Origin of the sequence: Lysinibacillus sp. NPDC097868, from assembly GCF_044761135.1 — a bacterium.
Lineage (GTDB): Bacteria > Bacillota > Bacilli > Bacillales_A > Planococcaceae > Lysinibacillus.
Genome location: NZ_JBIWBS010000001.1, coordinates 1,162,412 through 1,277,754, shown reverse-complemented (window position 1 = coordinate 1,277,754; position 115,343 = coordinate 1,162,412). Strand labels below are relative to the sequence as shown.

Here is a 115,343-nt window from a genome sequence, read left to right as displayed (position 1 = left end):
TTGTAGTTGTAAACCTCCATATTTACCTGTACAACCAAGTTGTAACTATCTTGTATATGTTACAGACGCTGGACAATTAGAAACTCCCGATAATAGCGTGTCAGTCATCGATACAGCAACTAATACTATTGTCGCTTCCATTCCAGTAGGAAGTGCTCCTCTCGAAGTCGCGATTTCACCAAATGGCGAATTTGGTTATGTTTCTGCACTCTTCTCAAATAATGTAACAGTTTTTAATACTGCCACTAATATGGTAGTTGCTACTATACCAGTTGGCGTTAATCCACTTGGTGTGGCGATTTCACCAAATGGAACACTTGCATATGTATCCAATCACGGATCAAACACTGTATCTGTCATAAATACAGCGACTAATACTGTAACCGCGACGATTCCAGTAGGGCTTCAACCTCAAGGTATTGCGTTTACGCCAAATGGTGCATTTGCCTACGTGGCAGATGAAAATTCAAATGCAGTATCAGTTATTAATACCACTACTAATACTGTGGTTGATACAATCCCGGTTGGAATTCGCCCTAGATCAATCGTTTTCACACCTAATGGCCAATTTGCTTATGTTACAAATGAAAATAGTAGCACGGTTTCTGTAATTAATGCAGCAACTAATACGGTAGTTGATACAATACCCGTTGGAACAGGGCCTGTTGGATCAGCAATAACTCCTGATGGTACACTTATTTACATTGTAAACAAAGGTAGTAATACTGTATCAGTCATAAGTACCGCTACAAATCTGGTAATTGCAACCATCCCTGTAGGATTATCTCCAGACCAAGTCACAATCTTGCCAGATGGAAAATTTGCATATATTACAAATCAGGCTGACAATACTGTGTCAGTAATCGAAATAGCAACAAATACGGTAGTTGATACAATACCAGGATTTAATGGTCCTACTGGCATAAAAACGGGAACCATCTGTAATTCAAACTAAACATTCGCTATTCGCAGTAATTGGAAAAGCATTTCGTTCAACAAAATAAAACCAGAATAATTCTACAAACGTAGAATTCATTCTGGTTAATATTTGTAATGATGTTCTTTACCAATATTTTAATTTTTCTCGTTTAAATCATCTGGATAAACAATCGTATTAATCACTTCACCATTCGATTCATTTTTGAAAATGACTGTCACCTTATATTTTTCTGGGTCTACTCCGTTAAATAACTGATAATACATACCTGTAATTGCGAGTCCAAAAGAAGCAATCGTATCAAGGCTGTTTTCAAATTCTTCTTTGTTAACAGACAATGTAAATTCTGAAAATGTTTTATTATAACTTACATCTTTAATAGAAGTAAAATCTTCACTCGTTTTAATCTCCTCTACTGATTTAATAATCCCCTCTTCTAATTCTTTCATCATTTTTTTGTGCTCTGCTTTAGACATTTTATAAGTGATAGAACCATCTTCATTTTTTATAACTTCCTTGATACCATCATTTTTCGCTTCAGCAATAACTTTTTCAATATCCTGTCCTTCAAAAAAAGAACCTGGTATTGTTACTTCTACATTTAAAACTCCTTTATCAACTTTTAGTGGCTCTCCATCAGCTGTATTTTCAGTTGAGTTTTCAGCAGCCGCTTCTTTTTCAGTCCCACCCTCTTTTTCCTTATCTTGACTACATGCTGTTAAAAGCATACCTAGCAATAATAAAAATGGTATTATTAATCTTTTCTTCAATTTTAATTCCTCCTTTACATAAATATACATAATTTGGAGATGTGCGACCAGATAAAAAAGCCACATCTTAATCGATATGACTTAAATCTAAATTAAAAATAATAAATGAATTATAGCAAGAATCCCCATTGAAAAAATAATTGATCTTGAAAACGAATTTTTAAACTCATTTCGAGGGTGCCGCTCAAAAAATAAGTGCAGGATTGCATGAATGATTAAGAATGCATCAAGGACCCAAAAATTAATTTTTGATACTCACTGAAAAGTAAGAAAGGATAATTACATAAAGAAAAAGGTGAATAAAATGTAAAAACTTTGTAAGCCCTAGAATCTTCCATATCTTTTAGTACAATAAACAATCGCCATTCAGAGCGCCTAATTGCGTCCATAAAGCTGCGTTCTCGAAGTAATACTACCAAAATATGAACGTTTCATTTTTGAAATATTTAACAAATAAAAACATTAAAACTAAAATGGAAAATTCACAGTTTTATGCTAGGGAAACATTTTTTAAACGGAATTTTACTCAAATTCCCTTCTTAATATAGAAAAAATAGCAAGGTCAACATACTTTCCATTCTCAAACTCATGTTGTCTTAAAACACCTTCTTTATAAAAATTTAATTTTTCTAACAATCTAATTGATGATTGATTCTCTGGTTCGACTTTCGCTTCGATTTTATTAATTTTCATCGTCAAAAAGGCAAAAGAAATAATATAACTTATCGCCTCTTTCATAATGCCCTTCCCCCAATAGCTTGGATTTAAATCATATCCAATTTCAATACGATTATGTTCTTTTTCATAATTCAAAAACCCACAAGTACCAATTACTTTTTTAGACCCTACTTCTTCAATTACCCATCTAAAACCAGTCTGTTCTCTTAAAATCGTATCATACCAATTCAACTCATTCATCGCATCATCAATAGACTGAAATGGTGTTAAAGGAGTATATCTAGTCACTTGCTCATTTGAATACAAATCAAAAATATCATGACAATCCTTTTCTACCGCTTTACGTAAGATAAAACGTTCAGTTTCAAACGTCGGAAAATTAGTAAATGTAAAATCTAATTCCACATTACCGCCCTCTTTTACTTTAAATTAACAACTCTTGCTATAAGAGTAACATATTCCTTAAAAATTAATTCAAAATTTTGAACACGACAAACGAACATCCAGCTATTACGAATCGTTTTTAAATTTTGAATTTCACTGATTATCTAAAATATAGGACACTTCTCATTATCTACATGTTTTATCCACTCCAATTAAAGTCTCAGCAACTGTTAAAAATCTTTCATCATCAATGACTAAATACTATAAATTAACATCAATAATGAGTTTTAATTTTTATCCATTGCAGCCATTTGCCCTTTACTCCATTTTTAAAACGAATAAAATACTACAAATGGAGGTGGAAATATGGATAATTGTAGTAACTGTAATAAACGGTCCTGTTTATGTGGACAACAAAAAAGGCCATTCACTGCCGTGGAACTCTGTGGAATTACTGGCGTCACTCCAGTAACACCACCTACACCATGTAACGGTTTATGTGAATACGGATATATATACAATCTAAGTGCTGAAGTTGTCGCTATAGAGGCAGATATTATTTTCGATTCAACTGGCTTAGTTACACCTGGAATTACGCACGTTCCTGGAACCTCTCAAATTTTTGTTACCACACCAGGGATCTACGAAGTTACTTTCATCGTATCAGGTGTCGAACCTAACCAATTCACACTATTTTTAAATGGTGCACCAGTTCCTCAAGCAGTCTATGGTTCAGGAGCTGGCACTCAACAAAACACTGGTCAGGCATTAATTTCTATAGCTTCCGGAGGTATTCTTACACTTAGAAATCATTCGTCTGCCGCAGCAGTTACCCTGCAAACGTTAGCTGGAGGCACACAAATAAACGTAAACGCTTCTATTATCCTTAAATTGTTAAGTCCAATTGTCTAGAGATATTAAGAGTATGTTTGTTTCATAATTTCAAAAGAATAGATTTCGTAGTTAGAAGTGAGTAACCTTTTGTACAGGAGTTACTCCTTTTTTCGTTAGAGGCCCCGAACATTAAAGCATTGGAAGGTCCTATAATAGTTGGGGAAATAGCTAGAAAAAAGACCGTTTTACGGTCTTTTTTTTAAGATTCGATATTCTACTTTTATTAAGTAAAAAAATTACTTAGAAAGATTATTTAATCGCCATTTATAAAAAATATTCACTAAATACCAGGCAGTCCCCATTCTTCAGTATCTGACCGATGTTGAAGTAATATCTCGTTATTGTTATTTAAAACAATGATAGTAGAACCTACTAATATCACTGGTCTAGTCCCAACAAAACCTCTAATTTCTTTTATATATTCAGCTATAATCAATCACCGCCTCAGTATTCGTATTAAATTTTACGAGCAGTCAATATAGGTTGGTAATAACCTGTATTCACGGGGAAATGCCACTCAACATCTACGAAACCAGTTGCTTTCAATTCTTTATTATTTTCTTCGCGCAACAATGCTCTGTATTCTGTTCTATTATGTGTAGTTTTCCATTCTCCGTTAATTTCTTGCATAATAAATTGATTTACTGTATATGTTCTACCATCCCTCGCCCAATCATACACCTGAAAAGCCATTCTCTTACCATCATCGAAAATACTTGGCTCTGTAGTTGTTATTTTCTCTTTTACCATTGTATCGTAATCTCTTATAGTAATTTTAAGTAAGCCATTATGTTTAAGCTTTGCATGCATATTTTGAAAAGCTTTGGACAAATCTTCATCCGTTATTAAATGTGGAATAGCATTATCCGCAGACAGAACTATATTAAATATCCCAGTTACATCCGTTTCTAACGATCGAAAATCTACCACTCCAAAGTTTATTTTTACTCCATAACTTTCTGCTTCTTTTTCGGCTCTCTTGACAGATACAGCACTTATGTCAGTAGCACTTACATCATACCCTTGTTTAGCTAACCCGATTGCTTGTGTACCAATGCCACATGAGCAATCCAAAAGTGAAACGTTATGCGTGGAAGACAAGCCTAACTTTGATTGGATAACATTGTTGAGAATTTCGCTTTGACGTGCAATTGCTAAATGCCAATCAACAAATATAAGATGATAATCTTCTGCAAATTCATCGTAGAATTTTAAAACTGAATCATTCAATATAAAGCCCCCTTAATTGTATCTCTTGAACCAATTCTGGTATGATAGATTTTCTTGTCCACACTATCACTAAAAAATAAAGTCTTATATAATAATGTATTTTTTATTATTCTATATAAATAATTACATTTGAAAGGTGTGCTATTGTGGCAAAAACATTTAAAATGGAATCACCAAAATTACCTTTAACTTTAGAAAAAGCAAATTTTCAAGATATTTTTTATGAAGAAGATTCGTACTTATCAAATTGTGTAATCTCTAACACCGTCATTGATAATGAATGTATTGAAAGACTTGTACTATCAAAAGTACTCTTTAAAAATGTAAGATTCATAGATGTAACTTTTAGAAAAATTGATTTGACCGATGTAATTTTTGAAAGCTGTGATTTATCGAATGCGAGCTTTAGTGAAGGACTCATTCACAGAGTCAAATTTGAAAGCTGTAAATTATTAGGTTTGAATTTAGCAGAAGCTAATTTAGGAAATGTATCTTTTGAAAATTGTATAGCGAATTTATGTGACTTCTCAGACACCCGTTTAAAACAGGTCACTTTTAATAATTCAACACTACAAGGTGCCAATTATTTTGAATGCAAATTTAATAAGGTCTTATTTAATGAATGTGATCTTAATAATGTTGATTTTTCTCAAACATCATTAAAAGGAATAGATATTAGCACATGTAGATTTGAAAGGTTGAATGTTACGTTGGAAAGTTTGAATGGTTGTGAAGTATCCTCTGAACAAGCTGTTGGGTTTGCTTCATTGTTAGGCATAAAAGTAATATAGAAATTGCTAAAATCTTGATTATTTACTCCAAGTAGGATTCGAATAGGTAATATGAAAATAACATACTTCGCGCCTTTCTTCCTAGTTCAATTGCTACTTGGTTTTTTCATCGATGAGAAAACTAACACTATTAAAAGTTTATTTATTAGGCTTTTATTTTATTTTCCATGTATCGACAGTTAGCACAAAGATAATCTTTATAAATAAAAATAGCACTATACATATTAGACCATGGCATTTGTTCAGAACATCTATCACATTTATCAATATATTTATCACATAATATACCATTCCCTAGAAAGATAGCCCATTGTTCATTTGACAATTTATCAGGTCCGTATTTAATGATTAGTACTGCAATTTCCAACACTTCGCCATCATCAAATTTGTTTGTTTTAATTAGTTTTTCCAAATATGAAATAAATGTAGGTGGTTCAATTTTTATTCTCACTTTAATCTCTTCTATTTGCATTATACTTCCCCTTTCACATTTTAAGGAGATTATATAGTAAAACAAATATTCCCACTATATTTAAATGTATAATTTACCCTTTAAAAAACCAATTAATTTATAAGCTAAACTTTTCCTTCTGCAATGTTGCTAAAAGATGGCTATATGATTTTACCAAGAAAAAACTCGCAATTTGCAATCAAATAAACAAAATGCGAGATTATATCACTATTTTGAAGCGCTTAGTGTTTGTAAGTTTATGTAACCTGGTTCTGCTACTAGCAAAGCCATACCCTAGTCTTGTATAAATTATATTTCCCCCCACATTTCTTGCGCTTTCGTAAATAATGTTTCAACCTGTTCTTTGTTATTGTCAATTAATTCTTCATGAACATCATCGATAACGCTTAAATCCCTATTAATCATAATAGAGTAAGTTTGCTTATTTTCATCTGTAATTTGAATACCATATTTATTGTCTCCTATGAATGATGGCCATATGATTAATGCATATTTATTATCACCTGTTGAAACAGCTAAATTGCCCACTAACGATAAATAATCTGGAAATTTCACATTATAAAGATAAGCATTGTGAGATAATATATAACTACGATTTGGTATAAATACATCTAAGTCTCCTATATATTTAGAATACTTAACATTCATCCAGGCATACCACAATAGATTGTAAACAATAAACATAGAAAATATAGTTGCTAAAACAATGATTATTTTTTTCTTTTTTCTCATATTTCAACAATCCGCTCTCCTCTTTTTTTAATGTCTTCATCGTGCGTAACTAAAATAATCGTCTTCCCATATTCATTCATATTTTTTAATATATTTATTACTACATCCGCATTTGCTTTGTCTAATGAGCCTGTCGGTTCATCTGCCAAAATAATATCGCATTTTTTTATCATTAACCGTGCTAGTGCAATTCTTTGCTGCTCCCCACCAGATAGCGTATAAATCTTATCATTTAGTTTATTTAATAACCCTACAGAGTTTAAGGCTTCTTCAATGCTAATACTTGAACGATTTTTTTGTTTAATCATTTTCAAATTAAAGTTTACGGTTTTATCTTCGATTAAAGCGAAGTTCTGAAAAAGAAATCCCACCATATTGCCAAAATAATTCAATTGATTTTTTTTTTGACTAATATCTATCTTATCAACTAAAATTTCACCACTATCTATCTGTTCAATGGCACCAATCATATTTAAAAGTGTTGTTTTACCACATCCACTCGGTCCTGAAAATACAATAAACTCTCCATCTTGAATAGTTAAACTAAAATCTTTAAATAATTCTCGATTTCCAAAAGATTTACTTAAGCTCTTGATTTCTATCATTTAACGGATCCACCTTTAAGAATTGATTGTATGCTTCTATTTTCTGTTATTCTTATGTAATAGAAAACAAAGCAAAGTTCTAATAATACAACTGAAAACCCACCAGTAATTAAGTATAGTTCCGAACTCCACTCAAGGAAATACCCAATTATTAAAGCCGCTAATCCTGCAATACCGCCAAAAATAATGGTTGATAAAAATAATTTTTTATATCTTTCAAATAAGCCATAGCCCATTATTTTTTTCAACGCAATTTCAACCGCATTAATACTATATTCGTAGTTTAAAATGGTTTTAATAATGATGGCTTCTAAAATCAAAAGAATAATGAGTAAAACGCTACCTATAACTATCCCTTTTTTATAAATATTCCATTGATGAAGATAATGCTCATAAACATTTGTCTTAAAATTATTTGCCTTAGATAGATTTAATTGTTTTTTTTCAATAAATTGTTCCCACTCATGGTCTTGAATTTTATACATGGATGTTCCAAATATAAAAACATTCCAGTAAGGGTTAAGCGCATTTGTGTCCATATTGTTTAATAAAATGATTGGATTCTTCACTATCTTACTACTAATATTAAAACCTTTATCTATTGCCATAATATCTAGTTGTTTTTTATAGGCAATAATATTAAATTCATAAGGATGTGGATAGTACGTTTCCCATATTTTTATCATTTCCGTTTGAACACTTTTAGAATTATATTTTTCAGGAACTAAAAAATACACTTTTTGTTCGAGTGAAGCAGTATTGAATTCGGTTATTTTATCATGTAAATATTCAAGAGTACCGCTATCCGCAAAAACATATGGAATACCGAAGTCACTAGTTTGTAAATCTACTAAAGAAAGGGTGTTATTCATTGCAAGATTCTCTTTATAAAAATCAAACCTTAATTGTTGTGTCACTTCACTGTCTTCAACATTTATATTTACATAAGAATAATCTTTAGCATTTTCAAAAAAAGGTTTTTGTTTATAAAATTTTAGCCCTTCATCAATTACCGTTAGACATCCCGCAGCCAGTATTACCGTTATACAAATAGTAATAATTTTGTATACATAACTTAACTGTAAAACTTTTTTGACACTGTCTTTTGATTTCATATCTTTTTTATAATCACCTAAATATAGCGTGAAAAAGATACATGCGTTGAATACAACAAAAATTACAAATAATAAAAGGGAAATATTAAAATGATAGTTTGCAGTTGTAAACTGTAAAAATAGTAGTATTAGCACTAAAAACGTGGAAATAAAAAACAGTGTATCAGAGATGATATTTCGAAAAATAATATATGGCAGACTTTCTCCAGAAATAACCCTTATCGCTACTTCTTTCCTCATTTGAGCCACTTCGTAGAAAGTTATTAAAAGTAAAAGACCTAATATAATAACCCAAGTAATGCTGATATTGAAGGCACTATTAAAGGCACTATATCCCTCCTGTGGAAACTTTCCTGCATACTTATCAATCAGTTTTTGCTTAAAACGAATCTGGTTTTCTTTATCCCCAATCAAATAGTATTTTTCAAACTTATTGACATCTGGAATAGTGGCGATTGGCAATACCTCAAATTGGATATCCCCTAAAAAGATGCTTTGATAATGACCAGGTTGTACTGAGGAACTTTCCTTTAAATCGTTTGCGGTTCCTTCTGTCGCATATATATTTATATTTTCAGAATAAACAGTGGAAATTTTTCTATCTACCACAAAAACCTCTAAATTTTCTTCCTTAGCAGCTTCAGTAATATCCTTTAACATCTCTTCTTGAGGAATATGGTTAGACATTACTCCATTTTTATACATCGTAACGTAATCATATTTCGTATCAAAGCTAACTAAATGCCATACATATGTCTCTCCGATAAAAGTGAACCCTATACTAAATAGTATTACACTTAGAATATACTTTGCTTTTTTCACCGCAATCACCCTGTTATGGATTAGAATACTTTTAGACAGCAAAAGCGAGTTAACCTAGTGTTAACCCGCTTTAGTAGTCAAACTAGATTACCAATTACAACGATATATATAAGTATCACTATCTCTATGACGTACTTCTACTTTTGATAGTCTTGAAGCATCACGACTTGGACCAGTATGCCAATCACCATTAAATAATGACGCATAATGCTCATTCGACGAATGGTTTGCCCAAACATAATCTTCATTAATAAATCGTGTGTTATAGCCATACGTTATGTTAGATAATCCATCTGATCTAGTAGCATACCGTTCTCAAGCTCTTACAAAGTTTCCGCTATACGTAGCTTCTAATGTAGCAGCGGAAACAGGAACTACAGTTGAAAACGATAAAACACTGGCCATAACTAAAACTGCGGACAAATTTTTTACCTTTTTCTTACACATAAACTACGTCTCCTTTCTTTATTTTTTTGCGAACATTATATACTATTAAAATAAAAAAATCAATATAGTTAACTAAATTTTCAGATTTCTTACAGAACCTAAAAAGAAAAGACCAGCTCGCTATATTCGCTTGGCTGGTCGTTACATTGAGTTTTATAATAGTATTTACTTAATTAAAGAATAAATATTCGTATCATATGGCATATCATTTTGATGCATAAAGTTTCTTAAAACCCCTTCTTTTTCAAACCCTAATTTTTCTAATAGCTTGTTGGATGCATCATTTTCAGTAAATACAATTGCTGCGATACGCACTAAATCCATCTCTTGAAAGCCATATGAAATAATTTTATCTACAGCTTCCTTTGCATAGCCCTTCCCCCAACTTTCGGGAAATAGTGCGTAACTAATATCAGCTTTTTTATGCTCAGTGGACCACTCCTGAAAACCAATAGTCCCGATAATCCCCTCTTGCCCTTGCACTTCAATACCCCATTTAATGCCTCGTTTTTCATTGAAATTATTAGAGAAATTTTGGATAATATGTTTCACTTGTTCTATGCTCGTTAATGGCTTTTGTCCATAATGGCGTAAAACGTCTGGATTAGAAAAGCAATTTAAAATCGCTTGCGCATCTTTATCTGTCAGTTCTCTTAACACTAAACGATCGGTATATAATATTGGAAACATTTCTTCACGCTACTTTCGAAAATAGTATTTTTACCATTCTATAACAATAGCTTTATATTTACATTACTTATTTTCTTTTGTAGTGCAAAATCGAACTTCACTAAGTATTATCTTCTTTAACTAACAACAGCCATTTAATATCAGTAGAATATTGATTCTAAGTCAATGCGCATTCCTACAAGAATTCCTACTAAATCATTAATTTGCAAAAAAAAATGTCGCTCAAATATGGTAAAATGATATTAATATGTACATTTAATGCTATCTTGCCTAAAATAGTAAATAGATGTTAACAGGAAGCTGTGTATTAAGATTGCGCAATTGTCCAAATGGCAAATGACTCTTTTAAAAAAATAATTGAAAATGGTTTCATTCTATATAAATGTGAGTATCGCAATACAATTAACGAACAGGTACATAAAGAGATTGTTTATCAAAATTCAATTTCTGTTTCAGAAATAGCATCTGAAGTTGAAGAATCACCAGTTTATAATGAACATAATACAAAATTTATTAAAATAATTTTAGCTTATCTATTTATTTTAGGACTATTCGTTATTATACCCTTACTAATAGATAGTAACTCTAGTTTTCTGGATGATTTACTGGATGATTTATATGAAATTTTTAATATTGAAAACAAATAAATGAATTAGTTATGCTATTGATGAAGTGAATTATGTTGAATAGAAACAGCGCTCCCCCATGTTGGTTTGTATAAAAAAGCACCTCACTCAAAGTGAGATGCTTTCTATTTATTGCGTTACTACTTCAGATATTTTTTCAAAGTCTAGAAGATATCCACCAATTTTTGCTTTTTCTAACTCTTCTATATATTCTTCTTTTCGCTCATTAAGTCTGTCATCAAGTGTGTTTTGATAGGCCGGAAATAGATTGTAATCTACTGGTTTCCCCATAAGTTCACCTCTTATTTTATATTTTTTATTTATTATATGCTATATTGATATTTTCTGACAATCATGAATGGTAAATTTGATTATTAAGTTCGACAATATTACAAGATCATAGGCTTATTATACAACCCCTCTATTATACTATTTTCCTATTAAACGTACTTTTTCATTTAAGTGACTGATGAACTATACCGTTTAGAGTTTTAACGAATGGAATTTGTTAAAGGCAATTCGTTATATATAACAGGCGGATTTTCTTCACTACTATGTCATCCACAAGCAATCCTAAAAATTATTAGATAAACATCCGTTACTTGTTATACTTAGAATGAATGAAATTATGAGGAAGAAGCTAAGAGGATATTTTCAAGTAAAAAAACATTTATTTTTTATCTAGTTTACAGGCTAATAGCTAGCTATCATAACTATTTCGACATAGTAATAGTAGTGTAAAGCTAATTTAGCTTTGCACCTCCTGATTTGTTGGTTAGGGTCACTCTGGTCCAGTGACCCTATTTAATTTACTAAAACAAATTTAAAAGAAAGTGGCGTTGCAATATGGAATTTTGGCTAAACATTCAAACACTAATATGGTTATTTCCTATTTTTTTCATTGTTCACGATTTTGAAGAGATTATTATGGTTGAAAAATGGTTACATAACAATCAAAACAAGTTATATAAACGATTGCCACCAAAATTAGCAGATCGAATAGTAAAACAATTTTCAATGACTACTGCTCAATTTGCAGTAGCAGTCATCGTTGTTTTTTTATTTGTAAGTGGAGCTACTGTTGCTGCTAATCTATATTTATATAATGGCTTAACGATAAACCTTTATTTTTTCATCGTTGTTTCATCAGTATTTTTTATCCATGCATTTACACACATTGGGCAAACAATCTTTTTTCGCTCTATTACCCCTGGTACTGTTACATCGTTAATTATTGTTATTCCATACAGCGTTCTTTTATATAGATCGTTATTTTTTCAGGGAATCATTACTTGGAAAATGATTTTGATTAGTTTACCTTTTGGGCTTTTATTTTTCCCTATTGTTTTAACAGCCCACTGGATAGGTAGAAAGGTTATTTAAACTTTTAATATGCAAAGTCTTTTGTTTCTCACTTTCTATTTACTTTACTCGGCTCGCTTGTACTTAGCTATAGTAATTCCATTCTTTTAGAAAAATCGTTTTCGTATTGCTGTAAGCGTCCACTAACAGGGCAAAGCTGTTATTCTGTAGCATATTTAATGAATTTGTCTATTTTACATATTTTAAATGTTTTTTCACAAATGTAATAATGTATTGCACTTCCTCTTCCGTCATTTCTACTAAGCTACAAACTCTTCGAAGTTTAGCTGGTGACTTTAATTGTTCTCGCACTTTATCAATTAGCATGTATTTACACTTACGTGGATTCACATAATCTCTTATTTGCTTATAGCGTAAGTATGCATAACGAGCAAATGCATTCAGCATCTCTCTCTCATAACCTTCTCGTTCTAAGTTCATGACAGCTGCATCTATCTCTTCAGTTTCAAATATCCAGGATCCGTCAGTCAATTGCATAGTACCACCTCTTCCTTATAAGCTTGAGTAGGCTTGTTGATGCAAAAAATCAGGACATCATCAGTAAGCAGTTTTTTTGGTAACTCCTCTTTCGTCATCAATGTTCCCCGATTTTTTTAAATTGCCATTTCAGATTTTCACTACAACATCAACTTTCCTTCATCTATAATCATTAAATGCATTATAAAAAGCCACACCTAGTTAGATGTGACTCTTTTTTTATTTTTATCAATATTTACTTGTCCATCTTACATTTTTCACTAATCTATTCCTTTAAAAATTAAATCACCATAATGGTGTAAAGATACACACTATGTCACCGACTTGAGGAATTATTTTCACCTCTTGTTAAGGTTGCATCAAATTAATTCTTTCCAAAGGGTGAGAGGTGTTGACTATTATTTCTTTTGCTCTGGTCTTGTTTAATAATGTGTTGCCATTTCCTGTGTGGGTTATCTTTTTTATTATTTTTATTGTGGATTCGCAACTTTACTTTACAATTACTATTCATCATCCTTTTTATCATCGTTATCCTTTTTTAACTGTGCAAAAGCATTAGCTAAAAACTTCGGGACACGAATTCCTAACTTACCTAAGTTTTCGATGATGCTAATGCCTTCCATTCCTATTAAAAATAAAATCATAGCATTTCGCATAAAATCTCCGCTTTCTGTAGCATTATCCAATTGCACAGCTGCTATGACCATTAAAATCATGGCAGTTTTTTTCAAAAGCCCTTTAAACGTTTTACGAGAATCAATATCTTTTATTATCCAACCAACCATTACTCCTAATGTCAAATCGATAGCCATTAAGATTGTTAAAGATGTTACCAATTCATCTACACCGCCAATTAGATATGCAATTAATGCAGTCATACCACCTACCAACGATGACCAAAGCGTATTTGTTTCCAGAATATCACCTACTTCCTCATTATTTAAAACCCACACAGGTGATAGCTGAAGGCACAAACATACTTTATTTTTCATAAAGTACATCGTTTGATTTAGTCAATAACAGCCTCCATTTCTAGCATATTCAATTGCGTAATCGATGAACGTTAACAAAAATACAGAAAAACGAACATAAAAAAATATTTTATGATTAGTAATCTATCTTGTAAAAATCTCTCCGCTTCTATCCACTAGCGATTTCTCCTCCCTCATTTTATTATTTAAAGCACTTACTACACGAGAAAACACAAACTATATATTAAAACTTTCTAATGTTGTAAAATATTAGAATAACTTAAAATAAACGTAATGGGGGCTTTAAAGTGCAAATAAAAATCGCTACATTAAATGAAATTGATGAAATTGAGTGCTTATATCAAGAGCTATTTACTGAAATGTCCAACTTACAACCAAAGTATATAAAACCTGCAAAACAAGATGTGACGTTTATACAGAATACGATTAATAATACAGATTCAGATATTTTAATAGCGGACATCGATAACCGAACAGTAGGCTTTTTGCTTATACAAGAAGCTACGACTCCACCATATTCGTGTATAGTTGAACATAATTACGCTTTTATCGTAGATATTATTGTTGGAAGCCAATATCAAAATCAAGGTATCGGTTCCGCTTTGCTATGTGAAGCGAAAAAATGGGCAAAAAATCGTCAGTTAAATTATTTGGAATTGAACGTTTTATCGGAAAATATGGGTGCAATTACTTTATACGAAAAACAAGGATTTCAAGATATGAACCATACAATGCGTTTGGAATTGGCGTAGCTTATAATCTTACAGTTTTTCTATCAACGATTTATATTGTAACGCTGTAATTTCAATGTAGACGCAAGCATTACATGAACACCATTTATTGCGAATTAAACAATATGCTATACAACTTAATGCGAGTACTCTATACAGTTGTCCACTATGCATAGCAATCCTATGCCATAATAAAAAAAGTGTGTTATACTACTTGTACTGACAAACCAAAAAGGTAACCAATATTGAGCTGTAGCGTCTTTTTGCGCTACAGCTTTTTTTATTAGGCAAATTTTTTCTACCTATTCAATACCAATCTTTTTTGTCTTACTAAAAACATTTCTAAAACAGAACATGAAAATTGGGATAAATACCCCTCCGCATTTCTACAATGAACATATTATAAACTGAAGGAAGGAGGAATGTTTCATGGGATACTACGGAAATGCAGGTAATTGGAACAATAATTTTTATGGTGGATATAGCATGGGCGGTAGTTACGGTGGTGGCTGTAACTATGGCGGTGGTTGTAACTCCGGTGACAATTACTACGGCGGCGGCTACGGCAACGGATCAGCATTCGCGTTAATTGTTGTACTCTTTATTCTTTTAATTATTGTCGGTACTGCGTTCATCAATTACTGACAATCAAAGTAATGGAATGTGTGTTACCAGTTTTAAACTCCTATTAACTCCGAGGGTCACTCCCCCAAGTGACCCTTTTTATATGTATGTTTTTAGATGATAAAGGAAATAAAAATGTGCAGCTTTATAATTGCATTTGTTGCTTATCAAAATTTCTATACTCATTTGCAAATGCTCCTTTTCACTAAACTAACATTAGACAAGTATAGCATCATGCATATTCGTAAATAGTAATAATGGCGTCATTACGCCAATTAACTACGATGGAGGGATTGTTGATGAATAACATTCGAGAAGGTTTAATCCCAACTATTTTAGGTTCTGCTGTTACGGCTGCCGGCTATGCCTTAAAGCAAAAAAGTGGTTCTAACAAAATGATTGCAAACACAGTCTTTGGATTTGGTTTAGCACATATCGTGTTAGGAGCAATAGACCTTGTAGAACATCGTCGTTAGTCATTGGAGAGCACATTGTTGTGCTCTCCTTTATTTTTAGACATTCGAATACCTACATCTCTGTTCGATATTGATTATGGTTAGGTTTGAATACATAATCTTGGGCGTTTCTAACAACAGCAAAATTATCAATATTATAATGACCGTGAAGCGTTTCATTGTGATGCGCAATAATCTGCTCTGCGGAAAGTGCCTTTGAATCAGTTGTTGAATGTCCATCTGCAACAAGTGTGACATCGAACGACTGCACTGTAGCTGACCTCACTGCTGTATCGATACAATGTTCTGTTTTACAGCCCATCATGACTAAATGATTCACTTTCTGATCTTTTAAATATTGCAGCAAGTCTGTTTGATAAAAAGCATTAGTCGCTTTTTTATCTATAAATATTGCTCTATTTGTTGGAATGTTAATTTCATTATGAACTTGAAACCCAGCCCCTTGTCCATTTGCAACATCTTTATCTCTAACAAAAATAATAATAGCATTCTCTGTTAATGCTTGTTGAATTACGAAATTAATATTTTCAATTAATCTATCTTTCATAAATACTTCTTGTTCTTCGTTATTACCATCAATTAATTCTTGTTGAGCATCGATAACTACTAATGCTTGCTTCATTTAATTCCCTCGTCTCTATATTTTTTATTTATTCCATTAATTACTATATTATATAATAATCACGCTTGAACAGTAAAACCTCGAAAAGTGCTCACTTGTATAGTGCCACTAATCGAGGTGTTCGTTTTATTATTTATTTTCTTCCAATTTTTTATTTGCTTTTTGCACTTCAAGTAATTCAGATACCGTGACAAATTTGTATCCTTGCTTTTCAAGTTCTGGTAGTATTTTTTCTAATGCTTTAACGGTTTGTCCTCGATCTCCTCCGCCATCATGAAAAAGAACGATATTTCCTTCTTTAGCCCCTTTTAATACAGTATTTACAATTTTATTAACACCAGGACTTTTCCAATCCATTGTATCTTGATGCCAAGACCACATCACAACTTTATATCCTTTTTTTGCAACTGCTTCAATCATTCCGTCTGTATATTGTCCTTCTACAGGACGAAATAAAGTCGGAGTATATCCAGTAATACCGTATATCGTATCATGTGTTTGTTTAATTTCCTTAAGTAGATTCGGTACAGTCGTTCTTAACGGATGAGTATATGTGTGAATGGCTAATTCATGGCCATCTTCATACATTCGTTGAATAACTTCTGAATTCTTTTCTGCATTTTCCCCAACGATAAAAAATGTTGATTTTGCCTGATATTTAGCTAATATATCTAATATCTCTGGCGTGTATTTTTTATGAGGACCATCATCAAAGGTCAACGCTATAATTTTTTCATTCGTTTTGATTTCCCACAATATCTGCCCTGCTTCTTCATAATACTTCCTTCCTTTATCTGCAGAGAAACTTTTGCTCACAAAAAAAACAGATACCACCAAAATGCAAATAGGCATGATTAACAGCATAAACTTCTTCAAAAATCTTCACTTCCCAGAGAAAAGTATTTAGTACTTTATTATTTGTTGATTCCTTAAAAAAATGCTTTTTAATTTGAATTATTAGCTGCCATCTGAAGTATAAAATGACTACAACTGTGCCATAATAAATTTAAAGCCATGAATCTCCCTAAACATTTTTCTTTTTTGCTGTAGCATATGCTTTTTTGCTACAGCCTTTTTCTGTTTGAAAAATGGAATATACTAGATTAAGATCCTGAATTTCTTATAAAATGAAAAAATACCTCAAGAGCTTAACTCTCGAGGCATTATATTCCCGTTTAAATTTTCACTTTTGAAATTGTGATGCCATCACCAATTGGAATAAGGATAGATTCTAATTGTGGGTGATTAGCCACTGTTTCATTAAATTTCTTCATAATTTCTGTATAGCGTTTATTTTTTGCACTCTGATCTGCTACACTGCCACCAGCAAGTACGTTATCAGAAATGATCAAAGCCCCCTCTTCAGCAAGAGAAAGACAATAGTTTAAGTAGTTTTCATAATTATCTTTATCCGCATCAATAAAGAAAAAGTCAAATCGTTTTTTATCTTCTGCTAATGTTGCTAGACTTTGTAAAGCTGGTCCAGTCATATAGGTTACTTGTTGACTAAATCCTGCTTTAGATAAGTTACTCGCTGCTAACGTTGCATATTTTTCCTCTAATTCAAGAGAAGTTAATTTCCCAGCACTACCAAAGCCCCTAGCTAGACATATTCCACTATACCCACCAAGTGCGCCTATTTCTAATATTTTTTTTGCGCCGGAGATGGATACAAGCATTGTTAAAAATTTACCGGAAGAGGGTGAAACTGAGATTGAGGGCATGCCATTTTCTTCAATAGATGAAATAACATCCTCCAATAGCGGATCTTGATGATAAAAAGTTGAATCGATGTAGTGATTAATTTGATTCATTTATATCTTTACCTTCCGCCTCATGCGGCATAGATTCTTTATTATCAATAATCGTATTTTCATCTTCACTAATCATATCCGTTGTTTCATTTTCTTGAATTTCAAATAATTGGATAAATTCATTGATGACCATATCCATCGCTTTTAATTCTCCAACTAAAATTTGTTGAATTGATTGATACTCAGGTTGCTCTAATTGCTGTTTAATCGTTGCACGCTTTACATTCATTGTCTCTAAAAAGGCTATAGCTCTGCCACGACGGAATGTTTTCGGCCCTCGATGATGCGAAGAACTATCCTTTCCTCTGTATCGCTCACCACGATGATGTCCTTCTCTTTTATATTCTTTAAATTCTTCTCTTCTCATTTTATATCCTCCTTTTGTATACAAACGTATACATCTAATAACAATTTTATTGTATACGTTTGTATACAAATAGTCAATGTTATACTTCCTCCATAAATTTAAGCTTTTTTCAATAGGGAAAAATTTCTTTAATTTATCTGTTGCTAGAGTAAAAATTATATTAATGGATAAAATAATGTATTTTTATAGTTTTCAGGCGGACGGCTAGTCAAATATAGCTTTCATAGCATATGAATAGTAATGTAAAGCACAATCAGCTTTTACAAAAACTCTCCTGTTTTGGGGCTACTTTCTATCGAAGGTAGCCTTTTTTATTTAACTTTTAAAATGCTAGTCATCTATATTTGTAAAAAAATACACTAGCCTTAACAAATTATTGTTAAAGCTAGTGTGTTTAAAATTTATACAACTGCATAAAAAAACATCTTATTTTTCTCTTAGTAAGCAATGCCCACCCGAGATTTCACATATTTTGTACACTGAATTTGCTGGTAGGTAAATTCCGCAGTATCAGCTACTGAGATTTCAGTTCCACCCTCGGGTAAGAAATCTCTTTCTACGCGATAATTACCAGTATAATGTCCATCGGGTAAATATGTTGGGCAAACAATCGTCCATTCCCTATCCGATCGTTCTAATATCTTCAATACATTGTGATGTTCTTTTGCTGCTCTTGTTGTCTTTCTTTTCGATTCACTGGACTGGTATCGCAGTAAACTAGGCGTTAGACGGCTTTGTAATATTCCTGCTGTTCCGACAGTAATGATTCGGTACAAATTTCTCTTTTTCATCTCTTGTATAACTAGAGGTAAACTTTCTGTCAGTGTATTTGTACCATCAGTATTTAGTGCACTAATGACAGCATCTGCATTAGCCATAACAGAAGCAATATCTTCAATGTTTAAGACATTCCCTTGCTTAACATATAAATTTTCATTGGCTATGTTCATTTTACTTGGCGTGCGAACTAATGCTGTTACATGATGACCTTCTTTTAATGCTAATGAAACAATGTGACTACCTACACGACCAGTAGCCCCTAAAACTAATATATTCAGTATAATCACCTCTTTCCTAGCGATTATAGCATAGGTCGTTTTGATTTACTTTTACATAACAATGGGCACATCTCTAAGAGTGTGCCCAGTTGTTTACTATTCGATATAGGATGTAGCAATGGCTTGAGCTAACGTAGTGCCACCATCAACATTTTCATAATTATATGGACCTAATGGTAAACCCCAAATTTCAACAAAATCTCCCTCAAGGAATTCTGTTGTATGATAACCAATTGCAAATATAGCATTAAAATCCATATCTTCAATTAGAATGATTGACACAGGTGTTCCATCATCTAATGTTTCCTCTTGAATCTGAATGATATCGCCTGCAAAATTTACCATTTGCTCTAAATATGGCTTTACATTTTTATTTAAATGCTTGGAAGTGATTTTATCATCCGCAAGCTTTTTCGTCTTTTGAATTGCATCTTTGGATAATGCAGGGAACAAATCTGCATTTGTTGAAATGAAATTATATGATTGCTTATCCAATGTTAATTGTTCTTCTGTAATACTCGGAATATCTTCTAAATAGTTTCTAGCGTAATTAACCGTCACAACCGGAGCAGCTGCTTCTTGTTCTACTTCGTCTTTAATTACAGATTCTTTTTCAGGTGATGATTCTTCCTTCTTTGTCTCACTCGATGGTAAAGAGGTGCTACCGCCCTTACTTACTTCATTTCCACATGCTGCTGCCATAATTGCTACTAAAGAAAGTACAGCTATTAATACAAACTTCTTCATCAATAAATCCTCCCAATATTTCTTTTAACATACTAAATATACCAGTAAAGGGAAGTATAAACTATAATAATTTTCCAATATTATTCAATTTAAGATAGTTATTACTATCTATTTTGTCTTATAGTATTAGACCGTCTTGCATATACAAAAACTTCAATCTATATTTGTAAGTTGAACATCCACAATAAACAAATTAAAGTTATTTTTTTCAGCAATACTAGTTACTATTTTTTGAATTTTGCTTTCTGTTCTACTATCTAATTTCTCTAAATCATGTAAATGTATTGTAATGATTTGATTGTCCGAGGAGTCAATTAAATATTCAATCGTACTATCAGGTTGATAGCCTTCAGCGCGTAACGCCATAATTATTTTTTTAGTTAATTGTGTACTTTGTAATTTTTGTGCTATGTCCTCAGCATTTGTTTGTGAAGAATTAAATTGAGTAATTTGTAAAGTTGAGGGTATTTGATTTTTTAAATAAATTGCTAATAAGATAATCAAAACAATCACTATAAAAATAAGGCCATTTTTTTGTCTTTTATGCACCCTCTCTAGCTCTCCTTTATCAATAAAATACGAAACTTTAAGAAATCGCCTTTAAAGAAGAAATTTGATAAATGAGGTAATAGCGGTCGTAGTAGTTATATGAAGTTAATTGCTGAGGATAACTTCATACTTCGTTGTCGTTTGGATTTGAGTTAATGGAGGATACTTATCACCCATTTATTTTTAGGCTATGTTATCTAACCTTATATTTTTCTACCATCTGCTTCTTTTAGGTATACATACCAATTAAATTTTTTGAAATAATATTTTGTTTTAAATCTATTTAATGGACATTTTACCAAGTCAATTGCATTTCATTTCATAGTATATAAATGTAACGCTGGCGCTGGCATTGCAAAACAAACTAACAAAAGGGAGATAATAGAATGGAAGATAATAGATATTTCAAACATATGAATTGGGATTATAGTAAATTTGAAAAGAAATGTTGCTGCGGTAAACATGATCAAGAACATAAAGAGAAATCATGCTGTCATAAATATGATGAATGGAAACATAAACAGCATCATTGTGATTGTAAAGAAGAGAAACATGGTTGGAAAGATGAGAAACATTGCTGGAAAGAAGAGAAAGATGAATGCAAAAAAGATAAACATTGCTGGAAAGAAGAGAAAGATGAATGCAAAAAAGATAAACATTGTTGGAAAGAAGAGAAAGATGAATGCAAAGATGATCACCATCACTGTAAAGGCTGTATTTGTCATTTATTAAAACGATTTGAGTTAGGAACTACAGTTGATGTTTATTTATCAGGTGGGGGTAGCTTCCTTGGAGTTGTATTTTTAAAATTAGATAACAGAAATTGCTGTGCATATTTTGTTGAAAATGATGCAGCATCTGAACCAATTATCATCGATTGCGAAAAAATTGACGCAATCAGACGTATTGCTACTGTATAATCATAAACTAGAGATCAACTAACACTTAATAAGCATCTGCTTGCAATCTAGAATACTTTTCAGTCTGCTCAGACAATGTCTGCTGCGTCAACCAGTAATTAATTTATCCGTTTTTGTCAAGCAGATGCTTTCTATATGGTTCTATCATTTGGCTATTTAATTTTATTACAATTGCAAAGCTCTTTTATCCATTTACTATTACTTTTACAATTGGCTCTAGCTTTCCTATAAACACATCTCCTAAATAGTCCACATCTATTACAACTGCACGCGGTTCAAAACGTTGGATACTGTCAATAATACGTGCGGTATTCCGTCTCTTTGCAATTTGAAAGGGTACTTCCATCTCCTTTTTCTTATCCCTCACCCTTTTTTCTGGGTAAGACATGACAAATGTAGATAAAATATAAGCTACATTTTGCAATACTTCATCAACACCTGTTGCACAAAAATCAATATTGCTTGTAGCAGTAACTTGATGTGTCATCCTATCAACCTTTCTACAATAATCCAATTATTTATTTTCATGTTGCGTATATGAATGGTATCATCCCTTTTTCTAATACTGATGCTTGAAGTTTCACTAGGTTCAAAGCAACACTTAGTTATGTATGCCAAAACGGCAAAGTATATGATTAGCTACAATATGCATAGTCTGTCATTTATCTTTGTTTAAAAGTACCTTATCTTGTTAAAGCATAATAAATTACATATAACCAACTAAAACAACCATGTATAATAGCCCAAATTATTGAATGATTGACACTCCATGATATTGTAATAGCGAGAACTGATCCAAATCCTATTCCACTTTTTACAACTGATTTATTCTCCATTTTATACACCTTCCTATTCGTGTGTAAAAAACGATTCACTTTTATTTTCATTTCCCCCTTAATTTTCATTTACGTTCTCATTTCATCGGGTTGATTGCTCTTGTTTATCATGTTGGTCCATAAAACATTATATGTTTTGTAAGGCATAACCATCCTATATTCGCATATAAATTTCTAATTTTACTTATACGGGTAATACCTCTTATACGCCTCTCACTTAATCTTCATTACCCCATTATCAATTATTTAACACTTCTTATTACTTAAATGCTGTTTTCCATGTAATAGAATGGGTATGTCTAATACAGCGATTGTTTATGTCTAAATGTCTGAGGTCATAATTAGGTAAAGGAAGTGATTGATTGAAAATATTATTGGTAGTATCAAGCATAATTGTTCCTGTCGTAATGCTATTTCTTCAAGTGAAAAGCAACATCGTACGCCTTTTGTTTAACATTCTAGCAGTTCTTACTATGCTCTTATTTGGGGGCATTGCATCTACCTCCATCTATCAAATCATTGTGGATAATGCAGTATTTATGACAACAATCCATGCCATTTTTTTAAATCCATTATTTTTAGTATCTGGTGCTTACATTGGCGTCTTTATTATTTACAGGCTGATGCTTTTAACATGGCATGAAAAATAACGTTAACCATCCTACATGAACATTTCTCTGTATGTAGATGTTTCTACAGCACAAAAAAAGAGGCTATCCCGAAGGATGCCTCTTTTGCAAATGCTATTATTAATTAAAGTTTAACGATGTTTTTAGCTTGTGGTCCGCGGTTACCGTCTTCCACTTCAAATTCAACTTTTTGACCTTCGTCAAGTGATTTGAAACCTTCACCTTGAATCGCTGAGAAGTGAGCGAATACGTCTGCTTCACCTTCAACTTCGATAAATCCAAAACCTTTTTCTGCGTTAAACCATTTAACTGTACCTTGTTTCATATACGAAACCTCCAAAAAAATAAATTAATAAACAATTTCTTCAAAAAAAAAATTCACCTATTATAAAAAGTACCGAAAAACACGATTACTTTTTGTAATAGGTGAATTCAATATTTTAAATCAAGAAATCTTTTTATTAATTTTATTATATACGAAAACATACCAATTGTCTAGCTGAATTTCGTTATTTTTTAAAGCAGACGAGCAATAAACCTTTATTTAAGTCACTTTTCCATTGCCATACTTCAATTTTAGAGTTGTTTTTGAAGGCGCTTTCTTCTAGCCCTATGATACTCACCTTTTTCTTTTACTAACACTCTGCAATTATTATTGACGACAACTGCAATCAACAATATGATCATTAACCATTCCTACTGCTTGCATAAATGAATAACAAATTGTACTTCCAACAAATTTAAATCCATCTTTTTTTAACTGTTTGCTCATACGTTCACTTAGCTCTGTTGTCACAGGTACTTCAGCTATAGTTGCCCAATTGTTGACAATAGGCTGATGATCTACAAAGGACCATATGTAATCAGAAAATGATTTATGTTTTTGTTGTATTTTTAAAAAAGCTTGTGCGTTCGTTACGACACTGGCTATTTTAAGTTTATTGCGAACGATACGCTGATCCTCTTTAAGCTCAGCTAACTTATCTTCTGTATACGTGACGATTTTGGAGGCATCAAATTTGTCAAAAGCCTCACGGTAGCCCTCTCTTTTTTGTAAAATCGTCCACCAGCTAAGTCCAGCCTGTGCTCCTTCTAGACAAATCATCTCAAACAAGTGGTGATCGTCATAAACTGGTACCCCCCATTCCTTGTCATGATAATCTACGTATAAAGGCTCGTCCAACTTCACCCATTCACATCTTTGCATCTATTCAACCTCCATTTTAATTTTTTATCGGTTATTTAGTACCTACTATATAGAGCCAGCCATTTTTTGTATGTTCTTGTATGTTCACCGATTAAAAACCTACACTGTCGAATAGCTGCCTTATCTCTATATTGGTTTTATAGTCCTTTCTATGATAATTGATTTTGTATATTTCTGAAATGATAATAAACTGACCACTCGGTTTTAACACCCTATATACTTCTTTAACATCGTTCGCTAAATCTTGCCAAAAATAATGTGTTTGGCATGCTGTTATTTTATCAAAAAAAGCTTTTGGATATGGAATATTAGAAACACTTGCCTGTTTTACAATTACTTTACCACTAGCTACATCTAACTGATTTACTTTCGTAGTATTTCTTATCGCTTGTTCGGAAAAATCGATTCCATAGATCTTTCCATGGCGATTGATTTTGGATAATGCTTGGATCGTTTTTCCCCCACCACATCCAATGTCTAAAACAGCATCTCCACTTTCAATTGCACCACTTTGGATTAACCAATTATTCATTCCGCTATGAGCTACATTCATAATACGTAGCATTACTGAGCCTATCAACCCTCTTGGACGCTTCGCCTGTTCAATCAGTCTTTGTAAAATAGTCAATTTAATTTTGCTCCTTTACTACAAAAGTTTTCTAATGACTTCACTAGTTTTATATATTTGTGAATTTGCGTAATACATTTAAAAGAAATTATCTAAGAAAAATGATAGATGGCCCTATGTTAAATAAGGAGTTTCATTCTTTCTAACAATAACCCAATTTGATGCTTTGATACAGGCATTTTCGATGGTTTTTGGATAATCGTTTTGCATATCGAGCACGTTCAATGCCGTTTTCATTATCACCTCTATCCCATGTATGTTTTCCTTATTATCTTTTACGATTATACATCATTAAAGTTTCAATATTTACCATTTTTGCAACAAGAAAAAATCACAGTTTCATACCACTGTGATTTTTTTTACTTAATATATATATGAGTTCACTTAATATTGACAAATTGTTCTATGAATCTGTTCAGGACATTTTTTGCATTCCTTCGACAAAATCACTCTGCATTAATTTAAATATGTATTGTTTGAAGTATTTCGTTCGCGCTCATCTATTACTAGATGGATAATAAATGCTAGCTGCTGCTCAATTAACAGATTATTTTGATGAAATATATCAGCTATTGCACTTTTTTGGTTATCTGCCAATTCAACCTTCTTAAGCATCAACATAATTTCTTCTTTCGAAAGCCCAAACATCTTTACTCACCCCATTTCATATTCCAAAAATAATTCACTATTCCAAAAACATTATCCAAAGTTCTAGTACTGAAGACAAGCATTATTATTAATGAACCATTTTTACTAATTATAGGATATAACACACGAATTAATCAATCTAAAAACTAAATTTTCTAATAACAGATTCTTCTATTAATACACTCATTATTATATTGTATATAATATTACAAATACTTTATTCCTTAATTCCAATAAATTAACAAGGTTTTTCTAACATAATACTCCCTTGAGCAATAACAATGGCACATTATTTTCTCTTTAAAAAGAAATTTTTTTATGTCGAAATCCAGTAATCTTTGTCAATATTTTGCATGAATTAAAAGTAATCTTCAAGTATTTACACTCGTACCGTCCAAATAATTAATGTATTCTCTCCTTTTTATTTTTAAAACATATTATTATCTTAGTTGCTCTATAAGAAGGACTGTTTTTATAGCTAAACATAGTGACAATTCACGCAAAAAAAAGTAATTTCAAAATTTTGAAACTACTCGTATTACACTTTTTTCATTCTTCCCCATTGCTAACGTTACATGTACTGAACTTCTCAACGAATCGCTGTATTTTTTCAGTCGTTACAGGCTGTATATTTGGACGGGTGATTTTTGAGGAGCTATCTTTTTGGCATTTGCCATCGTTAAATTGCCCACGTATATATAGCTGACTCTGTTCCTGGACAATTGCTGCTGTTTTGACATGAGCTAAACTCATGTTGACGATTTCAAGAAGGGATTGATTGGTCATTGCTAAAAATGTTCGCTCGGTTTCATCGATTGCGCAATTTTGGATGCGTCCCATTGACTTATCAGACCAAAAAATCGAATAAGGGCTTTGCTGACAATGCAAAAATTTACTGTCTACCACCTCAACAATTGCATCAATACATGTAATACCATTACCTACAATGTGTTTAAAAGTACAATTATTCGCAAATAGACGTGCATTATTTATATAAATATGATGGCTTTCAAAATCTTGTATGTGTGAATTTTTAAGTGTAACCTTTGCATGGTCATTGCCATAAATTCCGCCCGTCTGTCCAGAATGTATAAAGCATTGATCGACTACAAGCCCACTTGCATCTACAATAACATGAAATTGTGTATGGTGATGTATATCACATTCCGTCATTATGACATCAGCTTCGTTAAAAATAGTGACTCCTGTTGTGCTACCTTTTCTCACATGACATTTCCGAACCTCAGCTTTACTATTTTCAATAAACAACTGTGGCTTTACATGTTCAAATAACAGACAATCATAGATGATAGCTTTTGATTTTTCACCTATATAAAATCCGTTACTTTGACCATTCGCAATGATACTATCTGTCGCAACAATTTCGCTTTCATGGACAACTACATTTGTTCCTATATGATGTTTTATCTCACAATGATCTATTGTTAATTTAGAACCACCAAATACTTGAATCCCTAAATCTTTTCCTCCATGAATTACTGTATTTATCATATTAATTGTGCTTGAAGCTGCAACAATTTGTGTTTTTTCGTGCCCATGAATTTCACAATCCTCTAAGGTCATTTTGACATTCCGTATGGCAAAGATTCCATTCATCGCACCCTCTAACAACAAACATTTTGATATTGAAATTTCACTATTTTGCACGATGATCTGTGCCTTGGTATGTTGTTGTATCGAAGACTCCGAAAGCATTACGCTAGACCCATTATCAATTCGGAGTCCAAATTGATTGGATGGGCTTGCTATAATATCGACATTTTTCATCATTAGACTTCCAAAGTTCACTGTTACTTGCGTACTCACCATTTGTTGCTCAATTACGCAGTTTTCAAGTTGTAAATCGCCTTTAATATAAATTCCCTGTCCCTGACTAAAACGAAGATTCCGCATTTCTACATGTGTTTGATAGCGAATAAATACGCCGCCTTTAATCGTGACATCGCCCTTACCATAAAGCGTTAACCTTTTTGAAACCTCTATACTTTCTTCGTAAATGCCATCCCTTATTTCTATAATGTCGCCTACTTTAGCGTCCTTTAGCGCCTGGTTGATACTTTGATAACGGTGCATTAAACTTTTTTTTACAACAAGCGTTGCCATCTACTTACCTCCTATCCTTTTACGATTTTCCTTAGCTCACTACCATTAATCAATCCTTTACATCCTATTTATATACCCATTGAACTTCCTGTTATACAATTTTGTACAAATAATTTACAATTCACTTGGTGGTGCCTAATGGATGCCTATTAATTTCATAAGGAGAAGTTACTGAATTAACATATTTCTTATGTTTCAAAAGTAAATTTTTAAAAAATAAAAACCAGCAATAAAGCGATTCATTCGCTTATTACTGGTTTTTCTCTCAATTATTTTTTTCGTTTAAAGAAGAAAATTGCTATGATCACTGCTACTAGTGCAATGATTGCAACAATCCATATCGTGCTTGAGCTAGTTGAAGTTGTGTCTGTTCCTTCATTCTTTTTCAGTTCTTCTCGTGGTGTTGCAGTTCCTTCATACTTATCAGTAGTTGTATCTTCTGTTGTTTGTTGTGTAGTCGAAGCAATTTGGATATATTGTATTGTCAGTGTATTTGATGACTGTTCTTCTTCATGTCCATGATGGTGACCACCGCTCGTCGTCAAAATAGATTTTTCTAAGTTTTGACCAATCCAGCTTTCAGGGTCAGTTGAATCAGCAAAAATACGAGGATGACCCGATAGCAAATACATTTTGCCTTCAACGATAACGCCCATGTTATCTCCTGTTACAACATCTTCAATTTTTCCAGTAGGTCCATAAGAAAACCCACCCATTTGAAGTAAAGTATGTCCTCCCATATCCATATCTAAGTTTTCAGATAAAAAGGTAATATACTCCTCTTTTGTCAACGTTGCCTCTGGTTTTTCAAATTCATATTTATTATGCAATAATGCTGTATTAATTTCTTTATATGTAATGTCTCCTTCTAACGAAGATACATATTCTTCATTTTTCGCTGCTTGGGCAAGCTCTTCCACCGTTGAACCTTCAAGACCGAAAAATGCCCCTATCCAAGCAGCAAAATCTTTACGGGATAAGTTCTCAGATGGGTTCAGCGCCATGTCGACACCATTATAACCAATAAGCCCCATACTTTGAAGGACCATGATTTCTTCTATATTGGCTGAAGTTGCAGAAACATCTGTATAAAGCATACTTTTATCCATCGTATGCGCAGAGGCTGCTGCAGGCGCCATAAGAAGTGCACTCATTAATATTAATAGTATATATTTTCTCAATTTTACTCCACCTTCCATTACAATAGTATATCGTTTAATTGTGATGAAAGTATGAAATCAGATAGGTTTAATAATTTTTATAATTTAAATTTACCTACTAGGTCATTTAAATTTTCTGCCATTACCGCTAAATTACTTGAACTATTTTTAATTTCGTCCATAGAGCTTGCGGCTTGTTCTATCGTCGCAGAAGTTTCTTGAATACCTGCTGCTGATTGCTCTGAAACAGCTGCAATTTCATCAACTGATTTATTAATATCCATCGTACTTTGTACAACCTCTTCTAGCTTAGAAGACATTTGGACGATGCTAGATGACATGGAATAAACAGCATTTGCAATCTCACTAAATGTCTCATTTGTGGAAACGATTTGTGTAGTACCTTTTGCAACCTCTCCATAGCCTTTTTCTAATGATGTTGTTACAGTCATTGAATCATCTTGAATTATTTTAATAATATTAGTGATTTCATTAATTGATGCAGATACTTGTTCAGCAAGTTTTCGAACTTCATCTGCTACGACGGCAAAGCCCTTACCATGCTCTCCAGCACGTGCCGCTTCAATTGCAGCGTTTAGTGCCAATAAATTTGTTTGCGCAGCAATTTCATGAATAACCGCTATAATTTTAGAGATTTCCTGTGTTTGTTTATTTAACTCATCTACCTTTTCGACCGAATCCTTCACAATAAAGTCAATGGTCATCATTTGCTGTGTAGAAGCTTCCATAAGCTCTTTGCCCTCTTCTGTTAACCTCATCACGGATTCAGAGAACTGATAGACATCTTTACTACTTTGATTGACATCTGTTACTTTCGTTGAAAAGTCAGTCATACTTGTCGCAACATCAGAAGCATTACTCGCTTGCACCTCTGTTCCACTTGCTATTTCTGCAACCGTATCAACGATTTGCTCTGTACCATCTTTGACCTCTGTAGCTGATTGCATTAGTTCCTCACTATGTGTAGCAACTTCATTTGATACAGATTGAATATGCTTTAACAAATCATTTAAGATTTGAGACATAGTGTTTGTTGCTTCTGTTAATTGCCCTATTTCATCCTTTGTTTTTACAATTAGTGCAGGCTCACTTAAAACACCTTCTGTAATGCGCTGCATGCGTTTAGTAATCAAAATAATGGGTTTAGAAATAAGACGAGCACTAATTAGCGCTGTAATAATTGCAATGATGACTATAAGTATTCCAACGATAATACTTGCAGTTTGCTTACGTTCCCCAGAAGTAATTAGTGAATCTCCAACTGCATTAATCGATTGTTTACGTTGTTCTGCTAAGCCTTCATATCCTTCACGAATTTCCGTAGCTTTCGTATCCATTGCCGCTAAATTATGTATAGCTAATTCCACATTTCCTTGATCATATACATCAAATACTTCTTTTTGGACATAGCTACTCCATTCTTTCGCCATTTCCGAATACTTGTTAAATTCCGTCGATTCCGAAATAGATAATCGTATTTTTTCATTTTTAAGTGCTCTCTCTACGTTTTCACTATAAATATTTTTATATTTTTCATTACCAGACAACACATATCCACGAGCTGCCGCAATCCGTAATCCAATAGTTGATGCTAACTCATAATCGGTTATTAATAATTGCAATTCCTCTTCAACTATTTGTTCAGTTGCATTATTACTTTGCGATATTTCGTAAAAATTAAAACTAATATAAAAAACAATTACTGCTACTACAATACTAAATGCAAAAACGATTCTTTTGCCGATGGATTTAAAGTGCATTATTCAATCTCCCCTTTTTTAATGTCATTTTTTAATCCCCTTCACTTTGCTAATGAAATATAATAGAAAACTTTTTTAAACCGAAAAAAATCTTTGCTTACAATCAAGAAATTTTAACTCTATTGCACAATATTAGTAATCTACCATTTTTCATTTGTTTTAGGATGATTTTAGAATTTTTCTTATATATAATTGAATAAACTAGTAGTTTCTTTGTGTTTTTCAGCATCCTTTTTACAAATTGTTTTCCCTATTGGATTATAAATGAGGGATAATACTAAGACTTTTCACCCGTTTTTAATGTTTTTATAGCTACAAAATAAAATCTCCCATTTCGTTTTTAAAACGAAACAGGAGATTTTTTAATAATGTCTAACATGGTCGTCTTATTTTCGTTCAATCTGATAATCTATACGCAAAAATGGCAGTCCAAAAATGCGCATCGTATGAACAGCAGATAATGTTGTCTCATTTTTAGCACTAATAGTAAATTGCTCGTTTAAAGGCAGTCTAAATACATAGTGTTTCATTGCTAAATATATACCTGCATCCCCACCTTGGGAACTTGTTATATGTAATTCCCCATCTTTTTCATATACATATAAAATACCTATCATTGTTGAAAAAGGAAGAGGTAATGCAATATTCATATACGTTGTTTGAGCTGTCGTATGTTGTGAATATATCGCCACAAAAGTTGTTTGCTCGCCGATTTTACGAATCCATGCGCGTGGGGCATGTCGACCATCCTGTCGTTCATCTACTTTGACAATAACGCCATTCATCTCGACTTGCTTGCTTGTCAAAGGTAAATTAAGCTGCTGCATCCAACGGCTTATACCATGATAAATAAACGCTAGTGGTTTAAACCATTTTCGCCATTGTACGGAAGCAATTAGTCGATAACAGTTCGTTTGTTCATAAAAGTGAGGAATAGCTTTAGGAAGCTTTCGCGTATCTACAAAATTTTGAAGTGCATCGATCAATCCTGCATGTGCATCTCCTGTTGTATGTAATTTTCCCCGTATACGACTTATTGGAAAAGTAAATGGTTGATGGGTAGATTTCGGGACTTCCAAGCCCCATGCGATTACGCCAATTAATCCAAACAGCAAGCAATTCACTAAGCCATGAAATGTTAGCATATCAGGTATACTGACAAGAATTATGCCAGTAAAATTACCAAATGCGTAAAGTAAGGACCATAATATTGTCAAACATAATGAACCATAAGAAATCCGCAACAAGAGACCCTGTCTTCTAGGCAAACTTGTCTTCAACGAAAGTGTAAACAGCCAATAGATAGCACCTATGTAAAGCGCAACTGACACAATTTCAATGATTGTTGAAATTGCAATTCCGAGTGCAACAAGCAGTGGGCCTGTCAGTAAAATCAAAACGACGATATTGTATCCTTTACTTTTATGTATCCTTCCAAACAAGCCAATAGAAATAGCTAATAAACATGCAGAATAATGAAAGTGGATTGCAGTTAACCACGTAATTAACGGCGAAAATCCTGTATCAATCTCTGCAATATAAGCAAAAAACCACAGTCCTCCAATAAATATATATATGAGCCCAATATCTATAGCGATTTCAGCTATACTCGTAAAACCACGCTGTAAAAATCTTGTCAATCCTTGTAATGCAATAAAGGCTGTATAAAGAACATACACAACAGCTAAGTAAATTGCTAACTCACTATTAGCCAACCAATGTAATAGTGTTACAGCAAGCATCATTATAATCATAATTACATGACCTTTTTTAGTGAAAGTTACAACTATTTTTAGCATAGCAGGGACTAGTACAAGTTGTGCAAATGTAAGCAAAATCAAATAATCAGGTTGCTTACTAAATAGGTAGCAGATGATTATGAGTACCCACCCAATTAACAACACAGGACTAAAGAGATTTTTGCGTAAATTCGCCAGCATACATCATTAACCTCCCTAAAAGTGGATTATGTATATATACATGAATTGTAAAAACATTTCTGCTATCATCGAAGCCTTCCTCGACAATAACATGCCCTTCTAACATTTTAGGAATTTTACATTCAAGTTTAGACATCACAAAACGTTGAGCGCCAGACCGTATAACTAATTTCCCCTCACTCGTTACAGAAAACAATAAGTCAGAATAGAAAAGAGCTGGTGAGCCCAAATAATCCTTTACAACTTTTTTGACTGGATCTACCGTCATCCTTGCATCAAAATGCCTTGTTTTTTTAGTCATAAAAAAAGTTCGTTCCCATTTTACTTCTAGTTCTCCATTGGGCAATTGGCGACAAGTATTGCTTATTGTAAATGGGATATGCTTTCCGGATTCGGGAAATAAAAACTTAAACTTTGCAGCAATCATATAAAAAGGACGCATCCATTTTGCACCTGATTCTATGCTATGCATAACACCTTTTGCGAAAAAAGTTTGATTTAATGCTAATGCATAGCGTTGTTGCAGTTTCGGATGAAGTCTTTTAAAATCTTCTCCTAATAATGTCTGATAAATGGTCATCCTTTTTCCCCTCGCTTTCGTTTACAACTTTTCGCACTAGGTAAATCTTTACTCAGAATAAACCCAACAATGGATAGTACCCATAATGCTCCATTAAAGGTCACTGGGTTAAATGGAGCCATAGCAATATTTGTATTTACAAGTACTGCGCCGAGCGTTAATAATGGAAACAAAATAATTTGTATCCGAAAGAGCATCCGCTTCCCTCTAGGTAATAACCAGCAAAGTGCAAAAATCATTTCTGCAATACCCATACAAAAAACTAGAAAAGTCTCATTATTTAGATTGGCGTCACTTCTCGTTGTTGCGGCACCATTCAGAATGGTAAGTAATTCCTTTACCATCATTACTTCTTCAGGATGCTGAACCATCACTTTTGGCACTAGACCATGGTACAGCCAAACAATGCAAAAGAATATACTAATAAGCATTATTAAAAAGAAGCGAACATATTGGGTACTTGGTTTTTCTCCCTTCTCTAACCATCTTTTCAATACGTCAAAGCTGAGTGCTGTTGCCCACCCCATTAGTGGACGAAACGCAAAATCAAATAGTTTACCAAGTTTTCCAAAGCGCACCTCATAATCATATTGCGTTAAAAATGTTACGCCTTGATCTTTAGGGATGTACTTCCAGTATCCCTTTCCCTCTGCGATTGGCGATATTTTCTGGGGAGTCCCAAAGTGCAAAGAGGAAATTTTTGTGCCATCTTTTTTCATTTGCTCCCCTTTGCTTTCTCCCCAACCACTTACTGTTAAACCAGGCATAACCTTCGTTTCATAGGTAAAGCGTTGTGGTTCATTTAGAATCTTTTTATCTTCATATGTAATTTTAGTAAAACGCAAATCCCACTGCTCATGGAGCCTCGGATTTTGAGTATATTTCCATGCATCTTCAATTGATGCTTGCATATCCACCTCAACGTAAATCGGCTTTTTCTTCATTCCATTCTCTCCTCAAGATGATTTAACTATAACTCTTTTTCTTTCACAACTTCGTACGTATTCAACGTTTCAATTTAGAATCTCGAAACTAGCGAATACATTTTATACTATATTTAACATTATAACAGTGAATTTCCGATGATTAACCCCGTCATTCAATAAAAAAACAGCTCCCATAATGAGAGCTGTTCACAGTGAAGATAAAAGCATCCTAATGCAGTAGGTGTCGCGAGTAAGTGCCAGGCACTCATGATTGCGACGACTCCTACTCTGAACACACATTACAGTTAGTGTGCTAAGTGGAAAGCATGCGCCCAAAGCGAAAATCAACGGCAGTTTGTTTTACCATTATTTATTTAATATTATTGGCATTTAACCTACTATGCACCGACAAATAATACAGCCTGCCCTATTGCAATAAAAAAAGCTTCGTGCTGAATCGGGCTAGTTTCTTCAATTTGAAGCGTAATGTCAAAATGTGTTTCTTGATAAACTGCTTGCCAGCGTGCAATCGGCTGTTCATTCAATGTAAATACTGACCAGTCCTCCATTTCCTTATTCAGCATTATTTTTTGTTGACCATCTGTTATGATTAAATCAGGAATCATGATTTGCCAGCCATCATAGGCAATCATATAATCTTTGCCTGTTAAAATATCCTTCCCTTTAAAATGAACACGCCCCCGACGGGATATTTTTTTACATGTAAAAAGACGTTGCCCATCCACTGTGCTTACATCAAATTGTACAAAATACCGATAATCCATCATACGGTCAAAAACCTTTTTTAGACCATTGGAGTAAATCCGTTGTACGTTTGAAGATACATTCCCTTCCTCATTCACTATTTCTACTAACTCTGTCGATTCAATCGATGCGGGTTGCTTATATGTAAAAGTTCTCAATACGTTCGCTCCTTCAATCTCTGTTGCTTCTTTTAAGCTAACACAAAATAAGCGTCAAATACAATTTACCTGATGTATTTGACGCACAAATTTAAAGCAATATAGAAAGTACTTATTTATCCAGTTTAAATGTAATATCGCCTACGCCAATTTCAGAGTTTATGTCTAGTATAACGTCTGCTTGTTCATATGCTTCATTGACATAAATCCCTTTCCCTTTAGCAATAAAGCCCTCAAGATTGATGGAGCCAATTCCTTTTTCAGTTGTTATTTTTACGCCGACTTTTGAAGGTAAAATAACTGTAGTTTGACCTACACCCGTTTCAATATTTGTTTCAAAGCTTTCTTTCCAATCACCACCTAAATCAACGTATAGATCTCCTACACCCGTTTCAATATCTAAGTTTTCAAGCTTTAGACCTCTTAAATCCAACCTTGCTTTTGATGCACCTGTCTCCACCGAAAGATCCATCGGTATATTTTCATTCAGTTCGATATCCCAAACGTTTTTTATATTGCCAATTCTAACTTTAGTAGATCCTTTATGCTCAATGACCAAATCACCGGTTTTCCCGCGTTGTTTGTAATGTACTTTTGGCGCTAGTTTTTTTATGTTATATTGAGCGCTTCCTTCCATCCATTCCGTTGCACCTTTTGCAACTGTCATTTCACCGACACCAAGATTAATTTCTACATCTAACTTCTTTGCATCATCCTTTTTAACCGAAAAAGTATCTTCTTTTTCTTTCTCGGGAACAAAAGAAGAACAACCAATTAAAACTATCAACGAAGCGCTAATCATTAAAGCAAAGCTTAAAATTTTTTTCACTTTTATTTCCTCCCACTATATATTCTTCCATTAAATCCATTTTATCTGAATTAGGATTATATGGAAACGACCTTTAGCTTTAACTTCGACTAAGACCTAAGACGTAGCCATATGCTTTTTCATTCCCATCCATCTATATGCTGGTACTTGCAAAAATTGAACCCTTCATCATGTCACTTTTGCAGTGTTCAAGAAGAAGGGTTCAGTAAATGTTTAGCTAATCACTGTCTGGCTCAATATAAATGTCTATTTGTTCATATAAATCGCCAACAGTACCGTTTTGGTGAACAGCTCGTATTGTGATGGCTGATAAATCGACATTCGAGTGGTAAGGTACTGCAACTAGTTGCGCACGATTAGTATTTACAGCCAATTCAATCTGTTCGTCATTCATGTTGATGATTAACTTCTTAATGGTATTTTGCTTAACAAGCGGAATTACAATATATTGAATCTCCGGTACCGCCATAACTTGCATTGTGTCGTCCGAGGTCAAAAAAAAGTGATACAATTTATAACCTTTACTATCATGTTTGAAAAAAGCAATGCCTTGCATATTAGGTGTAGAAAAATAACTCATACGATATTGTTTGATAGTAATCGTGTCAAACAGACGTAATTCATCGGTATTTCCTATAGGCCATACCCCTGATTGCAAAGTATTCACGATATCGGCTTCATTTGCTACATAATAGCGATAGCTAATGCGTTCAGACATATTGCCAACAATTGTTATCATAATGATTGCACAAAGCAATACCCACCATAGCCACTTTTTACGTAGCGCAAAGAGTGCAAAGCAACCTGAAATAGCAATCGCTACTACGCCAGCCATCATCCAAGGTTGCTGGAAAACTGTATAGTCTTTTTCCTGACCAGATTTTTCGGAGTACAATACAGAGCCAGATATTACAGGCGGCGTATCGGGTGACATTTGTTCGATTTTAAATAAAAGCACATCAAGTCCTATAAACAGAATTACTGTTAAGAATACCGTTAATAAAACAGGGGTTAGGGAGCGTTTTCTTTGCTGATGGATTTTTCGAAAGGTTTTTGTTTGATTGTCCATTGAAAACGTACCTTCTTTATAGACAGTATTCATTGCATGACGAATCTGATCCATATTCAAATCCCTCCTCCTGTAGTGTCAGGCCAATTATTTGACGTGCCCTTCTTAACCTTGTCTTGACTGTATTCTCTTTCATTTTTAACGTTTCAGCAACTTCATTTAACGATAAACCTGCAAAGTGGAATAATAATAAGACATCCTTGTATTTTGTAGGTAGCTTTTCAATGGCAGCAACTATCATACGATCGGACTCATTTGCAAGCACTTGAATAACTGGATTCACTTCATTTCCAGTTAATTTATTCCAATAATCAATTGCTTGTATTTTTTTATAACGCCAACTAGATAAATAATTATGACAATGATTAATCGCTATACGATATAAATACGTTTTTACAGATGCTTCTTCACGAAACTGGTCCATTTTTTCATAATATTTTACAAATGTATCTTGCACTAAATCTTCGGCTACTGCCCAGTTTTGTACATAGGTAAAGCACACACGCACTAAGTAATCGCCATACTGTGTCATCGCTTTTGATAAGCAAGCATCCTTCTGCGCTTTCATCATTTTGCTCGCCCCCCATCCATTAGCCTCGTGATTGCCAATTGTGCAAACCATGTAACTTACGCAATGATTTCGCACCCCACAGAAAAACATTTCCATTTTTCAACAAATGTAGAGTGCACACAATTTGTAGTTAGACAATCAGACAATGGAAAAAGTTTCATGAAAAAATAAATATTTTCTCATGAAACTTTACATGTTTTATAAGCTTAGCTCATCTTTTTCTAAAAGCAGCTTTTGCTGTAGGTTTCTGTATATGCCTTGTTTTTGCATAAGTTGCTGATGGTTTCCTTGCTCAACAATTTCGCCTTGTTGAATAACCAATATTTGATCGGCGTTTTCAATGGTTTTCAGACGGTGTGCAATAACAAAGCTAGTGCGGCCACGCATTAAATGTTGTAATCCTTTTTGAATATCGACCTCTGTTTGCGTATCTACGCTAGATGTCGCTTCATCCAATATTAAAATATCAGCATTTTCTAAAATGGCACGAGCAATAGCTATCAGCTGTCGTTGCCCTTGACTTAAATTAGCTCCACCCGCCTGTACAGCTGTATCATATTGCGCTGGTAAGTATTTTATAAAATTATGCGCATTTGCAATTTTAGCCGCTTCCTCTACCTCTGCATCCGAAGCATCTAGCTTACCAAAGCGAATATTTTCGCGAATAGTACCTGTGAATAAATAAGTGTCTTGTAACACAACACCAACGCGTTTACGAATCGTTGCCATTTTATAATCCTCGATATTATGACCATCAATAAGAATCTCACCTGCATCCACATCATAAAAACGTGTTAGTAGGTTAATAATCGTCGTTTTCCCTGAGCCAGTTGGACCAACAAGTGCAATTGTATCTCCTGCCTTAGCATGGAAATTTATATTTTTTAGTATTGGCTGATTTGCCAAATAGCTAAAGGAAACATGTTGAAATACGACTTCCCCTTTTAAGCTTTGACTATCAATTGCATGCTTTTTATCCGCTACTTCCGATGGTTCGTCTAAAATTTCAAATACTCGTTCTGCCCCAGCAATCGCTGATTGGAACGTATTCAATAAATTCGATAGCTGATTCAGCGGACGGAAAAATTGACGAGTGTATGTGACAAATGCCGCGATTATCCCGACGGTCACTACACCTTTTACCGCTAAAAAAGCCCCAGTACCGATTACAACTGCTAGCCCTAAGTTATTCATAAAGTTGTTGATTGGTCCTAATAAGCCTGAAGTAATTTCTGCGCGCTGTGCTGAGTCGCGTAGGTTGTTATTTTGTTTACGGAAAGATTCAATCGTTTGCTGTTCCTTACCGAAAAGTGTAAGTACCTCCGCTCCCGTAATCATTTCTTCAATCGTTCCATTCAATTTCCCTAAATCACGTTGACGAGCCGCATAGTTTTTACTACTACGTTTGACAATTTGCTTTGTTGTGAAAACAATTAACGGAATAATAATTAGTGTCACAATGGCTAACTGCCAGCTAAGTGAGAACATCGCAATGCTAACACCGATTACTGTTAAAATCGACGATACGATTTGAGTCACACTCTGCGCTAATGCTGTATTTAAGTTATCAATGTCATTCGTTACACGGCTCATTAAATCACCAAGTGCGCGTTGATCGAAAAATTTCAGTGTTAATGTTTGAAGTTTTTTAAATAGGTCAAGGCGTAATGTACGTATTGTCTTCATCGCTACTTGAATCATGACATATGTTTGTAGCCAAGTAAAAATCGATGCTACCGTAAAAATACAGGCTAGCACAATGCCCAGTCGAATCGTACCGGCGACCTGCTTTTTCATAATATAATCATCAACAATATGTCCGATTAAATAAGGTCCTGCCAAGCTTAAAAATGTAGAGGCGATAACAAAAAATATCGAAAAGAACAGCCCTACTTTTTGTTGTCTGACATACTGCCATACACGTAATATTGTGGTTTTTTGGTTTTTTGCCTTTTCAGCAGGTCCACCCATACGTGGCCCACGTCCAAAATTCATTTGCTTCGGTTGATTTTGACTCATTGTTGTTCACCAGCCTTTTGCTGTGAAGCGTAGATTGCTTGGTAAGGTTGGTTACTTTGTAATAACTGTTGATGCGTACCTTGACCAACAATTTCGCCATCCTCTATCACTAAAATAAGATCTGCCTGTTGTATGGAAGTAATTTTCGACGCGACGATAAATGTTGTCGTTTCTTGAAAATGTTCGCTAATTGCCTGCTGCACATGCTTTTCAGATGCGCTATCGAGGGCCGAGGTTGTATCGTCTAAAACTAGTATTGCTGGCTGTCTTACAAATGCCCGTGTAAGTGCCAATCGTTGCTTTTGGCCACCAGATAGATTCGTTGCACCCTGTGATAGCTCATGCGCTAGTCCTTGTTCAAGCATATCAACAAACTCAGACGCACAGGCTGCATCCAGTGCCTGCTGTAATTCCTCATTTGTCGCTTCTTCCTTACCAAGGCGTATATTTTTTTCAATTGGTCCAGAAAAAAGTAAGGCTTTCTGAGAGGTAAAGCCGATATGTTCACGTAGCGTATTCAATGCATATTGATTGAGCGGCTTGCCATCCAGCAAAATAGTACCACTAGTCGGATCAAAAAGACGTGGTAATAGCTTAACAAGTGTCGATTTACCACTACCCGTTTTACCAATTAGCCCTACGGTTTGACCCGCCTTTACAGAAAATGTAATATTTTTCAGCACATCTTCTGACGTTTCATAATAACGGTAGCTCACATTTTGAAAGTCAATTGTTCCTTGAATTGACGAAGTAATCGGCTGTGCTACTTCTTGCACCGCTACTTCCTTGTTGAGAACGTCGACAATACGCTCTCCTGATGGAAGAGCACGAGCAATTTGCATTAAGACCATACTAGAAGACATAAGCCCATTTAAAATAATCGTTAAATAGTTAATAAAAGCAAGTATTACACCGACTTGCAACGTGCCTGCTTCAACTTTAATTGCCCCAAGCCAAAGTGCAGCAACAATTCCGAGGTTCACTACAAACATCGTAAACGGTACGAGTACACCTACAATTTGTTCTGCTGTAATAAAACGTTTCGTAAGTGTGTCATTAATGCCCGCGAACTGCTCTACTTGATGCTTTTCCCGACGAAAAGCCTTTACTACACGAATACCTGCTAAATTCTCCTGTAGTTTTGTGTTAACACCGTCAATTGCCTCTTGTACTTTACGATATAAAACACCTGAATACTTAGTGAAAAAATACATTGCGATGATTAAAATCGGCACAATAACGAGCAAAATTGAAAATAACTCGCGAGCCGTCACAAACACGATGACAACCGCACCAATAAATAATAACGGTCCTCGTACAAAAATACGTAGCGTCATCATAAACGCTCGTTGGATGCTTTCCACATCACTTGTTAAAATCGTAATTAGCTTTCCAGTAGTAAACGCATCCCTTTCCTTTGCCGAATACGTCATCATCTTCTCATATAATGACTGACGTACATCAGAGGCAAAGTGAATGGCTGCCTTGGAGCTATAAATTGAGCATCCAAGCCCCCCTACTAATCCAAGAACGGCACTCATAAGCATGAATATAAACATTTTAAATACATACGGATTGTCATTATTCGCAATTCCCGTATCAATCATATGTTGCATAATGGTTGGCTGGATTAAATCCATCGTTACCTCAAGCACCATTAAAATTGGTGCAATCAGCGTAAAAAATTTATAGGGCCCTAAAAAGCGCCCTAACTGTCTAACTGCCTGCATTCTTTCGTCTCCGTTCCTTGTAAATCACATTCGATATTCATTATAACTGAAAATCATTCCTAAGTACCAGGCACTCAAACAATTCTGAATTTAATAGCTCTCTGCTAGTAAATTTCTCGAGAAAATTGAAAACAAATAACAAATTAATTTCATCCTCAATATTATTTCTCAGTTAATATTCAGTTCATAAATTTAATGTATTATCCGTTTATGAACATTTTTCTAAAATGATAGCTAGAACAGAAAAGTCATTTGCTATGAAAATGCATTACAAAGCAACATTTAAGAAGACGTAAGTAAGGAGGAATAATTTTGAAAGAAATGAACAACAGAGAAGGAATATTGCGCAATCCAGAATGGGCCATCGAAGCAAAGGGTTTAGTTAAAAATTTTGGTGATCATCGTGCTGTTGACAGTGTAGATTTAAACGTACGCGCTGGCAGTATATACGGTGTGCTTGGGCCAAATGGCGCAGGCAAAACAACAACAATTCGAATGCTTGCAACCCTTTTACGAGCGGATGCTGGTTCAACACGTATCTTCGGCTATGATGTGGTGAAGGAACCACATATTGTTCGTCAATTGATTGGGGTGACAGGTCAATATGCTTCAGTAGATGAGTCACTTAGTGCTACAGAAAATTTAATTATCTTCTCTCGACTACTTGGGCTAGGGCGAGCTGATGCACGGAAAAAAGCTGCGGAACTGTTAGAAGAATTTGGTTTAACAGATGCTGCAAAACGTCCGCTGAAAAATTTCTCTGGGGGTATGCGCCGCAGATTAGATTTAGCAGCAAGTCTCATTGCTCAGCCTCCATTAATTTTCTTGGATGAACCGACTACTGGATTAGATCCACGAACACGTAATCAAATGTGGGATACCATTCGTCGATTGGTAGATATGGGCTCAACCGTACTTTTAACAACCCAGTACCTTCAAGAAGCCGATGAACTTGCGGACAGAATAGCTGTTATTGATCATGGTCGAGTAGTTGCTGAAGGAACGGTCGATGAACTAAAAGCGTCAGTCGGTACTTCATCACTGCATTTAAGCATTCAAAATCCAAACGATATTAGTGATGCTTGTCAAATAATTGAACATGTACTAAAAGTTCCTTCAACGATGACTTCTAATATCGGAAAGATAACCGCTCCAATGACGAATGCGGACCTCGTTACAGATTTACTTATTGCGCTCAGACAAAAAGGAATCTTATTAGACGAAATGAGTGTGCAAAAGCCAACATTAGATGAGGTATTTCTAACGATTACTGGCCATGGTGTAGAGGACAATGCTTTTTCAGAGGCTAATGAGGTAGGAGATGCAAAACGATGAAAAATTCAATGATAAAACAACAGAGCGGACGCCAGCTACCCAACAGAACGAGCTTACGCCAATCAATAAATAATTCATTAACAATGGCTTATCGCGGCATTTTGAAAATCAGACGCACACCTGAGCAATTGTTTGATGTAACACTACAGCCTATTATATTCACCTTAATGTTCACGTATATTTTTGGTGGTGCCATCTCTGGTGACGTTCAAAGTTATTTACCGGTTATTATTCCCGGCATTCTAGTTCAAACGGTTATTACGACCTCAATTGTTACTGGTGTTCAGTTACGAGAAGATATGGATAAAGGGGTTTTTGACAGGTTTAAATCTTTACCGATTGCACGTATAGCACCGTTGGCTGGTGCGTTATTAGCTGATACAATTCGATATACAATCGCAACTGTCTTAACCTTTTCAATGGGTTATATTATGGGATACCGTCCAGAAGGTGGTTTAGGTTTTGTTGTGCTAGCCGGTCTTCTTGTCATTGTTTGTGCTTGGGCTATGAGTTGGATTTTTGCCTTCTTTGGTGTAATTGCACGAACGGCTTCAAGTGTACAGGGGATTTCAATGCTCGTATTGTTTCCGCTGACGTTTCTGTCGAACGCTTTTGTACCAGCTGAAACATTACCAAACTTCTTGCAATGGTTTGTGAAGATCAATCCTATATCGCATCTAGTCACTGCAGTTAGGGAACTAACTAATGATGGAACAGTCGGTTGGGATTTAAGTGCGTCCCTTATCGGTGCTGCGGTTATTGTAGCAATTTTCGCACCAATAACAGTCCGTGCTTATATGCGCAGAACTTAAGAATTTTTCAATAATAGTATACTCTAACAGGCTACTGTAGCGTAAAAATCCACTGCGCTTTACGCGAAGCACATTGTATACCGCAACCATCGCTACTGTGCGGGTTGCGGCTTTACATTTTGTGCTTACCTGCTGGAGAATTCGTCGATTTAAACTTACAAATTAAAACTAACCTACTTCAAGTTTTCAAAATTGTTTGGGTGACTGGCACTTCTCAAAATTTCGGGTAAACAATTTTTGCGCCAGTTGCTCTTTTCCTGGATTGATACCTAATAATATAACTGCACAAGGCCCTGCTGATTTTTCGATATCCAACGAACTTTTTACTTGGTAATGCCCAAAAAGACGTGAAAATTCTGCATGTAGTCCTTGCGACCCTACCGGCCAAACTTGTTGCACAATTTCTTCACGCCATGCACGAAATATTGGCTGGAGCTGAGCAACATCCTCGGGTTGTTCAAGCACTTCTATGCCTACGAGTGGTAGACCATATGTGTACCAACTCAGATTATCACGATCAAACGGTAATCTTTTTTGTACTTCACCTAGCATTGTAATCGATAATCCAGATTGCAATGTTGGCATGTTGGATTCAGAACTACCCTCTATTGGAGGACAGATCAGCCCTACTTCTTCAAAAACTTGTCCTATTCCTGCGACATATCGTGTCCATGATGCATCACCCGAAAAGTTAGCGAGAATTATATGCATTGGTATCGCTCCAGCTGCAAGCTGCTCTAAAAAAGTAACACGCGCTGTTAAATATGCTGTTAACTTATCTGGGGCAAATACGACATCTTGTGATTTTTCACCAATCGCTGCTGCATTGTCGGTTGTGGCAATAAGTTCCCCTACTTTTACTGCATTTCTCAATTCACGCGCCCCTCCTTACGGACAAACACTTTCGAGAGAATCGGCATTACAACAGCGACAATAATAAGATTGATAACTGCTGCCATAAAAATACTAGCTAATGAACCCCAAAAAAACGCTGGGCTTATAATGAAATAAAAAGGGATTGGTGCTATGACACCATTTAGTATAAGTGCTACTGGCCATTTCCAAAAATGCATGCCTCTTTTATGCATTACACCAAATATCCACACGACAATAAACATTTCAATAGCAATAATAATATGCAAGGGTCCAAATGGAAAACCAGAAGTCATTGCTGTAATGACATGTCCGATTAACCCCGCTACTCCTGCTAAAACAGGTGATAAGAACACAACACTTAAAAATGCTGGTGCTGAGTCTAATGCCGCCGTTGATACAAATGACGGGATTTTAATGACTGCACCAACAGCACAAATCGCCGCCACCATGGCAGTTAGTGTTATACTCATTAATTTTTGTCGATCCATTCTATTTCCCCTTTTCTTAAAATAGTGAATACCCCTCTCGGGAATTGTATCTAATCTCTATTGATTATTTGATACGTTCTGCAATGCCATACCAAATACGGTCAACTTGTTTTGCTTCTGCAAATAACGCCTGATACAAACGACCACAAGTGTCACGCAATAGCCGTGTCTGTTTTTCCATTGGCACCACACCACGTCCCATATCGGTTACAATAATATACAATTGACAGCCTTCTTCAAGAATTTTAAGGTTCGTCAAAATATTTTTGACAATTACTTCATCTTCCTCAAGATTTTGCTTTATCAGCCAGTGTTCAAGATTTTTAATAATTAGCGCATCACATGCAGGTGCTACCTCTGGAATAACCCCATTCATCACTGCTACTTCCTGCTCCTCAAGCAATTGTGTCACATAGGCGGTTTTTCCGTTATAGGCCCCTCCGATAAAGACATGCATCTTGCTCCCTCCTTCCAAGCAGTTTCGGAAAATGTTAACGTAAATACCCGATCATGTGGTACTTGATACGACCAAAAAGACATTTGTTGTGGCGCAAATGCTACAAGTAACGCTCGTACAACTCCACCGTGCACAACGAGATAATACTCTTGTTCATCTTTTGGCAATGCTAAAAATCCAGCAATCACCCGATCACAAAACAACTCAAAATGTTCTCCGTTTGGTGGTGATATACTAGTCGGGTCATCTAGCCAAGTACAGTAACGTATGTCTGACTTTAATTCATCATATGTTTTACATTCAAAATCACCAAAATTAGACTCCCGAAATCTTGCATCTGCAATATAGTTAGCATGTGGAAAATAACGAGAAGCCGTTTCTTGACACCGACGTAAATCACTGCCATATACCTTTTTTACAGCTTCATTAAGTATAGGAAGCGTTGTAGCATTTGCTAATGGAGAATCTGTCCAGCCAATATAACGCTTTTCCAAATTTTCTATAGTTGGTGCATGTCTCATTAAGCGAACAGTAACAATGTCACCCATAGCACAACCTCCATTCCTTCAATTGATGCTCCAAGCAAGTCACCTGATACACCGCCAAAATTGCGCACTGTAAATTGACGAAACAATAAAAAGGCAGTGACAAGAACAGCAATGAGCACGAATGGCAAACTTGAAAAGCCTATTGTAAAAAATACACAACAACTTGCAAATACAAGCGTCATTATCATTAAACTGGCTAATACACGATGGTTCAGTTGTGATTTAAAAAAATAGGCTAAACCTTTTTCCTTTGAACACTTTAAAGATAGAAAATAGAAGCTCATCCCTACACGTGTCAATAAAGGTATAAAAACGAGCATCCACAATGATAGTTTGTTCTGTACAAAAAGCTCATGAAGCACAACGAATTTTCCTAACACTAGAAATAAGACAGACAAAACACCAAATGCTCCTACCCGAGGGTCATCCAAGATTTCAAGACGCTTTTCACGATCTCGATACGAAAAATAGGCATCTCCCATATCGATAAAGCCGTCTAAATGTAAGCCCCCTGTAAAAAATGCGAACAGTCCGACAATCAAAAATGTTAATAAAACATCACTACTAGATGTCCATTCTGTTAAACTAAAGATTGTCGCTGCAACGACAGCTCCCATAAGCGCTCCAATCCATGGTAAAAACGCGAACATTCCGGTAACTGTTTTTTTAGATAGAGGAATTTCTTTATGTACAGGCAAAACCGTAAAAAATTGAAATGCGAGCAATATGCTATGCCAAATAGTTTTCATTGCCTTGCCTTCTTTCTTTTAAGTTATCTTCAATTTTCTTACAACAAATTAATATGGACATTTCTTAACTAAGTTATTTGCTGCTCGTATAATAACAAATCACTTATTTCCATTTCTTTACGATACCATAATTTATCTCATATGCCTCATGTGCGACAGAAACGAACCATTGATGTAAGCTACCGAGCTTTTGACGGTACAATTCGACCTCTTCGTTATCATATGGAGGCTCATCAAAAAGTTCATTGGAAACGACAAAAAGCGTCACCTTTTTGTCAAGTAACGTTTGCACTGAACTTTTCATAATTCTCAGCTTTTCTTCTACACAACCAGGCTTTTCCACACAAGGTGTGCCACGATCAAACCCCTCATAAAAGGCATTTGTCAGCCAAGTCGTTACACAGTCCCAAAGTACGACATCGCCATCGACGAACTTATTGAAAACATTCTGTATTTCATATGGTGCTTCGATCGTATGCCACGCAATCGCATGTTTTAGTCGATCAGACTGGTGTCGAGCTATCCGTTTTTCCATTTCAACGTCCATTGCAACACCAGAAGCTATATAAATAAGTCGCTTATCCAATAAATTATTATTTTGGTAGTGCAAAACAGCTGCTTTTTCGGCAAAGTGAGACTTTCCACTGCGGACACCACCTGAAATAAAAATTAGCGGCACTGCTCTCACCTCTCTATTGTAAATGTTGTGTGCTACCAATTACCTTGATATGCCAACTTTCTTCTAATCGGTCTACGATTGTTACACTAGTTCCTTCAATGTACGGTGCTGACCATAGCTGATCAATACCACGACCTAATATTGCATTTATAATGCATTTAATCGTAACAGCATGTGACACAACTAAAATATGTTCATGTGGATAGATTTTCGCAATATTTTTTAACGTATACATGGCACGTTCTGTCACTGCACCAAAGCTTTCGGTATGCGTCGCGACGAATTGTGCTGGATAATTCGTATACAGCTCATAGTCAAATCGATTTGTTTCCAGAATATCCTCAACAGTTTGCCCTTGCCAATTTCCTAAAAAAATCTCACGTAAATCGTCCTCGTAGTAAATCGCAAGCTTTCGCCCCGCTGCTAAATAGCGCGCTGTTTCTTTCGCACGGTCACTGGTGCTACTATAAGCAACTGCAAACGGAATATCTTTTAATTGTTCTGCAAGTTTTTGGGCATGCAAAATGCCCATTTCCGACAAAGGTGAGTCTAACCACCCTTGTAATCGATGCTCTTTATTCCATACTGTTTCCCCATGTCGAACTAGATAAAAAGTCGTCACTTTTCTCACCCCTTATTTGCTTTAAACCACGCTTGTAAACAGTTTTGTAAATAGGTCATCGCCGTTACATCCTTTATTCCGATGCGGAACCATGCTCCATTTAACCCCATAAAGTTTTTTGTATGACGCAGGACAACTCCCTCTGCTAAACAATAGCTAAAAAATGTATCTGCTTGCATATTTTTCGGCAATGAAAAACAAACATAATTCGTAACACTATTCGTCACCAAGCATCCATTTTCTATTAAAAACTGCTGTAACCATTCCCTTTGTTTCGCTGCATAACTAATTGCTTGTTGACAGTATTCATGCTCGTCCAAACAACCTGATCCAATAACGAGCGCAAACGCATTGAGATTCCAATGAGATAGCATTGCTTTCAACTCACAAATAATAGTTTTATTCGCTATTAAATAACCTAGTCTTAATCCAGGTATTGCATACATTTTCGTCATAGATCGAACAACAATTACATGTGCATTATTAGCAACATAGTCAATTAACGAATGTGTTTCACTGACCCAGTCGATAAATGCTTCATCAAAAACGACTTCACAATTTACTTCCGCTCCAACAGCTATCAAGCCTAGCAGTTCCTCTTTCTTTGGCAATACACCTGTTGGATTATTAGGTGTACAAATATATAATGCATCTGCAGTGACCATTTCTTGATAAAGAAGCTCCATCGGTAATGTATATTGAACAAAGTCCTCGACAACAATCGACACGACGTCCGCCCCTGCTGCTTTTAATGTTCTTTCGTATTCAGAAAATGTCGGATGCACGACAAGTACACGCTTATTTGCATAGCGTCTTGCTAAAACACTAAATAACTCTGATGCTCCATTACCTAAAACGATAGAATCTTTTTCAATGTGATGAAATTGAGCCACCTTTGTTAAAAAAGGCTCTCCATCAGGATCTGGATAACGCTGAATTAATGGATAAAATGTGCGCCAACGTGCCTCAACAAATGTAGGCGGCCCTGCAGCATTTACGTTTTCACTAAAATCATAAACTTCTGTAGGCATAGTTAGCCCGAGCTGATGATAGACATTTTGCGGATTTGCTCCATGATTAGGTAATTGCAAAAATTAACACCTCCATTGCTAACATAACGAGCGTAAAGAGTAATGTAGCTACACGCATATGAATAATAGAAGTTGCAATATGCTCCTTCGTTAACGGTACTAATTTTTCACCCATTGTCGCTCTGTATGATGCAACTCCTTGATATGTATTTTTTCCACCTAGTTGAACCCCTAGCTGGACCGCTGTTGCTGCTTCTAAATAACCACTGTTTGGACTCGGATGTTTTTTTGCATCCTGTGCCCAATGTCTTAATCGTTTGCCAAGCGTCACAGATGTTTCATTTTTTGTTCCAAGAACCATTAATAATCCTGTTAAACGACTTGGAATAAAATTCAATACATCATCAAGTTTTGCTGCAAACATACCAAAATCTTTGTATTTTTCATTTTTATAGCCAATCATGGAGTCCAATGTATTTACAGCCTTATAACCCCATAAGCCAATGGCACCAAATAAAAATGCATAAAAGAGCGGCGCAGTTACGCCATCACTTGTATTTTCAGACACAGTTTCTACGACGCCACGAACAATTTCATCCTCATCAAGTTGCTCGGTATCTCGTCCTACAATCCACGATAACTTCACACGTGCTTGTGCAAAATCGCCCTTTACGAGTGGTTCATAAACAGCTAATGCTGCTTCCTTTAAGCTGCGTTGAGCCAAGCCAATACCTATTAATAATCCCTCTACTAGAATACCAAACACTATGCTCACTTGATAGCTGAGTATTAAAATAACCGTTACGACAAACATCGTCGTACCCACTACAGCAAGCGCCATGACCATGCCACGTACCTTTCGCAAATTGCCCTTATTCCACAATGCGGTTTGCGCTTGAATAAGCTTACCTATCCAACGTACAGGATGGGGCATTTTTGGAGGATCCCCGACAACTAAATCAAATAGTATGCCAATAATACAGGCGATCACTAGTGGTATCATAAAGGATTCGCCTCCTTCTCTTTTTTATACTTTTGAATGGCCTCTCGCATCGTTTCATAAACACCATGGCCAATAATTTTCCCTAACATTGTAATAGGGCCAGCATATTGATGGAAATCGCCCTCTTCTGTAGATGCAATTAACAAACTATCGGTTGACGTACCAGTTGCTTGCGTACCCGTTGTAGGGTCCGTAATATTTTCATCTATAAGTGCCTTAACTTTTGCCTCTGTTGTTGAAATCATTGCTTGAAACAATGCCTCATCAGATAGTTTTCCATTAATCAGTACCCAAGTGTTAATGGTTCCTGCGTGATACTGCTCTTGTCGATGAAATGCACGCGTAATATCGACTGCATTACCTAGGCCCGCTGTAATCATTACGACAAGATGAATACTCTCATATGTAAATTCTCGTATCGTTGCAAAACGTGCATTAACTGCTGTCATCATCGCAACGGTATTAGTAATAGGATAGCCCTCTAATTGCAAAAAACTTTGTAACTCTTGATGTGGTTTTCGTTCATCGTAAGTTATCGGCACTGAGCGATTTAGCAGATGCGTATAAAAGCCAAAGCCTGGATTATGCATTGCAGAGGATACGACTTTCATCGGAGTTGCTGTTTGAATCGCAACATACTGATCCATTATTTTAATATCGACTTTACGTACTATCGTCATTTACTCATCTCCTAAAATATATTATGCAATAGGTCGATTATCCACATCTACGCCTATATGTAGTGGCCCGAAGTTTCTATAATACGGGAAAACCCTTTCTACGAATAGAGACAAATAAAAAAACAAATTCTTACTAAGAAGAATTTGTACTGTTCATTCTTTAATTATGAATACACTGCAAATTTGAACCTTCTGAATTTTTCGTATAGTACAGAATAACAACTTCATCGTACTGAAATTATTTATTTTCTTTGAAATTGTATCATAACTTTGTATTTTGCAACATTCATTTTCTTGATATTTTTCTTATTGCTTTTGTTTTAAATTTTTAAATCGAATAATTGATCCGGCAATAATAAAGACCCAACCAATGCCGACAAATACAACTTTCATTGATTTCGTTGATGCTGGTAATATGTCCATAATTGTTAAACAGACAAATAAAATCCCTATAACAGACAAAATCATCCCCATTGAAAAACTTTTCAAAATTATGCCCTCCTATCTATGTACGCACTCGATTTTACAGCATTACTGCATAAAAGAAAACTCTATTCCTTATAGTATTGTTAGAAAACATTAAAATCATCCATTGTGAAAGTCACACTATAAAATGAAAGAGCTGCCTCCTAAGCTATGAATTCATAGCTCAGGGGGACAGCTCCTTTTTATGTTTAGATAATTTTATAAATGGTTTTTGATAAAACTATCGTATATTGTCCACTCATGCTTGCACTTGTGCAAAAAATTCTCCATATAACGCTTGTAAAATTCGGTTTTCAAATTCTTGTAGTACACCGAATACAAGACTTACTTCAGACGAACCTTGGTTAATCATTTCAATATTTGCTCCAGTTTTTGAAATCGCTGTTGCTGCACGTGCCGCAAGACCTGTGTTATTACGCATGCCTTCCCCAACAATGACAATCATTGAGAAACCATGACGCATTTGGACATCATCTGCTTGCAATTCATTTTTTACACGCGTCAATATACGCGCTTCATTTTCTGGTGTTAGTTGATTAGATCGCATAATAACTGAAATATCATCTAAACCAGATGGAGTATGTTCATAAGAAATATTCTCATCTTCTAAAATTTGTAGAAGTTTACGACCGAACCCTACTTCACGGTTCATTAAATATTTTGACACATATAACGTTGAAAAGCCACTGTCTGCCGAGATACCTGTTACCGGGCGACCTGTAGCTGGACGACTCGGTACAATTCGAGTACCTGGGGCTGATGGATTATTTGTATTTTTTATGTTAACTGGCACCCCAATCTTATAAACAGGCATTAATGCTTCATCATGGAAAACAGAAAAGCCCGCATAGGATAATTCGCGCATTTCGCGATACGTAATTTCTTTAATTTCAACTGGATCATTCACGACTTTCGGATTCGCAGAAAATACACAATCAACATCCGTAAAGTTTTCATAGAGCTCCGCTTCAATAGCTGCTGCTAATATAGAGCCTGTAATATCCGAGCCACCGCGATCAAACGTACGCAATATGCCCGCTTTAGTGTAACCGAAGAAACCCGGGAAAACAATAACTTCTTTTGTATCTTTTAAAGGCGCTAAATTTGAATATGCTTCAGGTAATGCGAACGTACGCTCAGGTAGATCATTGACAACCAAACCTTCTTTTGGACTTACATAACGTGCAGGCATACCGATAGAGTTAAAATATGCAGCGATAAGCTTGGCGTTGTTATCTTCTCCGGCTGCTTTTAAGCTATCAATAAATAATTCTTCGTTCGAAGCATCACTAAGCACACGTTCACGTAGGTCTTCAGCAATTACGTCGCAAATAGTATTATCCAACTGTAATCCATCAGCTATAGACTTGAAACGGTTCACTACTGTCTGTAATTTTTCTTCTGTATTTTCATTTTTTAATGCCGCATTCGCTAAATCAATTAATAAATCAGTTACTTTTATATCATCACCAGAACGTTTTCCCGGTGCTGAAACGGCTACGATTTTGCGCGCCGGATTAGATTTTACAATGTTTGCTACTTTTTGAATTTGTTCTGCACTTGCTACAGATGTTCCACCAAATTTACATACGATCATATCTATCAAATCCTAACCTTTTAAAATAATGTATTCCTCCAAAAAACAATTGAATGTACACAGTGTACAAATTATCGTTCTCTACGTCAATACAATTTAAAAAATTCACGCAATTTATCAATAGAAAAATGGACAATTTTCGCACTGTTTGATTTATTATACGGATTTCGAAGGAAATAGTTAAGGTTTTTATTAAATTTTTTCGTATATATTACATAATCATAAAAAATTTCGCTTAAACTAGCTTAATTCGGCTATATTATCAAAGGAATGAATACTACATGAGCTTTGGGTAGTTCTAGCTCGTCTCCTTCTTCAAATATAATCCTACTAGCTTGCTTCCTTTGTTCAGCTAATTGGCTTGATTACTTCCTTACAATGGAGAGAATACTTATTCCCATTATGATATGCGGCAAAAATCATTATGTTTGTGTTATTTGATAAAGAATTGGGTAGTAAATTGCAAAATGCCATCCCACAAAGGATGGCATTTTCAATGGTTCGCTTTGACTTATACCCCACTGTCTCGAAAATCATCGCTGTGCTTTTCTTCTATATAATGAAGGAAACGCTTTCTTTTAAAAATCCTTACCTGAAAATATACACAGGTAAGGATTTCAAAGACTAGTTGGGCATTAGTTTTTTACTGCATGTATATAGTGAATCGTTTCAAACGCTTGTAAATTATCATCTCGATTAGCAAAATACCGATTTTGAATTTCTTGGGGTGATAAGTGTTCATAAACTAACAATTGTTCTTTCGAAAGTAATATTTCTAAATCTAATAGGGAAGTTGCATATTTCATTTGTTCTCCAGATGCTTTAGCCATCTGTACCATGTTTTGTACACGATTGAAAATACCAGCCTCTGTAAATAATCGCTCATCGGCAAAATCAAATATAATCGAACTACCTTTGGGTAGGTTTTTAAAAACCAAGCTTAATAATTGCCGGAACACATCTTTTGTTAAATAGTACGATACGCCAAGCAAACTAAAAACTGTTTTCTTCGATGAATCAAATCCTGCTGCAACTAACTCTTCTAATGAAAGTTCCTTCACGAAATCCATTGCTACAAAATTTAAATATGGCGGGATTGTATGACCTGATTGCTGTAATCGTTCTATTTTAAAACGTTGAGTAGTTGGGTGATCTACTTCAAATATAGTAACGTTTGTTAGTGAGTCGTGACGCCAAGCAAACGTATCTAAACCTGCACCTAAAATGACGTATTGCTCCGCTCCAAGTTGGCATTCATGCAATACAACATTTTCGGCGTATGCGGCTCTCGCAAGTGGCGTTGGTGAGAGTTGAATTTGTGTAACCCACTTTAATATTGCTTCTTGTTGATTTTTTAGCTTTTCAGCCATATTTGAACTAAAATAAGCAATACCATTAGCCATATTTGTTGATATTGCTTGAAATTCTGCTGGTAATAGGAAATCTTGCGCGATATAATCATTGAAAATAATTGGACGATCTTCTTTCACGTGATACGCTCGGCTAAATGCAGAAACAAGAGAAGTTAGACTTGATTCATTATTTTTCACAGTAAACACTCCAATAAAAAAAGATTCCCCTGGCCAGGAGAATCTCATTCTATCACTTTAAATTATAGATGTAAATTATAGCACAAAAAAGTTTTTTTGTCAAATATTCAGTCTTATCATCTGCTCAAATCGATCATTTTGGGCATCTAGATTATCATTATTTATTTGTCTTAAACTCAAACTCAATTTTCCCTTCGACGAAACGAAGTGCGGCACTGAACTGTTTTCCACTCTTAGCTTTAAATCCTTTAATCTCAGTCGTTTGACCACTAGTACATAAATCTCTAATATTTTTCTCCGAAAGCTTTTTCCCTAATAATCTTTCTGGAAAAGTTTGTTTACAGCCATTTTTATACTCTGAGCAGCCATAAAATTTCTTACGTAAGCTGATTTTACCGACTTTGCATGTAGGACACGTTACGATATCTTTCGCAACAGGCTTTGTAAACTGCTCCGCTTCAATCGTTAACGTGTTAATTTTATTTGGCACTTCAGCAATTAGCTGATGAATAAATTTGCCAATATTATCGATAAAATGTTTTGCTGATCCTTCTCCCCGCCCTATTTTTTTTAAATAAATCTCCCATTTAGCTGTCATAGAAGGACTAGAAAGCAATGTTCCTTCAATCGCTCTGCACAGTAGTTCCCCTTTAGGTGTGATGCTTACAATATTTTTCTTTACTTCAATAAAACCATGCTTCTTAATCGTCTCGATAATGCCACTTCGAGTTGCCTCTGTTCCAATACCTTCAACAGAATTTAAAATTTCAATTTCTGTCTCATCTTCAACCGATTTACCACATGTTTTCATCATGGTGATTAACTGCCCTTCCGTATAGGGTTTTGGAGGAGTTGTCGTGCCTTCTATAATTTCGACCTTGCTTTGTACAATTTCGCCTTGTGTCACAACAGGTAGTACCTCATCGCGATTTTGTGGCTCCTTATCAGCAGTGAAAAGCGCTTTCCAGCCCCTTACAAGCTCTGTTTTCCCAACTGATTTAAATTCTAAATTTTTCACGTTTGTTAAAATGGTTTTTTCATCATATTCATAATCTTGATGAAACATCGCAAGCGTTGTATTTAATATTTCAAAATAAATATTTCTTTCATCTACAGCCATCGATTGCAACGCTTTTTCTGTTGGTACCTTTTTCGTTGGAATAATGGCATAGTGTTCACCTACATTTGAACTGTCAACATAGCGTTTATTTTGGGCTCTTACAACAGGTGCGAATGACTGTCGAATGAGTTGTTGGTATTTTTGTAATGAATCTTTTAAATAATCGAATTCATTATGCGTAATAAGCTGGGAATCTGTACGAGGATAAGATACTAGCTTCTTCTCATATAACGACTGCGTAAGCTTCAACACGTGTGCTGGACTATATTTCCAGCGTTTATTTGCTGTTGCTTGCAACGTTGATAACGCATGCAATTTTGGTGGCTGGATTCGCTTCGTCTTATTCGAGACATTTGCAATTTGACCACTATCAATTGGCTGAATACCGTGCTGCATCAACAGTTGCTCTACTTCTTCTCTAACTTTTGATTTAATTTTCGCTTTGCCTTTATACATACCATTTTGGGCTTTAAATAGACCCTCAATTTCATAAAAGTTCTCAGGTTTAAAATTCTCGATTTCTTGTAATCTTTTATAAATTAAATATACGGTAGGCGATTGCACTCGCCCAATTGATATGCTGCCCTTAAAGCCCTTCTTTTGAAGAAGCAGTGTATATAGACGACTACAGTTCATACCAACAAGCCAGTCACTAATTTGACGTGTTTTCGCTTCTTGATACATTAGCATATCTCGTTCGTTAGTTTGCATATTTTGGAAGCCCTTTCGAATCTCGTCGACCTCTAAAGAGTTAATCCATAAACGTTTTACAGGCTTTTTTACTTTCGTCATTTTATAAATGGAATAGAAAATATTTGAACCTTCACGCTCCGCATCGCACCCATTGTAAATCATCGTCACTTGTGGATCGTGGAAAATTTTTTTAATTGCATTAAACTGTGTGTACATATTACTAACAACTTTATCTTCATATTTATCTAGGATAATCGGCAGCGAATCTAATGACCACTTCTCCCATTCCTTTTTATATTCCTTAGGTTCCTTTAATTCAACGAGATGACCAATCCCCCAACTAATAACTGCTCCATCTGGAAATGTAGCACATGGCTCTAACTCTATAAACGTTTTCTCTTTATGTTTAATTTTAAATGCTTCAGCATAAGCTCTTGCCTGCGATGGTTTTTCAGCCAAAATAGCAATTTTACCCATTAAATAATCACATCTTCTTTTAAATATTTGAATAGCGTTTTATAAAACGTAAAACTCAACTAATCGGATTAGTTGAGTTAATGAAATACCATACCACTATTTTACTTTAAACAATATAAAATATCTAATGTCTTCGTACTTGGAACTCCATTCAATCAAATATATATTGTTCGCTAGCAAGTCAATCATTTTCAAATAACAGTTTTGACTGTATCGTCTTTTGTAGTATTACCAACTATCACTTGGATTTGTTAATTATCGAAAGTTGCGTAATGAATTCTACTCACTAACGAAGCAGGATTTTGGAAAATGTAGTGGAAACATATGGTAGGATTATAAAAAGGGGGATCGTATGTTTTTCTTTAATAAAGAAGATGTATATATTGGATATTCAATGGAAGGATTATCAAAGGTAAGAGCCTTCTTGACCCTTCAGCACAATCGATTGGACATGGTACTAAGAGAGGTAACTATGGAAGTTTCGGAATGAACAGTAATTATGACAAACAATATGTTGTTTCTGTTAAGAAAAAAGACGCAGAGTATGCGAAATACTTTGTTCATCGTGTTTTGCATTCTTAAGTCTTATTTTTAACAGATGCTTAAGAAAAAGCGTTCCATTTCATTTGAGGTGGCCTTTTTTATTTACAAGATGCCACAACGTAAAGCAACCTTAAGAGGAGGTAGTAAAAAATAAAAAATCCTAAATGTCTGTTAGATTTTACTTGTGAAGAAAAAAGCTCCTCCCTTCCTCAAGTTACAGTCAACAAGAAGAAAGGTTAACGTAGAAAATATTATATTGAGCTAGCGAATAAGCGTATCGAGATGATAAAATATGGTTATAAGGGGGATGGAAAATGGGGAAATTGAGTAAGCGTAATATTTTGTGGATAATTCCAATCGGCATTTTAGGGGTGTTTTGGTATTTTTACGGTCCTCAAAAGGATATAACAGATAATGAATATATTACATATGTCAAAAACTATTCAATCGAAAATAGTAACCAATCATTGGACACAGCTCTTGCTTCAGCTTGCCAAAATCCATATTGGCTATATTTTGAAACACAAAAGGGACAAGATGTTGTGGAATTCAAAGGGGATTGTCCTATCAACAACAAGGATGCTAAAGTGAATGTTCAATTTTTAGTAGATCCCAGCATGACAAATGTGAAATATGGTGCCATGTTAGTCGATAACAAAATGCAAGAAGAATCACATCGAGACAACTTTCTATTAGCTTTGACTAAAGACTAAATGAACAATAGAATCACTTGAGCCCAAGCTCACCTTGAAAAGGTGAATTCGGGCTCGTTTCTTTCTGCAGGATAATCATTAATTATCTTTAAAAATCGCATATACGTATGTATCATGTGGTTTTCCTTGCTGATACATATAATCTTTTAAAATTCCTTCATTGTGAAAACCCATTGTCGTTAGTAATTGATTCGATGCCACATTTTCGATAAAAACAATTGCCCCAATCCGATTTAGCTCCATCTTGTCAAACATAAGACAAAATTTCGGTAATAGCTTCTTTCGTATAGCCCTTTCTCCAGTAATCAGGATGAATTTCATAGCCGACTTCTGCCCGCTTATGATTAGGTGACCAGGCATTGAAGCCAATTGTGCCAATCACACCTTTCGCTCCTTTTCTTTCTATCCCCCATCGAATGCCTCTCTTTTCCTTGAAGCTTTTAGAAAAAGATTCGATTAGTTTTTCAGCTTGTTCTATTGTCGTAAATGTATCTATTCCATAATATTGTGTGACATGATTATTTGAAAAACAGCGTAAAAGGTCCGAAGCATCTTCATACGTTATTTCTCTTAATATTAATCTTTCTGTCTCTATAATCGGAAACATGTAACTCCTCCTTTATTCTACCTTTAATTCTTCAAATTTCGTAAAAAATCCTTCTTCCAGAACTTTTCATTTTAAAAATTAGTAATAAAAATGAGGATGCGCAAACAAATCATAGTATAGATAGTAATAGGTATGTACTGTAAAAAATTAAAAATAGCATACTAGAACTACGCCTAGTATGCTAAATTCACTTATTAATTTTATATCCCGTATTATTTAAAATAATAGTTTATTGCCTCATCAGCAGAATGGAAAATATTATTTTGATTGTTTTTATAAATAAGCTTCGTGGCTTGACAAGCATTTTGGAGATTTTTCGCTCGATTTAACTTGTCATTTACTTGTTCTAAGGCCTTGGAAAAGCCATCTTTGTTATATGTAATGATTTGTTGGGATTGTTGTGAATCAATGTCCAGCATAATAGATAACTGATCTTCTACATAATTATTTAAATTAATAAAAATACATTCCTCTAAGTCTTTAGAATGCTTGTCGATAGTAATAAACGCTTCCTTATATTGAGCTTTTAGCTTTGATGTTGTCACTGTCACATTAAAGCCTTGGCTTTCTAAATGGTTTTTACTACATTCAAAAAAATGGTCAACTTCAGAGGAGATTTTTGGTGCAACAGTTGTTTTTTTTAATTCATCACAATTTTGATAAATTGCATTGATTTCTTCCTGTTTCTCTACTAATAATTTGAAATTTGAAAGTGAATACATCTTTAATCCCCCTTTTTACTATAGTCGGCAAGGGAATAGTTTTTTAATCATGTTTTCATACTTACATGTAAAGATAATTTTGTTGCATGGATTGGATTGTTTCAATCATTTCCTCTCTTAGCTCAAGTGGCTCTAACACTTCAATATTTTCCCCTTGACTAAGCAGCCACATTTTAATGCCACGCCCAAAAACTTCCGCTTCAAATAAGCATTCCCCAGCTTTATTTGACAAAATTTTGGCTGTGGGCAAACGATCTAAAACTGCTTGCGGTGAGCGCCCTTTAAACATAAATTTAATATGCATTAGCTCACCTGCATCCATAAATTGAATACGTTTGCGAAATTCACCTTCCTGAAAGCGCTCTGAGTAGGGGATTTGAAATTTCTTATCTAACTCCAGAAAATGCTGGATTCGGTCGATGCGATAGACAATCGGTAAATCCTTCTCATGCTTACTATCATAAGCAATTAGATAAAAATAGTATTCTGAGAAAATAACACCGAGAGGTTTTAATATTTTTTGTGAAGGAATTGATTCACTTTCACGTAAATAATCAATTTTAATTATTTTTTTCTTCTGAATAGCCTCTGAAATTACCCAAATTAAATGTAAAAGAGATTTTTTATGATTTAAATCAACGTATAAATGCTTTTCATTTAAAATGATATTATGAATAAACTCTTGTTTATCCGCTGCAACAATTGAAATTAGCTTATCGATGATGTCGCTCATTTCTGATTTTAAAAGGGCTCTTGATTCGATTAGTATTTTAACAATCGCAAGCACTTGTTCTTTCGATAAAACATTTTCCCCTGTTTTCGTCAGCTTATACAGTTTTTCTGTTCGCACATACTCTAAATGACAATCTAATTTAGCTTTTTCAATATACGCTCTAATTTGATCTAAATCCCGTTGTATGGTTTTTTCACCAACCTGATGTGTAAATGCTTCTTGCTTTTTGCTTATCCCTTGGCCATCCATCAATCTGTCAAACATCGAAATGACACGATAGCCTTTATTTTGTTGTGAATCCACCATATATCCCACTCTTTCTACATAGTTACCCTCTTATTATACAAAATGAGATGGACATTATTAGTCCTTTTAACTACGAATTTTCTATATATTTGGGATAATTAGTTCATTAATAATTTTACTATTAGATACTCTTCAAAGACGGACATACCACTTATTTGTTATTATTATCAATATTTAAAACTAAAAGGACTTCAATCTTAGACTGAAGTCCTCTGTTAAAGTCATTTTTTAAATTTTACTGCAGTACCATAGGCTAAAACCTCAGAAGTGCCATCCATTACGGATGATGTCGAATATCTAATTGCCACTATCGCATCCGCACCTAAGCGTTTAGCTTCTTCTTCCATAGCATGTGTAGCAATTTCTCTTGAGCGAACGAGCATTTCTGCATACTCTTTCATTTCGCCACCAACAATATTACGAAGCCCCGCCATCATATCGCGTCCAATATTTCTTGATTGTACTGAATTGCCCTTGACTAAACCTAATGTTTCTTCAATCACTTTCCCTACAACAACATCCGTTGTTGTTAAAAGCATTTGCAATCCCCCTTATTGTTGAAATTCCTGAACCGCTAATACAGCATCGTTAATTGAGGAAGTAATGACACCGTTGCGTTTTATTAAACCGATGACAAATAAATTACGGTAGACGAATTGATTTTCAATTCCATCACGAATAAGCGCTTCTATTTTCATCATATTTTCACGCCCTTGTTGACGGACATCTGTAAATACCCCAACGATTGGACGATTGAGCATAGCAAATGCCCCTATTTCAGCTGCAACACCAGAGTCAATTTCGACACCATCTAATACAGCGACTAATACATCGCTCATTTGTAACATAGCTAAATCAGCCTCTGCAATTGCCAAACTATCCGCATATGCTGCCTTATCGTTTATCGCATCATTCTCCTGTGGTACATATAATTCAATATCCGGTATCGCTTGTCGAATTGCCGATGCTAATCGTTCATTGACTAAACGATCCCCTAAAGAAAATAACCCGTTTGCTAAATATGCCTTCATTTTAAGCTCCTCAATTCAATAATTTTTCAAACACTATTTTATGTCGTCCTTTATCATCTACAAAGGTTGAAATAATGTCAAAACCATGTTTTATATTTGTGATGAGCATTGCTTTCCGCTCGTTTCTACCGTATGTACGAACTTTATTAAAGCCAAGCATTTGCACTTTTTCATGTTGGTATCTCATCAACTGACTTGCAATTCCTTGACCTCGCATCTTTTCATCGACGCCCCCTAGCCAGCTATAAAAAGCGCCATCAGGATGTGTATAACCTAGTTTAAATCCGACCAATTCTTCTTTTTCAACTGCAAATAAACAAAGAAGTTTTTTCTTGTCTTCAAGTTTTTCAAGCTTAAGGCGTGCACCATCAAATACCTGTGCATGAATTGCTTGTAACTGGTGTAACCAAGCATATGGTACACCCTCAACCATAACAATTTGCACTTTTATCACCTCATCTCGTATTCTAATAAATTATTATATCAGAAAAACGTCAATCCCGTCTGATGAGGGGCATTTAACCATACAACATTGCTGGTTGACGAACATCTTGTAAATAATCTGCTAGTTTCCCAGCAAAGATTTCCTCTAAATATGGCAACTGTGCAATACAGTCTGGTGTCATCAACGCTGGATTTTGATAAATCTTTAGTCCACCTATTTTTAAAAGTGTGGCTACAAACTGTGAACAGAAATACGCACGTTCTCTGCGCACTTCTTTTTGCATCATCACACCAAATAGCCCGATAAAATTGTATTTATAACGATCTCGATTGCAATACATATAACGCACGATTCTAATCATTTCTAAGTACTGATAGGACGATACTCGACAGCGATAAATAACACAATCAGCACACTCAAAAAGTCCAGATTCAGCATTTTCTCGTAAAAACCCACCACTTAAAGGATTATTTAGCTGTCTTCGCCCAAAACTATACATATCAAAGAGTCCATCATCAAAGGCGATCGATGCATGATTCATCTCTTTTCCAGTGTACATACCTATCGCCTTCGATAGTAAAGTACCTGTTTTAGTTAATACTATGTAAATGGTATGTGCCATATCCTCACCTACTTCAATTATGTTCTATTAATACCAATACGTTTTAATTCTTCAAATGGTTTCGTAATTTCCTTTTTTTTATATTATAGAAAATAATTCTTAATTTTTACCTTAGCTGAAACTTAAGAATTTCTTAAGTTTTATGATTATTTATGAGTCATTAGAAACTACTAGATATGATTCTATCAATGTTTATAGGCTCGTAGTTTTCCACTACCTTTATTTATATGTCTATACTTGTATTCTTATGTGGGATACAACCGAAGTTAAAAAATTTTTTATTTGAGGAATGAGCGAGAAAATAATTACAGTCCAGTTCTAGGTATGAATCTAATCTTATCAATTATATTATAATTTTTACAGAAAAGTACTAATTAAAATTTAAATCGCATAACGTGGTCAAAATATTCCTAACAATCATTATCATCGTAGTAATCGTTACTACAATAAACTTGGTTTTATGGTTAAGTCTAAACTCTCAAGTAAATCCTACAGATGGAAGCGAAGTGATAATTGAAATAGAAAATTAACTATTAGTATACATATCTATGTCTTGCTGGTTTCGCGGAATTGTGTTCTCATTTCGCGGAATTCTACTCTCCTTCCGCGGAATTGCGTTCTCACTTCGCGGAATTCTACTCTCACTTCGCGGAATTCCGCTCAATTTTATTTTGCTAAAGTATTGACGATATCATCAACGATTTTGGTATTAGCAATTGCGCCTGTATATAACCAACTAGAATCCTTTGGCAGGCTATGTACATTACCTGCTTGGACTGCTGGGATAGTACTCCATAATTTTTCACTTAATGCTTTGACACTTGCATCATCACCGCTATCAATAATAAACAGATGTTCTGCATTTAATGTAACAAGCTTTTCAAGTGATATTTCGTTCCAGTTGGCTGTCGCGTTTGCTGAGATTTCTTGAACAACTGATGGCACAGCTAAGCCAAGATCATTGTACATCACATCTCCGCTCGAAAGATTTTGGGAAACGATAAAAAACTTCCCGCCAACAACCCAGATTGCTGCGGCTGAAATGTTACCAACCTTTTGCTGAATTTGTTGTTTTGCTTCTTTCACCTTGGCATTATAGTCGTCTAACACTTGTTGTGCTTTATCTTTTTGTTCAAATACTTCTCCAACACGTAGAAGTTCATCACGCCAGTCATTGTTTACTTCTGCTCCAATTACATAAGTTGGTGCTATTTTGCTATATTGCGCATATTTATCACCTTCCACCATGGCGGCAGAGTCCATAATAATCAAATCAGGTGTAAAGCTTTGCACTGCTTCAAACGGTAAATCAAATGGTATTGTTGGAACATCTTTCAAAGTATCTTGTAAGTAATCTTGAACACTTGTACCATCGCGAACACTCCATTGCGCAACCGGCGTTATTCCAAGTGCGACAAGGTGATCCTCTAAGTAAGAAGCAATAATCCGTTTAGGGTGAACGGGAACTTCTACTTTATTGCCTATTGCATCTGTTAGTGTTCGAGTTTCGGTAACATTCTCTATCTTCTGCTCCGATTTTGTATCATCTTGTGTAGTTGTATTTGTCTCGTTATTCACACATCCCACTAGCATAAATGCTAAGACACTAGCACATGTCAAACCCCATTTCTTCGTTTTTATAATCATGTTAATTCCTCCTAAATTTACGATTATGTTATAATTTAATTGATATTGAAAATCATTATCAATTAAAAAATAAAATAAAAAAATTATTATGTCAATGCTAGGAGTTTTTACATGGATGAAGAAAAAATCATTAGCTTTTGTTAGACATCATTACCGAACAACTTATAATATTCTCACTCTATTGCTATTCATTTGTTTAATTTGTTTGGTAGTTGTCATTTCGATTCGATTTGGCGCAAACGAACTCACTTATAAAACAATATGGAATAGCCTTTTACATTACGATGAAACAAATAATGAACATGTTATTTTACATGAGTTGCGCATCCCACGTGTAGTTGCAGGACTTCTCGTTGGTAGTTCTCTCGCTGTTTCAGGAGCAATTATGCAAGGTGTTACACGTAATGCACTTGCCTCCCCTTCCATTTTAGGGGTTACTTCAGGTGCAGGTTTTATGGTATCCATTGCATACACGTTGTTTCATACACCTAGTTCCCCTATGCTTATACTTTTTTCATTTATTGGTGCAGGTACTGGAGCCGCACTAGTATTTACGTTAACTGCGGTTGCAAAGGGTGGCATTACACCGGTAAAACTAGCATTAGCTGGCGCTGCAATTTCTGCTTTTCTAAGCGCACTATCTACAGCAATTGGTCTAAAGTACGATATTGCTAAAGATTTAAGCTATTGGTATGCAGGTAGTCTTTCTTCTATTCAGCCAATACATATCAAGGTCGCAGTTCCATTTGTCGTCGTCGGCTTACTGCTTGCAATGATGTTAGCAAAATCAATTTCTATTATGAGTTTAGGAGAAGAAGTAGCTACAGGGCTTGGTCAACGGACAACCGTTATTCGTATGCTTTGTACAGTTGCTGTGCTTTTATTAACCGGTGCAGCCGTTTCCATTGCTGGTATTATCGGTTTTGTTGGTTTAGTTGTGCCACATATCGTACGCGCAATCGTTGGAGTTGATTATCGTTGGATACTTCCTATTTCAGCCATTACAGGTGGCGGTTTATTGTTATTTGCGGATATTGTAGCTCGCACCATCATGAGTCCTTTTGAATCCCCAGTAGGAGCTGTTACTGCAATTATCGGTGTGCCCTTTTTCTTATACTTAGCTCGTAAAGATGGAAGAGGTTTATAATGAATAATTTAATACGTAAACATACATTTCGTTTTTCTATTTATATCATGATCTGTTTGCTACTGCTTTTTGTAGTGGCATTCATTAGTGTAAATACCGGGTATATGAATATTTCGATTTTAAGTTTTCTACAAATTTTGCTAGGGAACGGCTCCCCTGATAATGCTTTAACAATCTTCAGCTTCCGCTTACCCCGTATTTGTATGGCCATCCTTGCTGGGTTTGGTATAGCTGTTTCAGGTGCCATCCTACAAAGTATTTCAAAAAACCCGCTAGCAGACCCAGGCATTCTAGGTATAAATGCCGGTGCAGGGTTTGCTATTGTGTTGTATACATTCTTTATTCAATGGTCGTTTTTTTCTAACGCATGGATGTCTGTCTTTTTTATGCCAATCATCGCCTTAATCGGTGCACTCGTTGCTGCATGCATCATTTATTTATTAGCTTATAAAAGAGGAAACGTGTCACCGTCGCGCATGCTATTAGTTGGCGTTGGTATTAATGCTACGTTTAGCGCAGGAATCACCATTTTCCAACTTCGCATGGAACCTATCGATTTTACTAGAACACTCGTCTGGCTATCGGGATCTATTTGGGGCAGTACTTGGACATTTGTACTCGCGTTACTTCCGTGGGTAGTGGTGTTAATACCCTTCGCTTATTATAAAGCTCGCGTACTAGATATTTTAGCATTGAATGAGATGACCGCTATTGGCGTTGGTATTGACGTAACAAAGGAACGTAAAAGACTTCTAGTATTGGCCGTGGTTCTAGCAGGCGCCTGTGTAGCAGTCGGGGGTGGCCTTACCTTTTTAGGGTTAATTGCACCACATATTGCAAAAAAATTAGTAGGCAGTTTGCATTATCGGGTGATTCCATTAAGTGCATTAATTGGTGCTTTGCTATTGTTAATGTCTGATACTATTAGCCGAATCATTATTGCTCCTGCGGAATTACCCGTTGGTATCGTTTTAGCCATATTAGGTGCACCTTACTTTATCTATTTGCTATTAAGAACTAGAGGCTAGTTTCATCGTACTTCCAACCACTATCGTAGGACTATTCGTTTCGTTACACCATAAACGGAGGCTGGATTGACCTATGTTAACAGATATACTAACACCAATAGGCATTCGTTTAAAGCACAAACATCATTTGTCATAAACTGTGATATTGATAAACATGTTAAATATATGAAGGAAGGATGTATTGATTTGCCCAATGATTACACATCGCCATCCACACAATTTACGTTTGATGTAAATACAAGTCCACTTTTTAGAAAGGATAATCAGAACTACATAAACATTCTTGGAATTGCTCAATTAAATAGTCTCGAAAATGTATCTCTACTTGATATTTTTTTAAGTACGAATAACGTTGTAGAACCTCATTATCATCAAAATGCAGCAGAGCTTGTTTATTGTATTTCTGGTGCTGCTACCGTTTCCATTTTAAATCCTTTCACCAAACAAATTCAAAACTACCCAATAAAACCAGGACAGGTAGCAAACATTCCACAGGGATGGTGGCATTATATCGTCGCAAGTGCAGATAACACGCATATATTAGCGATTTTTGATGCACCTACACCGGAAGTCATATTAGGTTCGGATATTTTGAAATTTACCCCTTCGAATATAATGGCACACACTTATTGCTTAGATGAAAACTTATGGAAGCAAACAATCGCTCCTGTTGTTCCTTCAACCTATATCGGACCTGCAAATAATTGCAATCGACCTTCCATTAGCTCACCAAATTCGATGCAAACACATCCACATTACAACTTCAATCCTTATCATTATCCATACATGTATCAAAATGGTCCCTATTATTAATAAAGGAAAGCTGTATAAGGAAACACCTTTGAGTGTTTCCTTTATTGATTGTTTAAAATTGAATAAAGCTCACATTGGAAACACTTCAATTACAAGTGCATAAAATTTTAAGTCTGGGAATTCTCGTAAAAGAAAAAATGGGCTTTCCACTTATTCATACAAATTTTTGAGATGCTGTCATTGTCGTTCCAGTTGTCATGTTTATTACACAATTATTGAAAATATTTTTTCCTATTCAACCTAAATATGTCCCAGCAATCGCGCTAGCATTAGGTTTTTTTAGCTGGTGTATTTATGGGCTTTTTTTATAGATATGCAGCCATCGGAAATTATGCTTCCTTAAAGACAACTATTAAGTGCTTTAAAAATAAGAAGGCTCAATAGGTAAGCTCTTAGACTTCTAGCAAACAGAGGAACTGCAGCAGCTTACCGCATGTCAAGACATACATAACTTACGTAGTTGGAATATTTACAAAAATATGTATAAAAAAATCTTTTGTTTCCCATCCTAATCTCACATTCAACAACTATAAAATGAGTTAGGACGTGCAACAATGAAAATGTCAAAACGAAATATAGATTCTTTACGCTTTAAGGAAGTTTTTACAATTTGGAAACAACTAGGCGTAAACAATGGCTATATTGCAACGAACCATTTCTTTTTCAAATATGCAGTGAACAGAGACTTAAAAGTCATTATTTTGGAATTTATTCAATGTTTAAAAGAGGAAAATAAACAGCTTGAGAAGTTATTAAAAGAAAATGGTGTTCTGGCGCCGCCATTATCAATTGACCAAGGAAATTTACAAATTGCTAAAATGCGTGGAAAAGCAGCTATAAATGATTCTGAAATTAGTGCCATCCTATCCATGAATATTGCATCTTCCTTAATTTCAGTCAGTCAAGCAATGGACATGTCTTTCGAAAGCAGTCTTACGACAAAATATAGTGTTTTTCATATGAAATATGCCATTCTAGGTGCCAAGTTAATTGAGCTTAGTAATAAAAAAGGTTGGCTACTTTCTCCTTCCTCAACATAAAGCCCATAGCTTCTAGTCGTCTCGCTTCAATACGAGACGACCTAAAAGGCTATCTTTTTATTCACTTAGTTCCTTTTCTCTGTTTGTGACTAATAAATAATCGAGTGCACTCATTCTAGTTAGCTTATGTGTAAATTTAATTGCATCTGCCTGAGAGTCAAACATAAAGTTTTCGAGTTCGTCTGTTGGTATATATTGATCAGCGATTTTTCGTTTCAGTTTTCTTACAGATAAAATGTGTGAATCTTCTTCGTATAAAATGATTGCACCAACGTTTCGATAAAGCGTATGATCAACCGTTGCGACAACTTTCACATTCAATCCTTCAAATTCCGTTAAATCTACCTGCATTTATTTACCAGCCTCCCTCTCTACTCTTACATTCTAGCTTCAACAATCATAGTCCTTCTTTTTTTTTAGTAATTTGAGCTTATCATTGATGAACCCTTTGGATACTTCCATCTAATTGATTACTATCTGAAAGTGGCGCTCTCTTAATAGAAAAAATAGCACAACCTAACGCACATAATACTAAAATTGCACCGAAACTTGATAAATGCATTACAGAGCCTGTAATAGTAAACAATGCTCCCCCAACTGCTGATCCTATCGAAATACCAATTTGTAAGGCGGCAGTATTTAAGCTTTGTTGAATATCAGATGTTTTGGGATCTGTTTGAATCAAATAGTTTTGTAATGGTGGCGTAAGTGACCAGCTAAGTACTCCCCATAAAACAGTTACTATTAAAAATAACGGGAAGGCTACGATTGTATACGGTATTGCAAATAATACGATGGCAAAAGTTGCAATGATTAGTACGATTGATTTGCCAGTACCAACTTTGTCGCTTAACCAACCACCAAATGCATTACCGCTTACAGAAGCAAGACCGAATACTAAGTAACAAATACTAACCCATGAGGAGTTTAAGTTAAATGCCTCTACTAAAAACGGTGTGAAATAAGCATAAAGCATATAATGACCAGCAAGCATAAATAATGTTGTTAAATGCGCACTCGCAATTTTTAAATTAGCTAATGACTTAATTTGTGTTTTTAATGGGACAACCTCAACAACTGGCATTTTTTCCAGGAGCATAAAAATTAGAATCATAGATATGCTAGAAAGTAATGCAATCCCTAAAAAAACAGCACGCCAACCAAAAGCCTCAGTAATAAAAATACCCATCGGTACACCAATTACCAGTGCTGAACTTACACCTACAAAAATAAGCCCTAATGCTTTAGCACGATGTCTTGGTTCTACTATCTTTGTTGTAATTGTCAGAGACAAAACAATTACTAGAGCCGTACTCATTGCTGTTATGATTCTTGCAATCATGACAATGACAAAGGTAGGACTAAAATAGGTCATGACATTACCTAATGTAAATAAAAGTAATGAAATAAGGTATAGTTTCTTCCGCTCCACTTTAGCTGTTAACGATAAAAGGACGGGAGCAGAAATTGCATATACGAGAGCAAATATCGTAATTAATTGACCAGCCGTTGCTACCGATACGTTCAAATCTTTAGCAATGTATGGCAATATACCTCCAACAATTAGCTCTACCAATCCAACTGCAAACGTAGTAGCAGCCAGTATAAAAACTCTCCAATTCATTTAATCACCCTTCTGTTGTACTTCCATTTTATAGTGGGCAACAACAAAAAAAATCCTGACTACAAAATGAAAGAAAATTTTGTAGTCAGGATTTTATGGTTCCTGGTAGAGACCCTCAATCCATATTATTGAGGTTATACAGATCATTATTTACTTTAGCTATAGTAGCATATTGATTTTTACGTTACAACATTTTTCTTCTTTTCAGATTCCCCCAACACACATTTATTGTATTGAATAAGCTTTAATTTTAGTTATTGTATATTTTTTTGAATTTTTGCTTATATTTTTTGTCTTTTGACCATACATAATAATAGTACACATATAGTTATGGGGTGATTGTTTGCGTATATTTGGTTTAGTATGCTATTTTTTAATGCTATTTTATGGCGCAGAATTAGTAGTAGAAGAGCTCACAATCGATCAACCATCTCCTAGATTGGACATAAAGCAAAACCCAATAAAAGAAACTGTTGAAAATTCAACAGTTTGTGTCTATTATCCTACTCACAAAATTTGTAAATCTTTGGCGGAAAATAATTAATAAATAAAGAGGCATGCTCAAAAATAGAGCTGCCTCTTTCTTTTATCATCGTTATTTATCTATTCACGGCCAACGTGAAAATGCTTAAATGGATAGACGGTGATTTTAGCTTCTCCATAAATAGCATCTTTAGCAATTAATCCGTAATGGCGACTATCATAGCTTTTCAGACGGTTATCTCCCATTACGAAATACTTACCTTCCGGCACTTTTTTCTCATTTGTTAAACCTTCTAGTGTGAAATTCTCTGTAATACGTAATTGACTCGGATCATCTGTTTGTCGATTTACATAATCTTCTTTATACGCCTTACCATTTACATACAATACATCATCTATCATTTCTACTGTGTCCCCTGGAAGTCCTATAACACGTTTAATATATAATTCATCCTCAGTAGGTGATTGAAAGACAATTTGATCAAAGCGTTCAATTTTACTCGTTTTACTTACAATAATAATGTCCTTATCCTCATATGTCGGATACATAGAAGCACCTTGTACTTTTATCGGTGCAAATAAAAATTGCTTACAGCCTAAGACGACGATTGCTGTAATAACAATGATTTTAATGTAGGATAGAATTTCTTTTTTCATATTCGTTTTTTCTGCTTGCATACTCATACCCCGATACTTTTTTTTATAGTATAGCATTTTCTATTGTATATTGACGAATAATAACATAAATTGTTTCCAAGACATGAAAAAAAGACATAAGCTCAATAGCTTCTGTCTAGGAAATTGCTTTTGTTTTTCACTTTTAGAATGGTCACTTTATGAAGCAGAGTGATGTTGCTCGTTAAATAAATCTACTGCGAAAACAATACCTAGCGGCAACGCGATGGCTAATAAAATTGTTCCAATCATCATCACAATCACTCCCTCAACCATTTCTTAAATCTATTATACACTTAATTTTCTGACATTTCAAACGAAATAAAAAATTGAATTATATCGATAACTAAAAAAATCATTCAACTAGGCATGCATCCTACCTGAATGATTTTTTTAGCATTACATAAAGATTTTAAAACAAAATAGTTGTAACTGTTTCACCATGAATTTGACTGGACTTTTTCGCACTTTACGTTTAGGTACATAGCTTTGCATGCAATTATTTAATGCTGTATACCTAAGCACCTGGGTCCTCCCATTCATTCATCTCTCTCCCTTCGTCGACATATAATTTACAACTATTATAGCTAATTTGTACTATACAACCTCTTATTCTAAGTGCGTTTTTAACTCTGTTTTTATTTGTTGTAGCTCTGTTTCATCCGGAATATAGTACCAAATATGATTAATCATTTGACCATCTCCTGCCTCAAATGATAACTGATCAATATTATTATCCATTTTTTTATAAATACTTTGTAGCTGGATTAAATCTTTCACCGTAAAATTCATACGGACATTGTCTCCGACAACATCAAGCATATCAGTTGCCTTCAACAACATTGATGGTGTAGAAGCTTTTTTCATAACCGCTTCAATAATTTGTCTTTGACGAATTTGACGGCCAAAATCACCTCGTGGATCTTCATAGCGTATACGTGAAAAAATAAGAGCTTCATCGCCACTTAATGAAATTTCACCTTCAGGATAATGATAAGAATCATAGGTTAAATCCATATCATTTTGTATAGTTACACCGCCAAGTGTATCAATTATTTGTAGAAATCCTTCCATATTAATAAATACGTAATAATCGAGTGGGATATCTAACAAATTTTCAACCGTATCCATGGCCATGGGTACGCCTCCAAATGCATAGGCATGGTTTATCTTATCCACTGAGTCATGCCCAATGATTTCTGTACGTGTATCTCTTGGGATACTTAACATTTTCATCGTTTGCTTTTCAGGATTTACTGTAATAACAATCATTGTGTCTGAACGACCACTATCGTCCTTTCGTTCATCAACACCTAGCATCAGCACAGAAAATGGCTCTTTTTTTGTAATTGTTTTTTGCGTTTTGTCTGAAGTATCTGTTGTTTCTACAAGTGGTGTATTTATTTTATTCATCGTCTTTTGGATAGTATAATAAGCAGTACCTATAAAAATTAGAAATATTGCTAATAGGCTCCCTATTATCCAAAGCCAAATCTTCTTCTTGCTCTTTTTTTCTTTAGAGCGTTTCATGTTTTTTTCCATACTTATGTCCTCTCTAGCTTTATAAAAAATTTGCCCATCTATTTGACGTATTAGGTTGGAAAAAAGTTTATATAGTCTACTTATATGCATATTGGACGAAAAAAAGACGTACACTAGTATTTACTAAATATACATCTTTATATTCATTAGTACTTAAAATTAGCAATGCTGTTTGTTAATTCCAAGGCTTTGTCATTTAAGCTTTCTGAAATATTGTTAATTTCCTGAAGAGTCGCTACTTGTTTGACAATTTGTTGTGCCATTTCCTCAGTGCCTTCAGCATTATTTCGAACATGCCCATCTAATTCTTGGATCGATGCTGATATTTCTTCTGAGGAAGCTGTCATCTCCTGTGTAATCGCGCTTACTGTTGTAATATCCTCCGTCATCTCCTCGATAGCATTGACAATATTGCTAAACGCTGTTCCTGCCTGTTCAATGACCTCTACCCCTTGCTCGACAGTTTGTTGATCAAGTAAAACTGCAGCTTCTACGTTTTTTGTTTCCTGTAAAATATCTGATGTGAGCTGAACGATGATATGTGCCGATTCTTTTGATTGGGTAGCTAATTTACGTACTTCATCTGCCACAACAGCAAAACCTTTTCCATGTTCTCCTGCTCGCGCCGCCTCAATGGCCGCATTTAGTGCCAGTAAATTAGTTTGTTCTGTTATATCCGTTATTACTTTTGTTATATTTTGAATTTCTTCAGACTGTTTTGTAAGTCTTGAAATGAGCGCTGTTGTCTCTTTAGTAGAATGATAAATCGTATTCATTTGTTGCTTTGCTTGTTCAATCGTAACCTGCCCTGCATCCGCAGTTTCCTTCGTCTGTCTTGCCTTGCCAAGCACGGAATGTGTAGCATCAGCAATTTGTTGAATCCCTTCAGTTGTTTCGTTTATTGCAAGTGAAGCTTCATTAGAAACGGTCGAAGAAATCTTAGAATTTGAAGCGATATCTTCGACAGAAGTGGCAACGCTATTCGAAGTAGTAGCAACTTGCGTTGTACTAGCAGTCAATTCCTCAGCAACAGCAGACAAATCATTAGCAGTTTCACCAGAAGCGCGAATTAACGATTGAATAGATTGCTTCATTTCATTAAAAGCACTTGCTAATATACCGATCTCGTCTTTAGAAGTGACTTGTAAATTTTGTATTGTCAAATCGCCTTTTGCAATTTGCTTGACTGCAGTGGCCATCGTTTTTAGTGGATTAGCTATTTTCACTGCCGTTAAAATACTGAAAAATAGACAAATACCTATTGTAATTAATCCAATGATTACGGCTGTTAGCGCACTTTTATGTACCTTTTGCTCGGCATCGTTGGCAACCTCTGAAAATTTCATTTTATTAAATGCTAACATTTCATTCGCAACACTACCCATTAAACTATTTAGTCGCCATAATTGCTGATCATATAATTCTCGTGCAGTCGATGAATCGCCTGCTTCAACAGCCGTGATAATTGTTTCCGCTACTTTATCAAAGGATTTTTTTCCTTCTAGCATTTTCTCGTTGACTTCTAGCAATTGTTCATCATCAATGATGTCATTTAATTGACCGATGCTTGTTTGAATTTTTAGTTGTGTACTACGAAAATTTTGTAACGTATCCCCATTGCCATTTTCTATATACTGTTGAATATAAATACTTTGTTGCTTTGTATTACTTTGTAAATCTGAAGCGATATAAATTTGTTCTACCTGGGAATCAAGAATATGGTTGTATTCATTTTTCATGTTCGTTAAATCGAAATATCCGTTTATAGATATTCCAATAATGCTAATAAATAATAATGCAAATGCTAGATAAAGTTTTAATTTAATTGACATGTCTTTCGATATTCCCCTTCAGCATTATGTATGAGTGAAAAAATCCCTTATGTATCGTTTAGAATAGCAAATTTTCAGTAAATTATAAAGCTATTTTTGTCGATTTTATGAATTTTTCCAAAAAAGGACCAAAATATTGCACCAAAAGTTATGTAATAAAGTGAATATATTTACACTAAAAATAAATCATGCGCATGATTATTATCCTATAAATAAGCTTTTATATAGATTTTTAGTAAGCAAGGTTTGGTTCTAAAAGAAGGAAGCGTGAAATGCCGATTTTACAAAAAAAGACAAAATATCTTAGGAAGTAAATCCTCAAGATATTTTGTCTACAGTTTGAGCCACTTCTTAAAGAAGCGCTATTAAGCTCTGTCGTGAATTCCTTGCACTAACTTTTCTTGAATAGACAAATATTGTGCAATTTCTTCGTCATTCAATACTTCAAAAAGTTGAATAAATACTTCCTTCCCTACCTCTTGCGCTTTAATTAAAGCACCTACACCTTCTTCGGTAATCTGCAAACGAATTGTACGTCTGTCGGCATCATCGTAAAGTCTTTCTGCTAAGCCAAGTTTTACTAATTTTTCAGCAATACTTGTCATAGCACCTTTTGTATACCCAATCGTTTCAGCTAATTCAGCTTGTCTTTGAGGACCTTTTATTTTTAGTTCACTTAAAACTAAAATTGGTGAAATACCTAACGGATACGGAAACGCTTTCGTAAAGCGTATAATATTCGCATTATTCATCTGATCAATCATATGAATGAGTTTAAAAATACTTGTCTGTGCCAAAAAAAATCCTCCTCGAACATCCGAGAATATTAGTGAAGCATAATAGAGCCACCGTCAACCATAAGCGTTTGGCCTGTGATATATTGTGAGTCCTCTGATGCTAAAAATACTGCTACGCGGCCGATGTCTTCTTCAACATCACCAAAGCGTCCCATAGGAATTTTACTTTTAACAGCTTCGTAATATTCTGGTTGTGCTTTTGCCCATGCTTGTACACCTGGTGAATTCGCAATAGGGCTAATTAAGTTTACATTAATACCGAAACGTCCCCATTCATTTGCCGCTACACGAGAAATACCGCGGATTGCTTCTTTTGCAGCCGCATATGCACCTTGTGTTTCATGTCCAGCAAGACCCGCGCCAGAAGCAAAATTAATAACATTTCCTTTTGACTCTTTTAAATGCGGTAATGCTGCTTGCATTAAATAAAATGTTGGGTAGAAACCAGTATCAAATGATAAATCTAAATCAGCTTGTGTTGTGTCTTCAATAGTTGCTTGCTTAGAAGCATGTGCATTATTAACTAATACATCTAGTTTACCGTATTTTTCAACAACTGTATCGATAATTTTATGCAAATTAGCACGATCCATTAAATTTGCTTGTAAAAACATTGATTTTGGAGAAATTTGTTGCAATTCTTTTTCCATTGCTTTCCCTGTTTCTTCATTTAAATCAACAATCGCTACGATTGCTCCTTCTTTTACCATTGCTTTTGCCATACCACTACCGATACCGCCTGCACCGCCAGTAATAATTACGACTTTGTCTAGTAATTTACCCATGGATAAACATCTCCTTTTCTTAAATCCATTCAATAGTTTATCACTAAATTATTCTTAATTAAACTAGTTTGCTCAACTTTTTGAAACCCTTTACATTTCATTTGCAATTTGTTTTACTATTTCATCAATAGTGGTAATAGCTGAGCCTTTATTGGCTTGTGTTAAAATACTAAAAATATACCACTTACCACTTTTTCCTTGAACATAGCCACTTAACGCATACGTACCCGTTATATAGCCTGTTTTAGCTGAAACACTATAACCTTTCAAGCGATTTTCTAATGTAGCCCCAACCAATTTCCCTTTTCGTCCTGCATGTGGTAAAGCGTCCAAATAGGAGAAGTACCAGGACTTATTACGAACTTTATATAATAATAAGCTTTCCTGCATACTACTTACACGGTTCTGATGATTTAAGCCAGAGCCATCTTCAAAGTACCATTGATCCATATCGAGTCCTGTGTCCATGCCGTATGTACGAATTGCTTGAATACCTGCAGACCAACTTCCTTCGCCTAAAAGCTCTTTTCCTAATTGCTTCGTCAGCATTTCGCCCATACCATTAATGCTCAATTTTAAAAATCGGAAGTTCATGTCCTTTAGCGGAATAGAATAAGCTATCCCAACTCGTTGTGCATTTTCGGGCACTATGCCGATGTCAAGGGGCATTTTTTGCATACCTTTTGCCATTAATTTTTCCCGGAAGACATCGAGTGTAAACAACGTTGGATTATAGACAGTCACATATGTATTTTTCTCTGTTCCTGCTGGTAAATTACCTGTGACAACGATACGATCTGTACCATATTCTCGCGTAATATTGATAGTCGATTTCGTGCCCTTTTTCACAATTTTCGTTTTGTTGACAAGCGGAATTGTACTGGCATATGGATAAAGTTGAACACTTGCTGCTTGACCAATTTTAGTGCCAGTCACTTTGACTTGCACATTGGCGACATCGTACTGGTCATTAGGTGAAAGCGTTAGCGCAGATATACGGGATGCATAAGACAATGCCTCTTCTTGTGGCACAATCCCTTTTGGCAAACGATCATCATCAAACCAAGAATCATCCGCAATCAATTTACCTGTAATTTTAGTAATGCCTAATTTTTTTAGCCCATTGGCAAATGATTCTAAATGGACAGGTAATAACGTCGGGTCACCTCCACCTTGTAAATAAATATTTCCTTGTAATACACCATTTTCAATTGGACCATCTACATAAGCTTTTGTGGCAAAGCGATAATCAGGGCCTAGTAAATCTAATGCCGCTGCACTAACAAGTAATTTATGGGTAGAAGCAGGACGTATCATTTTTTCACCATGATTATTGTATAGTACATTGCCATTGTTAATATCTCGTACCGTAATACTATATTCATTGTCTTTCCAGTTTTTAGCGATTACGGTGTTAATTTTTGTAGCCATCGTTTGCTCATTCGCCCATGCTTGATCTACAAATGTCATTGCGCCACAACTATACATAAATAAAAACAATGCAATAAAAATAATTTTCTTTTTCATAGCTCCTCCTACTGGTAAATATACACTATATATCCTTTATTTTAAGAAAATCTCGGCGTTTTTTCAATTGTTCGACAATCATGACTTCCGTATGTGTGGACAGACATCATTTTCATTCGACAAGAATAGACTATAGTAGCTAGCTAAATCACTTTCAGGAAAGGGGTTGTTTGCAATGGGAGCAAAATGGATAAAGATTTCGATTCTCTATTTAATGTTGGTATTCGCTTTTGGCCTATTTATGCATTATACTGTTGAACTTCAGTGGAAGGCGACACATGCTCATATTGGTGTCGTAGGTTGGCTAACTACGGGATTCATAGGTTTAGTTTATTCCATTTTTAAAGATGCCGCAGAGACCGGGCTCGCAAAAGCTCAGTTTTGGCTTTATAATATCGGTTTACCGTTCCTTTTAGTTGGTATGATGATGGTTTATTTAGATGTTCCACGTTGGTTATTTGAGCTGTTCGTATCTGGTGGCGGTATCGCCGTTGCACTTTCTGTCCTATTATTCTTTGTTAATGTTTTTCAAAATGTGAAGAGTTCATCATAAATATAGAGGGCTACTATTGTAGATTTCTGCTATAGGTGGGAACTTTCCGCTTAGCACACTGTAAGCCAACTCTCTATTGCGCACAGATTGTTGCGTCTAACGTTTTATGTGTTATGAGCAGGAGTCATCCGCCCTACGCTCCAATTCACATAAATATAAGGCATCAAGAGCTAACTGCTTAATGCCACTTAAGCCCCTCTTATGCAAAGTGGGGCTTAGACTGTGTCAAAAATTTAAGTATTACCAGCCAATTAATTTAATTTTGTGACTAGATCTCTATCATTAAATTTTATTGATTTTGTTTTTTCTTTATTGCATACCTCTTTTAAAAGTATAAACCACCAAAGGAGGAATACAAATGACTATTACTGATATTCGAGTAAGAAAAGTACCATCAGATGGAGTAAGTGCTTTAGATCAGCAAGGACAAGCACTATTAAAAAAAGCACTAGGTAAATTGAATAAAGAGGAATTATTCAATGCTTCCAGAATGGAAAAAGTAGAATACGAAACTACTTATTCTGCAAATGCATTCAACGAATTCAATGAACAAAACAAAACAAAAGTGGAACAAAAAATTAGCTTCCTACAATTCAACAATTTCCTTGTTGGTAATATTTTCAAAACAATAAATAGTGAGACTAAGAGAACATCTTACTTAGTGAAAGTCGTATCGTTAGATATAGAACAAGGTATAAAGAAGACGATTACGTATTTAGATGATGAACTATTAAATGAATGGGAGCAGTTGTCCACTGAAAGTAAGTTAACGATACCCGAAGATTACGAGCATTTAAGATCAGATGAAATAGTACAAGATGATGATGTGCTTAGTGCACAAGGTTGGGGTTTACCATGCCTTCAAAATGGTTGTTGTTCTTTCCGTTATAAAGGAAAACGGTCTAACCCACTTGTTAAATATAACTGGTGTGGGGCGAACTGTGGTTCAGGTCCTACTGTTAATGCATTAGACAATTGCTGTAAATATCACGATCACTGTTATGATGCAAATACAGAATATCCTGCACGTTGTGGTTGTGACCGTATTATAATTGAATGTGCTAATCAGACAGATGAGGCAGGTACATCACGTATCGTGGGGGTGTTCTCTGCAAAAATGGTTGCAATGGGCTGCTAATTTTCTTACTAACATTAATTTTAGTGTTCTTAAGTTACATTGCCAATTGATCAAAACCGGGTCTTCAACCTTTCCACGGTTCAATTCCAAGTGTCATTTTATTATGATTTATCTATACTATGGGCGCAACTTTAGCATTCCCTCTAAAGTTGCGTCTTTCACTTTTATGTTTATTCATCAAACCACCTAAAGGCGATATGACGACTCGATATGTCTATTATTTTTTGATATAATTAGTTTAAATACATATGACTTAACAAGTAAGAAAAATGAATAAGGAGGGAAATTATGCTTGGTAAAAGCGGGAAGTTATCAGCATTATTTTCTGTAGTAGGACTTATTGTAATTGCTTGCTTTTATTATTTTCAAATTGCTGCGGTAAACGTAATTTTGTTTGGAGAAATTTTACTTGCCATAGGAATAATCTTTAGTATTCTAAGCTTTATTAAAAAGGAAAAAGGATTTTGGAAGTATACCCCTTATATTGTTTTGTGGCTTTATTTCCTTGGTATTTTCTTGTCTATTATACTACTTTTCATGATAGGTGAGCGTTAGATTATTTTTTATTCATCGTAATATTATACTTTTATTGCGAAGTTACTTACTAAAGACAAAGTCGAGTGTTTCGACTTTGTCTTTTATTTTTAATTGGTTTGCTATCATTAATTTTTTCGTTAGAGTTTCTACAGTCGATAATTTAAAATCTAAGTAGACTTTTTCCACGATAAGAAGGCTAAAGTTAGAAATCATTTAACATCCTCTGCTAAATAATTCATCACTATCAAACGTTATTTCAACTGAATTAAGCCATCTCCTACCAGACTAATTGGAAAGTCCAATTTTAATGCATGCTTTGTAAAGTAATACTTTATTTGTGCCGGTATAAGTGTAGGAGTACACGGTTTAATTAACTGGAGTGCTAGTGCAGAAGCTCCTGAAACATGGGGTGTTGCCATAGAAGTACCATTCAATTCTACATACTCGCCATTTAAATGTGTTGATAAAATACCCTCTCCTGGAGCCACAAAATCTATATTAAGATGCGAGTCTGAAAATATTGAAGGGACAAGTTGTTGATTAACTGAACCAATAGATAATGTTTCCTTATAAAAACCTGGAAATGATATTTCTTCGGTTGTAGATAAGCCGTCACCCTCATTCCCAGCTGCTGCAACTATAACTATGCCTAATGTATGCAATTCTTTGATGACTTTATATAACTCATCTTTATGAGTCGCACCGCCTAAAGACAAATTAATAACTTGAACCTTTTCCCCGTTTTGTCCCTGCCATCTTTTGATATATTGAAGTGCACTAATTAATTCATTATACGAGCCTTCACCAAAGCGATTTAATATCTTTAAGATGAGTAACTTACAATTAGGTGCAACACCTACTACACCCATTTCATTATTTTCAGCAGCAATGATACCTGCTACATGTGTGCCATGGCCGTTGTAATCTGTGTAAATTTCTTTGTTTCCCCCATCATCAGACGTAAAATTATAGCCACCTATTATTTTGTCTGCCAAATCAGGATGTGTTGTATCAACACCAGAATCAATTATAGCAACTACAACCCCCTGTCCTTTTTTGGCTTGTTCCCAAACATCTTTTGCCTTAATAATGTCTATACTAGATGTACGTTTTTGATATTGTTTTTTAAATGATCGGATTTTGTAGGGTTTAATTGCAATTTTATTCAAAAAAATCACTCCTAACGAAATACGTTAATCGTACAACTTACAATAGTATTGAATTTTATTTGAGATATTTTGTGCATCCACTATTACTTCAGAAAGCAACTTTTTTTCTTCTGTATTAAGCTGTTCTGTTTCAAATTTTTTTAAAAAGAAAGATTGTGTTTTTCGAGACTGGCAAAAGCATTTGAGTAAACAGTCTATGTTCATTTAATTCTCTCCTTCTTAGTTCTTATGAAAACAATTACCTGACAGTAAATCCTTTGCATGTAACAATACCTTTCTCTTCGTTTATTTCATTTTTATAGTCATTTATTAATCCTCCAATTCATAAATGGTTCATTAATTAAAGAGATAATAAATGTGGAAAATCAAAATTTATTGTATATAATAATTTTATTAGCAAAAACAGAATAAATGTTCTGTTTTTTTGTTTTTCAAAAGAAAGAAATCTCTTTATTTTATAAAAGCTGAAGATTATTACTAGAGAGATTTGTGCGAGAAATTGGCTACTAGAGAGAAAAAACTATACTTATTTTAAGGGAGGGGTAAAGGTGGATATAAAAATCTTTCTAATTAATTTCGAGCAAAAAAAAATGGATCCTGTTATACATTTCTTTTTACAAGAGCAAAAAAATCGTGATTTACTATCATCCTTTATAGCAGAGCCTTGCCTTGAAAGTAAAGTCCGATTGGACAATGCTTTTAAAGTTCATTACAAAAAAGCAAAGGTAATTAGCTATATTAACAAATTAATCCATTTCCTTTCAATAGATTTCGATAAAAAGGTAAATCGTTATTATAGCCGAAATATATTTTTATCTTCTTTTGTAAAGGATGAAAACAATGCTCCGGAATTACCTTCTAAACAATTAGAGCTGCAAAAAGACTTATACGATACTATTTTAAATGACCAGGGACTTTTACAATCAATTTCAAGTGAAGAACTATTCCATGAATTAAAAACATTATCTAGTAAACAATTATTAATATTAGATTTAAAATACAGCCAAAATTTAAGTAATAAAGAGATTGCATATATTTTAAATGAATCTCCGCAAACAATTTCCTATAATTTAAGAACTGCTATTAAAAAGTTGAGGACTAAATTATTAAATAATGGATGTGGGAAAATTGCAAAGTAAACAAGAATTAAACTACGAGGAAATTATTAGAGATTTTAATCAGAAAATTAAAAATATTTTAAAAAACACGTCCGTACAAGAGCGCGAGGATTTAGAACAAGAAATTAAAATGAAAATCTTAGAAAAAATAGACCTGTTGAACAATATTACTTGTCCTGGTTTCTTCGATTATATAAATAACAAGAAATAAAGAATTTATCTTATGTTGTTAGAATATTTCAGATAAAAAACCCTTCTATAGATAAAAAACATATGACTTGCAAATTTTTTGTCGGCACATAAAGCCCCACTTAACAAAGTGGGGCTTCGTCCTTATTCTTATTGCAATGAGTTCGCTTGCATTTGATACATTTTTTCGTAAATGCCACCTTGTGCTAACAATTCATCGTGCGTTCCGCGCTCAACAATTTCTCCACGATCCAAGACAAGGATACGGTCGGCATTTTTAATTGTTGACAGACGGTGGGCAATAATAAAGGTTGTGCGCCCTTTTTTCAATACATCCATTGCGTGCTGGATAATTTCTTCCGTCTCAGTATCGATATTCGATGTCGCTTCATCTAATATTAAAATGGCTGGATCAAATGCTAGTGCACGTGCAAACGAAATGAGTTGGCGCTGACCAGAAGATAATGTACTTCCTTTTTCAATTACTGGTTCATCGTAACCGTTAGGCAAGTTTGCTAAGACCCGATCACCACCAACTGCTCTTAAAGATTCCTCAACTTTTTCACGTGAAATTTTCGGATTATTTAAGCTCACGTTTGAAGCAATCGTTCCAGTAAATAAATACGGGTCCTGTAATACAATTCCCATATGCTCCCGCATTGATTGACGCGCAACGGCTGTAATATCAATCCCATCGATAGAAATCTTTCCTTTAGAAGGATCATAAAAGCGGAATAATAAGTTCATTATCGAACTTTTTCCCGATCCAGTATGACCTACAAGTGCAATTGTTTCCCCTTGATGAGCTTCAAAAGATAAGTTTTTCAAAACATAATCATCGTTTTTATAAGCAAAGGAAACATCCTCAAAAACGACATTCCCTTTATATCTTGGAAGGCTTACTTCAGATACGGGTTCACCGCCTATATCTAACACCTCAAACACACGCTTCCCTGCAACGAGCGAGCGTTCAAGCTGAGAAAATTGATTGACAATGTTTGTAATAGGATTAAATAATTTCGTCAAATAATCGACAAATGCATATAATGTCCCTGCAGAAATCATTTGTGTTGTCGTCATCGACTGCGTCCCAAAGTAGAAAATAAAAATGGTAAACATTAAAAGCCTTAACGTATTCACTAAATTGAATGAAGTCGCCGAATCTAGCACTAATAATTTACGCTCATAGGCATAATGCTCATTATTCATATCGTCAAATTCCTTCGTCATTTGCTGCTCACGGCGGAATGCTTGAATAATCGTCATACCCTGTATTGATTCGTTAATCATCGCATTGATATCGGCAATTTTAGTTCGAATAACATCATTATACTTCGAAGCAAATTTACGATATAAAATCATCCATACGTAAATGATTGGTACCATTACTAATGCTAAACAGGCCATTTGCCAATTTAAAATAAACAGTGCTACATAGACACCCAAAATTGAGATTACACTTGTTACGAAATTCGATAGCACCTGTACATATAAATTACGTACTGCCTCTGTATCATTCGTCACGCGTGCCACGATTTTCCCTGCCGGTAAGTTATCAAAATATTGAATCGGCAATGTTTGAATATGCTCAAAAACGTCCTTACGTAATTTTTGAACAACGCGGTTTGCTCCCATTTGTAAATAAATATACATAAAATAACGTAATACTGCTGTTGCAATCGCCAATATTAAATACAGTATTAACAGCCATGTAATCGGTTTTATTTCTAATTTACCAATTGTCATATAATTATCGATTATATGCTTCGCAATAAAAGGCCCTACAAGCTCGGTAAATACTGCAATTGTTAAGAAAAATAAACCTAGTAATATTGGTTTTTTAAAATACATCGCATAGCGAGTTAATCGTTGACTCGTAGTCATGAGGCACCCCCTTCTAGCTGTTGACGGTCAAATTGCTCTTTATACCAGCCATGTTGTGAAAGGAGCTGTTCATGTGTTCCTTGCTCTACGATTTGCCCTTCATCAAGCACAATAATCATATTTGCATGTTGAATTCCCGACAAACGATGGGTTGTAATAATGGTCGTTCGATCCTGTCGTTCTCGCTGAATATTTTCTATAATTTTCGCCTCTGTTTTAGCGTCTACAGCAGAAAGCGAATCATCGAGTATTAAAATTTCAGGGTCTTTTATTAGCGCACGTGCAATTGACACACGCTGCTTTTGACCACCTGAAAGCGACACACCTTTTTCGCCAACAAGTGTTTCAAGCCCCATTGGAAGATGGGCTAAATCTTTTTCAAAATAGGCTGCATAAATTGCTTGTTTCAGCTCTTCTTCTGTTGCGTCTTCTTTCCCAAATAAAATATTTTCTCTAATTGTTCGAGAGAATAACACATGATCCTGAGGGACATACCCAATCCAATCGAGTAATTGCTCCTTTGTTTGTGAAGTTATATCAATCCCATCAATCGATAACTGGCCCGCTTCAATTGGATATTCACGTAGTAATTGTCGCAGGAAGGTCGTCTTTCCGGCACCTGTCTTTCCAACAATACCTAATGTTTGCCCCTTTTTTAGTGACAACGAAATTTGTTGAAGATTCTTTACCTGGCTCATTGGATACTGGAAGGTTAAATTATCGAATCCAATGGCATGCGGAGCTGCTACTATTTGTGGTGTAGCAATATTTTGCACATCTGCTTCATAGCGCAATGTCTCCTGTACACGGTCCAATGAGGCATTCCCTTGCTGCATTACATTAATAAGTTCTCCGATTGCGAAAATTGGCCAAACTGCTAATCCTAAATAGACAGTAAACGTTACGAGTTGCCCTAACGACATCGCCTCAGTAGATACTAAGTGTGCACCGTAACCGAGTGCCACAACATAACTAATGCCTGTACCGACTTTCGTAATTGGTCCGAATAAGGCATTTATTTTCGCAGTATGCATATTTTTTGCATAAACGGTTTCACTCATCTCCGCAAATGCTGCTTCGTCCTTTTTTTCTTGGACATATGCCCGCACAACACGAACGCCTGCTACAGACTCGAGAACACTATCATTTAATTCGCCAAAGGCATCCTGTGCCTTCATATAACGCTCATGCACGATTTTGCCTAAATATTGTATAAGGATCGCCATAATAGGCACTGGTAACATGGCAAAGATGGTTAATTTCCATGAGATCATAAAACCCATAGCAAAAATAATACATCCCATATAAATGGTTGAATCAATAAGTGTCATAATCCCAAAGCCCGCTGTGAGTGACACAGCATTTAAATCGTTCGTAGCACGCGCCATTAAATCACCTGTGCGATTTTTTTCATAAAAAGTAGGCGTCATCCGTAAAAAATGTTGCATTAAATTGCGACGCAAAATTTTCTCTAAGTTAATGGCACCTTCAAATAGTCGAAATTGCCATACAAAATTTAATACATAGCCGCCAACTATAATGCCGCTGAAAATCAAAATATACTTCGTTAAAATTGCAGTTGTCATAGTGCCTGCTGTTAAAATATCAATTATGTTCCCAAGTAAATAAGGAGGAATAACCTCTAAAGCACTAGCAATCATTAATAGCACAATCGCTACTGTATATTGCTTCCAATACTGCTTGAAAAACCAGCTTAATTTGCTTAATACATCAAACATTTTTCTTAACCTTCTTTCTCAAATACGTGAAATCTTCGCTACCCACTGTCTAGCAATTCCTTATTGAAAATTAATTTCCTTGTGATGATACGCATACGACATACACTCCTTTTTTAGTTCACTACAATTTTTTTGCAATAAAAAAAGACACATCCCCTCAAAAGAGCATGTGTCTCTTATAAAAGGCAAGGTGCGCCCATACCTTTTATTGCATAATAAATAACAACGTTAGACATGGACAATGTATGAAGCTGTGCTTTTGTTTTGTACTGTTAAAACCATCATTGTCATGCCCTCCTTTGTTTGTTTTGTTATAGTGTTATTGAAGATTATCATATTATTGAAATAATTGTCAACATTCTAACTGTTATTTTTTATATTTTACAGGAAATAATTAACGCTTTAAAGTAGTGAATTGCTTGAATCGGTAAAAATGGGACACCACGTTAAAACTTACTTTTGAATAGCTACCATCCTACCTAAGTCCTTGATACAATATGAAGTAGTAGAGAATCTAAATGATGGACTTTTATTCATAAGTTCCCAATTGATTACAAACAATAAATGACCTTTAAAGTTAAAGGAGTCTTTGAAATTGAAAACGTTTTTGGCAATAGGTATAGGTGGATTTTTCGGCGCTATGGCTCGCTATTACCTCAGCGTGTTCCTTCCCAACACCGCTAACTTTCCAACTACAACACTTTTTATTAATTTAGTTGGGTGCTTTTGTTTAGCCTTTCTTTTTACGATTTTTACTAACCGTACACCACTCGTACTTTGCATTGGTACAGGCTTTTTAGGAGCCTTCACAACTTTTTCTACCTTTTCTGTAGAAACACTTTTACTCATAGAAAATAATCTTTGGGTACAAGCCCTTTTATATTGTTTAATTAGCGTTTTTGGTGGTTTAGCTTGCGCTTGGCTTGGTGCTTTACTTGCAAGGGGGCGAATGCAATGATCCTTGTAGGCATCGGTGGATTTTTAGGTGCGTTAACGAGATTTTACTTAGGAAAATGGATTGTCAGTACCTATCCTTGGGCAACCTTCATTATCAACATTACAGGTTCTTTTATCCTTGGTCTTTTATTTGGTAGCCATCCAAGTGAAGCATTATGGCATTTCTTAGGTATCGGTTTTTTAGGTGCTTACACAACTTTTTCGACGTTTGGCTTTGAAATGCTACAACTAGTGGAAAAGAAAAAATGGGGACTAGCTTTAGCCTATATTTGTAGTACAGTATTAATAGGATTACTCTTTGCTGCACTTGGTCTTTACATGTTGGCATAATGTCCTTAACTTTCAAGAGGTGATTTTTTGACACAAGCTACAATAGAACAGCTCCAAGCGTTGGAGGCTGAAATAAAACATACTTTATATACATTAATTGACTTAGAACTGAATGAAGCCTATCAAGAAATGACTACCCACTTTGCTCAACTGCTCGCAAAAGTACAAGCAGCGCATTTAATTGATTATAAACTTAATGTTCTAGTGGAACCTCAAGCGTATGCTACCGAGACTTGTATATTATTAGAAAGTTTACTCGAAGCAAAAAACAGACCAAATAAAAGGCATCAGCTATTAACTCATCGGATTATTTTAAAAATTTGGTTGCGTAAAAATCAACACTTTATAAATGACTTATTACCACAAATGTTTTAAGCACCTTAGTTTTCTAAAGGTGCTTTTTATTTTTAGTCAGTATCCCCTACCAGTTAAAACGCATTTATTCTATTTCAATATGACAAAATGCTCATTTTTTCGAACCATTCCTTTCCTCTTGTCGTTTATTAATAATGAAAGCTACATGACAATCTATTAATTCTATATAAACTGATAAGAGGTGTTTTTTATGGAGAGAATAAAAATACTAGATGTCGCTAGAGGACTCGCTATTATTGGCACACTTGGAACGAATATTTGGATTTTTGGATCTGCTCATCATACTATGGAAGTTGATGAAGCCGAACTTTCGATTATTGGCCCATACATATCTAATTTCACAGATTTTTTGACAAATGGTAAGTTTTTAGGTCTGTTAACAATTATGTTCGGTATTGGCATGCAATTGAAATATATTAGCTTTCAAAATCGAGAACTCCCTTGGTTTCGACTATATTTATGGTCAATGATTTTACTCTTTATTGATGGGCTTCTCCATTTTATATTTGTTTTCGAATTTGATGTACTAATGAGTTATTCACTAACAGGTATCCTTGTTGCTTTTATCATCCAACGATCCGAGAGAATAATGAAAATATGTATGTTTTGTGCTGGCGCTACACATGTCCTTTACCAAGTCGGGCAAGGGTTCATTAATGAGATTATGTCTTCTAAGCTAGCAAGGATGTTATTTCCAAATAATCCTTATGCCAATATTATTGCTGAACGTAATCTAACTGAACAAGCATTAATTCGATATGAAAATCAATTGCTTGATATATCTGCGTTTACTTGGTGGGAGCAAGTCGTTTACAGGATGGAACATTTTTGGGTATTGCGATCAGAAGCCATTATGATTTTACCGATGAATGTTTTTTTATTTTTACTTGGCGTCTTCCTCGTACGAAAAGGTTTATTAGAAATGGATGCACGCGGTATTCGTCTGCAAAAGCGCCTGCTATGGATTGGGCTTGGTATCGGCATTCCAATCAATGCACTATCGATCTTCAATGTACAATTTATCGTATTTGACCGCTACGTTTTTGCCCCTATCTTATCATTAGGCTATTTAGGCCTTGTTTTCTTAATCGCTCGCCACCAAAAGTTTGTCAAAACACAACAATATATTAGTAACGTTGGGAAAATGGCGCTTACATGCTATATCACCCAAAACATCGTATCATCCTTTTTGTTCTATAATTGGGGACTCGGTCTTTCCAAACACTATAACCCGCTTTTAATATATACATCTTGGCTGGGCATTACATTATTTATGATTGGATTTTCAACACTATGGTTACAAAAATATAAACAAGGACCCGTTGAAACAATTTGGCGTAAACTTGGCAATATTCCTGTGAATCGCTATAAACAAAAACTAACATAAGCAAGCTCATGTGTTTTATTTTTTGTTGCATTCCTTTATTAAATGCGAGATGAATAAACTGACATTATAAAAACTCTACTTTCTGGCTATTTCAAAACAATGACAATTATTATTAAAATAAAATAATATTCAAACACTTTTTAAACTATCGACAAACTGCCAGCTAAAGCAACAAGAAGAGGAGTACACCAATATGAAAAAAGCATGTACAATTGCTGGTTCCGCCGCGCGTGGTGGGGCTGGTATTCAAGCAGATTTAAAAACTTTTCAAGAACTAGGTGTATACGGCACTTCTGCCATTACTGCCTTCGTGGCAACACACCCTGATACAAAGCAAGGTGTTTATACACAATCGCTAGAAGTTATTGAGGCACAACTTCATACAATTGCGTCACAAATTGGCATTGATGCTTTAAAAACAGGCATGTTATTCACCAAAGACATTATTGAGCTTGTGGCGGACTGGCTCCCTACCGCTCAAGTCAAACATATCGTTATTGATCCTGTTATGTTTGGTAAAGTAGGGACAGCCCTCATGGAGGAAGGTGCCATGACCTCTTTAAAAAACAAGCTATTACCTCACGCTACCATTATGACACCAAATATGCCTGAGGCCGAGTATTTACTCGGGGGGAGAAGCCTTACCACTATCAGTGATTTACAGGATGCTACCCGTGATTTACATAAGCTTGGTACTCAATACGTACTTGTGAAAGGCGGTCGCCTCGAAGGGCCAGCAACGGATGTTTTATTTGATGGAGTACACATGCTAACATTAGAAGCTCCTCGTATTGATACAATTCATACTAATGGTGCAGGTTGTTCATACTCTGCAGCAATTACTGCAGGATTAGCACAAGGTCTTAGCGTTGAGGATGCAGTAATTCAAGCTAAAAAATTCGTTACAGCAGGAATACGACGTGCGATTCCGTTTGAAGCTGTTGCTGGTGCAATCGACCACCGTGCATATAAACAGGTTGGAGAAAATAACATTACGATTACTAGATGCTAATTTGATGTCCTTTGATTTGAAGGTAGATGAAAAAAAAAAATCCGCGTAACCTTTTTATAGGTGCAGCGGATTTTCTCGTTTTCCTTCGAATTTCTCATTCCCCTTGAAAAGAGTAGGCACGCATAACTTGGCATATTTCTACATGATAATGACTGTACCATTTTTCTTTTCCTAATTGTTGCGCTACAGCATGCTTGGCATTGTCTTTCCATTTTTGGATTGCTTCTAGCGATTCCCAGTACGAAACCGTAATTCCTTGCCCTTCATGATTTCTTGTGCTCTCAACACGAAGAAAACCCGGCTGTTGTTTTGCTAATGCCTCAATCGTATCTGCCATTTTTGCATACCCAGCGTTGTCGCCATCCGTCCGCTGTGATGTGAAAATTACTGCATAATAACTATCCATTTTTTTAGTCCCCCTTCTTCATTCTTCTCTATTGTAAACGATAAATACTTTCAATATAATCGAACTATGGAATGCAAAGGAGCTGGAATAATGAGTATTAACCCAAATATGGCTGAAGTCGCTTCTTTGCTTGGAGAGACATCAAGAGCGACAATGCTAGCTAGCCTAATGGACGGACGCTATCATACAGCTAGTGAATTAGCATATATGGCTAATATTAAACCCCAAACAGCTAGCTTTCATCTAGCTAAGCTAGTAGAAGGTAACCTAATTAAAGTCGAAAAGCAAGGACGTCATCGCTATTTTCAGCTAGCAAATGAAGATATTGCACAGTTTTTAGAAACTTTCCTAGCAATTTCACCTCCACCTGAAGTACGTTCATTAAAGCAATCAAGCCAAATACAATTACTGCAAGATGCACGAACTTGCTATGACCATTTAGCCGGTAAATTAGGTGTAAACTTAACTGATTCAATGGTCAACTCGGGATATTTGCAAAAAGAACAAAAGGAATATGTTGTTACACCTGATGGCGTAGCTTTTTTTACACAGTTCGGTATTGATTTAGAAAAATTAAAAAGAAAGCGTCGCTCTTTTTGTCACGCATGTTTGGATTGGAGTGAACGTCGTCATCATTTAGCTGGAGCACTTGGCCACGGACTGCTGACACATTTTTTAGAGTTAGAATGGATTACGCGTGTCCCTACAATTCGCGCAATTAAGGTTACCGAAAAAGGACGAAAAGGCTTTCAACAAGTTTTTCATATTGATGTGAAATAAGTGCCAGTCACTCAAACAATTCTCAACAATTTACTATACTTTTAGTATCTAAGTAAAAATCCACAAGACCCCTGCGGTAATGCAAGTAACGTAAGACCCAACAGGAGGCACGACAAGACTGTTCTGGGTAGCTTCCATCGTGCCCGCGGAAAGCGCAGTGGATTTTTACGCTTTAGAAGGTAGCCTTTTTAGTGCCAGTCACTCAAACATTTCACTTTGCTAGTCATTTATTTTATTACTATCCAAGCAAAAATCCACGGAGACTCCTGCGGGAACGCACGTAATGTAAGACGCAACAGACGGCGCGCAAGTGACGGTTGCGGCTTACATCGAGCCCGCGGTAAGCGCAGTGGATTTTTACGCTTTAGAATTAGAAGGACTTTTGGGTAGCACCTGATTTAATACTTTGCTTTGCTTGCAGAAGTAAAATTTCGATTGACTAAATAAATACCACTTAAAATAAATAGCCCCCCTATCAATAGCGACGAGTGTAATGGTTCATCTAATAATATCCAGCCTGTTAATACCCCAAAGAAAGGGGCTAAGAATAAGTAAGCACTCGTTTTTCCTGGATCACTATTTTGTAATAGATAATACCAGCCAGCAAATTGAATGATTGATGAAAAAATGCTTAACCATAGTAAAATAAAAAATGAATGACCATTGACGATAAAATATGGCTGCTCCAGTGCAACACTACCTAGTAAGAGCAGTAGTCCCCCAAAGAGCATCTGATATGCTGATAATACCCATGTATCAAACAGTACACCCCATTTTTTTGCTAATAGCGTGGCAATTGCCCAAAACACAGCAGAAAGAAACCCGAAAACTAGACCAATTTTCCACTCGATTTGTGCACCCATTGTAATCATGACACCGATTAAACCGAGAATAACACCGCCCCACTGATACAAACGGTAATGTGCTTTTGTAAAAATAGTAGCCATTACAACGACTAACAGTGGATTCGTAAATGTTAGAATAGAAGATTCACTGGCTGTAATAGTTCGTAAGCTTAAAAATATACACCCCATCACTCCAGCAGTCTGGAATGTGCCAATCAAAAGAATTTTCAACCAATTTGCTTTTGTCGTTGGGTGAGGTCTTTTTAAAACAAGAACGATGATAGCCATTAATACCCCAGCTACGATAAAACGCAATGCCGCTAATAATAACGGAGATGAGTAAGGTAAACCCAATTTTACAATGGCAAACGAAGAACCCATTAAAAAAGTTGTAATTAGTAATAAAGCGATAAACTTAAAATTATTCATATAAATTCCCCTAACTTTTGGTAATAACTATTCTATAGCCATTATAAACAATGAGTAGTTCAACTCCCATCGAACTATGGAATACACTGCAAACCATTTGAAAAAAGCTATCTCCACATCTAGTGGAAATAGCTTATAAATGAATATTAATAAAGATAGGGTAATATATTTTTGGATTGTCTATAGCCGTTTTAATTGTGATTAAGATTCGTTATTGTGCATGCATAATTACATTCTTTTTCTTTGAAAAAAATAGAAAAGACACGGTTAAGCTTAAACTAATGATACCAAATACTAGGCCCATTCCATTTAAGCCAATTAAATCAAGCATCATTCCTGTTGAAAGTAGAACGATTTGAAAGACGACAGAATCAATCATATTGCGGAAGGAAAAGAAACGGCCATAGTACTCTTTCGGCACTTGCTTTTGAAAGATTACCATTGATGTTGGGAAAAAACAACCTACAGAAAAACCAAATAATCCAAATGTCAGTAACGCAAAGAAAGTACTATCTGCAAGCAGTAACATGAGCTCCATTAAACCAATGATAAATGCAAGTCCAAATAATAATGTACCGATATTCACTCGCTCAGCAATATATTTGAGCCCTGCTGCTCCTAACATAAAGCCGATACCTTCAACCGTATACAATAAACCAGAAATAGTTGTGGACTGGTGAATTTCTGATATTTTCATAATGACTAAATTAAAAGAACCTAAAAATAATGTTGGGATTAACATAAGAACAAGTGTCATTAAAACGACTGGATGCTCTTTTAGCATAGGTAAAACTTCCTTAAATCCACCTTTTTCCTTATCTTGTACGGACACATTAATCGTTTCATCTAGCTTTAATCCGTTTGTAATGAAATACATTAGTATGTATACAATAAGCGAAATAATGTATAACCATTTCAACTCAAAATAACTTAACATTAAACCCGCTGCCGCTGTTCCGACAATTCGTGAAATCGTTCGAGCATTCATTTGCCATGCATTCAATGAGATTAAATCTTTATCTTTAACAACGATTGGAATAATTGATTGTAAAGCAGGCATATAAAACGCTGCCGCAATTTGTAATGTAATTAAAAAGAGAATCATCCAAATGACCGAATTTGTATAAAGTGCGATAAACATAAAAAATACGCTAATAATGCGTCCCACACTAGCAAACTGAATGATCGTTTTTTTCCTTGATTGGTCAATTAGTCGTCCTGCAAGCGGTGCTACAACAAGACCAGCTAAAATTCCAATTGAAATAATTAATGATTTATGAAAATCAGACGGTACTACCTCTTGCATAAATGCTAGATTTCCAATAATCCCAGCCCATAAGCCAAGACCTACTACAAACTCACCTAATAAAATAATCCATACGTTGTGATTTTTCCACATGCTGCATCCCCTCGTTGTCCTATATTAAAATTTAATAACACCCATAGTAACAAAATTATAAATATTCGTACATATAAAATTACAATTCTTGTATTTTATCTCTACCTTAGCTCGTGATTATGTATTCTTTTATCAATCTATATCCCCTCATTTTTGCTCCAATCATTTAACGACATCATTGGAAAATCTTCCTCAACATCCAGTCTCAAATGTGCAATTAGCTCAATGGAATTGCCGTCTGGATCGGCAAAATAGATTGCGGCATGTGCATGTGGATTATTTGGTAAAACAAGCGGTTGTTGTGCTGGCGTAAAACCAAATGCTGTTTTTATTTCAATGCCAATGGATTGCAGCCACTCTTTCACTCGCGCTAAATCTTCTTCATCAATTTTGAAAGCAATATGTCGAATAGAAGGATGATAATCTAATTTTGCTTCCTTGCTTTCCCAAAGTCCAATCCAGCTTTCCCCTTTGACAATCCAGAAAAAAGCTAATTGATTTTGCACATAAGCTAACTCAAGCCCTAGTTTCTCATAAAATGTTATTGACTTTTGTAAATCACTTACTGGTAAATGTGCTTCATATAACCCTTTTATCATGCTATCGCTCCTTTTGATTACTGTCAAAAGTATACTATTTTTATAGAAAGTGAAAATCATGCTAAAGGATGAAATGTTCACCTTATTTCACCTTTCTCATTATTCGATTTTGATGTTCCAAAAACAAAAAATGAAGAGATGCTGCCTATTATAAGCCTCATCTCTTCATTATTATTACTTTTTATTGCGTGCTACCTACCATATGTGCATTCATTGTAGTCCTCACATTGTCTTTCAATTATAAACCTTCTAATTTACTAACAAAGGATTTTCTTTTCCTATCGACGATTTTTTGAGCTAATAACGTGACGACAAATAATATGCCAACTGCCGTGGCCATCATGCCTGCAATGGACGTGTCCCAAAATTTCGCCAAATAATATCCAATAATCGCCGCTGTCCCGCCAAATAACATACTGAATAAAAACATCTGTTTAATCGATTTACTAATTAAATTGGCTGTTGCGGCAGGACCAATTAACATGGCAACTACTAAAATTGCCCCTACACTATCAAATGCTGCTACAGTTGTGAAGGAAATTGAAGTCATAAAACCATAATGCAGAAAAATAATGGGAACCCCTATAGATGCCGCATATACAGCATCAAAGGTTGCTAGCTTCATTTCCTTGAAGAATAAGACAAGGAACCCGATGTTTATTAATAAAACGAGCAACAACATCCAGACTGCTTTTGGCATTGTAAGCGAAAATAATGTCCATTTATCCCAAGGGACAAAGGCAATTTCACCCATTAATACATGCTCAACGTCTAAATGAACATTGCTAGCAAACAATGTAATAAGCAAGACGCCTGCAGCAAATAAAGACGTAAAGACAACACCGATGGCGGCATCTTCCTGTATACCCGATGAATGAAGTAACTGCACTAAATAAGCAGTTAGTATCCCTGCCACTGCCGCTCCTATTAGCATCCAAAAGCCATTTAATGTTTGCGTAACAATAAAAGCCATAACAATTCCGAACAGCACAGTATGGCTAATGGCATCTGCTATCATCGACATTTTACGTAATATTAGAAAAACTCCTGCCATGCCACATGTTATTCCTACTAGAAGACCCGTAAAAATGACCCAAAACTCAATCACCCTACCTCACCTTGCTTTCGAAACTGTTTTTTTCTGAGAAACTTATTAATTTGCCCTGCTGGACTTATTAAATAAGAAATAAAGAAGATGCTAGCTGCTACTAATACGATAATAGGTCCTGTAGATAATCCTGTTCGTAATGAACTAATAAAGGTTCCTACTAACCCTGATATGCCACCAATAGCAGCACTCAGTACAATCATAGAACTAAGTTTTGTCGTCCACAGTCTAGCACTTACAGCAGGAATAATTAACAGTGCCGACATTAAAATAACACCAACGGATTGGATGCCTGTTACAATTGTCAAAACAATCAATACTGTCAATACGGCTTTTAATGCTTCAACCGGCAATCCAATGCCCTTTGCATAAACAGGATCAAAGATTAAAAGCTTCCATTCCTTATAAAATAATAGACTAACTAAAATGATGATTGTAGCACTGACAAATAACCATGTTAAGTCAACTTTTGTCATCGTTGCAGCTTTACCGAAAATAAAGTCATTGAGTCCGCTTTGGTTTCCTAGCGGACTATGATTCACAACTGTTAAAAATACGACCCCAATCCCAAAAAATACTGTCAATACTAAACCAATAGCAGCATCTGCTTTCATTTTAGAAAATGAAACAATCCATTGAATACAATATACGGATAATGCTGACGTTATTGCAGCCCCCAAAATTAAAATTGGTAAATCTTTTTGCCCTGTTAATAAAAAGGCTATTGCAATACCAGGCAATGCTGCATGTGCTGCCGCATCCCCCACTAAACTCTGTTTTTGAAGAAAGGAAAAGGTCCCCGTTATTCCCGCTGCAATTCCCAGTAACATCGTACCGAGCAAAACCCAAAGTAAATTACCGCTTAACATACGCTGTTCGCTCCTAACGTGTCTTCAATCATGAATAATTTACCACCGTATGTTTTTTGTAATTGTTCTGCAGTAAAAACATCTTCAGTTGCACCTGATGCTAAAATCGTTTTATTTAATAAAATTGTGTAATCAAAATATTCTTTTACTGTTTGTAAATCATGATGCACAACAAAAATACTTTTCCCCTGTGCCTTTAAGCTTTTTAAAATATCAATAATCGTTTTTTCTGTTGCGGCATCTACACCAGCAAATGGTTCATCTAAAAAATAGATATCTGCATTTTGCGCTAGAGCCCTTGCTAAAAACACACGCTGCTGTTGACCTCCAGATAATTGACCAATGGAACGCTCTGCAAAATCTTGCATTCCTACACTTTCCAAAGCTTGATTAGCAAGCATCTTATCCTGTTTGGATGGCCTTTTAAATAAACCTGTATGTCCGTATCGCCCCATTAACACAATATCCAGTGCATTTGTTGGAAAATCCCAATCGACTGCATTGCGTTGTGGTACATAGCCAACAACGAGACTTTTTGGATTAAAGTTCTTTCCTAGTATTTCAACTTTCCCAACCTTATTTGGTAGCTGATTTAAAATCGCTTTTAAAAACGTTGATTTGCCTGCCCCATTCGGACCAATAATTGCCGAAAGTCTGCCTATAGGCACTGTAACGCTGGCATTTTCCAACACGGTTTTCTTATCATAAGCAACCGATAAATTTTCAACTGTTAATGCATTCATTTTTCCACCTACTTTAGTGCATCGACAATTGTGTCGATGTTATGTCGATACATCCCAACGTATGTGCCTTCTTCAGTTCCTTCAGCACCCATAGCATCTGAAAATAACTCTCCACCAATAACAATGTCATGCCCTTTTTGTTTTGCTCCTTCTATAACGGCTTTCATCGCTTTATCTGATACGCTTGACTCTACAAAAATAGCTTTAATTTTGTTATCAACTAAGAAATCTACCATTTCCTGTACGTCTTTCACACCATATTCTGCTTCTGTACTAAGCCCTTGTAAGCCACGAACTTCAAAACCTTGGCTCTCACCAAAATAGTTGAACGCATCGTGGGCCGTTACTAATATACGTTGTTTTTCTGGAATTTCATTAATACGTTCTTTCGCGTAAGTTTGCAATTCATCTAATTTTTTTAAAAAAGCTGTTTCATTTGCTTTAAAATCATCCTTATACTCTGGATATTCTTTTACAAGTGTTTCCGTTACCGCATCTACAACTTGTTTCCATAGGTCAATGTTAAACCATATATGTGGATCGTGTAGTAGCCCTTCATCTTCACTATCAAGTAATTTATCTTTATCTAACTTATCACCAACAGCTAGTACCGTTTTATCTTTTGACATTTGATCGAAAATATCGAGCATTTGTCCTTCCAATTGTAAACCGTTATAAAAAATCACTTCAGCTTTTTCTAACTTTGATAAATCACTTTGTGTTGCTTTGTATAAATGTGGGTCAACACCAGGTCCCATTAAAGCTGAAACAGTTAAATGGTCACCGCCAATTTCTTTAATAACATCAGCAATATGCCCAGTCGTTGCAACAACGACCCCTTCCCTTTTTCCAGTTTCATTTTTTTCCGCGCTACAACCGAAAAGTAACATCATTAAAACAACTACTCCTAATAAACGTTTCATTTACCATTACCGTTGTCAAAACCTTATAAAACGTTATAAGTTTACGTTTACTTCTTACTTTATGGTACTCAATTTTACCGAAGCTACTTTCGTTTGTCTTAGCACCCGTTGCATACAACGAATACATATTAGCCGGATCTTTTGCATTTGACGACTAATGGAAACTACATAGATGGGCGCAGGATTTTCAGCTTACTATGCTACACCCATCACCTTTAGAGATTCTTTCAAATAGTGAAAGCTTCGATTAAAGCTATTTCCACTATAGATTTCAGAAGAAGGATAACATTTAACTGTGTCAATCAAATAAACGCGAGCAAACTCGTACAGCTTTTGTTGCCCAATGAACTTGAGAAAGATGTTATTTTTATCATTCTCAGTAGAATTACTTCTCCAAATCGGTTCTAGAAAGCTTATCTTTATTGTTAGTCGCTACTTAATGAAAATAGCCATGTTGAAGTAAACGTATTACTTTTTTCTGTTTTATAGTGTTGCATGTTTTGATTAAACGGTTTCCCTCCTTAATTTTTTTATAATTTACGAGATACGTTTCGCTGCAACTTGCATAAACATTTCTCTTATTTCTGCATTACTGTTGATGCCGCTTTGTCTCTGGAAATTAATTATTTATCATAAATTTCTTCATAAGCTGTTTCCAGCCCATCCAAAATAAAATAATTGAAATCGCTACACCTACAGATTGGGTCATTTTCCACAACATCGTCAGAAACACTAGTATCCCTAGTGGAAGAATCGTTAGTTTTAATTCATCTAACTTTTTCATAGACTCACTCTTCTTTCGTTTACGATATTTTGTTTCCCTTAGGAAAAATATATGCTTAAAGTGAATAAATTTCAACTGTTTTAACAAAAATTTTTTAAAAAAATTTTTTTCTTGCACATCTTTTGTATTTAGCCTACAAAAAAACACCACCAATTTTTGTACCTGTTCTACAAAAATTAGAGATGCCCATCTTGTGTTTCAAAGGGCGAAGAATAGATCTTAGTTTTCGCCCTTTAACGGTCCTTAGTCACTAAAAATTTTTTCGATATTGCTAATAGATTCTGACCACTTTTTGACTAGTAAAAAGGACATGCTCTTGAAAATATCTAATGGAAATATTTGCAGTTTCCATCTATATCCTGCAAACTAAATAGTATAACTGCTAGAAAGGAAGAATGATAATGAAACAATTATTGAGTATAGTATTGCTTTCATTACTTGTTGTTGCTGGTAACCTCAAGGTAGAGGCCGCTGGTTTTACAGATGTGACCGAAGACCATTTTGCTTATGAGGCAGTCATGTGGGCAGAGGAATATGACATTATAGATGGCTATGCTGACGGCACCTTCAAGCCGAATGCAACCATTACCGAGCAACAATTTGCAAAGTTACTTGCAAATTATTATGAACTGGAAACTCCTTATGATGAGTTAAAAAAGCAAACCCCTGCAGCGAACTGGTCAGATGAGTATTATAACCGCCTTGCTAGTTATGGTGTACCTCTTAACGGCTACTTTCATAACAATATCCGAGCAACTGCTATAAAACGCGGTGTTGTTGCACAGGCTATCACACATCTAGCAGAGGGCAAGCGTGGCCTCAATGAATCCATTCAATTTTTACTCGATTCCTATATTTCCACTGGTCAGAACGAGCAATATGAAAATCGTGACTTGCAAAAGTTTTTTGGCGTTGCAAACAATATGACACGTGCGCAAGTAGTTACATTGCTTCATCGCATGGATTCGAGAAATTTTTATACTATTTCTGAAGAGGCACAAAATATTCATGATAATCTGAGCAATGCTTCTTTAAATTCACGAGCGATCAATGGACAACATCAGCTAGATAAAACGATGCAGCAAGTGGCTCCTTCAAATAGTGCTTGGGAAGGTACTTATACGTACTACTATAAATGGGGCAAAGGGGCAAATGAGTTTAATCGCCGCGACGCCATTATCTCTAATGTCACAAGCAAAACTTTTAACATTTCTTTAACAGCAAGTGATGGTCAACAGTTAGGTAGCGTAGATGGGACAGCTACTATTACATCTAAGACTAAGGCTGTAATGAACAAATCGGAAAATGGAAACCGCTGTGTGCTGGAATTCGAGCAACTTAAAAATGCGCTCAAAATAATCGAGGTTGATTGCAGTTCAGAGCGCGATGAAGGTACGAACTTCTCGGGCACATTAAAAAAACAATAAAGACTATAAGTCACTCCTGTGAAAGGAACTTATTAGGCTCGCTTCAAAGCAAAAGAGCATAGACTAACTTGTTTACAATTATGTAGAGGGATATTATATTTCCCATGCATAGGGTTTTATAAAATTTGCACGTATTCTATATTGTTAAGGGCATAAAAGAAAGAGAGAACTATAATTAGTTCTCTCTTACAGGATAAAGGAGCATAGTCTAGTATTAAATTCACTTATTGGAGTTGTATTATTTTTCTCCGCTTAACTCGACTAATATTTTCGATTGAGTTTTATCGTTTGTTAACGCTTCAAAGCCTTTGTCAACGATATCATCTAACTTTATTTGACTTGTGATAATGCCTTGTGGATTTAGCTGACCAGCACCCATTGCATCAATTGTTCTTTGGAATATTGTTGGTGTATAAACAATTGAAGATAAAAGATTCACACCAGTGTTTGTAAGATGAATTGGATTCCACTCGATTGGTCTCGCAAAAATAGAAACAATCATCATATTACCACGCGCTTTTGTCACATCAATAGCTTGTTTAAAAGTAGGAGCAACTCCAGCAACTTCAAAGGAAACATCTACCCCATCTGCTACAATAGCTCGAACCGCTTGTACAGGGTCTTCTTTACCTGAATTAATAATATGTGTTGCACCTAATTCTTTCGCTTTTTCTAATCGGTTATCAGATAAATCTAATACGATAACTTTGCTTGCACCAGATGCTTTAGCAGCAATGACTGTTAATAACCCAATTGGGCCTGCACCAAACACTGCAACTGAATCCCCTAAAGTGACTCCAGCATCTTTTACAGCTTGTACAGCAACCGCCATCGGTTCTACTAGTGCACCATCTTGTAATGTTAAATTATCAGCTAAACGGTGTACATTTGTTTCAGGCACGTTTGCATATTTCGCAAACCCACCGTTTCCATGTAATCCGATGAAATTAAATCCATCATAACGATCTATATCTTCATGTTTTTTTCTAAATGTTAAAGTAGGATTTATTACCACACGGTCTCCTACTTTAAAATTTGTAACCTTAGAACCAACTTCTTCGATTACACCAGCAAATTCATGTCCCATTGTCAGCGGAGCAATTTCACTCGTTAAATCAGCTTTTGCATCAACCGGTATGAATACTGGACCTTCTTGATATTCATGTAAGTCACTTCCACAAATACCTGCCCAAGCTACTTTTACTTTCACTTCGTCTTCTCTTAAAGCTCGTAATTCTACCTCTTCTACTCTAATATCTTTTACACCGTGCCAAACTGCTGCTTTCATATCAATTTCCCCTTTAAAATTTAATTAAAATGATGCCATAAAATAACATCTTTAATAGCATTTCGGGCATTTTCAAAATCCGATATTTCTATACACTTAATAAACGTATGAATGGACATATGATAGGATTCAACGAGATTCATTTTCCATTTTGTTTGTGCAGCTACATTTGTAACAAATATGGTTTCTTTAAAGAAACGTAGCATCGCAATATTTCCAGTAATATCAAAAAACAATTCTAACAAGTGGGCAAACGCTACAACATATTCGTAAATATTGTTAACGGACTTTCTTTGTTCCATCGTTTCAAAACGAAGTAAAAGTTCCTTTTGAAAATCGGCAGTCCATTTTGTTTCACAGTTTTTAAGCGCAAGATCCAACAGGTAATAAAGGGTCTCCAAATAATCCTTTAATTCCTGATCCGAAATAATTTTTACACTTACACCTTTATGTTGTATTTTTTCTACTACACCATCTTTTTGTAAAAGATACAGAGCCTCTCGGACAGGTGCATGACTTACTTGTAACTCTTTTGCAATTTCCGACTCTATCAAACGCTGTCCTTGTTCATATTGACCTGAAAATATGCGAAACAATAATTGCTCTGCTATTTGTTCCGCTATTGTTTTCTTCGAAATTGAATTTTCATTAAACCCCATCTAACCACTCCAATAAATTTATATCCTCTTATTCTAATAGTTCCGTGTATATGGTGGCTAGTAAAAATGTTATCCATTATAGATTATCGATAATCTATAAATGTTATTTTAATATGAAAACGCTTCGATTTCAATAATTTTGAATCAGGAGCAGTATTATTTTCATTCAATCGTACGCAAAAATTGGTTATAATCGTGTTGTTTAGCCACATGAAAAGCATCCTAAGGCACTAATAACAACCAAAAAAAAACGACCTGATTGCATGATGCTTTCAGGTCGTTTTATCATTATGCCTCTACTGAAATATGTTGGAATGTTGTGACATCAAATAACCCTGAATCCGTTAACTTTAAAGATGGGATAACAGGCAATGCCACAAATGAAAATGTTAAAAGAAAATGAAAATCTAAATTAGGGTTTAGCTCATTTAGTGCAGTGTGTAGACTCGCTAATTGCATTTTGGCATCATGTGCTGATGCATTAGTCATTAATCCACCAATTGTTAAAGGCATTTCTGCTACTATTTTGCCATCTGCTACGATTACAAATCCCCCTTGAATTTCTTGAATACGATTAAGTGCCATCACCATATCTTCATCATTCGTTCCAACGACTAGTGCATTGTGAGAGTCGTGTGCTACTGTCGTTGCAACCGCACCTTTTTGCAATCCAAAACCTTTCACAATACCAAGACCAGTTGTGTGCAAATGATGGTGGCGCTCGATTACAGCCAACTTTAGTAAATCCTGCTCTACTGATGGAATAAATTTACCCTTCGTAACTGGTACATCTACTACTAAATGGTTCGTAATAAGCTGATTAGGAACAATCTCCATTACATTAGCTTTTGATCCTTTTGTAAATGGAATGGCAAGCATGTCCGTTGAAATAGCTGGCAAATGAACAGAGCGATGGATATGAGCAGGCACTTCGGGTTGTACACGCGCAGTTAGCATTGTACCTTTTTCAGCGACTTTGACGCCATTTTTCCAGACAGCTTTCGCTCGCATTTTCGTAATATCTTCCACTAAGACAAAGTCGGCTTTATAGCCTGGTGCTATTGCCCCTCGATCGTAAAAACGATAGCACTCAGCTACGTTAATTGTAGCTATTTGAATAGCTTGTAATGGCTCCATTCCTTCTTCAATCGCCATCTTGACATCAAAGTTGATGCTGCCCTCTTCCATTAATTCGTCTACATACTTGTCATCTGTACAAAAACCAAAACGACGCGCATTTATTGTATTTACAGCCGGTAATAAATCACGTAAATTTTTAGCAGCTGAGCCTTCTCGTATTAATACATACATTCCTTGCTCTATACGATTTAACGCTTCTTCCGCTGTCACACACTCATGATCAGTATGAATGCCTGCCGCTCGGTAACCTGTAATTTGTGTGCTATTTAATCCTGCACAATGTCCGTCTACAACAAGATTAGCTTGTTGTGCTAACCTAATTTTTTCAAGCATGCTCTTTTCGCCATTCAGCACAGCTGGAAAATCCATCACTTCTGCTAATCCACGTACATTTTCATCGGTCATAAAAGGGGCTAAGTCGGTAGCAGTAAGTGTTGCCCCTGCATGTTCAAAACGAGTGCCTGGCACACTGGAAGGCAGCATTACAAAAATATCCATTTCTGCATTTTTAGCATCATCTAGCATAAACCGAATGCCTTCTGCACCTGCAACATTGGCTATTTCATGTGGATCTGTGATGACAGTCGTCACTCCGTGTGGAACAAGCACGCGACTAAATTCAGAAGGAGTAAGCATTGACGATTCAATATGTATATGCCCATCCATTAACCCAGGAATTACATAGTTCCCTTCAGCATCTTCCTCCTTGTTAGCAATAAAACGATTTTGTGTATCGAGGGCTACAATTTGCCCATTCTTTACAACAATATCTGCATTCTTCCACGTTAAAGTAAAAACATCTGCAACTTGTGCATTGCGCAAAATAAAATCCGCCTCAATTTTCCCCTGTGATGCCAGTATATTTTCTGCTAGTTGCTGTACTTTTTCTACCATTTTGAGCACTCCCTTTTCTTTTATGACCTATCATGCATGAATGACGAAGGAGTTTCAAGTCATGTAGATTGTTTCGTCTTCATTTTTCTATTTACCTTCCTACTAGTATGAAAAAAACGACCATTTATAAATGGTCGTTTGTAAATTCTAACTCTTTAGGTGGCTCACCCTTTTTGTTCATCAGTCGCATACGAATAGGTTCAATTTTAAGTGTTACCATTTCATCTTTGTTGCCAATGAAGATTCCTGTGAAAAATTCTGCTAGTTTATTTTTCAAACCTTCCTCTTCAATTTCCGTAAGCTTCCCTTCAATTTCTACAAACGTATCTCCAAAGCCTCCGTTATCGTAGCCATATAAAATATGTGTATACGGATTTTTCAATAGCTCATCGATTTTCTCAGAATGCTTATTTGTCACTGTATATAATACGAAGTCTTCATTTTGAAATGTCATATAACGTGAATATGGTTTACCATTTTCAACGGTTGCCATCGTTCCTATTTTTTCTCGATTTAATACTTCTAAAATTTCATCACGTACTGAAGTCATTTCATCCCATCCTTTCATATTCATTATTATTTTACCCCTCGTTCTTAAAGCTAAACCGCCTTTTTTTGAAAAATATGAAATGACTATTTTCGGCGTTTTTCCAAATCTATTGCTATAATAATTTGTTGGACAACATGAATTTTTCAGAATGAGGTTTTAAATATGAAACAAGCTTTTTTTACACGATGTCTATTTTTCATTGCTGGCATCTTAGTTTTATCCTTTGGCATAACTTTAACTATTAAAGGACAATTTTTTGGCGTTGGTTCATGGGATGTTCTACATATAGGATTAGCCAAAACATTTGGTCTTACAATTGGCACTTGGTCTATATTGATTGGTTTAGCAATTTTAGCATTTGATATGCTGGTGACGAAGAAATTTCCTTTACCAGGTACATTTGCAGATATGTTTTTAGCTGGAATTTTTATTGATATTTTCAACTTTTGGCTCCCAGATATTGAGGGCTTTTGGATGCAGCTACTTGCCTACTTAACTGGTTTGCTTTTACTTGGTTGGGGTTGTGGCATGTATATGGTAGCGAATTTAGGCATTGGTCCACGAGATACATTAATGCTCTTGATGGTTCATAAGCTAGGCTGGAGTGTTACGCGCGCCCGTACTTTAATGGAAGTAACAGTTGCTATTATTGGCTTTTTACTTGGTGGTCCTATTGGAGTAGGAACAGTGTTAATGGCTTTCGGTCTCGGCCCAATTGTACAATTTGCATTAACTTACAATGAGAAACTATTTACAAAATGGACTGGTGTTAAGAGCGTTGTCGTTTAAAAATAAATATAAATTAAAAAAGCTTGTGAAATGTAACACTATCACAAGCTTTTTCATGACTATATTAGTTGTTTGAAAACTATTTATTCTCTCGGTTCTGCTGTATTTTGCCCTGTCGCTTCTATTACTTCAGGTGTGCCATCGACAGTTTCCTCTTCTTGTACGTTTTCTGCTGCTGGAGGTGTGATTGTCACTAATGTATAGTCGTCTTCATTTAAAATTTCAAAGTGTAAGTTTTGACGAATATCTCCAACATAAAGTGAGGTACCAATTGCAACATTTGTTACATCGACTTCAACCGTTTCTGGTATTTCCGAAGGTTTAACTTTAATACGAATTTCACGATTTGGTTGTAACAAGAACCCTCCATCTTTAACACCGATAGCATCACCTACTACGTTAACAGGGATATCGACTTCTAGCTCTTCTGACATATTGATTGATTTAAAGTCTACATGCTTTACAAAACCTTTTAACGCACAACGTTGTACTTCCGTTAATACTGCATTTACTTTTTTTCCCTCGACATCTAATTGAAATACACTTTTACTACCAATTTCGCTTAAAACTTTAGCAAATGTTCTGGCATCAAGTGATATCGACGTCGGCTCCATTTGATAACCGTAAACAACGCCAGGAATGGCACCACTTTGTCTTAGTTTTGTTAATGTTGAGCGTTGTCCTTTATGACGTTTTGTAGCATTTAATATAGTGCTCATCAGCTTTTTCCCCTCTCGTGAAAACTAGTCTCATAAATGGTTTTGCCCGATAGTTTAATTTTTATACCTTTAACCGTATTATTGTGACGTCTTCACGATATTTTGTTTATGATAGGATTTTCTTTCCACTTTAAAATAGATTCTTACGTTTTATTAGTCATCTAATGATCAAGCGTTATAGGTGATTTACGCTCCAAAAACACAATACCTAGCGCTAACGCTGCTATAATAGAACATGCTATAAACATTAAACTGTATGAAGTAAGTTGCACAACAAAGCCCATCAAAAAGCTTCCTATACCAAAACCTAAATCATATGTAGCTAAATAGAGACCAAGCAATACATAACGAGATTCCTTTGGCACAGCAAAGGACATATATGTAGTAATGGTTGGATAGAGCATTGCCGATGCTAATCCATTAAAAAGAGCGGAAATATAAACGAATGAACCGAGCACTGGCAACAATGCTAGTAATGTCGTACCGAGCACGGAGCTAATTAGCACGAGGGCGATAAACATCGGATGCCATTTGCCATCAGAGGGAATATACTGTCGTAGCAAAAAACGACTGACGACAACGACAATAGCTTGTATAAATAAATACAGTGTAGGATTCGCAGCTCCTTCAGTTAGCAGATAGAGTGGTAAAAAGGTTGAAATGGCCCCAAAGACCGCAGAGCCAATAGTCATAACAATAGCCGCCACCATCAGTCCTTGGTGCTGTTTCGTACCGTTTATGACATAAAGTATGTCCCTTAGTGAAAACCGTTCTTTTATTATTTTTGTTTTCGGTAAAGGCGAACGAATAAAGCAAAGTAGTGGCACGACAGCTAAAAAGGCTATGAATGCTAATAAATATACTAGCTCAAACTGGCTCCATAGCAAAAGTGCTAATGCTGGCCCGTAAAGTGAAGGCATTACCGTCGATAAGGAATACATCGACATCCCCTGCCCCCGATCCTCCTCTCGTAAAACATCTGCAATTCCAAGCTGCATTGCCATCGAGAAAAAGGCCGTAATAATACCTTGTAGTATACGCACAATATAAAGACTATCAATACCAAATACTATATAAATAAGCAATGCTACTGCGTGGCCAAACAGTAGCCATTTCATAATTGTAAACGGGCTATGTTTAGCAACCATTTGCCCTGCAAATGGCCGTAAAAACATACACACGAGCATATACATCGCCATCATCACGCCAATTTCGCCCTCTTTAAAACCTCCCGCTGCTGCCTGTATCGGAAAAATAACTGTTAATACTGCATTTGCTGTAAAGAAAAACATAGCTAACCCATACATTTGTAGCATGGGAGCTGATAATGGACGAACCTTCATGAAATATGCTCCTCTCTACCGTATACCTGGTGCTGAGAAGGATGCTTACACGTAATTGGTAATCTTGCTGCCAACAGTCGCTTACTTACCGGATGTGTCATTTTATATATTTGTGTCACATCGCTTACATGTTCGACAATTTCTCCTTTATCCATTACAGCTACTTCATCCGCAAATAACTGTACCGCATGTAAGTCATGTGTAATAAACAAGTAACTGAACCCTTTTTGCTGTTGTATTTGTTTCAGAAGCTTTAATATACTAACTTGCACTAGTAAATCAAGGCTATTTATAGATTCGTCGAGGACAATTAGCTTTGGCTCGGTAGAAATAGCTCTGGCTATCGTAACTCGCTGTAATTGCCCACCACTTAATTGATGCGGATATTTTTGTGCATCACTGGCAGCTAAGCCTACTTGCACAAGTAACTCTTCTATTTTCTTTAAACGTTCTGCCTTCGATAACGACAAATGAAGCTCCATTGGCTCCGCGATAATATCTTTTATTTTCATTTTTGGATTAACCGCACTATGGCAATCTTGAAAAACAACCTGTATATTTTTTTGTAACTGCTTCTTTGATTCGTTCACTGTAGTGAATACATTATGATTGTCAAATTCAATAGAGCCACAATCAGGTCGCTCCAATCCTAGCACAAGCTTAGCGAGCGTTGTTTTTCCACTCCCACTTTCGCCAACGATTGCTAAGCATACTCCCTGTCGAAGTGTTAATGAAACATTTTTCACAGCATGGATCTTTTCTTTTACACGAAACCAACCTTTTTGCTGATAGCATTTTGAAACATGTTGAATCGTTAGCACAAGGTTTCCTCCTGTCTTACCCAATATCCTTGCTTATATTCATATAATTCACCAGTTATCTTTCCAGTCCAAGCATCAACCAACTGCTCAAGTGTAAATTTGTTATCCTTAGCAGCTAATAGCGCCTGTGTATAGGAATGGACAGGCTGACCTAAAATGCAGGCAGCTGGACCGTACTCGATAATTTGACCATGGCGCATCACAACAATAATATCTGCCATGTTTGCAATGACACCTAAATCATGTGAAACAATAAGCATACTCGTATTCGTTTGCTGTTGATACAATGCTAATTCCTCTAAAATCTCTAGCTGAGTCATCGTATCAAGAGCTGTCGTTGGCTCATCTGCTAATAAGAGCTTTGGGCTAAGACTTGCTGCTAGGGCAATCATAATACGCTGAAGCATACCTCCGCTTAATTCATGTGGATATTTTTTTAATATCGATGCATCCGGCAATTGAAAACGTGCTAGTTGCTCTGCTGCTATTTTTTGCGCTTGTTGCTTTTTCATAGGAGTGTGCGCTTGTAATGTTTCGATAAAATGTTCACCAACCGTCACTATCGGGTTAAACATCGCCATAGGATTTTGCATGATGAGCGCAATATCATTGCCTCGAAGTTGACGCAATTCATGCTCGTTCATTGCTAATAACGAGCGCCCTTCAAATAAAATATCGCCTTTATAGCGTCTCGAATCCCGAAATAACTGCATAATGGCATGACATAACATTGTTTTACCACTGCCACTTTCCCCAACAATACCGACTGTTTTACCCGCAGGAATCGTCATACTAGCATCCCATAAGACTTGTTTTTCTTCATTCGCTGTTTGTATCCAAATAGAAAGTTGTTGTATTTCTAACATGTCACATCACCCTCCTATATTATTTTTGGATCCATTGCATCTCGAAGCGCATCACCAAACCAATTGAAAATAACAACGGTTAGTGAAATCATGGCTCCTGGTATAAACATCAGCATTGGGTTGCTCATTAAATATGATTTACTATCGCTAATCATCATGCCCCATTCTGCCATTGGTGCCGACACCCCTAAACCTAAAAATGACAACTCTGAAATCAGTAAAATTGTTGAACCAAGACCAATTAACTTCAATAAAAATATTTGTGGGAAAACAAAAGGTAAAATATGCCTCATCACGATTTTTCGCTTTGAGACCCCCGTTACATGCGCATACTGTACATACGTACTTTCTCTTAGTGAACGCACCATATTACGGATAATTCGTGCAAAGCCCACCCATGACACGAGCACAATCGCGATAAACATATTACCTACGCCTCCCCCAAGTGCTCCAACAATAACGAGTGCAAAGACAAAATCAGGAATCGCTAAAAAAACATCACAAATTCGCATTAATACTAAATCAACTATTCCACCGACATAACCAGCAAGCATACCGACTAGCATGCTGATAAATAACGTGACGATAAGTACACTAAACGCAAGTAAAAGAGACAATCGTGCACCGTATATAAGACGCGATAGCACACAGCGTCCTAAATAATCGGTACCTAACGGGTAGGCGGGGGAATAGCCTTGTAATTTCATTGCCATATTTGTTGAATATGGATCATTTGGAGCCAGCCAAGGTGCAAACAATGCTACAAAAATGAGCAGTAATACAAGCACACTACTAAGAATGAGTGATGTTCTCTTTTTCATTACACACCGTCTCCCTTCAACCTTACACGTGGATCGACGATTGCACAAAGCACATCCGCCATAAAATTAAAGACTATGTACAGCCCACCGATAATGACGATAAAGCCTTGTAACACAAAATAATCCCTAGCAAGCATCGATTCCACGATAAATCGTCCCACACCTGATATTGTAAAAACAATTTCAATAATTGCAGCTCCTCCAAGTAAGCCTCCACATGTCATTGCAAGCGATGTGAAAAGCTGTGGTAATATCCCCTTCACAATATGTCTCCTAATAATGACAGATTCTTTCACACCACGCGCTCGCGCAAAGGTCACATGCGGTTTATTTCCTTCTTCAAGCATGCTTGAACGAATGAGCCGAATATAATAAGGAATAAAACCAAGTGCAAGTGTGAAAGCAGGCAATGGTACATGTTCTAAACTTCCCCACCCCATAAGAGGAAGTAAGCCCCATTTTAATGCCACGACATAAACAAAAATAAAAGCAAGCCAGAAGCTGGGCATAGATGCTAGTGTAAAGACAAACGAACGACTAAGCCAATCGATAAGCCCTCCTCGCTTTGTTGCAGACCAAATACCAATCGTAAAGCTTACAGAAACGATAATGATAAATGCTGAAGCTGCGAGCGTGAGTGTTACACTAAAACGTTGAAGGAGTTCGGCTGTTACAGATTTTTTTGATACAAATGACTCACCAAAATCCAAGCGTATAACATCTAATAGCCACGAACTATATTGCACGAGTAAGGGGCGATTATAGCCTTTTTCCTCACGCATTGTTTCCAATGCCTCTTCTGTAACCGGAATTTGATTCATTGTGAAATAGGCTTCTACTGGATCTACTGGAATAAAACGAATTAATCCAAAGGCGATTATTGTCATCCCCAAAAATGCTACTAGCATACTCCCAAGTCTTTTAGTTAAATATCGCCACATTATACTTACTTCACCTCATAATTTTGCAGGGGTACTTCGTACTGCTGCATCGAGAATGCCATATTCGATAGCCGTTTATTCGCTACTAAATAATTAGTACGATATGATAATGGCATAAAAATTGCTTCCTCATGGATTGTTTGTAAAATCGATTCGTATAATGCTCGTCGCTCTACTTCATCGGTTGAACGGATTACTGTCGCTATCTCCGCTGTCAATTGGTCAGAAACAGTCAGCCCTTTTTGCGCAAAGTAACCAATTTGCTTGTCCCCTATCATCATCCGTATATACATATGCGGATCGTAAGGCACGCCCCATGTATCATTCATAATGACGTTATACTCCCCTGTTTTACTACGTAATTTGAAAAACTGATCTTCTTCACCAATTAACTTTACTTCTACCCCTATTTCACGCCAAGCGCTCTGTAAATATTCAAAAATCCCCTTATGCACCTGGTCACCGCTGTTATAGGGCATCACTATCGTTAATGTTTGTCCATTTTTTGTTCGGAATGTTGCACCACTTTCTAAAGTCCAACCAGCTTCATCCAGTAACTGTACGGCTTTCTCCACATTGTAAGAATAAGGTTCTAGCTTGATATCACTGAATGGGAAACCTGGCGCAAATAATGTATGTGCTTCCTGCTCTAAGCCATTTAATATATGGTCAATAATTGTTTGTCGGTCTAATGCGTGCTGTAATGCCAGTCTTACGTTTTTATCCTGCGTCACACCATAGGTAGTATTTAGCGATAATATTCGTGTAGAAGAGGGCTCTGAAATCATTGTTTGATATTTTCCAGTCTTCTGTAATGCTTGATATTCCGCAGGTGCAAGTTGCCCGCTACCAAAAATTAAATCGATGTCCCCTTTTTCAAGTGCCATCATTCGTGCTTGTGCATCAGGGATAATTTTCACTATAACTTTTTTTAGCTTCGGTTTTTCACCCCAATAATTATCGTTACGGGTAAACTCTGCAAAGCTATCTTGCTCATAGTCTGTTAAAATCCAAGGCCCTGTACCAATGGGCTTTTCAATGCCATCCTTTGTAGTACCACTCGCAGGAAAACCACTATTCGCTAACATTCGCAGTGGACGAATCAGAGTTAATTCCTGCAAAAATGGATAATATGGTTCTTTTAAATTTATTTTAACTTGTGCTTCACCAACAGCTTCCACACTATCAATAACCGCAACAACTTCTAGCCAGCTATGTGCGGCACTATTTTCAACAACTGTATCAATATTGCGTTTTACATTTTCGGCAGTTAGCTTAGTGCCATCTGAATACAGTACATTGTCCCGTAGTGTAAACGTATAGCTCTTACCGTCTGCTGCCATTTCCCATGATGTTGCAAGTGCTGGCTTTATCTCTCCATCTTCTCCGTAGCTCACTAGTGGATCATAGAGCATTGCCTGTGCAAACAGTTCATTTGGGGAATACATATGTGGATTGACTTGACCAATATCCTTAACCCAAGACATTGTAAGTTCATTTTTTTGAGTGCTACTTAAACTTCCTTTTTTCTCCTCAGAATTTCCACAGGCAGCTACTATACTTAATGCGAAAATAAATAAGAAACTAGACAATTTTCTAATAATTTCTTCCTCCTCTCTTAATTGTAATGATTACGATTATCATTACAATTTGCAATTTTAATTGATTCTTAACGTTTTGTAAAGTACTTATACAATAAAAAAACACCTTTTCTTCCAATTAAGGATGAAAAGGTGTGAAGAAATAAATTAATCGCTCATAGAGTGCCAGGCACTTATAATCTGCCTGCAACTTGCAAAGTCACAGCCAACATTTTTGCGAATTGACCTCTTGTTATATATTCGTTAGGATTTAGCTTTGTATTGTTATCAAGCGCACCGATTGCATACAGTGTTTGCGTGTGACGCAATAGCTCCCCTTGGAAGCCACGACTATCTTCATAAGGTAAAGAAGACGTATTATCTTCCTGCACAAAATCAACCGCATCCAAAGTGCGTCCTAGCATCAAAATCGCCTGCTGACGTGTAATTTTGCCGTTCGGATCAAAAGTACTTGGAGTTTTGCCATGAATAATGCCTAATGAATGTAAAGCACCTACATGACCACCGTACCACGATGTTTTTTGATTTATGTCTGTAAACTGTTTCGTTGGCTCCTGCTGAAAGCTAAATGCACGGACGAGCAAAGCACTAAACTGTGCACGTGTTAAAGAGTCATTCACACCGAAATTATCTGGTGTACGCCCACGAATAATTCCTCGCTCTGCCAAAGTTTGAATGTAGGAGCTAGTTGATGTCTTTGCTAAATCTCGGAAATAAAGTTGCTCAGGTTGCACAAACTTCAACTCTGCATTGTTATGGATTATCGCAACCACACGATCTCCTTCATCTCGGTAGGCAACAGGTTCCATTCCTTTTTTCAATACTTGCTGTAGCACACCAGATTGACCATTTTTAAAAATGACAACTTCAAGCGGTTGACGGTTATTGACGATATTCGCTTTAATGCTATAGACTCCACTTTTTTCAGCTGCAGAAATCGTAGCACCATAGGCAGAATAGATTGTCATATTTTCTGTTTTGATATGTACGTAATGCGTCGGTTCTTCATAGGCGGAAGCTTCTATCGGGAAAGCGATCGATGCCCCTAGCAATACAAGTATAGTGGTTGTTTGAATTATTCTTTTCATATTGCTCCTCCCTTTTATTATTTTCTATAACTATCATAATAGATTTAATTGTTTAAAAATATAGTATTTTTAGCACATGCTCCTACAAGTAACCAATCTAATAACGAAAACTTCGCCAACTATAAATAGTAGAGCGAAGTTCCTTCATGGATTATTTATTTAATAACGCATGCAACTCATGTAATTTTTTAATTTCATAATGAGGCTTAATATCCGTTGTATTTTGGGTATTGCGAATGTTAAACCAGCACGTATCAATCCCTGCTAGTAAACCGCCTTTTACATCCGATGTTAGAGAATCTCCCACAATTAGAGTCTTATCTTTATTTAATCCGTCAATACGGTCAAAAACATAATCAAAAAATGCTGGCATCGGTTTTTGATAGCCTGTTTGTTCTGAAATAAAAATACCTTTAAAATATTTTGCTAAATCTGCGTCTGTTAATCGTTTATTTTGTGTTTTTGTTACACCATTTGAAACGACGTATAAATCGTAACTGTCTGCAAGTTGAGCAATAAGCTCATATGCCCCATCTACGTAATGATGCGCTTCCTGCAAATACTTTTGGAAAACAGTTTCAACATACTCGCCGTCTACATCTATGCCAAATTCCTTTAAAGCGATTGAAAATCGAGTATTATGTAGTGTAGTTTTTGTTACTTCGCCTCGTTCAAAAGCTCGCCACATTGATTCATTAATTTCCTTATAGCGGGTAATCATATTCGGCGTAGTAGTAATTTTTTCTTGTTCAAATAAACGGTTTAGTGCTGCATCTTCAGCTAAGTCAAAATCTAATAATGTGTCATCTACATCAAATAATAGTATTTCATACTTACTCAAAACTATTTCCTTCTTTCTTCGTTACGGTCTTGCCGCCTTGCTTTCTCTATCATAACGTTTTTTTAGAAAAATAGCAGTGTAAACACTCGTTCTTTTAGTTGTATTGGCATATTGCAAGAAATCAGCTTTGTGGAACGCTTGTTACAATAGTATAAATGAAAAAATATTCTAAATTTAATTCCACAAGCCTATATCTCGTTCAACATTGCAGTTTCTACCAAAGATTGAAACGCGCAGAGGACATTTAGAAGCATTTTTTATATCGATACGCGAATAAAATTTCCTAGAAAGGACAATAAAAAGCTCTTTCACTAATTTCATATTTGAAAATATCACTGAATATGAGACAATAGAATGCTAGAAAGGAAGATGTACGAAAAATGACGACCTTACAAAAAATTACGCCCAGCTTTGATCCGTGGGAAGCATATTTAGATGTCGAACAACATGGGCACATGACCCTATCAAATATTGAATTTACAACTACAACACTTTGTAATATGCGCTGTGCTCACTGTGCAGTCGGCTATACATTGCAAAATAAAGATCCGCAAGCCTTGCCAATGGAGTTGATTACAAAGCGACTGGATGAAATTCCACACTTAAAAACGCTTAGCATTACGGGTGGCGAACCGATGATGTCTAAGAAATCAGTTCAAAATTATGTACTACCCCTATTAAAATATGCACATGCACGTGGAGTTCGTACGCAAATCAACTCGAACTTAACAATCGAGCCAGAACGTTATTTACTCATTGCTCCTTATTTAGATGTTTTACATATTTCACATAACTGGGGTACGGTAGATGAATTCGTTGAAACTGGTTTTGCAATGATGGCACGTAAGCCTACCTATGAACAAC

124 protein-coding genes, 2 pseudogenes and 1 riboswitch (2 of these 127 running past the window's edge) are annotated in these 115,343 nt (G+C 35.5%); of the genes and pseudogenes, 32 read left to right on the top strand and 94 right to left on the bottom strand.

The window, feature by feature from the left end:
* Positions 1 to 955, top strand: partial view of a beta-propeller fold lactonase family protein gene (locus ACIQXJ_RS06175; protein WP_403050926.1) — the 3' portion only. Its footprint begins 86 nt before the window's first position; the window shows 955 of its 1,041 coding nt (coding positions 87-1,041); its start codon lies off the left edge, out of view; it ends in the stop codon at positions 953 to 955.
* A gap of 119 nt (positions 956 to 1,074) precedes the next feature.
* On the opposite strand, the gene ACIQXJ_RS06170 is transcribed toward ACIQXJ_RS06175, so the two are convergent.
* The 3 genes from ACIQXJ_RS06170 to ACIQXJ_RS06160 form a co-directional block, all read right to left on the bottom strand.
* Positions 1,075 to 1,707 carry a hypothetical protein gene (locus ACIQXJ_RS06170; protein ID WP_403050923.1) on the bottom strand — a complete coding sequence of 211 codons (633 nt, stop codon included), beginning with the start codon at positions 1,705 to 1,707 and terminating at the stop codon, positions 1,075 to 1,077.
* 87 nt (positions 1,708 to 1,794) lie between these two features.
* On the bottom strand, positions 1,795 to 1,908 hold the full coding sequence (locus ACIQXJ_RS06165; protein ID WP_403054849.1) for a DUF6713 family protein: 114 nt from the start codon (positions 1,906 to 1,908) through the stop codon (positions 1,795 to 1,797).
* A gap of 321 nt (positions 1,909 to 2,229) precedes the next feature.
* Positions 2,230 to 2,790: a GNAT family N-acetyltransferase gene (locus tag ACIQXJ_RS06160; RefSeq protein WP_403050920.1), complete on the bottom strand. Its 561-nt coding sequence runs from the start codon at positions 2,788 to 2,790 to the stop codon at positions 2,230 to 2,232.
* A gap of 345 nt (positions 2,791 to 3,135) precedes the next feature.
* Between ACIQXJ_RS06160 and ACIQXJ_RS06155 the strand changes: the two genes are divergently transcribed.
* On the top strand, positions 3,136 to 3,681 hold the full coding sequence (locus tag ACIQXJ_RS06155; protein ID WP_403050917.1) for a collagen-like protein: 546 nt from the start codon (positions 3,136 to 3,138) through the stop codon (positions 3,679 to 3,681).
* 438 nt (positions 3,682 to 4,119) lie between these two features.
* Here ACIQXJ_RS06155 and ACIQXJ_RS06150 read toward each other — a convergent pair whose 3' ends face one another.
* Positions 4,120 to 4,893 (bottom strand): class I SAM-dependent methyltransferase, encoded by a 774-nt coding sequence (locus ACIQXJ_RS06150; protein ID WP_403050914.1) that lies wholly within the window; start codon positions 4,891 to 4,893, stop codon positions 4,120 to 4,122.
* 146 nt (positions 4,894 to 5,039) lie between these two features.
* On the opposite strand from ACIQXJ_RS06150, the gene ACIQXJ_RS06145 reads away from it, so the two are divergent.
* A complete protein-coding gene (locus ACIQXJ_RS06145) occupies positions 5,040 to 5,684 on the top strand; it encodes a pentapeptide repeat-containing protein (RefSeq protein ID WP_403050911.1) in 645 nt (214 codons plus the stop codon).
* Positions 5,685 to 5,829: 145 nt separating this feature from the next.
* Here ACIQXJ_RS06145 and ACIQXJ_RS06140 read toward each other — a convergent pair whose 3' ends face one another.
* The 7 genes from ACIQXJ_RS06140 to ACIQXJ_RS06110 all read right to left on the bottom strand — a co-directional run bounded on the left by ACIQXJ_RS06140 (position 5,830) and on the right by ACIQXJ_RS06110 (position 10,567).
* On the bottom strand, positions 5,830 to 6,156 hold the full coding sequence (locus ACIQXJ_RS06140; RefSeq protein ID WP_403050908.1) for a hypothetical protein: 327 nt from the start codon (positions 6,154 to 6,156) through the stop codon (positions 5,830 to 5,832).
* A gap of 288 nt (positions 6,157 to 6,444) precedes the next feature.
* Positions 6,445 to 6,804, bottom strand: coding sequence for a hypothetical protein (locus ACIQXJ_RS06135; RefSeq protein ID WP_403050905.1), 360 nt, complete (start codon positions 6,802 to 6,804; stop codon positions 6,445 to 6,447).
* A gap of 80 nt (positions 6,805 to 6,884) precedes the next feature.
* Entirely contained in the window at positions 6,885 to 7,493 is a 609-nt protein-coding gene (locus ACIQXJ_RS06130; protein ID WP_403050902.1) for an ABC transporter ATP-binding protein, read from the bottom strand.
* Positions 7,490 to 9,430, bottom strand: a complete 1,941-nt coding sequence (locus ACIQXJ_RS06125; protein ID WP_403050899.1) for a DUF1430 domain-containing protein — start codon at positions 9,428 to 9,430, stop codon at positions 7,490 to 7,492. Before ACIQXJ_RS06125 ends, ACIQXJ_RS06130 begins: the two co-directional genes overlap by 4 nt.
* An 87-nt stretch (positions 9,431 to 9,517) precedes the next feature.
* Positions 9,518 to 9,709 (bottom strand): mediterrocin family bacteriocin, encoded by a 192-nt coding sequence (locus ACIQXJ_RS06120; protein WP_483869685.1) that lies wholly within the window; start codon positions 9,707 to 9,709, stop codon positions 9,518 to 9,520.
* 36 nt (positions 9,710 to 9,745) lie between these two features.
* Positions 9,746 to 9,877: a hypothetical protein gene (locus tag ACIQXJ_RS06115; RefSeq protein ID WP_403050893.1), complete on the bottom strand. Its 132-nt coding sequence runs from the start codon at positions 9,875 to 9,877 to the stop codon at positions 9,746 to 9,748.
* A 165-nt stretch (positions 9,878 to 10,042) separates the two neighbouring features.
* Positions 10,043 to 10,567: a GNAT family N-acetyltransferase gene (locus ACIQXJ_RS06110; RefSeq protein WP_403050890.1), complete on the bottom strand. Its 525-nt coding sequence runs from the start codon at positions 10,565 to 10,567 to the stop codon at positions 10,043 to 10,045.
* 329 nt (positions 10,568 to 10,896) lie between these two features.
* Here ACIQXJ_RS06110 and ACIQXJ_RS06105 point away from each other — a divergent pair, with 329 nt between their 5' ends.
* Complete coding sequence (locus ACIQXJ_RS06105) at positions 10,897 to 11,214, top strand: hypothetical protein (protein WP_403050887.1); 318 nt, start codon at positions 10,897 to 10,899, stop codon at positions 11,212 to 11,214.
* A 108-nt stretch (positions 11,215 to 11,322) separates the two neighbouring features.
* Here ACIQXJ_RS06105 and ACIQXJ_RS06100 read toward each other — a convergent pair whose 3' ends face one another.
* Complete coding sequence (locus tag ACIQXJ_RS06100) at positions 11,323 to 11,484, bottom strand: hypothetical protein (RefSeq protein ID WP_403050884.1); 162 nt, start codon at positions 11,482 to 11,484, stop codon at positions 11,323 to 11,325.
* 555 nt (positions 11,485 to 12,039) lie between these two features.
* Between ACIQXJ_RS06100 and ACIQXJ_RS06095 the strand changes: the two genes are divergently transcribed.
* The gene (locus tag ACIQXJ_RS06095) at positions 12,040 to 12,576 is read left to right on the top strand and encodes an HXXEE domain-containing protein (RefSeq protein ID WP_403050881.1); all 537 of its coding nucleotides are present in this window, start codon (positions 12,040 to 12,042) and stop codon (positions 12,574 to 12,576) included.
* A 168-nt stretch (positions 12,577 to 12,744) separates the two neighbouring features.
* Here the strand turns inward: ACIQXJ_RS06095 and ACIQXJ_RS06090 are convergent, their stop codons facing one another.
* Both ACIQXJ_RS06090 and ACIQXJ_RS06085 read right to left on the bottom strand, forming a co-directional pair.
* Entirely contained in the window at positions 12,745 to 13,053 is a 309-nt protein-coding gene (locus ACIQXJ_RS06090) for a hypothetical protein (RefSeq protein WP_401012209.1), read from the bottom strand.
* A 503-nt stretch (positions 13,054 to 13,556) separates the two neighbouring features.
* Complete coding sequence (locus ACIQXJ_RS06085) at positions 13,557 to 14,045, bottom strand: phage holin family protein (protein ID WP_403050878.1); 489 nt, start codon at positions 14,043 to 14,045, stop codon at positions 13,557 to 13,559.
* A gap of 287 nt (positions 14,046 to 14,332) precedes the next feature.
* On the opposite strand from ACIQXJ_RS06085, the gene ACIQXJ_RS06080 reads away from it, so the two are divergent.
* From ACIQXJ_RS06080 to ACIQXJ_RS06070, 3 genes are all read left to right on the top strand, one after another.
* Positions 14,333 to 14,797 carry a GNAT family N-acetyltransferase gene (locus tag ACIQXJ_RS06080; RefSeq protein WP_403050875.1) on the top strand — a complete coding sequence of 155 codons (465 nt, stop codon included), beginning with the start codon at positions 14,333 to 14,335 and terminating at the stop codon, positions 14,795 to 14,797.
* Positions 14,798 to 15,205: 408 nt separating this feature from the next.
* On the top strand, positions 15,206 to 15,421 hold the full coding sequence (locus tag ACIQXJ_RS06075) for a YjcZ family sporulation protein (RefSeq protein ID WP_403050872.1): 216 nt from the start codon (positions 15,206 to 15,208) through the stop codon (positions 15,419 to 15,421).
* 278 nt (positions 15,422 to 15,699) lie between these two features.
* On the top strand, positions 15,700 to 15,876 hold the full coding sequence (locus ACIQXJ_RS06070; RefSeq protein ID WP_172771828.1) for an asparagine synthase: 177 nt from the start codon (positions 15,700 to 15,702) through the stop codon (positions 15,874 to 15,876).
* Between the two features lie 52 nt (positions 15,877 to 15,928).
* Here ACIQXJ_RS06070 and ACIQXJ_RS06065 read toward each other — a convergent pair whose 3' ends face one another.
* The 7 genes from ACIQXJ_RS06065 to ACIQXJ_RS06035 form a co-directional block, all read right to left on the bottom strand.
* On the bottom strand, positions 15,929 to 16,498 hold the full coding sequence (locus tag ACIQXJ_RS06065; RefSeq protein WP_403050869.1) for an isochorismatase family protein: 570 nt from the start codon (positions 16,496 to 16,498) through the stop codon (positions 15,929 to 15,931).
* A gap of 129 nt (positions 16,499 to 16,627) precedes the next feature.
* Positions 16,628 to 17,374 carry a polysaccharide deacetylase family protein gene (locus ACIQXJ_RS06060; protein WP_403050867.1) on the bottom strand — a complete coding sequence of 249 codons (747 nt, stop codon included), beginning with the start codon at positions 17,372 to 17,374 and terminating at the stop codon, positions 16,628 to 16,630.
* 299 nt (positions 17,375 to 17,673) lie between these two features.
* Positions 17,674 to 18,312 carry an O-methyltransferase gene (locus ACIQXJ_RS06055; protein WP_403050864.1) on the bottom strand — a complete coding sequence of 213 codons (639 nt, stop codon included), beginning with the start codon at positions 18,310 to 18,312 and terminating at the stop codon, positions 17,674 to 17,676.
* Positions 18,299 to 18,679: a hypothetical protein gene (locus tag ACIQXJ_RS06050; RefSeq protein ID WP_403050861.1), complete on the bottom strand. Its 381-nt coding sequence runs from the start codon at positions 18,677 to 18,679 to the stop codon at positions 18,299 to 18,301. The genes ACIQXJ_RS06055 and ACIQXJ_RS06050 overlap by 14 nt, the downstream gene beginning before the upstream one ends.
* A 437-nt stretch (positions 18,680 to 19,116) precedes the next feature.
* A complete protein-coding gene (locus tag ACIQXJ_RS06045; RefSeq protein ID WP_403054847.1) occupies positions 19,117 to 19,737 on the bottom strand; it encodes an NAD(P)-dependent oxidoreductase in 621 nt (206 codons plus the stop codon).
* Positions 19,738 to 19,833: 96 nt separating this feature from the next.
* Complete coding sequence (locus ACIQXJ_RS06040) at positions 19,834 to 20,484, bottom strand: hypothetical protein (RefSeq protein WP_403050859.1); 651 nt, start codon at positions 20,482 to 20,484, stop codon at positions 19,834 to 19,836.
* Positions 20,485 to 20,637: 153 nt separating this feature from the next.
* Positions 20,638 to 21,033: a hypothetical protein gene (locus tag ACIQXJ_RS06035; protein WP_403050856.1), complete on the bottom strand. Its 396-nt coding sequence runs from the start codon at positions 21,031 to 21,033 to the stop codon at positions 20,638 to 20,640.
* A 386-nt stretch (positions 21,034 to 21,419) separates the two neighbouring features.
* On the opposite strand from ACIQXJ_RS06035, the gene ACIQXJ_RS06030 reads away from it, so the two are divergent.
* Positions 21,420 to 21,953 carry a hypothetical protein gene (locus ACIQXJ_RS06030; protein WP_403050853.1) on the top strand — a complete coding sequence of 178 codons (534 nt, stop codon included), beginning with the start codon at positions 21,420 to 21,422 and terminating at the stop codon, positions 21,951 to 21,953.
* 184 nt (positions 21,954 to 22,137) lie between these two features.
* Here ACIQXJ_RS06030 and ACIQXJ_RS06025 read toward each other — a convergent pair whose 3' ends face one another.
* Positions 22,138 to 22,440: a hypothetical protein gene (locus tag ACIQXJ_RS06025; RefSeq protein WP_340824160.1), complete on the bottom strand. Its 303-nt coding sequence runs from the start codon at positions 22,438 to 22,440 to the stop codon at positions 22,138 to 22,140.
* A 711-nt stretch (positions 22,441 to 23,151) separates the two neighbouring features.
* On the opposite strand from ACIQXJ_RS06025, the gene ACIQXJ_RS06020 reads away from it, so the two are divergent.
* Positions 23,152 to 23,439 carry a transposase gene (locus ACIQXJ_RS06020; RefSeq protein WP_403050850.1) on the top strand — a complete coding sequence of 96 codons (288 nt, stop codon included), beginning with the start codon at positions 23,152 to 23,154 and terminating at the stop codon, positions 23,437 to 23,439.
* 103 nt (positions 23,440 to 23,542) lie between these two features.
* Here ACIQXJ_RS06020 and ACIQXJ_RS06015 read toward each other — a convergent pair whose 3' ends face one another.
* The 16 genes from ACIQXJ_RS06015 to ACIQXJ_RS05940 form a co-directional block, all read right to left on the bottom strand.
* The gene (locus ACIQXJ_RS06015) at positions 23,543 to 23,743 is read right to left on the bottom strand and encodes a cold-shock protein (RefSeq protein WP_024360941.1); all 201 of its coding nucleotides are present in this window, start codon (positions 23,741 to 23,743) and stop codon (positions 23,543 to 23,545) included.
* 327 nt (positions 23,744 to 24,070) lie between these two features.
* Positions 24,071 to 24,625, bottom strand: coding sequence for a DNA-3-methyladenine glycosylase I (locus ACIQXJ_RS06010; RefSeq protein WP_403050847.1), 555 nt, complete (start codon positions 24,623 to 24,625; stop codon positions 24,071 to 24,073).
* 91 nt (positions 24,626 to 24,716) lie between these two features.
* A complete protein-coding gene (locus ACIQXJ_RS06005) occupies positions 24,717 to 25,253 on the bottom strand; it encodes a class I SAM-dependent methyltransferase (protein WP_403050844.1) in 537 nt (178 codons plus the stop codon).
* 456 nt (positions 25,254 to 25,709) lie between these two features.
* Entirely contained in the window at positions 25,710 to 25,901 is a 192-nt protein-coding gene (locus ACIQXJ_RS06000; RefSeq protein ID WP_340824153.1) for a hypothetical protein, read from the bottom strand.
* Between the two features lie 549 nt (positions 25,902 to 26,450).
* Entirely contained in the window at positions 26,451 to 28,025 is a 1,575-nt protein-coding gene (locus ACIQXJ_RS05995; protein ID WP_403050841.1) for a right-handed parallel beta-helix repeat-containing protein, read from the bottom strand.
* Between the two features lie 269 nt (positions 28,026 to 28,294).
* A complete protein-coding gene (locus ACIQXJ_RS05990; RefSeq protein WP_403050838.1) occupies positions 28,295 to 29,206 on the bottom strand; it encodes a hypothetical protein in 912 nt (303 codons plus the stop codon).
* Between the two features lie 77 nt (positions 29,207 to 29,283).
* Positions 29,284 to 30,966, bottom strand: coding sequence for a methyl-accepting chemotaxis protein (locus ACIQXJ_RS05985; protein WP_403050835.1), 1,683 nt, complete (start codon positions 30,964 to 30,966; stop codon positions 29,284 to 29,286).
* Positions 30,967 to 31,352: 386 nt separating this feature from the next.
* Positions 31,353 to 32,906 (bottom strand): YndJ family protein, encoded by a 1,554-nt coding sequence (locus ACIQXJ_RS05980; RefSeq protein ID WP_403050832.1) that lies wholly within the window; start codon positions 32,904 to 32,906, stop codon positions 31,353 to 31,355.
* The gene (locus ACIQXJ_RS05975) at positions 32,875 to 33,486 is read right to left on the bottom strand and encodes a DUF4166 domain-containing protein (protein WP_403050829.1); all 612 of its coding nucleotides are present in this window, start codon (positions 33,484 to 33,486) and stop codon (positions 32,875 to 32,877) included. The genes ACIQXJ_RS05980 and ACIQXJ_RS05975 overlap by 32 nt, the downstream gene beginning before the upstream one ends.
* The gene (locus ACIQXJ_RS05970) at positions 33,483 to 34,430 is read right to left on the bottom strand and encodes a DoxX-like family protein (protein ID WP_403050826.1); all 948 of its coding nucleotides are present in this window, start codon (positions 34,428 to 34,430) and stop codon (positions 33,483 to 33,485) included. The genes ACIQXJ_RS05975 and ACIQXJ_RS05970 overlap by 4 nt, the downstream gene beginning before the upstream one ends.
* A gap of 380 nt (positions 34,431 to 34,810) precedes the next feature.
* Entirely contained in the window at positions 34,811 to 35,335 is a 525-nt protein-coding gene (locus tag ACIQXJ_RS05965) for a tubby C-terminal domain-like protein (RefSeq protein WP_403050823.1), read from the bottom strand.
* Between the two features lie 112 nt (positions 35,336 to 35,447).
* Positions 35,448 to 36,164, bottom strand: coding sequence for a toast rack family protein (locus ACIQXJ_RS05960; protein WP_403050820.1), 717 nt, complete (start codon positions 36,162 to 36,164; stop codon positions 35,448 to 35,450).
* Positions 36,165 to 36,381: 217 nt separating this feature from the next.
* Complete coding sequence (locus tag ACIQXJ_RS05955) at positions 36,382 to 37,287, bottom strand: hypothetical protein (protein WP_403050817.1); 906 nt, start codon at positions 37,285 to 37,287, stop codon at positions 36,382 to 36,384.
* Entirely contained in the window at positions 37,250 to 37,804 is a 555-nt protein-coding gene (locus ACIQXJ_RS05950; RefSeq protein ID WP_403050814.1) for a sigma-70 family RNA polymerase sigma factor, read from the bottom strand. Before ACIQXJ_RS05950 ends, ACIQXJ_RS05955 begins: the two co-directional genes overlap by 38 nt.
* 198 nt (positions 37,805 to 38,002) lie before the next feature.
* Complete coding sequence (locus ACIQXJ_RS05945; RefSeq protein WP_403050811.1) at positions 38,003 to 39,823, bottom strand: ABC transporter ATP-binding protein; 1,821 nt, start codon at positions 39,821 to 39,823, stop codon at positions 38,003 to 38,005.
* Positions 39,820 to 41,553 (bottom strand): ABC transporter ATP-binding protein, encoded by a 1,734-nt coding sequence (locus ACIQXJ_RS05940; protein ID WP_403050809.1) that lies wholly within the window; start codon positions 41,551 to 41,553, stop codon positions 39,820 to 39,822. The genes ACIQXJ_RS05945 and ACIQXJ_RS05940 overlap by 4 nt, the downstream gene beginning before the upstream one ends.
* A gap of 321 nt (positions 41,554 to 41,874) precedes the next feature.
* On the opposite strand from ACIQXJ_RS05940, the gene ACIQXJ_RS05935 reads away from it, so the two are divergent.
* On the top strand, positions 41,875 to 42,888 hold the full coding sequence (locus tag ACIQXJ_RS05935; protein ID WP_403054845.1) for an ATP-binding cassette domain-containing protein: 1,014 nt from the start codon (positions 41,875 to 41,877) through the stop codon (positions 42,886 to 42,888).
* Positions 42,885 to 43,700 (top strand): ABC transporter permease, encoded by an 816-nt coding sequence (locus ACIQXJ_RS05930; protein ID WP_403050806.1) that lies wholly within the window; start codon positions 42,885 to 42,887, stop codon positions 43,698 to 43,700. Before ACIQXJ_RS05935 ends, ACIQXJ_RS05930 begins: the two co-directional genes overlap by 4 nt.
* A gap of 186 nt (positions 43,701 to 43,886) precedes the next feature.
* Here ACIQXJ_RS05930 and ACIQXJ_RS05925 read toward each other — a convergent pair whose 3' ends face one another.
* The 14 genes from ACIQXJ_RS05925 to ACIQXJ_RS05860 form a co-directional block, all read right to left on the bottom strand.
* Positions 43,887 to 44,573, bottom strand: coding sequence for a hypothetical protein (locus ACIQXJ_RS05925; RefSeq protein WP_403050803.1), 687 nt, complete (start codon positions 44,571 to 44,573; stop codon positions 43,887 to 43,889).
* Positions 44,570 to 45,064 (bottom strand): ECF transporter S component, encoded by a 495-nt coding sequence (locus ACIQXJ_RS05920; RefSeq protein ID WP_403050800.1) that lies wholly within the window; start codon positions 45,062 to 45,064, stop codon positions 44,570 to 44,572. Before ACIQXJ_RS05920 ends, ACIQXJ_RS05925 begins: the two co-directional genes overlap by 4 nt.
* A 64-nt stretch (positions 45,065 to 45,128) precedes the next feature.
* On the bottom strand, positions 45,129 to 45,521 hold the full coding sequence (locus tag ACIQXJ_RS05915; RefSeq protein ID WP_403050797.1) for a bifunctional adenosylcobinamide kinase/adenosylcobinamide-phosphate guanylyltransferase: 393 nt from the start codon (positions 45,519 to 45,521) through the stop codon (positions 45,129 to 45,131).
* Entirely contained in the window at positions 45,473 to 46,069 is a 597-nt protein-coding gene (locus ACIQXJ_RS05910; RefSeq protein ID WP_403050794.1) for a histidine phosphatase family protein, read from the bottom strand. The genes ACIQXJ_RS05915 and ACIQXJ_RS05910 overlap by 49 nt, the downstream gene beginning before the upstream one ends.
* Positions 46,042 to 46,818: an adenosylcobinamide-GDP ribazoletransferase gene (gene cobS, locus ACIQXJ_RS05905; RefSeq protein WP_403050791.1), complete on the bottom strand. Its 777-nt coding sequence runs from the start codon at positions 46,816 to 46,818 to the stop codon at positions 46,042 to 46,044. Before cobS ends, ACIQXJ_RS05910 begins: the two co-directional genes overlap by 28 nt.
* 103 nt (positions 46,819 to 46,921) lie before the next feature.
* A complete protein-coding gene (locus ACIQXJ_RS05900; RefSeq protein ID WP_403050788.1) occupies positions 46,922 to 47,497 on the bottom strand; it encodes a bifunctional adenosylcobinamide kinase/adenosylcobinamide-phosphate guanylyltransferase in 576 nt (191 codons plus the stop codon).
* A gap of 13 nt (positions 47,498 to 47,510) precedes the next feature.
* Entirely contained in the window at positions 47,511 to 48,119 is a 609-nt protein-coding gene (locus ACIQXJ_RS05895; RefSeq protein WP_403050785.1) for a histidine phosphatase family protein, read from the bottom strand.
* A 5-nt stretch (positions 48,120 to 48,124) separates the two neighbouring features.
* Positions 48,125 to 49,210 (bottom strand): pyridoxal phosphate-dependent aminotransferase, encoded by a 1,086-nt coding sequence (locus ACIQXJ_RS05890; protein WP_403050782.1) that lies wholly within the window; start codon positions 49,208 to 49,210, stop codon positions 48,125 to 48,127.
* Complete coding sequence (gene cbiB, locus ACIQXJ_RS05885; protein ID WP_403050779.1) at positions 49,197 to 50,153, bottom strand: adenosylcobinamide-phosphate synthase CbiB; 957 nt, start codon at positions 50,151 to 50,153, stop codon at positions 49,197 to 49,199. Before cbiB ends, ACIQXJ_RS05890 begins: the two co-directional genes overlap by 14 nt.
* The gene (locus ACIQXJ_RS05880; protein WP_403050776.1) at positions 50,150 to 50,833 is read right to left on the bottom strand and encodes an adenosylcobinamide amidohydrolase; all 684 of its coding nucleotides are present in this window, start codon (positions 50,831 to 50,833) and stop codon (positions 50,150 to 50,152) included. The genes cbiB and ACIQXJ_RS05880 overlap by 4 nt, the downstream gene beginning before the upstream one ends.
* A 306-nt stretch (positions 50,834 to 51,139) precedes the next feature.
* Positions 51,140 to 51,322 carry a hypothetical protein gene (locus tag ACIQXJ_RS05875; protein WP_172771863.1) on the bottom strand — a complete coding sequence of 61 codons (183 nt, stop codon included), beginning with the start codon at positions 51,320 to 51,322 and terminating at the stop codon, positions 51,140 to 51,142.
* Positions 51,323 to 51,557: 235 nt separating this feature from the next.
* Positions 51,558 to 52,916, bottom strand: coding sequence for an aspartate kinase (locus ACIQXJ_RS05870; RefSeq protein WP_403050773.1), 1,359 nt, complete (start codon positions 52,914 to 52,916; stop codon positions 51,558 to 51,560).
* A gap of 635 nt (positions 52,917 to 53,551) precedes the next feature.
* A complete protein-coding gene (locus tag ACIQXJ_RS05865; RefSeq protein ID WP_403050770.1) occupies positions 53,552 to 54,466 on the bottom strand; it encodes a class I SAM-dependent methyltransferase in 915 nt (304 codons plus the stop codon).
* Positions 54,467 to 54,623: 157 nt separating this feature from the next.
* Positions 54,624 to 56,756: a type IA DNA topoisomerase gene (locus ACIQXJ_RS05860; RefSeq protein WP_403050767.1), complete on the bottom strand. Its 2,133-nt coding sequence runs from the start codon at positions 56,754 to 56,756 to the stop codon at positions 54,624 to 54,626.
* 857 nt (positions 56,757 to 57,613) lie between these two features.
* Between ACIQXJ_RS05860 and ACIQXJ_RS05855 the strand changes: the two genes are divergently transcribed.
* A complete protein-coding gene (locus ACIQXJ_RS05855) occupies positions 57,614 to 58,012 on the top strand; it encodes a glucosamine 6-phosphate synthetase (RefSeq protein ID WP_403050764.1) in 399 nt (132 codons plus the stop codon).
* A 78-nt stretch (positions 58,013 to 58,090) separates the two neighbouring features.
* Here the strand turns inward: ACIQXJ_RS05855 and ACIQXJ_RS05850 are convergent.
* The 8 genes and pseudogenes from ACIQXJ_RS05850 to ACIQXJ_RS05815 all read right to left on the bottom strand — a co-directional run bounded on the left by ACIQXJ_RS05850 (position 58,091) and on the right by ACIQXJ_RS05815 (position 64,125).
* Positions 58,091 to 58,619 (bottom strand): annotated as a pseudogene (locus ACIQXJ_RS05850) (GNAT family N-acetyltransferase).
* A gap of 212 nt (positions 58,620 to 58,831) precedes the next feature.
* Entirely contained in the window at positions 58,832 to 59,341 is a 510-nt protein-coding gene (locus tag ACIQXJ_RS05845) for a hypothetical protein (protein WP_403050761.1), read from the bottom strand.
* A gap of 61 nt (positions 59,342 to 59,402) precedes the next feature.
* Positions 59,403 to 60,380: a helix-turn-helix transcriptional regulator gene (locus ACIQXJ_RS05840; RefSeq protein WP_401009965.1), complete on the bottom strand. Its 978-nt coding sequence runs from the start codon at positions 60,378 to 60,380 to the stop codon at positions 59,403 to 59,405.
* A gap of 221 nt (positions 60,381 to 60,601) precedes the next feature.
* A complete protein-coding gene (locus ACIQXJ_RS05835) occupies positions 60,602 to 60,919 on the bottom strand; it encodes a YbjQ family protein (protein WP_403050758.1) in 318 nt (105 codons plus the stop codon).
* Between the two features lie 12 nt (positions 60,920 to 60,931).
* Positions 60,932 to 61,411, bottom strand: a complete 480-nt coding sequence (locus ACIQXJ_RS05830) for a nucleoside 2-deoxyribosyltransferase (RefSeq protein ID WP_403050755.1) — start codon at positions 61,409 to 61,411, stop codon at positions 60,932 to 60,934.
* 10 nt (positions 61,412 to 61,421) lie between these two features.
* Positions 61,422 to 61,856 carry a GNAT family N-acetyltransferase gene (locus tag ACIQXJ_RS05825; protein WP_403050752.1) on the bottom strand — a complete coding sequence of 145 codons (435 nt, stop codon included), beginning with the start codon at positions 61,854 to 61,856 and terminating at the stop codon, positions 61,422 to 61,424.
* A gap of 73 nt (positions 61,857 to 61,929) precedes the next feature.
* Positions 61,930 to 62,478, bottom strand: coding sequence for a hypothetical protein (locus tag ACIQXJ_RS05820; RefSeq protein WP_340824111.1), 549 nt, complete (start codon positions 62,476 to 62,478; stop codon positions 61,930 to 61,932).
* 666 nt (positions 62,479 to 63,144) lie between these two features.
* Positions 63,145 to 64,125, bottom strand: a complete 981-nt coding sequence (locus tag ACIQXJ_RS05815; protein ID WP_403050749.1) for an ABC transporter substrate-binding protein — start codon at positions 64,123 to 64,125, stop codon at positions 63,145 to 63,147.
* A 115-nt stretch (positions 64,126 to 64,240) separates the two neighbouring features.
* Here ACIQXJ_RS05815 and ACIQXJ_RS05810 point away from each other — a divergent pair, with 115 nt between their 5' ends.
* The 5 genes and pseudogenes from ACIQXJ_RS05810 (at position 64,241) to ACIQXJ_RS05790 (ending at position 68,153) form a co-directional block, all read left to right on the top strand.
* Entirely contained in the window at positions 64,241 to 65,272 is a 1,032-nt protein-coding gene (locus ACIQXJ_RS05810; RefSeq protein ID WP_403050746.1) for a FecCD family ABC transporter permease, read from the top strand.
* The gene (locus ACIQXJ_RS05805; protein ID WP_403050743.1) at positions 65,272 to 66,300 is read left to right on the top strand and encodes a FecCD family ABC transporter permease; all 1,029 of its coding nucleotides are present in this window, start codon (positions 65,272 to 65,274) and stop codon (positions 66,298 to 66,300) included. The genes ACIQXJ_RS05810 and ACIQXJ_RS05805 overlap by 1 nt, the downstream gene beginning before the upstream one ends.
* A 186-nt stretch (positions 66,301 to 66,486) precedes the next feature.
* Positions 66,487 to 67,113 carry a cupin domain-containing protein gene (locus ACIQXJ_RS05800; protein ID WP_403050740.1) on the top strand — a complete coding sequence of 209 codons (627 nt, stop codon included), beginning with the start codon at positions 66,487 to 66,489 and terminating at the stop codon, positions 67,111 to 67,113.
* A gap of 197 nt (positions 67,114 to 67,310) precedes the next feature.
* Positions 67,311 to 67,497 (top strand): annotated as a pseudogene (locus tag ACIQXJ_RS05795) (hypothetical protein).
* Positions 67,498 to 67,667: 170 nt separating this feature from the next.
* A complete protein-coding gene (locus ACIQXJ_RS05790; protein WP_403050737.1) occupies positions 67,668 to 68,153 on the top strand; it encodes a DUF3231 family protein in 486 nt (161 codons plus the stop codon).
* Positions 68,154 to 68,210: 57 nt separating this feature from the next.
* Here the strand turns inward: ACIQXJ_RS05790 and ACIQXJ_RS05785 are convergent, their stop codons facing one another.
* The 9 genes from ACIQXJ_RS05785 to dacB form a co-directional block, all read right to left on the bottom strand.
* On the bottom strand, positions 68,211 to 68,504 hold the full coding sequence (locus tag ACIQXJ_RS05785; RefSeq protein ID WP_401009984.1) for a hypothetical protein: 294 nt from the start codon (positions 68,502 to 68,504) through the stop codon (positions 68,211 to 68,213).
* An 82-nt stretch (positions 68,505 to 68,586) separates the two neighbouring features.
* Positions 68,587 to 69,777 carry an MFS transporter gene (locus tag ACIQXJ_RS05780; protein ID WP_403050734.1) on the bottom strand — a complete coding sequence of 397 codons (1,191 nt, stop codon included), beginning with the start codon at positions 69,775 to 69,777 and terminating at the stop codon, positions 68,587 to 68,589.
* A 62-nt stretch (positions 69,778 to 69,839) separates the two neighbouring features.
* Positions 69,840 to 69,939, bottom strand: a riboswitch (purine riboswitch).
* A gap of 441 nt (positions 69,940 to 70,380) precedes the next feature.
* Entirely contained in the window at positions 70,381 to 70,938 is a 558-nt protein-coding gene (gene lepB / locus ACIQXJ_RS05775; RefSeq protein WP_401009989.1) for a signal peptidase I, read from the bottom strand.
* Positions 70,939 to 71,094: 156 nt separating this feature from the next.
* Complete coding sequence (locus tag ACIQXJ_RS05770) at positions 71,095 to 71,190, bottom strand: transcriptional regulator (RefSeq protein ID WP_403050731.1); 96 nt, start codon at positions 71,188 to 71,190, stop codon at positions 71,095 to 71,097.
* Between the two features lie 354 nt (positions 71,191 to 71,544).
* The gene (locus ACIQXJ_RS05765) at positions 71,545 to 72,477 is read right to left on the bottom strand and encodes an LCP family glycopolymer transferase (protein ID WP_403050728.1); all 933 of its coding nucleotides are present in this window, start codon (positions 72,475 to 72,477) and stop codon (positions 71,545 to 71,547) included.
* Positions 72,478 to 72,623: 146 nt separating this feature from the next.
* Positions 72,624 to 74,309: a methyl-accepting chemotaxis protein gene (locus ACIQXJ_RS05760; protein WP_403050725.1), complete on the bottom strand. Its 1,686-nt coding sequence runs from the start codon at positions 74,307 to 74,309 to the stop codon at positions 72,624 to 72,626.
* Positions 74,310 to 74,674: 365 nt separating this feature from the next.
* Complete coding sequence (locus ACIQXJ_RS05755) at positions 74,675 to 75,106, bottom strand: MarR family winged helix-turn-helix transcriptional regulator (protein WP_401009995.1); 432 nt, start codon at positions 75,104 to 75,106, stop codon at positions 74,675 to 74,677.
* A gap of 29 nt (positions 75,107 to 75,135) precedes the next feature.
* Entirely contained in the window at positions 75,136 to 75,891 is a 756-nt protein-coding gene (locus ACIQXJ_RS05750) for an SDR family NAD(P)-dependent oxidoreductase (RefSeq protein WP_403050722.1), read from the bottom strand.
* 90 nt (positions 75,892 to 75,981) lie between these two features.
* Positions 75,982 to 77,418 (bottom strand): D-alanyl-D-alanine carboxypeptidase/D-alanyl-D-alanine endopeptidase, encoded by a 1,437-nt coding sequence (gene dacB, locus ACIQXJ_RS05745; RefSeq protein WP_403050719.1) that lies wholly within the window; start codon positions 77,416 to 77,418, stop codon positions 75,982 to 75,984.
* Positions 77,419 to 77,593: 175 nt separating this feature from the next.
* Between dacB and ACIQXJ_RS05740 the strand changes: the two genes are divergently transcribed.
* The 3 genes from ACIQXJ_RS05740 (at position 77,594) to ACIQXJ_RS05730 (ending at position 79,664) form a co-directional block, all read left to right on the top strand.
* The gene (locus ACIQXJ_RS05740; RefSeq protein WP_403050716.1) at positions 77,594 to 77,971 is read left to right on the top strand and encodes a hypothetical protein; all 378 of its coding nucleotides are present in this window, start codon (positions 77,594 to 77,596) and stop codon (positions 77,969 to 77,971) included.
* A gap of 358 nt (positions 77,972 to 78,329) precedes the next feature.
* On the top strand, positions 78,330 to 79,109 hold the full coding sequence (locus tag ACIQXJ_RS05735) for a phospholipase A2 family protein (RefSeq protein WP_403050713.1): 780 nt from the start codon (positions 78,330 to 78,332) through the stop codon (positions 79,107 to 79,109).
* Between the two features lie 288 nt (positions 79,110 to 79,397).
* Positions 79,398 to 79,664, top strand: coding sequence for a hypothetical protein (locus tag ACIQXJ_RS05730; protein WP_403050710.1), 267 nt, complete (start codon positions 79,398 to 79,400; stop codon positions 79,662 to 79,664).
* 233 nt (positions 79,665 to 79,897) lie between these two features.
* Here ACIQXJ_RS05730 and ACIQXJ_RS05725 read toward each other — a convergent pair whose 3' ends face one another.
* Entirely contained in the window at positions 79,898 to 80,824 is a 927-nt protein-coding gene (locus ACIQXJ_RS05725; protein ID WP_403050707.1) for a S8 family peptidase, read from the bottom strand.
* A 539-nt stretch (positions 80,825 to 81,363) separates the two neighbouring features.
* Here ACIQXJ_RS05725 and ACIQXJ_RS05720 point away from each other — a divergent pair.
* Entirely contained in the window at positions 81,364 to 81,954 is a 591-nt protein-coding gene (locus ACIQXJ_RS05720; RefSeq protein WP_403050704.1) for an RNA polymerase sigma factor, read from the top strand.
* Positions 81,935 to 82,144, top strand: a complete 210-nt coding sequence (locus tag ACIQXJ_RS05715) for a hypothetical protein (protein ID WP_403054843.1) — start codon at positions 81,935 to 81,937, stop codon at positions 82,142 to 82,144. The genes ACIQXJ_RS05720 and ACIQXJ_RS05715 overlap by 20 nt, the downstream gene beginning before the upstream one ends.
* Positions 82,145 to 82,272: 128 nt before the next feature.
* Here ACIQXJ_RS05715 and ACIQXJ_RS05710 read toward each other — a convergent pair whose 3' ends face one another.
* Both ACIQXJ_RS05710 and ACIQXJ_RS05705 read right to left on the bottom strand, forming a co-directional pair.
* Positions 82,273 to 84,006 carry an ABC transporter ATP-binding protein gene (locus ACIQXJ_RS05710; protein ID WP_403050701.1) on the bottom strand — a complete coding sequence of 578 codons (1,734 nt, stop codon included), beginning with the start codon at positions 84,004 to 84,006 and terminating at the stop codon, positions 82,273 to 82,275.
* The gene (locus ACIQXJ_RS05705; RefSeq protein ID WP_403050698.1) at positions 84,003 to 85,745 is read right to left on the bottom strand and encodes an ABC transporter ATP-binding protein; all 1,743 of its coding nucleotides are present in this window, start codon (positions 85,743 to 85,745) and stop codon (positions 84,003 to 84,005) included. Before ACIQXJ_RS05705 ends, ACIQXJ_RS05710 begins: the two co-directional genes overlap by 4 nt.
* 595 nt (positions 85,746 to 86,340) lie before the next feature.
* On the opposite strand from ACIQXJ_RS05705, the gene crcB reads away from it, so the two are divergent.
* From crcB to thiD, 5 genes are all read left to right on the top strand, one after another.
* The gene (gene crcB, locus ACIQXJ_RS05700; protein ID WP_403050695.1) at positions 86,341 to 86,703 is read left to right on the top strand and encodes a fluoride efflux transporter CrcB; all 363 of its coding nucleotides are present in this window, start codon (positions 86,341 to 86,343) and stop codon (positions 86,701 to 86,703) included.
* Positions 86,700 to 87,032 (top strand): fluoride efflux transporter FluC, encoded by a 333-nt coding sequence (locus ACIQXJ_RS05695; protein ID WP_403050692.1) that lies wholly within the window; start codon positions 86,700 to 86,702, stop codon positions 87,030 to 87,032. The genes crcB and ACIQXJ_RS05695 overlap by 4 nt, the downstream gene beginning before the upstream one ends.
* 27 nt (positions 87,033 to 87,059) lie before the next feature.
* On the top strand, positions 87,060 to 87,407 hold the full coding sequence (locus ACIQXJ_RS05690) for a hypothetical protein (RefSeq protein ID WP_403050689.1): 348 nt from the start codon (positions 87,060 to 87,062) through the stop codon (positions 87,405 to 87,407).
* A 190-nt stretch (positions 87,408 to 87,597) separates the two neighbouring features.
* Positions 87,598 to 88,794, top strand: a complete 1,197-nt coding sequence (locus tag ACIQXJ_RS05685) for a DUF418 domain-containing protein (RefSeq protein ID WP_403050686.1) — start codon at positions 87,598 to 87,600, stop codon at positions 88,792 to 88,794.
* 193 nt (positions 88,795 to 88,987) lie between these two features.
* Entirely contained in the window at positions 88,988 to 89,806 is an 819-nt protein-coding gene (gene thiD / locus ACIQXJ_RS05680) for a bifunctional hydroxymethylpyrimidine kinase/phosphomethylpyrimidine kinase (protein ID WP_403050683.1), read from the top strand.
* Between the two features lie 94 nt (positions 89,807 to 89,900).
* On the opposite strand, the gene ACIQXJ_RS05675 is transcribed toward thiD, so the two are convergent.
* Positions 89,901 to 90,212: an antibiotic biosynthesis monooxygenase family protein gene (locus tag ACIQXJ_RS05675; protein ID WP_403050680.1), complete on the bottom strand. Its 312-nt coding sequence runs from the start codon at positions 90,210 to 90,212 to the stop codon at positions 89,901 to 89,903.
* Between the two features lie 90 nt (positions 90,213 to 90,302).
* Between ACIQXJ_RS05675 and ACIQXJ_RS05670 the strand changes: the two genes are divergently transcribed.
* Positions 90,303 to 90,992 (top strand): ArsR/SmtB family transcription factor, encoded by a 690-nt coding sequence (locus ACIQXJ_RS05670; RefSeq protein WP_403050677.1) that lies wholly within the window; start codon positions 90,303 to 90,305, stop codon positions 90,990 to 90,992.
* A 398-nt stretch (positions 90,993 to 91,390) separates the two neighbouring features.
* Here ACIQXJ_RS05670 and ACIQXJ_RS05665 read toward each other — a convergent pair whose 3' ends face one another.
* From ACIQXJ_RS05665 to ACIQXJ_RS05630, 8 genes are all read right to left on the bottom strand, one after another.
* A complete protein-coding gene (locus tag ACIQXJ_RS05665; RefSeq protein WP_403050674.1) occupies positions 91,391 to 92,266 on the bottom strand; it encodes a DMT family transporter in 876 nt (291 codons plus the stop codon).
* A 211-nt stretch (positions 92,267 to 92,477) separates the two neighbouring features.
* A complete protein-coding gene (locus ACIQXJ_RS05660) occupies positions 92,478 to 93,665 on the bottom strand; it encodes an MFS transporter (RefSeq protein WP_403050671.1) in 1,188 nt (395 codons plus the stop codon).
* 137 nt (positions 93,666 to 93,802) lie between these two features.
* Positions 93,803 to 94,264: a VOC family protein gene (locus ACIQXJ_RS05655; RefSeq protein ID WP_403050668.1), complete on the bottom strand. Its 462-nt coding sequence runs from the start codon at positions 94,262 to 94,264 to the stop codon at positions 93,803 to 93,805.
* Positions 94,265 to 94,502: 238 nt separating this feature from the next.
* On the bottom strand, positions 94,503 to 95,372 hold the full coding sequence (locus tag ACIQXJ_RS05650; protein ID WP_403050665.1) for a metal ABC transporter permease: 870 nt from the start codon (positions 95,370 to 95,372) through the stop codon (positions 94,503 to 94,505).
* A complete protein-coding gene (locus tag ACIQXJ_RS05645) occupies positions 95,369 to 96,241 on the bottom strand; it encodes a metal ABC transporter permease (protein WP_403050662.1) in 873 nt (290 codons plus the stop codon). Before ACIQXJ_RS05645 ends, ACIQXJ_RS05650 begins: the two co-directional genes overlap by 4 nt.
* Positions 96,235 to 96,984, bottom strand: coding sequence for a metal ABC transporter ATP-binding protein (locus ACIQXJ_RS05640; protein ID WP_403050659.1), 750 nt, complete (start codon positions 96,982 to 96,984; stop codon positions 96,235 to 96,237). The genes ACIQXJ_RS05645 and ACIQXJ_RS05640 overlap by 7 nt, the downstream gene beginning before the upstream one ends.
* 8 nt (positions 96,985 to 96,992) lie before the next feature.
* Positions 96,993 to 97,907, bottom strand: a complete 915-nt coding sequence (locus ACIQXJ_RS05635) for a metal ABC transporter solute-binding protein, Zn/Mn family (RefSeq protein WP_403050656.1) — start codon at positions 97,905 to 97,907, stop codon at positions 96,993 to 96,995.
* A gap of 619 nt (positions 97,908 to 98,526) precedes the next feature.
* Positions 98,527 to 98,691: a hypothetical protein gene (locus tag ACIQXJ_RS05630; protein WP_403050653.1), complete on the bottom strand. Its 165-nt coding sequence runs from the start codon at positions 98,689 to 98,691 to the stop codon at positions 98,527 to 98,529.
* Positions 98,692 to 99,092: 401 nt separating this feature from the next.
* Here ACIQXJ_RS05630 and ACIQXJ_RS05625 point away from each other — a divergent pair, with 401 nt between their 5' ends.
* Positions 99,093 to 100,118 (top strand): S-layer homology domain-containing protein, encoded by a 1,026-nt coding sequence (locus ACIQXJ_RS05625; RefSeq protein WP_403050650.1) that lies wholly within the window; start codon positions 99,093 to 99,095, stop codon positions 100,116 to 100,118.
* A gap of 238 nt (positions 100,119 to 100,356) precedes the next feature.
* Here the strand turns inward: ACIQXJ_RS05625 and ACIQXJ_RS05620 are convergent, their stop codons facing one another.
* The 4 genes from ACIQXJ_RS05620 to ACIQXJ_RS05605 form a co-directional block, all read right to left on the bottom strand.
* Entirely contained in the window at positions 100,357 to 101,406 is a 1,050-nt protein-coding gene (locus tag ACIQXJ_RS05620; RefSeq protein WP_403050647.1) for a 2,3-butanediol dehydrogenase, read from the bottom strand.
* 20 nt (positions 101,407 to 101,426) lie between these two features.
* Positions 101,427 to 102,065 (bottom strand): GntR family transcriptional regulator, encoded by a 639-nt coding sequence (locus tag ACIQXJ_RS05615; protein ID WP_403050644.1) that lies wholly within the window; start codon positions 102,063 to 102,065, stop codon positions 101,427 to 101,429.
* 288 nt (positions 102,066 to 102,353) lie between these two features.
* The gene (ade, locus tag ACIQXJ_RS05610; RefSeq protein ID WP_403050641.1) at positions 102,354 to 104,099 is read right to left on the bottom strand and encodes an adenine deaminase; all 1,746 of its coding nucleotides are present in this window, start codon (positions 104,097 to 104,099) and stop codon (positions 102,354 to 102,356) included.
* A gap of 124 nt (positions 104,100 to 104,223) precedes the next feature.
* On the bottom strand, positions 104,224 to 104,649 hold the full coding sequence (locus ACIQXJ_RS05605; RefSeq protein WP_173479112.1) for a pyridoxamine 5'-phosphate oxidase family protein: 426 nt from the start codon (positions 104,647 to 104,649) through the stop codon (positions 104,224 to 104,226).
* A 162-nt stretch (positions 104,650 to 104,811) separates the two neighbouring features.
* Here ACIQXJ_RS05605 and ACIQXJ_RS05600 point away from each other — a divergent pair, with 162 nt between their 5' ends.
* Positions 104,812 to 105,438, top strand: coding sequence for a YczE/YyaS/YitT family protein (locus ACIQXJ_RS05600; protein WP_403050638.1), 627 nt, complete (start codon positions 104,812 to 104,814; stop codon positions 105,436 to 105,438).
* A gap of 83 nt (positions 105,439 to 105,521) precedes the next feature.
* On the opposite strand, the gene ACIQXJ_RS05595 is transcribed toward ACIQXJ_RS05600, so the two are convergent.
* The 9 genes from ACIQXJ_RS05595 to ACIQXJ_RS05555 all read right to left on the bottom strand — a co-directional run bounded on the left by ACIQXJ_RS05595 (position 105,522) and on the right by ACIQXJ_RS05555 (position 114,479).
* Positions 105,522 to 106,157, bottom strand: coding sequence for a 50S ribosomal protein L25/general stress protein Ctc (locus tag ACIQXJ_RS05595; RefSeq protein ID WP_403050635.1), 636 nt, complete (start codon positions 106,155 to 106,157; stop codon positions 105,522 to 105,524).
* Between the two features lie 161 nt (positions 106,158 to 106,318).
* Entirely contained in the window at positions 106,319 to 107,500 is a 1,182-nt protein-coding gene (gene cntE, locus ACIQXJ_RS05590; protein ID WP_403050632.1) for a staphylopine family metallophore export MFS transporter CntE, read from the bottom strand.
* Positions 107,497 to 108,321 (bottom strand): ABC transporter ATP-binding protein, encoded by an 825-nt coding sequence (locus ACIQXJ_RS05585; RefSeq protein ID WP_403050629.1) that lies wholly within the window; start codon positions 108,319 to 108,321, stop codon positions 107,497 to 107,499. The genes cntE and ACIQXJ_RS05585 overlap by 4 nt, the downstream gene beginning before the upstream one ends.
* The gene (locus ACIQXJ_RS05580; protein WP_403050626.1) at positions 108,315 to 109,187 is read right to left on the bottom strand and encodes an ABC transporter ATP-binding protein; all 873 of its coding nucleotides are present in this window, start codon (positions 109,185 to 109,187) and stop codon (positions 108,315 to 108,317) included. The genes ACIQXJ_RS05585 and ACIQXJ_RS05580 overlap by 7 nt, the downstream gene beginning before the upstream one ends.
* 14 nt (positions 109,188 to 109,201) lie before the next feature.
* On the bottom strand, positions 109,202 to 110,008 hold the full coding sequence (locus tag ACIQXJ_RS05575) for an ABC transporter permease (RefSeq protein WP_403050623.1): 807 nt from the start codon (positions 110,006 to 110,008) through the stop codon (positions 109,202 to 109,204).
* Complete coding sequence (locus tag ACIQXJ_RS05570) at positions 110,008 to 110,949, bottom strand: ABC transporter permease (protein WP_403050620.1); 942 nt, start codon at positions 110,947 to 110,949, stop codon at positions 110,008 to 110,010. The genes ACIQXJ_RS05575 and ACIQXJ_RS05570 overlap by 1 nt, the downstream gene beginning before the upstream one ends.
* A gap of 5 nt (positions 110,950 to 110,954) precedes the next feature.
* Complete coding sequence (gene nikA / locus ACIQXJ_RS05565) at positions 110,955 to 112,541, bottom strand: nickel ABC transporter substrate-binding protein (RefSeq protein WP_403050617.1); 1,587 nt, start codon at positions 112,539 to 112,541, stop codon at positions 110,955 to 110,957.
* 182 nt (positions 112,542 to 112,723) lie between these two features.
* Positions 112,724 to 113,638: an S-layer homology domain-containing protein gene (locus ACIQXJ_RS05560; RefSeq protein WP_403050614.1), complete on the bottom strand. Its 915-nt coding sequence runs from the start codon at positions 113,636 to 113,638 to the stop codon at positions 112,724 to 112,726.
* 151 nt (positions 113,639 to 113,789) lie between these two features.
* Positions 113,790 to 114,479: a YjjG family noncanonical pyrimidine nucleotidase gene (locus ACIQXJ_RS05555; RefSeq protein WP_403050611.1), complete on the bottom strand. Its 690-nt coding sequence runs from the start codon at positions 114,477 to 114,479 to the stop codon at positions 113,790 to 113,792.
* Positions 114,480 to 114,859: 380 nt separating this feature from the next.
* On the opposite strand from ACIQXJ_RS05555, the gene yfkAB reads away from it, so the two are divergent.
* Positions 114,860 to 115,343, top strand: the beginning of a protein-coding gene (gene yfkAB / locus ACIQXJ_RS05550) for a radical SAM/CxCxxxxC motif protein YfkAB (RefSeq protein ID WP_403050608.1). The gene runs 629 nt beyond the window's last position; 484 of the gene's 1,113 nt are visible here — the first part of the coding sequence; it begins with the start codon at positions 114,860 to 114,862; its stop codon lies beyond the right edge, outside the window.

Excerpts from the sequence above, each read along its gene's own strand:
- ACIQXJ_RS05945 (WP_403050811.1), bottom strand. The coding sequence starts at position 39,823 with ATGAGTCAAAATCAACCGAAGCAAATGAATTTTGGACGTGGGCCACGT.
- ACIQXJ_RS05645 (WP_403050662.1), bottom strand. The coding sequence starts at position 96,241 with ATGTTAAGCGGTAATTTACTTTGGGTTTTGCTCGGTACGATGTTACTG.
- ACIQXJ_RS05695 (WP_403050692.1), top strand. The coding sequence starts at position 86,700 with ATGATCCTTGTAGGCATCGGTGGATTTTTAGGTGCGTTAACGAGATTT.
- ACIQXJ_RS05705 (WP_403050698.1), bottom strand. The coding sequence starts at position 85,745 with ATGTTTGATGTATTAAGCAAATTAAGCTGGTTTTTCAAGCAGTATTGG.
- ACIQXJ_RS06090 (WP_401012209.1), bottom strand. The coding sequence starts at position 13,053 with ATGCAATTGACTGACGGATCCTGGATATTTGAAACTGAAGAGATAGAT.
- cbiB (WP_403050779.1), bottom strand. The coding sequence starts at position 50,153 with ATGATACCACTAGTGATCGCCTGTATTATTGGCATACTATTTGATTTA.
- thiD (WP_403050683.1), top strand. The coding sequence starts at position 88,988 with ATGAAAAAAGCATGTACAATTGCTGGTTCCGCCGCGCGTGGTGGGGCT.
- ACIQXJ_RS06085 (WP_403050878.1), bottom strand. The coding sequence starts at position 14,045 with ATGAAAAATAAAGTATGTTTGTGCCTTCAGCTATCACCTGTGTGGGTT.
- ACIQXJ_RS05975 (WP_403050829.1), bottom strand. The coding sequence starts at position 33,486 with ATGACCATTTATCAGACATTATTAGGAGAAGATTTTAAAAGACTTCAT.
- ACIQXJ_RS05730 (WP_403050710.1), top strand. The coding sequence starts at position 79,398 with ATGCTTGGTAAAAGCGGGAAGTTATCAGCATTATTTTCTGTAGTAGGA.
- ACIQXJ_RS06095 (WP_403050881.1), top strand. The coding sequence starts at position 12,040 with ATGGAATTTTGGCTAAACATTCAAACACTAATATGGTTATTTCCTATT.
- ACIQXJ_RS05830 (WP_403050755.1), bottom strand. The coding sequence starts at position 61,411 with ATGAAGGCATATTTAGCAAACGGGTTATTTTCTTTAGGGGATCGTTTA.
- ACIQXJ_RS05580 (WP_403050626.1), bottom strand. The coding sequence starts at position 109,187 with ATGTTAGAAATACAACAACTTTCTATTTGGATACAAACAGCGAATGAA.
- ACIQXJ_RS05625 (WP_403050650.1), top strand. The coding sequence starts at position 99,093 with ATGAAACAATTATTGAGTATAGTATTGCTTTCATTACTTGTTGTTGCT.
- ACIQXJ_RS05670 (WP_403050677.1), top strand. The coding sequence starts at position 90,303 with ATGAGTATTAACCCAAATATGGCTGAAGTCGCTTCTTTGCTTGGAGAG.
- ACIQXJ_RS06135 (WP_403050905.1), bottom strand. The coding sequence starts at position 6,804 with ATGAATGTTAAGTATTCTAAATATATAGGAGACTTAGATGTATTTATA.
- ACIQXJ_RS05710 (WP_403050701.1), bottom strand. The coding sequence starts at position 84,006 with ATGACTACGAGTCAACGATTAACTCGCTATGCGATGTATTTTAAAAAA.
- ACIQXJ_RS05930 (WP_403050806.1), top strand. The coding sequence starts at position 42,885 with ATGAAAAATTCAATGATAAAACAACAGAGCGGACGCCAGCTACCCAAC.
- ACIQXJ_RS05910 (WP_403050794.1), bottom strand. The coding sequence starts at position 46,069 with ATGGGTGACATTGTTACTGTTCGCTTAATGAGACATGCACCAACTATA.
- ACIQXJ_RS06065 (WP_403050869.1), bottom strand. The coding sequence starts at position 16,498 with ATGAAGCAAGCATTAGTAGTTATCGATGCTCAACAAGAATTAATTGAT.
- cntE (WP_403050632.1), bottom strand. The coding sequence starts at position 107,500 with ATGAAGGTTCGTCCATTATCAGCTCCCATGCTACAAATGTATGGGTTA.
- ACIQXJ_RS05740 (WP_403050716.1), top strand. The coding sequence starts at position 77,594 with ATGGGAGCAAAATGGATAAAGATTTCGATTCTCTATTTAATGTTGGTA.
- ACIQXJ_RS06025 (WP_340824160.1), bottom strand. The coding sequence starts at position 22,440 with ATGACACATCAAGTTACTGCTACAAGCAATATTGATTTTTGTGCAACA.
- ACIQXJ_RS05600 (WP_403050638.1), top strand. The coding sequence starts at position 104,812 with ATGAAACAAGCTTTTTTTACACGATGTCTATTTTTCATTGCTGGCATC.
- ACIQXJ_RS05950 (WP_403050814.1), bottom strand. The coding sequence starts at position 37,804 with ATGATGAAAGCGCAGAAGGATGCTTGCTTATCAAAAGCGATGACACAG.
- ACIQXJ_RS05880 (WP_403050776.1), bottom strand. The coding sequence starts at position 50,833 with ATGACGATAGTACGTAAAGTCGATATTAAAATAATGGATCAGTATGTT.
- ACIQXJ_RS06010 (WP_403050847.1), bottom strand. The coding sequence starts at position 24,625 with ATGCAAAGATGTGAATGGGTGAAGTTGGACGAGCCTTTATACGTAGAT.
- ACIQXJ_RS06050 (WP_403050861.1), bottom strand. The coding sequence starts at position 18,679 with ATGAGAAGAGAAGAATTTAAAGAATATAAAAGAGAAGGACATCATCGT.
- ACIQXJ_RS05595 (WP_403050635.1), bottom strand. The coding sequence starts at position 106,157 with ATGAGCACTATATTAAATGCTACAAAACGTCATAAAGGACAACGCTCA.
- ACIQXJ_RS05985 (WP_403050835.1), bottom strand. The coding sequence starts at position 30,966 with ATGCACTTTAAATCCATCGGCAAAAGAATCGTTTTTGCATTTAGTATT.
- ACIQXJ_RS06075 (WP_403050872.1), top strand. The coding sequence starts at position 15,206 with ATGGGATACTACGGAAATGCAGGTAATTGGAACAATAATTTTTATGGT.
- lepB (WP_401009989.1), bottom strand. The coding sequence starts at position 70,938 with ATGCAAGCAGAAAAAACGAATATGAAAAAAGAAATTCTATCCTACATT.
- dacB (WP_403050719.1), bottom strand. The coding sequence starts at position 77,418 with ATGAAAAAGAAAATTATTTTTATTGCATTGTTTTTATTTATGTATAGT.
- ACIQXJ_RS05780 (WP_403050734.1), bottom strand. The coding sequence starts at position 69,777 with ATGAATTGGAGAGTTTTTATACTGGCTGCTACTACGTTTGCAGTTGGA.
- ACIQXJ_RS05655 (WP_403050668.1), bottom strand. The coding sequence starts at position 94,264 with ATGATAAAAGGGTTATATGAAGCACATTTACCAGTAAGTGATTTACAA.
- ACIQXJ_RS06115 (WP_403050893.1), bottom strand. The coding sequence starts at position 9,877 with ATGTGTAAGAAAAAGGTAAAAAATTTGTCCGCAGTTTTAGTTATGGCC.
- ACIQXJ_RS05620 (WP_403050647.1), bottom strand. The coding sequence starts at position 101,406 with ATGAAAGCAGCAGTTTGGCACGGTGTAAAAGATATTAGAGTAGAAGAG.
- ACIQXJ_RS05840 (WP_401009965.1), bottom strand. The coding sequence starts at position 60,380 with ATGGTGGATTCACAACAAAATAAAGGCTATCGTGTCATTTCGATGTTT.
- ACIQXJ_RS05605 (WP_173479112.1), bottom strand. The coding sequence starts at position 104,649 with ATGACTTCAGTACGTGATGAAATTTTAGAAGTATTAAATCGAGAAAAA.
- ACIQXJ_RS05955 (WP_403050817.1), bottom strand. The coding sequence starts at position 37,287 with ATGGATCAGATTCGTCATGCAATGAATACTGTCTATAAAGAAGGTACG.
- ACIQXJ_RS06130 (WP_403050902.1), bottom strand. The coding sequence starts at position 7,493 with ATGATAGAAATCAAGAGCTTAAGTAAATCTTTTGGAAATCGAGAATTA.
- ACIQXJ_RS05575 (WP_403050623.1), bottom strand. The coding sequence starts at position 110,008 with ATGAAAAAGAGAACATCACTCATTCTTAGTAGTGTGCTTGTATTACTG.
- ACIQXJ_RS05785 (WP_401009984.1), bottom strand. The coding sequence starts at position 68,504 with ATGCAGGTAGATTTAACGGAATTTGAAGGATTGAATGTGAAAGTTGTC.
- ACIQXJ_RS05640 (WP_403050659.1), bottom strand. The coding sequence starts at position 96,984 with ATGAATGCATTAACAGTTGAAAATTTATCGGTTGCTTATGATAAGAAA.
- ACIQXJ_RS05790 (WP_403050737.1), top strand. The coding sequence starts at position 67,668 with ATGAAAATGTCAAAACGAAATATAGATTCTTTACGCTTTAAGGAAGTT.
- ACIQXJ_RS05735 (WP_403050713.1), top strand. The coding sequence starts at position 78,330 with ATGACTATTACTGATATTCGAGTAAGAAAAGTACCATCAGATGGAGTA.
- ACIQXJ_RS05570 (WP_403050620.1), bottom strand. The coding sequence starts at position 110,949 with ATGTGGCGATATTTAACTAAAAGACTTGGGAGTATGCTAGTAGCATTT.
- ACIQXJ_RS06155 (WP_403050917.1), top strand. The coding sequence starts at position 3,136 with ATGGATAATTGTAGTAACTGTAATAAACGGTCCTGTTTATGTGGACAA.
- ACIQXJ_RS06105 (WP_403050887.1), top strand. The coding sequence starts at position 10,897 with ATGGCAAATGACTCTTTTAAAAAAATAATTGAAAATGGTTTCATTCTA.
- cobS (WP_403050791.1), bottom strand. The coding sequence starts at position 46,818 with ATGAAAACTATTTGGCATAGCATATTGCTCGCATTTCAATTTTTTACG.
- ACIQXJ_RS05750 (WP_403050722.1), bottom strand. The coding sequence starts at position 75,891 with ATGGGTAAATTACTAGACAAAGTCGTAATTATTACTGGCGGTGCAGGC.
- ACIQXJ_RS05855 (WP_403050764.1), top strand. The coding sequence starts at position 57,614 with ATGGGGAAATTGAGTAAGCGTAATATTTTGTGGATAATTCCAATCGGC.
- ACIQXJ_RS05820 (WP_340824111.1), bottom strand. The coding sequence starts at position 62,478 with ATGGCACATACCATTTACATAGTATTAACTAAAACAGGTACTTTACTA.
- ACIQXJ_RS05935 (WP_403054845.1), top strand. The coding sequence starts at position 41,875 with ATGAACAACAGAGAAGGAATATTGCGCAATCCAGAATGGGCCATCGAA.
- ade (WP_403050641.1), bottom strand. The coding sequence starts at position 104,099 with ATGGTAGAAAAAGTACAGCAACTAGCAGAAAATATACTGGCATCACAG.
- ACIQXJ_RS05770 (WP_403050731.1), bottom strand. The coding sequence starts at position 71,190 with ATGATGATTGGAACAATTTTATTAGCCATCGCGTTGCCGCTAGGTATT.
- ACIQXJ_RS05660 (WP_403050671.1), bottom strand. The coding sequence starts at position 93,665 with ATGTGGAAAAATCACAACGTATGGATTATTTTATTAGGTGAGTTTGTA.
- ACIQXJ_RS05835 (WP_403050758.1), bottom strand. The coding sequence starts at position 60,919 with ATGCTTTTAACAACAACGGATGTTGTTGTAGGGAAAGTGATTGAAGAA.
- ACIQXJ_RS05665 (WP_403050674.1), bottom strand. The coding sequence starts at position 92,266 with ATGAATAATTTTAAGTTTATCGCTTTATTACTAATTACAACTTTTTTA.
- ACIQXJ_RS05675 (WP_403050680.1), bottom strand. The coding sequence starts at position 90,212 with ATGGATAGTTATTATGCAGTAATTTTCACATCACAGCGGACGGATGGC.
- ACIQXJ_RS05630 (WP_403050653.1), bottom strand. The coding sequence starts at position 98,691 with ATGAAAAAGTTAGATGAATTAAAACTAACGATTCTTCCACTAGGGATA.
- ACIQXJ_RS05815 (WP_403050749.1), bottom strand. The coding sequence starts at position 64,125 with ATGATTATAAAAACGAAGAAATGGGGTTTGACATGTGCTAGTGTCTTA.
- ACIQXJ_RS05560 (WP_403050614.1), bottom strand. The coding sequence starts at position 113,638 with ATGAAAAGAATAATTCAAACAACCACTATACTTGTATTGCTAGGGGCA.
- ACIQXJ_RS05920 (WP_403050800.1), bottom strand. The coding sequence starts at position 45,064 with ATGGATCGACAAAAATTAATGAGTATAACACTAACTGCCATGGTGGCG.
- ACIQXJ_RS05970 (WP_403050826.1), bottom strand. The coding sequence starts at position 34,430 with ATGAAGAAAAAGCCGATTTACGTTGAGGTGGATATGCAAGCATCAATT.
- ACIQXJ_RS06100 (WP_403050884.1), bottom strand. The coding sequence starts at position 11,484 with ATGGGGAAACCAGTAGATTACAATCTATTTCCGGCCTATCAAAACACA.
- ACIQXJ_RS05980 (WP_403050832.1), bottom strand. The coding sequence starts at position 32,906 with ATGCTGGCGAATTTACGCAAAAATCTCTTTAGTCCTGTGTTGTTAATT.
- ACIQXJ_RS06110 (WP_403050890.1), bottom strand. The coding sequence starts at position 10,567 with ATGTTTCCAATATTATATACCGATCGTTTAGTGTTAAGAGAACTGACA.
- ACIQXJ_RS05915 (WP_403050797.1), bottom strand. The coding sequence starts at position 45,521 with ATGCATGTCTTTATCGGAGGGGCCTATAACGGAAAAACCGCCTATGTG.
- ACIQXJ_RS05765 (WP_403050728.1), bottom strand. The coding sequence starts at position 72,477 with ATGGAAAAAAACATGAAACGCTCTAAAGAAAAAAAGAGCAAGAAGAAG.
- ACIQXJ_RS05860 (WP_403050767.1), bottom strand. The coding sequence starts at position 56,756 with ATGGGTAAAATTGCTATTTTGGCTGAAAAACCATCGCAGGCAAGAGCT.
- ACIQXJ_RS05760 (WP_403050725.1), bottom strand. The coding sequence starts at position 74,309 with ATGTCAATTAAATTAAAACTTTATCTAGCATTTGCATTATTATTTATT.
- ACIQXJ_RS05685 (WP_403050686.1), top strand. The coding sequence starts at position 87,598 with ATGGAGAGAATAAAAATACTAGATGTCGCTAGAGGACTCGCTATTATT.
- ACIQXJ_RS06055 (WP_403050864.1), bottom strand. The coding sequence starts at position 18,312 with ATGAATCAAATTAATCACTACATCGATTCAACTTTTTATCATCAAGAT.
- ACIQXJ_RS06015 (WP_024360941.1), bottom strand. The coding sequence starts at position 23,743 with ATGAAACAAGGTACAGTTAAATGGTTTAACGCAGAAAAAGGTTTTGGA.
- ACIQXJ_RS06070 (WP_172771828.1), top strand. The coding sequence starts at position 15,700 with ATGAATAACATTCGAGAAGGTTTAATCCCAACTATTTTAGGTTCTGCT.
- ACIQXJ_RS05615 (WP_403050644.1), bottom strand. The coding sequence starts at position 102,065 with ATGGGGTTTAATGAAAATTCAATTTCGAAGAAAACAATAGCGGAACAA.
- ACIQXJ_RS05940 (WP_403050809.1), bottom strand. The coding sequence starts at position 41,553 with ATGCAGGCAGTTAGACAGTTAGGGCGCTTTTTAGGGCCCTATAAATTT.
- ACIQXJ_RS06000 (WP_340824153.1), bottom strand. The coding sequence starts at position 25,901 with ATGTTTGGGCTTTCGAAAGAAGAAATTATGTTGATGCTTAAGAAGGTT.
- ACIQXJ_RS05810 (WP_403050746.1), top strand. The coding sequence starts at position 64,241 with ATGAAGAAAAAATCATTAGCTTTTGTTAGACATCATTACCGAACAACT.
- ACIQXJ_RS06040 (WP_403050859.1), bottom strand. The coding sequence starts at position 20,484 with ATGAAGAAGTTTGTATTAATAGCTGTACTTTCTTTAGTAGCAATTATG.
- ACIQXJ_RS06140 (WP_403050908.1), bottom strand. The coding sequence starts at position 6,156 with ATGCAAATAGAAGAGATTAAAGTGAGAATAAAAATTGAACCACCTACA.
- ACIQXJ_RS05845 (WP_403050761.1), bottom strand. The coding sequence starts at position 59,341 with ATGTATTCACTTTCAAATTTCAAATTATTAGTAGAGAAACAGGAAGAA.
- ACIQXJ_RS05805 (WP_403050743.1), top strand. The coding sequence starts at position 65,272 with ATGAATAATTTAATACGTAAACATACATTTCGTTTTTCTATTTATATC.
- ACIQXJ_RS06030 (WP_403050853.1), top strand. The coding sequence starts at position 21,420 with ATGGAAGATAATAGATATTTCAAACATATGAATTGGGATTATAGTAAA.
- ACIQXJ_RS05635 (WP_403050656.1), bottom strand. The coding sequence starts at position 97,907 with ATGAAACGTTTATTAGGAGTAGTTGTTTTAATGATGTTACTTTTCGGT.
- ACIQXJ_RS05870 (WP_403050773.1), bottom strand. The coding sequence starts at position 52,916 with ATGATCGTATGTAAATTTGGTGGAACATCTGTAGCAAGTGCAGAACAA.
- ACIQXJ_RS05995 (WP_403050841.1), bottom strand. The coding sequence starts at position 28,025 with ATGGCAACGCTTGTTGTAAAAAAAAGTTTAATGCACCGTTATCAAAGT.